Source organism: Thiocapsa sp. (assembly GCF_022340925.1).
Classification (GTDB): Bacteria; Pseudomonadota; Gammaproteobacteria; order Chromatiales; family Chromatiaceae; genus Thiocapsa.
The window spans coordinates 1-87,220 of record NZ_JAJDNA010000030.1; the positions used below are offsets into that span (position 1 = coordinate 1).

Below are 87,220 nucleotides of genomic sequence, written 5' to 3' on the forward strand. Positions count from 1 at the left end.
CCGCCGCAGGCGCCCGGACAGATCGTCGATCCGATCATCCAGACCCACCGCATAGTCTGCCTTAGGTACCCCATCCACTCCGGGCGCCTTCCTCCCGTTCTGACGCTCGAAGCTGGCGTGGAGCCCTTCCGGGTCGAACACCCATCAGGGCAGTGAACCGCTCGCGCGGCTCCTCACGCGCCTTCTGTGTGAAACGCGTCAGTCGTGTTGCCATGGTCAGAGTCCGCTCTGCGTCGGGCCATGTCGCCCCGACTCGTTATCCCAGACCGCCACCCCGTTGCTCCCTGCGCATTACCGCAGATCCGCGCTCCTATGGGTGGCTCCGACTTCCGACACCCTCCGCCCTCGTCCTCGCTTTCTACGCTTGTTCGAGGGTGCGCCGATCCTTCGGCACCGACTGTCGGATCTCCCTGGTTACCGCGCTATCTCGATGTGAGGCTCGATACGGCCTGAGACTCCGGGGGGTCGCTGCTCACTCGCATTGACGCACGCAGCGCTGTTGCCTGCTGGCCCATTTAAGCCATCGGCCGTTCCCAACGTCGGTCTTTTCGGAGCTCTACACCTTCAAGGTCAGCATCACCTGTTACCCTTGCACCTCGCCTCCTCTCCTGACTACGCATCAACCAGGACGTTACCGCACTAACTGCAAGTCTCGATTCCAGGCCCGTGGCTAGCGCTTACCTGGGCAGGCTTCGCACCTGCAAGATAACGCGGCCTTGCCAGGCCGCAACAAATGGTGACCCTATCCGCTAGCCCAACGCATCCGACCAGGTGGAGCGGGCCACGGGCGCACCAGCGCCCGGGGTAGGATCCAGATGCTGCAACGCCTGCACCTGCTCGCGCAGGCTGCCCATGCCCTGGAGATGGCGCAGCACCCCCAGCGCGATGAAGTCCCCCATGCTGAGCGGCCGCCCCAGCCCTTGGGCACTGCGCAGCCGCGCGAGCACCCGCTCCACGGGGGAGAGCAGCTCGGCGAAGACGGTCTTGTCGGTGAGGGGATGCATCAGGCTCACGAGTCGGTCGAGGATCATTGGGGTCATGCCTTGTTGTGGTTTTGCAACATACCAGCGCGACCCCATTGAAGGCATCTTGTCAAGTCTATTTTGCGGATGTCTCCCGTTTCTTAATGGCCCCTAGTAGGCTGTCCGTGGTCCTCTGTGAGCAATGGCGAAACAAGCAAACAACCCTGAGGCAACGACTGTGACCCGATGAGCCGCACCGGCAGCGGCCGTTTGTGGCCATCCGGGCTTGGTCGACCGGACACCGTTGTTTTTACACACTCCGCTTGCTTTCTAGCACGCCATTTGAATTCCAGGTCATCGTCAAATGGTGGCACCTCAGTTTTTCCTTGACGTTCCGATCTAGCTTCTTTGGCCGAAATAGCTCTTCCGGCATGGCCACACCATAAGCATTGGCGATAGTAGGCGGGCCGCCCATCTGCGATGATTCTTAGCCTTAGCTCCCGACTTGCGTGATCACAGCGAAAGCGAACCTCAATTCCTGAGTAAGCTTCCGTCTTTATCTTGAAGTGAGGCATTTCCTTTTCTGGTGCTCTAACGCGCGGCTAACCGAGCTGACCGTTGTCTGGCCAGTTTCGGAGTTTAGCCACTTGTTGGGCTATTTACGCGACCTCACGCATGGGGCGAACCCTTGGCGGAGGGAGTGGACGGCCCTCAGCCTTAAAGTGAATCAGGACTTCCTGGACAATATCGCAAAGTTCACCGTGGAGCGCGACGGGGTCATCGCCATGTATTCCCGTTATGAGGTCAGGGCACTTTCCGATATACACTTGATCATCATCACTCCACTCCACCCATTTGTGGTATCTGTCCAAGTCTTTCCTTTGCTTACCGTTTCGATTGCTTGAGCGACTTGCTTTTATTGGTAGCGCTTTGCATCGTCACCAGCCTTGCCGCTTACGGTCACCGCTCCCGGATACTTTGGATGGACGAACTTCCGGTGGGAGCCTTTCCCTGCGCCTGCGATCTCTCCGAAGCCAGCGTCCTTGAGAGCTTTCAGCAGGTCACGGATCTTCTGAGGCATTGACCCATCCAATTCAGGTTACTGGCCCAACGTTCCGCCTCAGCGGCGCGCGCCTTTGGCGCGTCCGCAGGAGGCGTATGTAAGATCATTAGCTCCACAACCGCTCTTCTCGGAGCTTCGCTTACTCCTTCAGTCCTAAGTGCACCTTGAAGCGTGTTGCTGCATTATCCCACCCCGCCTATGCGCCTGTATATTGAAACGCCTAGGAAGATCCGCCGTATCCACTGCGTCGCGAATAGCCGATTACGGAAAAGCGATAAAGCAGTTCTAGCGCATCGTCATTGCTAACGGGATTGTCGTGGGTGCGGCGCTCTTCGTATTCTTTGACAAAATCTTCGCGGTCGAAAGTGATCATACCCATTGACGAGCAAGCGTAAGGCGCTTGCTTTCATTTTGGCCAGTGAGGGAGTATCTCGTCATCCAATTCTTCTTTGAGATAAGTTGAATACCGCTCGCGAGCATGTATGATGTCGGGGCTCGTCAATACGAGGGAATCGTCTGGTCGTCTTTTTGCTTCCGCCAGTGATGCATTAAAAAACGGATTACGTCGCGAGGGCGGAGAAAAGTTCGAGCAAGAATATGATTCCATTTTGTTTGTGATCCCCGCATTAAGACTGGGTCTACAATTTCTTCCCTTTTGTCCTATCAGATAGCTTAGCGTTTAGTCGCTCGTTAATCAACGCAAGTAGCGCTTCATTCGTCCATTCCAAGCTAAGAGTCAGCGTTTGGCCAATTTTGTTCTTGTCAAAAATTGCAAGTCATCCCATAAGTCTGTGTGTAAATAAACTGCGGGAATCATGGGTGCATTGACCTTCGCGCACTCGCGTCGGACATCTCGGGCGGCGATAATCAAGCCAATGAGCATTTACTCACGAGTGTCGTCACCAGCGGAGGGGCCCTGATTTAAGGGCACCTCGAGAAATTCGAGGTGCCCGTACGGGGCAGGATGCCCCGCCATTTCTCAAGCGCCTAAGCGCTTGAGAAATGAAGCGAAGCGGAAACCGCGTTTTCGCTTCGCGTCTCGAAAAATGCCATGGAAGGCATTTTTCGAGGTCCCCTTAATTCGTCAAACTGCAGGACATATGGATCGAGAGATTCGTTCGCAACGATCGCATAGCAAGTTTCGAGAATAGAAGCGGTGAGTGCGTTTAATTCGGCGCCAAACTGAAGATCCGCGGGGTCACGCTCTAGTTCTACTCCGCCGATTGCATTACCGAGAATCGGTGGCTGTAGGCTGAACTTGCTTATGCGAAGACGCTTTGGTCGAAGTATGTCTGAAAGGGACGGATTTATGCCGCCGCAGTTTTCTCTAAACAAACTCGTTAGGGCTTCTACTTCGTCATGCTGCGGGCGCTCAGAATCCTCCAGCACCATTGAGGCAAATTCTAAAGCGATAAGATATCTCCAAGACGAAACGTACGCCTCGACCTCTGAGGCACCGCGGTCGATGCGTTGAGCATGAATCCGCCATGGGTGTCCTCGCAGATTGAGGGGCTTCGACCGCGATAGAGAGTGCCCTTCAGTGAAATGCCTTACGTTTGCCGTCTTTCCAGAGCCCTTGCGGCCGAGAACCAAGAACGCTTGCGTTCTTTCAATTTGTGCTACGGCGTCAGTTGCCAGAAAGTAGTCGAGTACGGCGTCGTCTTCAGCTGCAACGTCCCCGAAAGACTCTAGTTTCCTTAGGCTTGTTGCCATCAGTTCTTCCTGGAGGAGTTACGGGGTTATTTGGGATCTAACGTCCCCGGTAACCCGAGCCAGCCGCTGTTTGGCCGGCTTCGGAGTTTACCCGCTGGTTAGGTCAGCATTTTGTGCTCTTTTGCATAAGCGCGAAGGGCGCGATTGACAGCTTCTGCGTTGGGAAACAGTCTGTTAAGCTCTGGTTCGATAAGCACGACATTTGTGCCTTCACGATAGCGGCTGGCATACTTGCCCCGTACTCCGGACTTGATCAGTTCGGCGGGGTAATCCGGCCTCATTTCTTCGTCATTGTTCATAGGCTTTACGCTCTGATGGCGTCATGTGACGGGCTGAGATAATGCGAACAATTTGATTTCGTTCAGTGAAGGAAACGACGAGATGTTTGTTGCTCTTTGTCGTCCCGAACAAAAGAAAACGATCTTCTTCCGCTGAATGATCTGGATCGGAAACAAACGATGACAAATCGTCCCCGAAGACTTCTGTTGCCTCCCAGAACGTGACGCCGTGTTTCTTCTTGTTGGCGCCCGCTTTGGATTCATCCCATTCAAAATCCATCGTTACCTTTGGATGGGTGACCTACTTAGATTTCTGCGGACGAACGGGCCCGATATCTTGGGGCGTCGGCTTAAGTGGATCAGAAAACCCTATTCGGGTCAATGGGTTCTGTGCGAGCTGGCAGCGCGCGGTTTGGGCGTTATGCGGCCGGTTCGGCGGGCGTCCCGGGGGCGCGGTCAACCTGCGACTGCTCGGCTCAGCTGTCTACCAGGTGCCGCCCCTGTCAGCCGGCGCGCCCCAGGGGCGTCGAGATGTCGGGCGGAGGTTGCGCTCGGGCCGCGAACTGTCGATGTATACAGTTACGTCAGTGTACGATCCAGGAGGCGCCATGTTGCCAGCCCCCGAGGTTCCCAGACCGCCGCGTCTGCTCGACCAGGTGCGGGACAAGTTGAGAAGGCTGCACTACAGCCCTCGAACGGAGGACGCGTACGTGGGCTGGATCAAGCGTTTCATCCTATTCAACGGAAAGCGACACCCGCGGGACCTGGGGCGCCGGAGGTGGAGGCGTTCCTCTCCGGTCTGGCGACCCAGCGGGGGGTATCCGCCTCGACCCAGAATCAGGCCCTCTGCGCAGTCCTGTTTCTGTACAAGCAGGTGCTGGGAATCGAGGTCGGCTGGGTGGACGGGGTGACCCGGGCCAAACGGCCGGAGCGAGTCCCCGTGGTGATGACGCGGGAGGAGGTGGCGCGGGTCCTCCTGCACCTGAACGGCCGGGACTGGCTGATGGCGAGCCTGATGTACGGGACAGGCCTGCGTCTGATGGAGTGCGCGACGCTGCGGGTGCAGGACATCGACTTCGGCTATCGGCAGATCACGGTGCACAACGGGAAGGGGCAAAGGACCGATTCGTGCCGCTGCCCGATGCCCTGATTCCGGCGCTGCGGGAGCAGCGCATCGCGGTCTCGGGGCGGCTCTTGGCAAGCGACCTGGCGGCTGGCGGGGACGATCGCGCGAGACCGAGGGGAGCGCCGGTGCCCGATTGACGAAAATCGGGACTCAGCCGCCGCCCTCGCCGTAATAGTTGCCGATATAGTTCTCGAACTTGGTGTACTTGCCGAGAAAGGTCAGGCGGGTGGTCCCGATCGGTCCGTTGCGCTGTTTCGCGATGATGATCTCAGCCATGCCCTTGTCGTTCGTGTCCTCGTTGTAGACCTCGTCGCGATAGATGAAGACAATCAGGTCCGCATCCTGCTCGATCGCCCCCGACTCCCTGAGATCCGACATCACCGGGCGCTTGTTGGGGCGCTGCTCCAGGCTGCGGTTGAGCTGCGACAGGGCGATGACGGGGACGTTCAGCTCCTTTGCCAGGGCCTTGAGCGAGCGGGAGATGGCGGAGATCTCGGTTGCCCGGTTCTCTCCCGAGCCGGGCGCCTGCATGAGCTGCAGATAATCCAGAACGATCAGGCCCAGATCATCCTGATCGCGCTTCAGGCGCCGCGCGCGCGCACGCACCTCGGTCGGGGACAGCGCGGGCGTGTCATCGATGAACATGGGCGCCCCGGCCAGGATATTGACCGCCGAGGTGAGGCGCGGCCACTCGTCTTCCTCCAGCCGCCCGGTGCGGACGCGGTGCTGGTCGATCCGTCCCAACGAGGACATCATGCGCATCGCCAGGGCGTCCCCGGGCATCTCCATGCTGAACACCGCCACCGGCCGCTTGGTTTGAATGGCGACATGCTCAGCCATGTTCATCGCGAAGCTGGTCTTGCCCATCGAAGGCCGTCCCGCCACGATGATGAGATCCGCGGGCTGGAGCCCCGAGGTCATCATGTCGAAGTCGGAGAAGCCGGTCGCCAAACCGGTGATCGGCTCGTCACGCTGATAGAGCGCATCGATGCGCTCGACGGCCCGGCCCAGCAGTGTCTTGATGGGCTGAAAGCCTCCGCCGCCGCGTGCCTCCTGCTCGGCGATCTCGAAGACGCGGCGCTCCGCCTCATCGAGCAGCTCCGAGGCATCGCGCCCTTGCGGGTTATAGCCGCTGTCGGCGATATCGGTCCCGGCGGCGATCATCTGCCGCAGGATCGAGGTCTGGCGCACGATCCGCGCGTAAGCCTTGATGTTGGCCGCGCTCGGCGTCTCGTTTGCAATGGCCCCTAGATACGGCAGCCCGCCCGCGGCCTCGAGCTGCTCGGTCCGCTCGAGGGTCTCCGCAAGGGTTACGAGATCAAAGGGTTGATCCTCTTCGGCCAGCCTGGCGATGGCACGAAAGATCAGGCGGTGCTCGCGCCGGTAGAGATCACCCTCGGCGACCATGTCGGCGATCCGGTCCCAGGTGCTGTTGTCCAGCATGAGACCGCCGAGCAACGATTGCTCGGCATGGACATTATGCGGCGGTACACGCAGACCGTCGAAGGCAGCGCCGACCGGTCCGGCGAATCCCTGGCCGTCTGATTCGGACATGCGTCGCGCCAATCAGAGCTATCGGCGGCTCGCCAGCATCAGTCCTCCGGGATCACGTCGACCTTGATCGTCGCGTCCACCTCCGGGTGCAGATGCAGGGCGACCTCGTACTCCCCGGCGGCGCGGAACGGGCCGGTCGCCAGCCGCACCTCCTGCTTCTCCAGCGCAACCCCAGCGGCCGTCACGGCCTCGGCGATGTCGCCGGTCCCGACCGACCCGAACAGGCGCCCTTCATCGCCCGCCTTACGGGCGATCGTCACACGCATGCCCTCGAGCCGGTCACGACGCGCTTGCGCCTCGGCCAACTGCTCCGCGGCAGCCTGCTCGAGCTCGGCACGCCGTGCCTCGAACGCCTCCAGGTTGGCCGCGGTCGCCGGCACGGCAAATCCGAAGGGGACGAGATAGTTTCGGCCGTAGCCCGGCCGCACGCTCACCTTGTCCCCCAAGGCGCCGAGCGCACCGACCGTTTTCAACAAGATGACTTCCACTTCTGTAACTCCTCTCATGACGTTCATCGGCATCGGGCGCCGGCGCGACGTGTGGTCGTCGCAGAGGCCCTGCCCCCATTCGCGCGAATCGTCTGGTCGGCGGAGCGCTGGCGGAGAGCGGTTCGACGATCAGCCAGGCGGTCCGTTTCCGCCGGACCCGGTCTGGCCGACCCGCGCCCGGATATCTCCCCAAATGTCCACCAGACCGATACAGGCCAACAGGATCAGGGTCTGAGGCATGAAAATCACCATCAGGACGTAGAGTCCGATGAGCCAGGCGGCGTGCGCCTTCTTCAGCGCATGGACCTGGTGGGCCACGGCAAGACCTTGCAAGAGCAGCAGCACACCAAGCGCCACCAGCAGGTTTGCGACAAGCCCGACACCACCGACGAAGGGCAAGGCGGCCAACAGCAGGACGGTCAGAATGCCAAAGGAGCGGCTCAACCTGAGCGTCCTGAATTCACTGCCGAACCCGCCCGGGTTATAGAGTATGGCCTGCCACCAGCGAGCGACGAAGAGTCCCAGCAGCACCTGCGCAACCACAGCGGCAGCAAACGCGCCCGTCATCCAGCGCGACAGACTGGCGAACGCGCCCCTGCTGGCATCCTCTGTCAGCACACCGTCCTGGACCAATGCCTGGCGGAAGGGATCGAGAAGGTCAAGCCAGGCCGCGGCCGGATCCTCGATGAAGGCATAGGCGAGAAGCGTCAGCAGCACGGCGGCCGCCCCGGCGAGCTGCACCGTCAGCCCGAGGGATCGGCTGTATCTCAGCACCAGCGCGAGGCCCACCACCGGCAGCCACAGCATCAGCAAGACACCGAGGGCCGGCAAAGGGGACCCCAGGGCAAGCCAGGCAAGCGCGCCCATCCCGAGCGTCGCGATCGCGCTGACAGCCAAGCCGTCCTTCGGCCCGCCGCGCAGGGAGACCAGCCCTACGGAAGCGCCGCTCAGCAGCGCCACCGGAGGCATCAGGACGGACAGCAACGCCGTCACCGCGGCCACCAGGGCCGCCTGCGACGGGCCGCGCATGATGAAGCGAGCGATCGCCTTCACCACCGCCGACCCGACTCACGCGCCCGGAGCATCCGGCCGGACAGGGCGGCCGGACGCCGCCCACTTCCGGTCGTCATCGGCCCGGCTCAGTGTCCGTCGGTGTAAGGGAGCAACGCGAGGTAGCGGGCCCGTTTGACGGCCTGCGCCAGCTGGCGCTGATACTTCGCCGAGGTACCCGTGATGCGGCTCGGGACGATCTTGCCGGACTCACTGACATAGGCCTTCAGGAGATTGAGGTCCTTGTAGTCGATCTCGGTGATGCCTTCGGCGGTGAAGCGGCAATAACGCTTCCGACGGAAAAAACGTGATGTGCTTGAGTCCATGGCTCGCCCCGCGCGTCAATCGCTACCGGAATCGCCGCCGGCGCTGTCGCCGCGGCGCGAATCGTCTCTACGCCCGCCGCCTTCGGAGGCGTCCGAACGCTCCCGCTCGTCCCCTGTCTTGGCCAACGGCGAGGCCTCGGTGACGGCGTCATCACGGCGGATGATCAGATTCCGAAGGACCGCATCGTTGAAGCGGAAGGCACTCTCGAGCTCGTCGATGGCCTCTTGATCGCACTCGACATTCATCAGGACGTAGTGGGCCTTGTGCACCTTGTTGATGGGATAGGCAAGGGGCCGACGCCCCCAGTCCTCGAACCGATGCACAACACCGCCGCGCTTCTGCAGGTTTCCCTGATATCGCTCGACCATGCTCGGCACCTGCTCACTCTGGCTCGGATGAACCAGGAAGACCACTTCGTAATGTCGCATTGAAGCTCCTCTCGGATTGGCAGCCTCCCGCAACGGCCTTTGGACCGGGCCGGTGAGGCAAGGAGTTCCCCCGTAGCGGGCGAATCGCGCATTATACCGGTTCCGTTGGACGGGTCAAAACATCCGAAGGGCAGGTCTGGGCCAGGCCTCAGGTCGTGCCGACGAGCTCGGTCTCGATGAGGCCCTTCAGGTTATGCACGACCTGTTTCGCGCCATTTTGAGCGGCTAGACGGATCAGCTTTTCGAACGGCCTGAGCGTCAGGTTCAGACGGCCCAGCTCGAAGATGAAGGTGACATGGGTGTGCGCGCCCAAAGGCTCGAACCGATACTCGATCAGGTAGGGATCGGTCGCTCCCCGGAAGGTCACGCGACGACCGGGCTCGAGGGCCACGACTCGGAACTGGCTGTCGGTGCGTCGGCCTTGGTCCATGCGGATCTGCCGGCCGACCCAGCCGACCCGCAGGGGCCCCTCGGTGATCGCCTGGAGACTCCGCACCTCGGGCGACCAACGTGGATAGTTCAGCACGAAGTCATCCACGACGAAACGAAAGACCTGCGCGGGCGGGAGGTTGATCAAGGTCTTTGCCTGGGTCTTTACCATGGGTCATACCGTCCCAAAAAACGCGCCAGCACACGGGTGAACAGGACCGTCATTCGAGCTTGAACGGACTGTGGGGCCTGCACGACCATACCCAAGACCGAGGTCGGACGGCTCGGTGTGCCTCGCTTCTTCCCGGTGAGCGGTTTTCTGCTTGCCCGCCCATGGATGAACGCGGCCGCGCGGGCTTGCCGGATTCCCGGATCGGCCGCCGACCCGGGACGCTCTGGGCGTCTGACGTGCCGAATGCGGTCTAATCCCCCAACAACAATCGCTTCGCCTCGTTGATCTTGGCCGCCAGATAATCCGAGCCGCCCCGGTCGGGGTGCAGGCGCTGCATGAGGCGCCGATGGGCGGCGCGGATGGATGCGGCATCGGCGCCCGGCTCGAGCCCGAGGATCGACCAGGCCTCGGTCTCGGTCAAGCGCTCGCCGTGGGGCGGCGCGCGACCGGGGCGACCGCCGCCCTGATCACTGCGACGCCAGTCCGGATCGCGCTCGCGGTCCAGATAGGCCTCGAGCACGGCCGCGGATTGGGCATCCGTCTCGCGGTAGAGCTCGATCATGCGCATCAGCTCATCGAGGGTGAGATCAGCGAGCCGGCGACCCTGAAAAGGGCCATCCAGAACCTCACCATCCATGGTTCCGGTCCCGTGATCCAGGAACATCTCGAGGTAGCGGGTCCGGATCCTCGAGGTCTGAGCACGGTTTCCGGCAGAGGCCGTCCCGGGACCGGCCAAGCCGCCTAAGCCCAGCCCTCTCAGGAGTTGCTGAACGGCGGGGAAGAGCCGGATCAGATTGGCTGCGCGAAGCAGAAGCGGGATCGCTGCACCGACGGCGGCGAAGATCGGGTTGAGCCGCCCGGTGGCTGCCGCCAAGACCAGGATCGCAATCAGGCCCCACACGGCGGCCTTGCGCAGGGTCCGACTCACTCGGTGCGCCGGGGTGGTGCGAAACCAGTGCAGCAGCCAGAGGATCGTCGCGAGGATCCCGACCAAGATCAGCAAACGCGCCATGCCAACCTCAGCTTCCTTTCCCGGCGACCTGGTGGGTCAGCTGGAGCGCAGCCCCGCCGCGGGTCCGGCCGAAATCGATCAACGCCTGTCGGCCGCCGGCGGCATAGACGGCGACCGCGCTCAGCAGGTCGCGCAGCATTTGCGGACTGCTCGAATCAAAGGGGCACCAGGCACCGCCGGTCAGGCGCGCGATCTCACGAAAGCAGCGCTCTGCCGCCGGGTCACGGCCTTCCTGAAAGACAAACGCCGGCACACCCAAGAGCCCAAGCCGACCGGCAAGATCGGCGAGCCGCTCGCGACTCTCCTCCATGCAGTCACCGACAAGCACCACTGCATCCACGCGCCCTTTCTCGGCCTCTGCCAAGGCATGCGCCAGGACCCGACCGATCTGGGTCAGACCGGCTTCACAGAGGACGCGATTCATCCGCTTGAGGAGCTCATCAGAATCCTGATACCAGGGCGAGGTCGCGAAATCCCGAAACCCCCGGTAATAGCAGAGCTGAACCTCCAGACCACCCAAACCCCGGGTCTCGAGGAACATGCTCGACTGGATCCGCGCCGCCCGGTCCCATGTGGGCTCGCGGCTCGCCGTCGCGTCCATCGCAAAGATGAGCCGCCCGCGCGCGCCGCGCTTGCCGACCCGCGGTGTCGCGGCGACCTGGCGCAGGAAGGCGCTCACATCCGTTGCGCTCGCCGGTGATTCGAGGTCGGTTCGTTTCGAGGTCATCTCAGATTGCCTTCATCACAGTCCCGCGGTGTTCGTACCCGGGGATGACGCCGATCCGGTGCCTTGGACCGGCATGAGAGCGAAGCATTCCCCGGCGGCCGGTTGGGCGGTGCGCGCCAGGCTGCCGGATGGGATTCCGGCAGCAGCCGATCGGCGCCGTCCAGCGCGGGACCGGCTCAGGTCGGCGCCTCTACACCGGACTCAGGCGCCCAATCGAGCGCATCCCGCACGCCCGCAGACCCGGACTGCGTCATGAAGAATGCCCTCACGTCGTCCATCGAGCGGGTCCGGGCCATCGCCGGCAGGCTCTCGAGAAAGCGATACCCGTAAGATCGCCCTAACAGCCGCGGGTCGCAGACCACCAGCACACCTCGGTCGCTGCCGTCGCGGATCAGTCGACCGGCACCCTGCTTGAGGGCAATCACGGCCTGCGGAAGTTGATGGTCGTTGAAGGGATTTCCGCCGCGCCGACGCACGGCTTCGATCCGCGCGGCGAGCACGGGGTCACCTGGCGAGGCGAAGGGAAGCCGGTCGATGAGCACGCACGACAGGGCATCACCCCGCACATCGACACCCTCCCAAAAACTCGCGGTGCCCAGCAGGACGGCGTTGCCGAGCTCGCGAAACCGCTCCAGGAGCTCCGCGCGCGGCGCCGTTCCCTGAACCAGGATCGGATAGGGGATTCGGCACTCCAGACCCTCTGCGGTCTCGCGCAGGGCGCGGTAGCTGGTGAACAGGAGGAAGGCCCGTCCGCGACTGCAGTCGATCAGCTCGCAGGCGACCTCGAGCAGGTGGGCGTTGTAGTCGGGATCGGCCGGCCGCGGCAGACCGCGGGGCACGAACCAAAGGGCCTGCCGCGCGTAGTCAAAGGGGCTGTCCCAGCGGGCCGTCCGGGCACCTTCGATCCCGAGCTGACGCGCGAAGTGGTCGAAGCGGTCGCCGACGGCGAGGGTCGCCGAGGTGAATATCCAGGCGGTCCGCGGACGCCCCATCTGGGCGCGGAAGGGCTCGGCCACCTCAAGCGGCGTCTCGTGCAGCCGAAAGCCCCGACCCTGGATCTCGAACCAACGTACGGCCTCAGCCGATGCGCCGGAGGTGAGCCGTTGCAGGTCGTCGCCGAGCGCCTCGGCACGGCCCAGGCAGGCATCGAGTCCCTTGCCTCGACCCTCGATCAGCTTGAGCCCCTCCGTGAGCGACCTCAGGCGCCGCATCACCGAATCCATCGCCTTCAACACGGCCTGGTCTTCGGCGAGCTCACTCCAGGGCCCACGGCGATCGGCGTCGCCCAGGCCGAGACGCAGGTCATGAACGGCCCGGCGCAGCGCCCCGAGACGCTTCGGCAGCTCGGGCACATCGCCGGCCTCACGCCGATATTCCAGCTCGCCGTCCCGCACCAGATCCAGCAGCTGCCGACTGCTGACCCGGACGCCGAAGAACCCTGTCGCCGTCTCCGGCAGTTGGTGCGCCTCATCGAGCACGAAGCAGTCGGCACCCGGCAGGATTTCGCCGAAGCCCTCGTCCTTCAGCGCCAGATCCGCGCAGAACAGGTGGTGATTGACGACCACCAGATCCGCCGACTGCGCCTCACGGCGGGCGGCGACCAGATGACAGCCCTGCCAATCCGGGCATTCCTGGCCGAGACAGTTGTCGCTGGTCGAGGTGACGGCCGGCCAGATCTGGGCATCTTCCGGGATCGGCAGCTCGGCGATATCGCCTCGCTTGGTCGACTTCGCCCACGCCTGAACCTGCTGCAGGCCAATACGAGACTCCGCATCCAGGCGCATGCAGTCCTCGAGTGAGGACCTCAGCCGATAGATGCACAAATAGTTGGTGCGGCCCTTCAGCAAAGCGGTCCGCACCCGGACGCCCAACAGCGAGCGCACCAGGGGCAGGTCACGGTGGAACAGTTGGTCCTGGAGGTTGCGCGTCCCGGTTGAGATCAATACCTTTCGTCGCGACAGGATGGCAGGCACCAGATAGGCGAAGGTCTTGCCGGTCCCCGTGCCGGCCTCGCAGATCAGCGTGCCGCCCTCGCTCATGACCGCGGCGATGCACTCTGCCATGGCCTGCTGCTGAGACCGGTAGGCGAAGCCCGCGAGACGCTCCGAGAGCAGTCCGTCAGGGCCGAAGACAGATCCGAGATCGGCCATGGCAGGCGCCCGCGCGTCCAGATCGAACCGCTGCGGTCCGATCAGCCCCCGCTGGCGCGCCGTTCCGCCTCGCTGGCGCCCGCGGTATCCCCGGCGCGGCGCCGCGACTCCGCGATGATCCGCCAGTTGTCCTTCTTGATCGTCGGATCATCACCGGCAAGGTCATTCGACCGCGCGGCAAGATTGCCGGCCTGGCCTGCCTGACCCTGCTCCAAACGGACGCGGGCAAGACGATTCCAGAGGTAGGCTTCCCTCGGAGCGATCCGGAGCGAGCGCTCGAGAGAGGCCGCGGCACCGGTGTAGTCACCCGCCTGTCGCTGTTGCTCGGCCTGGCGCGCCAAGGCATCGGCGGCTGGCGGCAGACCCGGAATCGCGGACGCGGGGGGTGCCGCGGGCGCGACGGCGACCTGTTGCGGCGGAGCGGACGGCTGAGATGGCGCAGCGGGGGGCGAACGCGGCTCAGGCGCCTCGGATACCGCCGCCGGCGGCGCGGACGGACTCGGCTGCGAGGCGGGCGGTGGAGTCGCTGCGGTGCGCCCGGCAGTCTGGTCGGGCGCCGCCGCGGTCGGTGGTCTTGCTGCAACGGGAGGCGCCGGGGGTCGGGGCGGCGGGGCTCCGGGCCCGTTGTCTGCCGTTACGGGGGCCTGCACGACGCGCGGCGCGGCCGGCGGAGGAGGCTCCGGAGCCGCCGCGGGAGCCACAGCGCTTTCGGCGACTGACCCGGGCACTGGCTCAGGGTCGGGCGCGGCAGCGGGATCTCGATAGGCGTAGACCTTGGTCGGTTGCTGCCTCGGGGCCGCCGGCTTCTCCGGGCGGGGCGTCACGGCGGGCGCCGCGGCGACCGGATCGCGCGGCGTCACCTGCACCACCGGCGCTGGCGGCTCCCGGCGCTGCTCTGCCGCACAGGCCGTCAATATGATGACGGCCACCAAGATCGCTGGCACTCTGATCATCAGTTGTAGAAATCGCTCATGAAGAGGTTCTTGCGGTGGGAGGAGGCCTTGGGAGGCGGCTTGGTGCCCGCGACGGGGTTGGTGTCAGACACGGACCCGGATTCGGAAGCGGCCTGCGACCCGGCTTGGACGGGATCCTGTGATTCCTGTCCCCCGGCGGATCGCGGCCCGCCGCCGCCTCGGGCGCTCGGCGCGGTCCCCTCGATATAGGGGACGCTCGAGCCATCCCCGCCGCCTCCCGCCAGCAGCACACCGTCGGGCGCGGCCACCGGCAACGGCTCGTTCGGTATGGCCAGCATGAAGTCGCTCCAGACCCTCAAGGCCCCTGTGCCTCCAGCCAGCCCCATCGGTTGGTAGTCGTCGCGACCGACCCAGACCACCGCGACCTTGTCGCCACTGAACCCGGCGAACCAGCTGTCACGCATGTCGTCCGTGGTGCCCGTTTTCCCCGCCATGGTCAGGCCATTGGGCAATTTTGCTCCCAGCCATTTGGCGGTTCCTTGGGTCACCACACGCCGCATGGCCCAGGTGGTCAAATAGACGGCACGGGGATCGACCACGGCCTCGACGGAAAGCGGATAGCGGTTGAGCGGCCGGCCATTGGCGCCCACCACCTCGCGTATGGCACGCAGCGGCGCACGGTAGCCGCCGGCGGCGATCGTCTGATAGACCTGTGCCACCTCAAGAGGCGACATGGATACGGAGCCGAGCAGGATGGCCGGAACCTTGGTGATACGTCGCTGCGCGCCGAGCCGATAGAGGGTCTCGGTCACCTCGGTGAGACCGAGAGCCAACCCGAGGTTGACCGTCGCCAGGTTCAGCGAGCTGCTGAGGGCGCGATGCAGGGGCACCGCCCCATACACGCGATGGTCGTAATTTTTCGGTGTCCAGATCTTGTCGCCGACCCGCATGCTGACCGGGCTGTCCTGCAGACTGGTGGTCAGGGAGTAGCGCTCCGGCTTCGACAAGGCCGCAAGATAGATGGCCGGCTTGACCAGCGAGCCGATCGAGCGCACCGAGTCGAGGGCGCGATTGAACCCCGCGTACCCCGGCTCGCGACCGCCCGCGAGGGCAAGCACCTCACCCTGCGCCACGGATGTGATCACCGCAGCGGCCTCGAGCGAGCCGGACGACATGCGTCGCGATTGCTCCAGTGCGGCGAGCCGCACCGGGAGTGACTTCTCGACCTCGGCCTGGACCAGCGGGTCAAGGGTGGTGAAGATGTTCAAGCCCTCGGATCGGAGATCCTCCTCACGATAGTCGCGCTGCAACTGACGGCGTACCAGGGAGATGAAGTCGGGATACTCGCCGACCGGACGCCCACCGCCTTCGGCGAGCCCCAGCGGGGCCTCCTTGGCCGCCTGCGCATCGGCACTGCTGATCACGCGGTCGCGTGCCATGAGATCCAAGACCAGATTTCGCCGCTTCAACGCCACATCCGGATAACGCCGCGGATCCAGGTGCGACGGCGCCTGGACCAGGCCAATCAGGAGCGCGGTCTCCGGGATCCCGAGCTCCTGGAGCGGCTTGTTGAAGAAGAAGGTGCCAGCCAGCCCGAACCCATGGATGGCCCGGCTGCCGTCCTGTCCGAGGTAGATCTCGTTGGCATAGGCCTCCAGAATCTCGTCCTTGCTGTAGCGGCGTTCGAGCAACAGGGCCATCACCGCCTCCTTGAGCTTGCGCTCGAAGGTGCGGTCGGCAGTCAGGTAGAAATTCTTGACCAGTTGCTGCGTGAGGGTGCTCGCGCCCTCCACGACGCTACCTGCCCGCAGGTTGCTGAAGGCGGCGCGTGCGATCCCGCGTGGATCCACCCCCAGATGGTGATAGAAGCTGCGGTCCTCGACTGCGATCAGTGTCCGGACCAGGAGATCGGGGATGTCCTTGCGACGAACCAGGACCCGATCCTCGTTGTGGGTCGGATAGATGCTGGCGATCAGCATGGGGTCCAGGCGCACCAACGCCGGAGGCAGGCCACCATCCGCGTCAGCCAGCTCCGCCAAGCGCCCCTCGCTCAGGCGGATGTCCAGGAAGCGCCCGGGCTCTTGACCATCCCAGAAGCGGAACGGCCGCGTGCGAACCAGGAATCGTTCGCCCTCGCGACTGTAGCTGCCGGGCACGTCCGGGACAGCGGAGCGCTGGTAGCTCAGGCGGTCCAGCTCAGCCTCAAGCTGCTCGGGGAGCAGCGGCCGTTCGGCATACAGCTCGAGCGGGCGCGCGAAGACACGCGCCGGGAGTGCCCAGCGCTGCCCCTCGAATTTCCCGCGAACGACTCGATCGAGATGGATGCCGTAGAGGGTGGCGGCGAACCCGACGACCAGCGCGACGAGCAGCGCCCATCGAAACACGAATCCACCGATCCCGCGTCGCTTGCGCACGGTCGTGCGGCGTGGGCGTCTTGCCACTTCAGCGCCTCCGCGCGGCGACAGAAGCGAGGAGTCCGGCCGAGCCGGATCGCGGAGCCCTCAACGACGACAGAGACACACGGGGTAATCCTTCGGACACAGGCGGCCGATCCTTTTGTGCAAGTTTCAGCTGCTTATGGTCCCACTTGGAGCGCGAGGATACAACCTGCCGGGGCCCTGGAGAGATGTGGCGCCCCCCTGTGCAACCCATCCGCGCCGTGGCAAGGCCGACCCTCAGGTCTTGATTCCCACACCGCGGCGCAACAGCTCGAGGCTAAACGCCCCGAGCACGACGATGAAAACGGCGATGATTGCGAAGGCGATGCCGACCGGGATGTCGCTCACGCCCAGGAGTCCGTACCGGAAGGCATTGACCATATAGAGGACCGGATTGGCGAGTGACACACCCTGCCAGAACCCCGGGAGCAGGTCGATCGAATAGAAGACACCGCCCAGATAGGTCAGGGGCGTCAGCACAAAGGTGGGAACGATGGAGATGTCGTCGAAACTGTTCGCATAGATGGCGTTGATGAAGCCGCCGAGCGCGAACAGAACCGCGGTCATGGTGAACATCAGCATGGTCACGGCAAGGCTATGGACCCGGACCTCGGTGAAGGCCATGGCGACCAGCATGACGGCGGTGCCGACCACCAGCCCGCGGGCGACACCCCCCGCGACATAGCCGGCCAGGATCACCCAGTTGGGCGCCGGCGAGACCAGCAGCTCCTCGATGTAGCGAGAGAACTTACTGCTGTAGAACGACGAGACGACGTTGGAATAGGCGTTGGTGATAACGCCCATCAGCACCAGTCCCGGCACGATGAAGTCGAGATAATCGAGCCCCCCCATGGTGCCGATCCGCTCCCCGATCAGCCGCCCGAAGATCACGAAGTAAAGTGTGGTGGTAATGACGGAGGGCAGGATGGTCTGGACCCAGATCCGCGAGAACCGCACGATCTCCTTGAGGAAGATCGTCTGGAAGCTGATCCAGTAGCGACGCCACCCGACCCCGTGCCGACTCACGCGGCCTCCTCGGACTCAGGCCTGGCCGCACCGCCGCGACGTTCGACCATGTCCAGGAAGAGACGCTCCAAGCGATTCTGCTTGTTGCGCAGGCTGATCACCTCGATGCCGTTTCTGGAGAGGGCCTCGAAGAGGCCGTTAATGGTGTGCTCCCGGCTCATCTCGACCTCCAGCGTGCAGTCATCCAGGTGCTGGAGCACGAAGCCGCCGAGCTGGGGGAGCTCCGAGATCCGGCCCTTGAGGTTCAGGACGAACGTCTCCGTGTGGAGTCGATTCAGCAGGGACGTCACGCTGGTCAGCTCCGCGATCTCGCCGTGGTTGATGATGGCGATGTTGCGACAAAGGCTCTCGGCCTCTTCCAGATAATGCGTCGTGAGGATGATGGTCGTGCCGCGGGCATTCAGCTCGCGCAAGAAGCCCCACATCGAGCGGCGGATCTCGATATCCACGCCCGCGGTCGGCTCGTCCAAGATCAGCAGGCGGGGCTCATGGACCAAGGCCCGGGCGATCATGAGGCGGCGCTTGAGACCGCCGGAGAGCTTGCGCATCTCGGTGTCGCGGCGGTCCCAGAGATCGAGCAGCTTGAGGTAGCGCTCGGCGCGCAGCCTGGCCTCGCGGCGCGGGATGCCGTAGTAGCCGGCCTGATTGACCACCACCTCGACGACCGGCAGGAACAGATTGAAGTTGAACTCCTGCGGTACGAGTCCGATGCAGGACTTGACGCGCTCGGGCTCGCGATCCTGATCCTCGCCGAAGACCGTCACGCGCCCTGCCGTCTTGTTCACCAGCGAGGCGAGAATGCCGATAAAGGTGGACTTGCCTGCCCCGTTCGGACCCAAGAGCGCGAAGAAGTCCCCTTCCTCGACCTCCAGATCGATCCCTTTCAGCGCCTGGAACCCCCCCTTGTAGACCTTGGTGAGCTGCTGGACGGAGAGAGCGGACATCTTGGATGATGGGATCGGGCTGCTGGTCATGAGGTAAGAGCGGGCAGATTGTGACCAAGTCTGTGCATTTCAATGGAACCCCAGGAGGCAGGCATGAGCAGCCCATGGATCTCTCCTAGCCGGCTCCTCGGCCCGGCTCTGCCCCAGGCGGCAGGTCCGCCCGGCTGCATCGGGCTCAAGACGGAGACCTGAGTGGGCTTCCCCGAGATCGCCTCGATCCTGTTCGGGCTCGCTCTGCTGGCCGGCTTCGTCGACGCGATCGCCGGCGGCGGTGGTCTGATCACCATTCCGGCCCTCCTGTGGGCCGGGCTGAGCCCGCTCGAGAGTCTGGCGACCAACAAGGCACAGGCGGTGTTCGGCAGTGGCTCCGCGACCGTGCACTTCATACGCAAGGGAATGATCGAGCCCCGCAAGGCTGCCTTCACGGTCGCCTGCACCTTTGTCGGCGCAACACTCGGGGCGCTCCTGGTCCAACAAATCGACAGCGCGGCGCTGCAGCGGCTGATCCCGGGGCTGCTGATCGGCTTCGCGCTCTACTTCCTCTTTTCGCCACGGGTCTCGGATCTGGATTCGCACCAGCGCCTCAGGACCCCGGCGTTCGCCATGACGGTCGGGGTCGGCGTCGGGTTCTACGACGGCTTCTTCGGCCCCGGCACCGGCACCTTCTTCGCAATGGGGTATGTGGCGCTGCTGGGGTACAACCTGCGCCGCGCGACCGCGCACACGAAGCTGCTGAATTTCACCAGCAACCTGGCAGCGCTCATCTTCTTCGTGATCGGCGGACAGGTGATCTGGACCCTGGCGGCCGCGATGGCGATGGGCCAGTTGATCGGCGCCTGGCTGGGGTCCCACCTGGTGCTGAAACATGGTGCCGTCCTGGTGCGGCCCATCCTAGTCGGCGCTTCGATCCTGATCTCGCTGAAGCTCTTCTGGGATCAGTTGAACGGGATCTGACTCGACGCGCGCGCGCCGCCCCGCCGAGCGAGGGCGGCCTGCGAGAGCCAGAGCAGGGCCGGATCGTCTTCGCGCGTCAACACCCCATCGCGCATCGCCAGCAGACCGTCGGCGACCGCCCAGACGGCGACGCCATCCTCGATTTGAAAGGCGCTCCCTTCCCCACCTCGATCACCCGCAGCGCCGACCCGCCCCTCGACCCACTCCCGCATCCGATGATGGTATGCGCGCCGATAAGACAACTTGACCGCGCGAAGGGATCCGCCTGTCAAAAAGACGGTCATAGACGATGCTGGTATGCCGTTGAAGGCGCCGATCTCGGCTCCGCACAGACGATCACCGAACGGATTCGCCCCGTCCGCGCACTGGAACCGAAGCTTCGGGAAGGTCTCGCGAACCTGAGACTCGGTCAAGCCGCTGGTGAACGCGTCCATGGCCGCGTTGAGCTGGGGTTTCCCAAGCACGGACATCAAGGCCAGATCGGTCCGCCGTTGACCATCTTCGGTGAAGGCCAGCCAGTAAAAGGGCCCGAAGACGAGTGCCAGCATGAGGAGCGATTTGTAGAGAGACGGAACCCTGAAATCGCGCTGCATCACCGCATTGTACCGGGAAGGCGACGCCGGTGCCCAACACCCGGCGAAGGGTGACGAGGCCGGCCTCGGATCGATGCACCCGCGCCCTGACACTGCCGACCGGCCGAAGACCCTCAGTCGGGCCAGACCCGTCCACCCCTCTGGGCGCCCCCCCGCGACGCCGCGCTTGCCGGGTCGCTCGCGGCCGGACCCTTGTGTGACGCAGGCCTGACCGAGGCCGTCGCACTGTCGGCGGATCGGGAACGGCTCGGTCCCCGAGCGGGCGACGGTGCGCGTGCTTCCGCGGGCATGGACGCGGACACGGCGGCCGCCTCGGCCGGCTGCTCGACGCCGCTCTTGGCCTTGCGGATGGAATCCACCAACCGGCGTTCTGTGCGGGTCCTATTGGTCGTGGTCATGGTCGAAGATCTCCGCAATCAGATCGTTGATCTCGGCAGCCGCCGCGGCGCCGCGCCGGCCCGTTTGGAAGATGCTGCGCCCCTCCAGGACGCAGAGGCGATGGATCGAACGACGCTGCAATGAGGTACGGGCAACCGGCAGGTCCAGCTCGGAGACCGCCTCCGGCATCAGCCTCGAGAGCGTCGTGCGCGGCTCCATCTGACTCATCACGATCAGCGCACGCAGCCGCGGGTTCTCCGGGCGCAGCTTCTCGATGATGCGGGCAATGTGACTCGTCGCCCAGAGGTCCATCGGGGAGGGTTGCAGTGGTATCAGGGCATGGTCCGCCAGCCGCAAGGCGTGCTCGGTCTGCGGTGCCTTGATGGACGGCGGACAATCGATGACCACGTGCGCATGGACGTCGCGAAGGGCCAGCACCGTCTTGTCCAGTCCGAATGCCGCGGCCACCACGGCGGGAAGGCCGCCGCCCGCGTCACCGACCAGCCGCCACTGGTAGGCCGACTGCTGCGGATCGGCGTCGACGATCACGACCGATCCGCGCTGCGCGAGGCCCGCGCCCAGATTCAACGACAAGGTGGTCTTGCCAGTGCCACCCTTGTTGCCCACGACCGCAACGACGCTCACCGCCGCGTCTTCCGTGAATGGGCGCCGGGCTGTATCGCCCCACGCAGCATATGCATCGTCAAGATCGAGACCTCTGCCGTCGGCAGCATTGAACCTGTGGGAAGGCTAGGCGGAGGGATCAGGGTGCGTCAAGCACGGCGGGTCGGGCACGCTCACGCCTGACTGCTGGGGCTGGGACAGCCTGAGCCACGTCAGCTGCTCGTCAGGCGTCGCATCAGGGGCGGATCCGGGCGGCTCAGGGGTTGGGGGGCTGCCCGGCCGACCGGCCCGGAACGTCGCCCATCGGAGCCCCGCTCGGGCGGCTCTGTTAGACTCGAGTGAGTATCGAGCACCGACCGGTGGTGATCTCGCCGATGTCTTTGATGGACAAAGCAGACCTGAGCGCGCACACGCCCGTGATGCAGCAGTACCTCCGTCTGAAGGCGGAATACCCCGACATACTGCTCTTTTATCGGATGGGCGACTTCTACGAGCTGTTCTACGAGGATGCGGAACGGGCCGCACGGCTGTTGGACATCACCCTGACCAAACGCGGGCAGTCGGCGGGCCGCCCGATCCCGATGGCGGGGGTGCCGTACCATGCGGCGGAGGCGTATCTGGCGCGCCTGGTCCGTCAGGGCGTCTCGGTGGCCATCTGCGAGCAGATCGGTGACCCGGCGAAGAGCCGAGGTCCAGTCGAGCGCCAGGTGGTCCGGGTGGTCACGCCGGGCACCCTGACCGATGAGGCGCTGCTCGACGAGCGCCGCGAGAACCTCCTGGGCGCCGTTGCGGAGGGTCGCGACGGTTTCGGCCTCGCGGTGTTGGAGCTCTCCAGCGGGCGCTTCTCGGTCCTGGAGGTGACGACCCGGGAGGGGCTCGCCAGCGAGCTCGAGCGTATGAAGCCGGCCGAGATCCTGGTCTCCGAGGACAGCCGGCTCCCCGAGTCACTGCGGATCGATCGTGGTGTCACCCGGCGCCCGAGCTGGCACTTCGACCGGGACTCGGGCGAGCGGCTGCTCTGTGATCAGTTCGGTACGCGCGACCTCAAGGGCTTCGGCTGCGCGGCCCTCGAGCTGGCAGTGGGCGCAGCCGGATGCTTGCTGCAGTATGTCCGCGACACCCAGCGCGCCGCGCTGCCGCATCTCCGCGGGCTTACGACGGAGCAGCGCGACGAGGCCCTGCTCCTCGATGCCGCGACCCGGCGCAACCTGGAGATCGCGGAGAGCCTGGGGGGGCGCCCGGAGCAGACCCTGGCCGGCGTGCTCGACCGGACGGCGACCGCCATGGGCAGCCGTTTGCTGCGGCGTTGGCTGGGTCGGCCACTGCGCGCCCGCTCGGACGTCGAGGCGCGCCATGCCGCCATCGCGACCCTGATCGAGACCGGCGTCCACACCGAGCTGCGGACCGTCCTGAGCGAGATCGGGGACCTTGAGCGCATTCACTCACGCGTCGCGCTCGGCTCGGCACGCCCGCGCGATCTCGCCGTGCTGCGCGACGCGCTGGCCGTGCTTCCCCGCCTGCGCGGGCCGCTCGAGGGATGCGACGACCCGCTGCTCCAAGCCCTCGAGAACGAGATCGGGACCCATCCCGAGGTCCTGGCTCTGCTCCGTCATGCCATTCTCGAGCAACCGCCCGTGTTGATCCGCGATGGCGGGGTGATTGCCTCGGGGTTCGACCCGGAGCTCGACCGACTGCGGGCGCTCTCCAGTAACGCCGACCGGTTCCTGTTGGATCTTGAGGCCCGAGAGCGCGAGCGCACGGGGCTCAGCGGGCTCAAGGTCGGCTACAACCGGGTCCACGGCTACTACATCGAGCTTGCCCGGAGCCAGGCAGAGCAGGTTCCGGCAGACTACATCCGGCGCCAGACGCTCAAGGGTGTGGAGCGTTATGTCACGCCTGAGCTCACGCGTTTCGAGGATGAGGTGCTGAGCAGCCGCGAGCGCGCACTGGCGCGGGAGAAGGCGCTGTATGCGGACCTGCTCCGACAGCTGGCAGAATGGCTCGAGCCACTCCAGCGCAGCGCCGGGGCGATCGCGACCCTGGATGTACTGGCCAATCTGGCAGAGCGCGCACAGGCGCTGGACTGGTCTCGGCCACGTCTGACCGACGGGGCGATCATCGAGATCGAAGACGGACGCCACCCGGTGGTCGAGGTGGTCCTCGACACCCCCTTCATCGCGAACGCGCTGCGCCTTGACCGCCACCGCCGGATGCTGGTCATCACCGGACCCAACATGGGCGGCAAATCCACCTATATGCGCCAGAACGCCTTGATCGTCCTGCTGGCCTACAGCGGGAGCTTCGTCCCAGCGCGATCGGCCAGCATCGGACCGATCGACCGCATCTTCTCGCGGATCGGCGCATCGGACGACTTGGCGGGGGGGCGGTCGACCTTTATGGTGGAGATGGAGGAGACCGCCAACATCCTCAACAACGCGAGCGACCACAGCCTGGTGCTGATGGACGAGGTCGGGCGCGGCACCAGTACCTTCGACGGACTCTCACTGGCCTGGTCTTGTGCCGTGGAGCTGGCCACGCGCATCGGCGCCTTCAGCCTCTTCGCCACCCACTATTTCGAGCTGACGACCCTGCCGGAGGAATGCCCGGGGATCGCCAACGTCCATCTGGACGCGGTCGAGCACGGGGCCCGGATCGTGTTCATGCATGCCCTGCGTGAAGGCCCGGCCAATCAGAGCTATGGGCTGGCGGTCGCCGCACTCGCAGGCGTGCCCAAGGCCGTCATTCGGCGCGCGAGGGAGCGTCTACTTGAGCTGGAAACCGCGGCTCGGCGACACGCCGAGCTCGGCGCCGTGCAACTCTCCCTGTTTGCCCCGGATCCCGAGCCCGGGCCACCGCACCCCGTCTGCGCGGCGCTCCAGACGATCGACCCGGATGCCTTGACGCCCCGCGAGGCGCTGGAGACCGTCTATCGGCTGAGGGCGCTCCTGGAGGTCGAGGAGCCATCCGGCTCGAGCCATCGCCCCTGAGTGCCGAAAGGACCGGCAGGCTGCGCTTCGACCACCCGCATCGCGTGCCTCAACCATCCGGCGGCTCGGCCGCTGCTCCATCCGAGCGCGCCCCGACCCGCAGCAGCGCGAGCGTGATATTGTCCGCTCCGCCGCGCTCGTTGGCCAAGCGAATCAAGGCCTCGGCGGCAGGGTCGAGGGCATTGCCGGAGCTGGCCATGAGGACCTGACACAGCCAGTCGTCCGGGACCATTCCGGTGAGGCCATCGGTACACAACAGAAACAGATCGCCAGTCGCGAGAGCGAGACTGCCGGAGGAGACGTCGACACGAGCCGACGATCCCAGGGCACGGGTCAGGAGATTCTCCCCGATCCCGTGGCGGATGGCATCCTCACGCGATCGGAACAAGCCCTGGTCAACCACCTCTTGGATGAAGGAATGATCGCGCGAGACTTGCTCAAATCGGCCCTCGCGCAAGCGGTAGAGGCGCGAATCCCCAACATAGCCGAAGACCAGCCGGTCGGAGAGGACGGCGCCCAAAACGACCGTGGTGCCCATCCCGGCCCGCTCGGGATCGGCTTGCCCCAAACGCCAAACGACGGCGTTGGCCTCCTCGATCGCCGCCTCCGCAAAACGCCTCGCCGCCTCGGCATTGGCCAGGGGCACTGCACGACAGCGAAAGCGCTCGCCGATCACCTCGGCCGCCAGGGCGCTCGCGACCTCGCCTGCCCGGGCACCCCCGATACCGTCGGCCACGATCAGGAGTCCAAGCTCCGGATGAACCAGCACGGCGTCTTCGTTCGCGGACCGCACGCGCCCGCGATCGGTTCGCCAGGCATATTCGAGCCGAAAGGGCGAGGCCGCGTCGCGTCTCAAGGGGAAGGCGCCTAACCCACCGTCAACCTGGTGTCGGGCGACGCTGTCAGGAACCGGACATCCCGTTGAGCTGCGCCGCAAGACGCTTGGGCTCCACGTATCCGGGGATCAACTCACCCGTCTCGGTCACGATGGCCGGCGTCCCGCGCAGGCCGAGCTGGCTCCCGAGATCCATGTGAGCGTCGACCGGGTTCTTGCACGTCTTCGCCGGGATCGACTTCCCTGCCTTGACGGCGGTCATCGCCTCTCGCTGCGCCCCCGGATCGCCTGCGCACCAGACCGACACGGCCTCGGTATAGGACGGGCTTCCCTGGCCGGCGCGCGGGAAGAAGAGGTAACGCACCCGGATGCCCTCCTTCGCATACTCGTCGATCTGGCTGTGGAGCTTGCGACAGTATCCGCATTCGACGTCGGTGAAGACAGTGACCGTGTGCTTGGCATCCGCCGGACCGAAGACCACCATCTGAGACTCTCCGACGCCGTCGACCAGGCGTTTGCGCACCTCGGAGAGCCGCGGCTCGGTTAGGTCGGCCCGCGTCTTGAGATCGACGATCCGCCCGTCGACGAAGTAGCGTCCGTCGGCGGTGACGTACATGAGCTGGGTCCCGACCATCACCTCGTAGAGCCCTGGCACGGGAGATGCCGAGACACTGTCGATCTCGATGTCGGGCACGATCTTGCTCAAGGCATCGCGAATCGCCTTCTCCGGCGACGCAGACAGGGCGCTGGCGGCAGACATCAGGGCGACGAAGACGAGCGCAGAGGAGCGGAGCATTGGCTTGGTCATGAAGGTTTCAATCTCTGAAGTTGGTGAACTGAATCGGCAGACCCCAGTCCTCGCCGCGCAGCAGAGCGATGGCTTCCTGCAGGTCGTCACGTTTCTTGCCTGTGACCCGCACTTGGTCGCCCTGGATCTGGGCCTGGACCTTGAGCTTGCCGCCCTTGATCGCCTTGACCATGCGCTTGGCGGTCTCGCTGTCGACGCCTTGTTTGAGCGCGATCTCCTGACGCGCGGCGCTGAGGCTTGACACCGGATCACCGGGGTCGAGGCAGGCGAGATCGACTTTGCGTTTGACCAACTTCTGCCGGAGGATATCCATCATCTGCTGCAGGTGAAACTCCTGCTCCCCCGTCATCAGGATTTTTGCGTCGAGCAGCTCGAAGCTCGCCTTGATGCCTTTGAAATCGAAACGGGTTCCGATCTCCCGATTGGCCTGATCCAGTGCGTTGCGGACCTCCTGCAGGTCGAGCTCCGAGACGATGTCAAACGACGGCATAGGGATCCTCTCAATCCGGGGCTGTTGCAGCACAGGGCCGTTATTCTGCGGGAAAAATACGTGGCGCGAAACGCCGCGACGACCCTCAGCCACGCGGATGATGGATCGCATGGAGCTGTTTCAGCCGCTCCCGCGCAACATGGGTGTAGATCTGTGTGGTTGAAAGGTCGCTATGTCCCAAGAGCATCTGAACCACCCGGAGGTCCGCGCCGTGGTTCAGCAGATGCGTCGCGAAGGCATGGCGGAGGGTGTGAGGGGACAAGGGCTTGAAGACGCCCGCCTCCAGCGCGTACCGCTTGATCAGGAGCCAGAATGCCTGACGCGTCATGCACTCGCTGCGGCTGGTGGGGAAGAGATAATCGGTGACCCGCCCGCCCAGGAGCTCGCGGCGCGGGCCCCGGAGGTAGTCGCGCAGCCAGGACACGGCCTCCTCGCCCAGCGGGACCAATCGTTCCTTCCCCCCCTTTCCGACAATGCGGACGACACCCTGGTTGAGGCCGACCTGGCCGGATGTGAGCGTCACCAGCTCGGTGACCCGCAGGCCGCTCGCGTACAGCACCTCCAACATGGTCCGATCGCGGTGCCCCCGCGGCTCGGCCGTGTCGGGTGCGCTGAGCAGCGCCTCGACCTCCGACTCGCTCAGACTCTTGGGCAGAGGGCGACCGAGCCTGGGTGCGTCCAGCCGCGCACTCGGATCGTCTCGAATCACCCCGCGTCGCAGGAGATACTGATAGAACTGGCGGAGACAGGACAAGAGACGTGCGCTGGACCTTGGCTTGCGCCCGCGCTGCGAGAGCACGACGAGATAGTCGAGCAGATCGACCCGCTGCGCCATGCTCAGGGAGCGCCCGCGCTCCCTTGCGACCCAGTCGGCGAAGGCCCTGAGATCAGACTGGTAGGCCGAGAGCGTGTTCGGACTCAGGCCGCGCTCGAGCCAGAGGGCGTCGGCAAAACCTTCGATGATCGCGGAGTCGTCAGGCACTGAACCGCATCCGGCACGCTATGCACGGCTCCCGCCCGACCTCAACCTTGCAACGAACCCAAGGGCACGGTGGCAGACCCGGCTGCAGTGCCTGAGTGTTCACAAAGCGAGCCGCGTCAACAACGAAGCTCTCGGTTCCGCCAAGTGCATAGTCTCCGCTCAAAACTTGGTTGTTGCTCGGGACGCGGTTGAGAGGTCGGCGACCCCTTCGTGACGTAACAGCCAACGCTTCACCGCCAGCTTGCGCCCGCTCGAATCGCCGGAGAACCCGCCCAGACCCCGGCTCGCGACCACGCGGTGGCAGGGAACCACAATCGGACAGGGATTGGCACGGCAGGCCTGCCCGACTGCGCGCGGACTGCTCCTGAGCAGTCCTGCGATCTCGCCATAGGTGCGCGTCTTGCCCGGCGGGATCCGACGCAGCTCATCCCAGACCCGCTCTTGGAATGCGGTACCGGCCAAGGCCACCGCCAGGTCAAAGCCGGAGCGGTCTTCGAAGTAGGCGCTGAACTGACGCTGGATGGAGGGCGGCACAGTCGCATACCCGCCCTCGGCGCGCTCGACCGGCGGGTCAAGGTCGACGCCGGTCAAGGTCTCGCCGAGCCAGCGGATGCCGATCGGCCCGAAGGGGGTATCGATCAGAGTCTGCGGCATCGTCTCATCACCTGACTTGGACGCCTTGGCTCGCATAACGCCGAATCTGAAGCTGCTATCTTAATGCGGTGGTGGCCTGCTCGCCATCCTGACCAGAAACCGGCACGCCATCCTGCGCCGGACCTGGCGAAGACGAACCTCTGAACCGCTCGAGCGCGGTTTTTGTCGGATCGCAGGGCGCGATCCGCTGCGCCGAGAGGTCAAGGAATCCGGCGGCGCAGCGTTGCGCATTCGGCGATTCTGTGGATAAGTCTGTGGACGGATGACGCGATCCGCAATCCGAGCGGCCCTGGCACCGCTCGTTGCGTGTCCTTGAATGATCCGTACCGAGAATGGCATTAATTTTTAGAACAGTGGCTTACGATATTCATCGCCCCAATCGATCGAGATCGCCCCGATACCCATGACTTTTCGTTGAACAAACCATGTCCATGTGCACAACCTACCCAGTGTCGAGGCCGGAGCTCCTATACGGATGTCAAGGACCAATCGCTGTTTTTTCTGGCCACCGCCGAGCGGTCCGCGCTTGGACAGGGATGGGTCATGCTCGGTCGGACCGGCAGGGGCCCTGACATGAGCGACAGTGATCGAGATCGGAGTCGGTCCGGCGACCGGTTCTGGGAGAGCACCCCGCTCTCACGTATGACCCGCGGCCAATGGGAATCGCTCTGCGACGGATGCGGCAAATGCTGTCTTGAGAAATTCGAGGATGAAGACAGCGGGGACATCATCTATTCGCGCGTCGCCTGCGCGCTGCTCGATCTGGAGACCTGCCAGTGTCGCGACTACGCCAACCGCGCCCGCCGGATGCCTGAATGTGTGACCTTGGATCCGGCGGAGCTGGAGCGCGCAAAATGGCTGCCTGAGACCTGTGCCTATCGCCTGCTCGCCGAGAACAGACCGCTTCCCGCCTGGCATCCGCTTATCAGCGGCGATCCGGACTCGGTGGCACGCGCCGGCCAAACCCTGCGCGGGCGCGCGATCAGCCCGGGACCCGACACCGACCCGCTGCAGCATCTGATCGACTGGGTCCGCTGAAGGACCGTCTCAGGCGGCTGTCGCGACGGCCCGGGGACCAGCTCCAGGTCCGCGACGAAGCTCGGGGCGCATCCGTCTCAATGCAGCTGGACGTCGAAGCTGAGCCGCTCGTCTGCCCCGATCGGGCGTTTTCGCAGCACCTCGACCGGAAGCGTTTCGCCGGGACGGCGATCGACGAGGGCGATCCGCACGTCGGCGTAGGCCGCCACGGGCTGCTCACCGATCCGCACGATGCGGTCGCCTTCCTTGATCCCGGCATCCTTCGCGCCACTGGATTCAGCAAAGCCCTGGATCCGCGCGCCGCCTTGACCGTTGCTCGATTCCAGCATCACCCCGAGCAATCCGGACGCGGGCAGCCCGATCTCCCGGGGATAAAGGAAGAAATCCGCCGCGGCCGGATCCATCGACCGCTGGGTACCGTTAAGGATGGTCGCCGTCGGGACGTCGATCCGCCGGGTCAACCGCTTGGGGATGCCTTGACCGTACTCGACATGACCCGAGCCGGCGAGCACGATGAGCGTGCGATCCGGGTGCGCCTCGAGGTAGTCGGCCGCACGGGCCGCCATCCCCTCGTCCCAGAGGAGCTGCACCTCGATGAAGTGCTCGATGTCCTGCCCACCGTCGCTCGGGTGCATCGCGAAGACCTTCTCGATGCGTTCCCGATACTTCGGGTCGCTGCGGTCGATCTCGGTGGGAATCCTCGCCCGCTCCTCGTCGGTCAGTCCCGCAATGCCCACCTCACCGACCCGCCGGGTCAGCTCGGCCTCGAGATTCAGGGCGATGACGGGGATGGCCTCCGCGCGCGCGAAGCGCAGGATCGGGCGGTAGAGTCGATAGTCGAAGCGCCAGCGGTCGAAGTACTGGGTGCGCCGAAGAAACTCGCTCTCGCTGATCGCGCCCGCGATGTAGTCATCCACCGCTTCCTGAAAGGGCTGCTGGAAGAACTCCGCAGCGATGGCCAGCGACTTGCCGCGCCGATGCAGACCCTGGATCACCGCCAGTTGATTCAGATGGTCCTCGTAGCGGTCATGGCTCTCGCCGATGAAGACCACCCGACGGTCCGCGATTCGGTCGAGGAGCCCTTGCATGTCCTGGAGGGTGGACAGATCGACGACCCGGGTCTTCGGGTCAGGCTCCTCCTGCGGAACCATTCCGGCGATGGATGTCGCTTGCGACGGGGTGCCCGGCCCGGCGCAAGCGCCGGACACGAAGAAGCCGGCGGCGGCGAACGCGAGAAGGTGGGAATGCGACACGAAAAGGTTCCCCCGTGGTCATGAGCCGACTCGGCCCGCATGTTGATGGACAAGGCGCATGGACATACCGACACTGCCACAGACACGCGCTCGCGCTCCTAACCCGTCGACCAACCGGACCTGACACTGATGCGAAACTTGATCGTTTCAAGCCTGCTGCTCCTCGGCTCGGCCCAGATTTTGGCGGACACGCCGCTCGTCGAGCACCAAATGGAGGTTCGGATCGACCCCGACGGCGGCATTCTCAACGTCCGAGACACCCTCACCCTCCCCGAGGACCGGACCGAGTGGTCGCTTCTGCTCCACTCGGGCCTCGATCCGAAGGTTGAGGCAGGCGATGCCGAGATCACCCCGGCGGGCCGCCTCGAGAACCTGACGCGCTATCGCCTGCGCGTCCTCAAGTCCGGCCCGCTGCGCCTGACCTATGGCGGACGCATCCGGCATGAGCGCGAGCAGATCGCCGAGGGGCTCGGCCGCACACGCGAGTGGTCACGGGGCTCGATCAGCCCGGAGGGCGTCTTTCTTGACGGCGGCAGCGGCTGGTACCCGCGCATCCCGGAGACGCTTCAATCCTTTCGGCTCGAGGTCGAGCTGCCACCCGGCTGGACCGCGGTCTCGCAGGGTGCCGGGCCGGGTGACCCGGCGCGCGGGCGGTCGATCTGGTCCGAATCCCAGCCGCAGGACGACATCTATTTGATCGCGGCACCCTTCGCGCGTTACCAGGCGCAGTCAGCCGGCCTCGAGGCCCAGGTCTATCTGCGTGGCCCCGACGAGGCCCTGGCGCACCGCTACCTCGAGGCAACGGAGGCCTACGTCAGACTCTATTCCGAGCTCATCGGGGCATATCCCTTCGCCAAGTTCGCCCTGGTCGAGAACTTCTGGGAAACCGGCTACGGCATGCCCTCCTTCACCCTGCTCGGCCCCCGTGTCATCCGCCTCCCCTTCATCATCCATACCTCCTATCCCCACGAGATCTTACACAACTGGTGGGGCAACAGCGTCTACGTCGATTACGCATCAGGGAATTGGAGCGAGGGCCTGACCAGCTACCTGGCCGACCACCTGATGCGCGAGCGGAACGGCGAGGGCTGGGTGTATCGGCGCGAGATGCTCAAGAACTACGCCGATTACGTCAGGGACGGCAGCGATTTTCCGCTCGTCGAGTTCCGTGGCCGCCATGGTGCGGCATCACAGGCAATCGGCTACGGGAAGAGTGCGATGCTCTTCCACATGCTGCGTCGCCGACTCGGGGACGAGGTCTTCAAGGCAGGGCTGCGGCGCTTCTACACCGACAACCGGTTCCGCGTCGCCGGCTTTGAGGATCTGCGCAGGGCTTTCGAAGCCGAAAGCGATCAGGCGCTCGGGGGCTTCTTCGAGACCTGGACCCGCCGCACCGGGGCGCCGCGTCTGCGGCTGACAGAGGTGGCCGTCACCCCGCGAGACGGCCTCTTCGAGGTCACGGGTCGCATCGAGCAGACGCAGGGGGATGCGCCTTTCCCGATCCGGGTTCCGGTGCTCGTCCACCAGGAGGCAGGCGACCCCGTCAGCCTCGCCGTGGAGCTCACCAACGCAAGCGGCGACTTCGGGTTGAGTCTGCCTTCGTCGCCTGTTCGGGTGGCGGTCGATCCCTGGTTCGATGCCTTCCGCGAGCTCCTCCCTGGTGAGACACCGGTCGCGCTCAGCAACCTGTTCGGCTCTGAGCGCGGACTCATCGTCCTCCCGGCGGCCGCGCCGACCGCATACAAGCGCGGCTATGCGCTCCTCGCCGAGGCCTGGCTGAGCGGCCACCCGGGCTGGGCGATGCGTCGGGACGACAGGATCCGGGAGTTACCGAGAGACCGCGCAGTCTGGCTACTGGGCTGGGAGAACCGCTGGATCGACCAGCTCAGCGAGCCGGGGCAGGGCTTCGACCTGGACCCCGAGACGCGCCAGGTGCGACTCGCCGGCGAAGACCGGGGCGACGGCACGAGCGCCAGCCCCGTCCTCACCGCCTGGCGTAACGGGCAGCCGATCGGCTGGCTCGCTGCCGCAGACCCGGCCGCACTGCCCGGACTCGCCCGCAAGCTCCCGCACTATGGCAAATACAGCTACCTGGTCTTCACCGGAAACGAGCCGGAGAACCAGGCGAAAGGCCAATGGCCGTCCGGCGATTCCGAGCTGGTCCGGTGGCTCGCCCCCAAACGGGAGCTCCCCCCGCCCGATCTCCCGGCGGCGCTCGTTCCTTGATCGGAAGCCGGTGCCCGATCCTCCGGTCGTTGGCCCGAGGCCGCGACCCGCGGCACGCATTTGGCCCGAGGTGACTCAGCTGCGGCGGGCTCCCGCAGTCGACGCCATGCTCGGGATGGGCATCGCCTTGACCATCATGACTGGGAGCGGCCGGTTCGGCTTCGGAGGGACCAAAGGATGCGTCAACCGATCACCCTAATCGCAGCGGGACTGCCGACCTCGCCAGCTTGGGCGGTCGGGGTCTCGATCAGGCGACACGCTGATAATACAGATTCTGGGGATGCTTGGCCTCGGCGAAAAAGTACCAGCGTTCGGCGAGCAGACCCAGGTACTGGATCGCGAAGGCGAGGATCGGCAGCGTCGGCGAGGCGATGAGGTAGGCGGCGACGATCAGCATGATCGGGACCGGGAACACCAGGGTCAGGAACAGGTTGCGCGCGAAGCGGACCGTCGCCTCATTGCGCCCGTGGAAGAACTCTCGGGTGTTGAAGCTCCCCCCGGTTGCACCCTGGGCCTGCTGGACCACAGCGGTATGGCGAATCCCGATGGCGGTCTGGGCCGAGCTCTTGTGCTGGAGCCGGGCATTGCGCATGAGATGGGCCGCACGCGAGATCAATGCGGCCAGGGTCCAGAACACCGCCCAGGTGCCGAAGAAGGGGACCAGCGGATTGCCGATGTAGGCCGAGTAGGCAGCGGCTAGCATGAAGCCGGACGCCAGGCCCAGAAGCGTGAAATTGGCGACGGTGAAGGGCGAGTGCCATTCCTCGAGGAACTTGACGCTGGCGTAGATCATGGCGGTGGAAACGAAAAGGGCGAAGGCGGCGATGGTCCCAAGCAGGCCGAGGATCAGGGTTGCGTCGACATCGAGTGCCTCGCCGATGGGAAACCAGGGCTGTGTCCATTCCATCCAATGCGCGATGCCGTAGGCGAGCACGAGGGCCATCAGGATCGGGAGGATAATGACCTCACGCGACAACCAGGACGTGCGCCACATGGCGGCGGCCCGCCAGGCCCGCTCAGGTCGTCCGAGATGAAAGAACGAGGCACCCAGACCGACCACCAGCAGCACCAGGGCGACCAGACTTCCGACTGCGTAGAACTGGTCGTCTTGCCTCGGGAGGAAACGGGCGAGGGCATAGAGCTGGCCCGTGTAGATGGCCAGAAACAGGCCCTGACCGGCACCGAGCAGCGTGGTCAGAAAGATGACGGAGAAAGCAGGGTGCATGCGGCGTATCCCTCTATCCTCTAACGATGATCGCGTGAGCATGCCGGCGCAATCGGCCCGGCCTCGAAGGTCGGCGGCACCCGGAGACGCAGCCCGCGGGCGCAGCCGGCGATGGGCACCGCGGCACTACCAAGCCAGGTCGTCCAGGGTCTCCTCACCCGTGTAGGTGGTGAGATCCTCTTTGCGCAATGGGTTGTCGACCCGCGTGAGCTCGTCTGCACTGATATGCATCCGGATCTTTTGACGGGGCAGATAGTGATTGGCCGGCTTGGTGCCCCATTCCGGCATGAGTTGGTAGCCGCCGCGCTCGCGGATCGCCACCGAGACCTCTGAATCTGGATCATGGACATCGCCGTAGAGCCTGGCACTGGTCGGACAGGCCAGGACGCACGCCGGTTGGCGATCGCGATCAGAGAGGGTTGCATCGGTGATGCGATCGATACAGAGCGTGCACTTCTTCATCACCTTCTGCTGCTCGTCCAACTCGCGCGCCCCGTACGGGCAGGCCCAGGCGCAGTATTTGCAGCCGATACACTTGTCGTAATCGACCAGCACGATGCCGTTGTCGGGACGTTTGTGCGAGGCCCCGGTCGGGCAGACCGGCACGCAGGGAGGCTCCTCGCAATGCAGACAGCTCTTGGGGAAGTGCACCGTCTCGGTGTTGGGGAACGTGCCAACCTCGAAGGTCTGGACCCGATTGAAGAAGGTACCCGTTGGACTGGCGTCGTAGGGGTTCTCATCGACCATGGGGCCGGCCCAGCCGGAGGTGTTCCACTCCTTGCACGAGGTCACGCATGCGTGGCAACCGACGCAGACGTTCAGGTCGATGACCAGGGCGAGTTGAGTCATGTCTTAAGCTCTCCGTTGTCGGCCATCCGCCTGGAGCGGCCTTCGACTTGCCGGACCGGCCGATAGGGCCGGACGCCGGCGTTCGGTGCAGGCGGCAGACGGTCACTTCTTCCCGAACACCCCGGCAACGTAGGCCTGCCACTTGCCCCGCCTCGGCTCCTGCCCCGGCAGCAGCGGCATCGGATCGAATTGCGGCGAGGTCAGCCGCGGCTCGTCCGGACCTGCCTTGTAGACGCGCACCCGGACATCGAACCAGGCGGCCTGACCCGTTACCGGATCGGAATTGGACAGATGCGGACCGGCTTCGCAGGGCGGCAGCTCCTCGGAGATGAGATGATTCAACAGGAAGCCCTTCCGGGATTCGTCGGCCTTGGAGCCGAGGCCCCAGGCGCCGTTTGCCTTGCCGATCGCGTTCCAGGTCCACACCGTTCCGGGCTCGACCGCCTCGGAGAACCGGCACATGCAGCGCACCTTGCCGACGGCCGACTCGACCCAGATCCAATCGCCGTCAGCGAATCCGTGCTTCCTTCCGATCAGCGGATTGACGAACAGATAGTTGTGGCTGTGGATCTGGCGCAGCCAGGCATTTTGGCCGTCCCAACTGTGATACATGGCCATCGGACGCTGCGTGAGTGCGTTCAAGGGGTAGCGAGTCGTGTCGACCAACTGGTCTTCCAGCGTGCGGTAATAGAACGGCAAGGGATCGAAATAGGTGTCCACACGCTGGCGCAGTCGCTCGGGCGGCCGGCGCCCGGGCCATTTGCCCTGCGCGGCCAGCCGGAACTTCTGCAGCACCTCGGAATAGAGATGAATGGTAATGGGCTCGGCATACCGGATCATGCCGTGTGCGCGCGCCCAGTGCAGATAACCCTTGTTCCAGTTGCGCATGTACTGGTAGCTCGGGGGCAGCTCATGGTGGAAGACGCACCCGTTCTTCGCATACATCTCCCACTGCTTCGGATTCGGCTCGCCCTTGAGCACCTTGTCGCCGTCCTTGCCCCGCCAGCCGGCCAGGAAGCCGATTCCGGAGCCGGGCGAGGTCTCGTAGTTGACGATGAAGTCGGCGTAATCGCGGAATTTGCGGCGGCCCGCGCCGTCGACGAAGGCGGGGAGCCGCAGACGCGAAGCCAGCTCGATCAGCACATCCTGGAAGGGTCTGCAATCGGCCTTGGGCGGCAGCACCGGAATCCGCACGGCATCCACCGGGCCGTCGTACTCGGAGATCGGGCGGTCGAGCATCGAGAGGGCGTCGTGACGCTCCAGATAGCTGGTATCCGGCAGCACCAGGTCCGCGAACGCCACGGTCTCGGATGCGAAGGTGTCGCAGACGACGAGGAACGGAATCTTGTAGTGCCCCTGGGCATCCTTGTCCACCAGCATCTTGCGCACCTCGCTGGTGTTCATCGAGGAGTTCCAGGCCATGTTGGCCATGAACAGGAATAAGGTGTCGATGGGGTAGGGATCACCGCGCCAGGCGTTGGTGATGACGTTATGCATCAGCCCATGTACCGCGAGGGGGTATTCCCAAGAGAAGGCCTTGTCGATGCGAACCGCCTCGCCTTCGGGATCCACGAAGAGATCCTCGGGCTTGGCGGGCCATCCGAGCGGCATGCCATCGAGCGGGGTATTTGGCTGAACGGCCTCGGGGCCATGCGGCGGCTTGGCACAGGGCGGGATAGGACGCGGGAAAGGCGCCTTGTGCCGAAAGCCCCCGGGGCGGTCGATCGTGCCCAGGAGGGTCATGAGCACACCGAGCGCGCGGATGGTCTGGAAGCCGTTGGAATGGGCGGCCATCCCGCGCATGGCGTGGAAGGAGACCGGGTTGCCGATCACCGAGGGATGCTCATTGTCCCAGCAATCCGTCCATGGGATCGGCAGCTCGATCTTCTGGTCGCGTGCGGTCACGCCCATCTCGTACGCCAGCCGGCGGATGGTCGCCGCCGGGATCCCGGTCGTGTCGGCGGCCCACTCGGGGGTGCAATCCTCCAGCCGCTCCTTCAGCAGCTGGAAGGCCGGCTTGACGGGAATGCCGCCCTCCGCGTCGAGGCGATAGCTGCCCATCAGACGGGGATCGGCGCCTGGGGTATGGGTGCTGATGGGGCCGTCGATGTTGCGATCCCACCAAAGTTTGTTCTCGGGGTCGAAACAACCCTCCTCGACATGCATCTCGGCACGGTAGAACAGCCCGTGATCGGGTCGCGACGGATCGTCGATCACCAGCTCGGCGGCATTGGTGTAGCGGATCAGGAAGTCGCGGTCGAACAGCCCTTGCTTGAGGATCTCGTGCGAGATCGCCAAGAGCAGGGCCCCGTCGGTGCCAGGCTTGATCGGCACCCACTCGTCGGCGATCGCCGAGTATCCGGTTCGAATCGGGTTGATGGAGACAAAGCGCCCACCCCGTCGTTTCAGCTCGGAGATCGCGATCTTAAGCGGGTTTGAGTGGTGATCCTCGGCGGTCCCGATCATCACGAAGAGCTTGGAGCGCTCCAGATCCGGCCCGCCGAACTCCCAGAAGGAGCCCCCGATGGTGTAGATGAGACCCGCGGCCATGTTGACCGAGCAGAATCCGCCATGCGCGGCATAGTTCGGCGTCCCGAACTGCCTGGCGAAAAGACCGGTCAGGGCCTGCATCTGATCGCGACCGGTGAAGAGCGCGAGCTTCTTGGGGTCCTCGGCCCGCAAACGGCCGAGGCGCTCTTCGAGCATCTTCAGCGCCTCGTCCCAGGAGATCGCCTCGAACTCGGCGGCACCACGCTCGGCACCCGCCTTTCGGCGCAGCGGCTTGGTCAGGCGCCCGGGCGAGTACTGTTTCATGATCCCCGAGCTGCCCTTTGCGCAGATGACACCCTTGTTCAGCGGATGCCTGGGGTTGCCGTCGATGTAACGAATCTCACCGTCGCGCATGTGGACGCGAATACCGCAGCGGCATGCGCACATGTAGCAGGTGGTTTCCTTGACCTCGACCTGCCCGATCGTGCTGTCCGAGTGAGCAATGGGATCCTGCATGTGGGCACCTTCGCGGAAGCGTGGCGAGTCAATCACCGCATTCTAATATTTCGGCTCTCGCCGTTTCAAACCTGATGCCAGCCTGGAAAAGTCGCGGCCGAGCATGAGGAGGAAGGGAATCCCGGTTGCCGGGTGATCGGAGGTCAGCGCCGGGAGACTGGAGCGAACAAGGCGGTGGGGCGGGCGTGACCCGCCGGAGGGGTCGCGGACTCGGCCGGGACAGGTGACCGAGGGGCAGATCCTCAAGATCGAATGTCTTGAGGACGCGAGCCTGTCAAGTCGAGACCGGGAGCTGTCGCCTGGAGGGCCGACAGCCCATTTCGGGCGGGGTCGCGAGCTAGGCTGCGGCAGCCAGACCGACCGGAAGCCAGTCGCTGAGTCGCTGCCGCTCTTGCGCGACGTCGATCGCGAAGAAGTGGCTCAGGACTTCCAGGGCCTCGTCCAGATCCTCGCACGGCCACTCGCCGGTCATGCTTCGGAACGTCCAGTCCTCCACATGGAAGCAGCAATGCCCTCCCATGGCGGCGCTCTCAGCGTCATAGCGCAGCTTGAACCCGGTATAGGTCTTGGGATCCCATTTGTAGTAGATCGTTTTTTCGGTTTGGTTGAACATGTCAGGCCTTCTCAGTGAGCTCGATTGTCTGGGTGCCGGCTCCCGTGCGGGAGATCGGTTGAGCTGCTCATTATGGATGACGCGAGGGGAAACGATCCGACAAACCGATGTTTCCTTTTTGTCACACACTGCATCTCATATTTGAAGTCTAGTATCAAAATGCAACAAAGGGCAACCACCAAACCATGTTTTTTTCGCCAAACCGATCACAAAAATAAGAAACTAGCGCGAGACTCAAAGATCGGCGAATCTCGGAAAGGGAGGGCACGGTTGTATTTTTAGCGCCACAAAGGTGCTGGAAGACATACGGGGTCAGTCTGCTGTCCTGGCCAGAGATCAGCAGGGAAAAGCAGAGCCCCTTTCAACTATCTTTAACTTTCAATGCGTTAGGAGAATAACGGTGGCGACACCTCAGTGTACCGCGGTAAGCGCCTATTTTGTCATCGCCGCCGCAAACTGAGTCCAAGCGGATCGTCGGGGTCGACGTGCGACATGAAGGGGAGCTTGCGATCGTTGTGTGTGACCTGGTAGATCAGCCCCATCCAGTTGCCGACGACCCCCTCCGCGCTGTCGTGCCAGGTGTTGTCGAGCTTCCCGATCAGGTGCTGCTCCGGAAAGGCCGGGAGCTCGCGCCCCTGATCCAGGGCGTCGAGGATCCGTTCCTTGTGCTCCTCGAGGATGGCGAGCGACTGCAGCCCAACATAGTGCTCCGGGACCGGTGGGTACTGGTCCCGCTCACCGACGGCGAACCGGTTGACCTCGCGCTTGTACTCCTTCAGCAGGGAGATCATGTCGTACTCGGGGTGTCCCTGGAAGAAGACCTGACGGAAACCGTCCGGACTCACGGCCAGATGGACACCCGCCTCTTCGCTCTCTGCCAGGATATGCAATGCCGCCGCCTCGAACTGCTCCCGGCTGATGTCGTTGAAACGCGAATGCGGCACATCGAAACGGGTGTTGACGGTGCTCACCAGCGGGTGGCTGCGATCGACCACCCGGTGAACATAGACACCCCAGCGCTTCTCCCCGAGCGGCTGGCGTTTCTGCCCGTAACGGAACTGCAGCACCGCATGCGTGGCAAGGCAGGAGCAGAGCGTCGAGCTGACATTCCGATAGGCCCAGTCCACCACCTCGATCAGGGGCTCCCAAAAGGTCTGCCGCGCCAGGTCCGGACCCGTGACATTCGCCCCGGTGATCACCATCGCGTCCAGACCCTCAGCGCGGATCTTGCCGAAAGGCTCGTAGTACCGTTCCACATACGCACGTGTCACGGGTCCTCGCGCAAGCTCCTCGAGTGTGAACGGATGAACATAAAACTGGGCGATCTGGTTACTTTGACCGATCAGTCGGAAGAACTGCCGCTCGGTGGCGGCCAGGGCTGCGTCCGGCATCATGTTCAACAGCCCGATGTGCAGCTCCCGGATATCCTGCTGCAGCGCACGATCGGGCTCCAGAATCTTCTGCCCTTCTTCGCGCAACCGCTCGAAGGTGGGTAGGTCATTGTGTGCGACGAGTGGCATGACGTCCGCGTGTCGGGGCTGGATCACTGCGTCTCTGAAGCGGCGGCAGGCGCCCCCGTCTGCGCGATCGCCGATTCGACCAACTGGAGGAAATCCTGCTCGTCGCGGACCCGCGCGACATCCTCGGACGAGACCGTGTAGCCGTGGGGACGCGCGATCGCCTCATAACGAGGCACGCGGGAATGGAAGAGGCGCGGAAAGACCCAGCGCGTGAAGTCGTTTGGGTCCACCTCGGCCACATAGTGGAGCCCCTGGAGCGACAGATAGTCTTTGATCGCCGCGCGCAGAAAATCGGGACGATAGTAGAGCGGCTTGGGATCGGCCTGCGCCCGTTCGATCAGCTTGATCTCATCCTCCTCGGGCACCCGGATGTAGAGGATCAGGCTGTGTCTGGCCAGCAACTCGATGACGCGTGGCTCGTCGAGCTCGCACAGACTCCCTCCGACATCATTGACCAGATGGGCGTAATTATAGATCGCTTGTGCCTTATGAACGAAATCAGGGACATCGAGCATGGCTGCGATCTCCGCCTCGCGATAGAGCGCCTGGCGACGGCTGAACTCACCGAGCGGAAGACCGCCTAGCTCCGGATTGCCGAGCTTGCCGACGAAGCTGAGGACCGGACCCAGGTCGGTGACCTTGATGTTGTTGTGAATGGCGATCCAGTCGCGGCGCAACAGATCCCGCAGGAACGGATCACGCATCGCGCGAGCCTTGATCAGATCGAGGATATGCTCATTCAGATAGCGGGTCCCGATCCGGTAGTCGCCCGAATAATGGAACCAGTCGTGGCGGCGCAACATCTCCGACAGATGGGTCTTGCCGACCCCGGACATCCCGAGCAGCGTGATGCACTTGTGCCTCCAGCCGCGGAACGCGTCGACCTTGAACTTCAACGGCGGGATCCTCTGAGCACAATCAAAGGTGATCGGGCGGTTGATGGTAGATCAGGAAACGGATCGCGACAAATCCGCCGAGCGGGTCGCGAGAGCCCACCCTCGAAGGACGTGATACGGATGCGCTGCGCGAGCGACAGCATGTCGCCGACTCATGCAGATGCGCCGCGCCGCGCCTCCAACGCCTCCCAGCGCGCATAGGCGGCCTCCAGCTCGGACTCCAGGTCCTGCAGATGCGCCCTGACCGTCGCAACCTCATCGCCCGAGGCCTGGTAAAAGGCGGGATCGGACAGACGCTGATGCAGTCCCGACTGCGTGTTCTCCAGCATCTCGATCCGGCCCGGCAGCTCGGCAAGCTCCCGGGCCTCCTTGAAGCTGAGCTTCCCCGCCCCCGGCGTGACCTTGGTCTGATCGGTCTGTTGGGCAGGGGCCACAGCCGCGGGCTCCCTCTCGGCCGGCGTGGTCTTGAACTCCCCCGACCGCTCGGGGCTGCGTTGACGGACCCAGTCGTCGTATCCCCCGACGTACTCGCACACCCGTCCGTCGCCCTCGAAGACCAATGTGCTGGTCACGACGTTGTCCAGCAGCGCACGATCGTGCGAAACCAGCAGCAGGGTGCCCTGGAATGCCACCAGCAGGTCCTCCAGGAGCTCCAAGGTCTCGGTGTCGAGATCGTTGGTCGGCTCATCAAGGATCAAGAGGTTGGCGGGTCGTGTGAAGAGCTTGGCGAGCAGGAGTCGATTCCGCTCGCCGCCCGAAAGCGCCTTGACCGGCTGACGCGCACGCTCGGGCGTGAAGAGGAAGTCCTTGAGATAGGACAAGACATGGCGACTCGAACCGCCCACCTCGACCTTGTCACTGCCACCCGCGACGTTGTCCTGGACACTCTTATCCTGATCGAGTTGAGTACGCAGCTGATCGAAATAGGCCGCCTGCAGGTTGGTCCCGCGGCGAATCCGACCGGCCTGGGGCTCGAGGTCGCCCAGCAGAAGTCTCAAGAGAGTGCTCTTGCCCGCCCCATTGGGACCGATGATCCCGATCTTGTCACCGCGCAGGATCAGCGTGCTGAGGTCGCGGATGACCGGGGTATCGCCCCACCCATAGCTGATCTCCTCCGCCTCCACCACCAACCGGCCGGAGCGGTCAGCCTCGCTCAGACGCATCCGCGCCGTGCCGGGCAGCTCGCGACGCTCGCCACGCTCCCGGCGCATCGCCTCCAGAGCCCGGACGCGCCCTTCGTTGCGCGTGCGGCGAGCCTTGATCCCCTGCCGGATCCAGGTCTCCTCTTCGGCGAGCTTGCGGTCGAATTGAGCAGCGGCCTGTGCCTCGGCATGCAGGCGCTCCTCACGGCGACGCAGATAATTGGCATAGTCACCGGGCCAGTCGGTGATCCGGCCGCGATCCAGCTCCAGGATCCGGGTCGCGACCCGTTGCAGGAACCGTCGATCGTGTGTGACGAAGAGCAAGGCGCCGGGGAAATCGATCAGAAACTCCTCGAGCCAGTCGATCGCATCGATGTCGAGATGGTTCGTCGGCTCGTCGAGCAGAAGGACATCCGGCTCCATCACAAGGGCTCGTGCCAGCAGGACGCGGCGCTGCAGACCGCCCGAGAGCGCGCCGAAGCGGGCCTCGGGATCGAGCCCGAGGCGCGAGATCACACGCTCGGTCCGCTGCTCGATGGCCCAGCCGCGACCGTCCTCCAGGTGCTGCTGAACCCGTGCGAGGCGGGCGAGGTCGTCCTCGCTCGGGCTGACCCCCAGCCCGTGGGAGAGCGTGAAATAGTCCCGCAGGAGGCCGCCCAGATCGCCGAGTCCAGCCGCCACGACCTCGAACACGGAGCCATCCGCGCCGCGTGGAATCTCCTGCGCCAGGCGCGCGACCTTGACCCCGGCGGACGTCCGCACCTGCCCCGCATCGGGCTGGATCTCACCGTCGATAATCCGCAGCAAGGTCGACTTGCCGGCACCGTTGCGCCCGATGAGACAGATGCGCTCGCCTCGGTCGATGCTGAAGGACACCCCCTCGAGCAGCGGTGGCAGGCCGTAGGACAGGGCGACGGAGTCAAGACTGAGCAGGGTCATCGGTGCCTTGATGTGAATGGGAGACCCATGTGGCGGGCCAATTCGGAAGTCTGAGCATTGCATGTTGGAGAGCGTGACGGGCGTACGCAACCCGCGCCTGCAATTGAGACCCGCCCCGGCGTGGGTCCATGGCTACAAAATGCTCTCCGCGGACTGATGGGTTACACTCCGGCTTGAGGGCAACGCTGAAGCACTCAGCGTTGCCCGTGCGGGGCAAAAACCCCGGGCTGATCACGGCCAGGATGACCATGAATCAGCATCCCCTTCGACGCCTTCGGCATCGACCGACGAGGTTCAGACTACGCACATGGTCAGGGGTGTCACATTGCGCGACGCTTGGTCCGGGGAAGCGGACTGCATCAACTGCTCGCTCCGCACATCGGTCCTGTTCGCCGGTCTGACCGAGACCGACTTCGCGGAGATCCACGACCCGATCGACCAGTTCAACCTCAAGCCCGGTACCAGTCTCTACCGCACGGGCGACGCGGCCGACCACATGTTCACGGTCCGCAGCGGCGTCATGAAGTTGGTCCAGTATCTCCCGGACGGCAGCCAACGTATCGTGCGCATCGCGCGTACCGCTGACGTGCTAGGGCTGGAGGCGATGATCGAGGGCGGCGGATACCAGCACGACGCGGTTGCACTGCAGCCGACCGAGGTGTGCCGCTTTCCTGCCCGGCTGGTGCGTGATCTCGGATGCAGCAAACCCGAGCTGCAGCGCGAGCTCCTCTCGCGATGGCAGCGGGCATTGAGCGAGGCCGACGCCTGGTTGACCGAGCTCTCCACCGGCTCGGCGCGGCAGCGAATCGCGCGACTCTTGCTGCGTCTGGTACGCGACCGCGAGAGCAGCGCCTGCCAGCTGTTCAGCCGCGAGGACATGGGCGCCATGCTCGGGATCACGACCGAAACCGCGAGTCGCACGATCGCTGAATTCAAGCGCAAAAGCCTGTTGGTGGAAACCAGTCCCAACCGCTTTCTGCTCGACATCCCCAACCTCAACCGCATCGCCCAGGAGTGACGCCGGTCAGTGCGTTGACCAATTTCAATGCCCTGAACCGCCTGCCGCGCGCATGGTAATGCAATCTGCGGCGCTCAGCCGCCGCCTGTCCTGTGCCGGAGGGGCCGATGTCGCACACGACCGAGGCGCCACGCCTCAAATACCTCCCGGTCGCCTTTTTTGCGATGGTCATGGGGCTCGCCGGGCTATCGATCGCTTGGCACAAGGCCGCCTCGCGCTTGGGTCTACCCGGTGTGATCGCAGAGGCGATCTTGGCGTTCGCGGCACTGGTCTTCCTAACCCTGCTGATCAGCTATGGGATCAAGTCGTTCCGTTACCCTGCCGCCGTGGCCAATGAGCTGGCCCATCCAATCCAACTCAACTTCTTTCCGGCCATCTCGATCAGCCTCATCCTGCTCGCCACCGCCTCGCTTCACATCAGTCTCGGCCTGGCCGGCGTGCTCTGGGTCTTGGGCACCGCGCTGCACCTCGTCCTGACGCTCTACATCATGAGCGTCTGGATCCATCATGAGCACTTTCAGATTCAGCATGTCAACCCGGCCTGGTTCCTTCCAGTCGTCGGCAACGTGCTGGTTCCGATCGCGGGCGCGCCACTGGGGTTCGTGGAGCTCTCTTGGTTCTTTTTCAGCGTCGGTATCCTTTTCTGGATCCTGCTGTTCGCCATCATCCTCTATCGGGTGTTTTTCCATCCGCCGATCGACCGGCGTCTCATGCCGACCTTTTTTATCCTGCTCGCCCCGCCCGCTGCCGGGTTTATCTCCTATCTGCAGCTGACCGGGGAGCTCGATGCATTCGCACGCGTACTCTATTACGGCGCGCTCTTCCTGACCCTGCTCCTGGCAACCCAGATCGGCCGCTTTCTCAAGCTCCAGTTTTCCTTGTCCTGGTGGGCCTATTCCTTTCCGCTCGCCGTCATGACGACCGCGTCCTTGATCATGTCGGAGCTGACCGGACAAATGAGCTTCACCCTGATCGGTTCGGCGCTCCTGGGGATCGTCACCCTGGTCGTGATCCACCTCCTCGGTCAGACCGCGCGTGCTGTCGGCAGCGGCCGGATCTGTGTGCCCGTCGTATGACCTTGGGGCGCACCCAAACCGGGCAACCGCAATTGGTCAGGTTCAATCATCCGAACGGGAATGCTTGATGAGACAGACCTTGCTAGAAGAGAAGTATCCGATCTATACGCTGGAAATCGGCCGCGACGAGACGGCGTTGGACTCGGTGGATGCAATCTGCCGCTACTTCAGAGACTGCATCGAGGGCCATCCTTCGGCCGTCTTCATCGCCGAGTTCGACCATCTCGCCCACACGCGATCCCTCGCGGAGGGGCAGGTCGGCAAAGGGATCCGCGCGGCGAGGAATCTGGTCTTCTGTTTCGGGATCACCCTTCCGAATCCCCAGGTGCTGGCCCTGCGGCCGCGCTCCATCGGGGTCGCCGAGACCGACCGGGGCTTCGTCGTCACCTTCATGGAGGCACCCATGCCGGTCGCGAACGCGGCCATGGAGGACTGGGCGCTGCGTCTCCGGCAATCCCAAGCGGCACCGGCCTGAATCCACGGGGCCGGTCGCCCTCTCCTTGAATCCATCAGGAAATCGAAACCCATGAGTAATGAGAGCACTTTTGCGGTGTTGAGCACGGGGAAACCGATGCGCATCGCCGTCACCAGCCAGAACTTCCGGACCATCACCGGCCATGCCGGGAAGACGCGCCGTTTTCTCATCTATGAAGCGGATGCCCATGGCGACGCGGCCGAGGTGGAGCGACTCGATCTCCCTCGCGAGATGTCGCTGCACGAGTACCATGGTGAGGATCACCCGCTGTTCGAGCTCAAGCTGAGCGCCATCGTCACCCAGGGTGCCGGACAGGGCTTCGTCCAGCGCATGGCGCGCCACGGGATCCGGGTCCACACCACCAGCGCATCGGACCCACTGCACGCCGTGACCGCGATCCTCGGCGGACAGCCCCTGCCCCCGGCGGCCCCTCATGATCATGCGCATGGTCACGGCGCACACCAGGGAGTGGATTGACGACCGGGCCGTTCCGCTCATGCTGGCGGCGTGTCAAGCGACGATCGGCGCGAGCACCGGCCGACGGGGCGGCCGAAGCCGAAGCGCCGCCCCCTTGCGATTGATCATTTCCGACGTCGCCCGGCGCACTTAGACTAGTCACACAGACGCGCCCGCGTCGCTCAGGCCCTCGGCGACCCTCCCGGTCGGGGACACCGGCCTGAGCGCACGAACGCCGTTCCCCCTTTCTGCTGTCCGACCCAGGGGAGATCGCCATGCTTGACAGCACCATGATCGAGCTTTCGCGGTGGCAGTTTGCCCTGACCGCGATGTATCACTTTCTCTTCGTTCCACTCACACTCGGGCTTTCCTGGATCCTTGTGATCATGGAGAGTGTCTATGTCATGACCGGGCGGGAGATCTACCGGGACATGACCAAGTTCTGGGGCAAGCTCTTCGGCATCAACTTCGCCCTCGGGGTGACCACCGGGCTCACCATGGAGTTTCAGTTCGGCACCAACTGGGCCTATTACAGTCACTATGTCGGCGACGTCTTCGGGGCGCCCCTCGCGATCGAGGGCCTGATGGCTTTCTTCCTCGAATCGACCTTCATCGGGCTCTTTTTTCTCGGCTGGGAGCGGCTGTCCAAGCGCCAGCACCTGGGCGTGACCTTCCTAATGGCGCTCGGCTCCAATCTCTCTGCACTCTGGATCCTGGTCGCCAACGGCTGGATGCAGAACCCGGTGGGCGCCGAGTTTAGCTATGAGACCATGCGCATGGAGATGACCAGCTTCGTGGATCTGCTTTTCAATCCGGTTGCACAGGTCAAGTTCGTGCATACGGCGGCCGCCGGTTACGTCACCGCGTCCATGTTCGTGCTCGGCATCAGCGCCTGGTACATGCTCAAGGGCCGGGACCTGGCCTTTGCCAAACGCTCCTTCTCGGTCGCCGTCGGTTTCGGCCTGGCGTCGATCCTGTCGGTCATCCTGCTTGGTGACGAATCCGGTTACGAGGTCGGGGACGTGCAGAAGGTGAAGCTCGCGGCGATCGAGGCCGAGTGGCACTCCGAGCCCCCGCCAGCCGCCTTCACGCTCATCGGTTTTCCGAGCAACGACGATGAGGAGACCCACCGCGCGATCAAGGTCCCCTGGCTCTTGGGTCTGATCGCGACGCGTTCCCTCGACCAGGAGGTCAGGGGGCTTAAAGACCTGCTGCACGATCACGAGATCAGGATCCGCAGCGGCATGGTCGCCTATGAGTACCTGCAACGCCTGCGCGGCGGACAGGACACCCCCACGAACCGCGCGGTGTTCGAGGACCACAAGGCCGATCTCGGCTACGGTCTCTTGCTCAAACGCTACACCGAGAACCCGGCCGCGGCCAGCGAGGAGCAGATCCGGATGGCGGTCAAGGACTCGATCCCCGAGGTCGCCCCGCTCTTCTGGAGCTTCCGCGTGATGGTCGCGGCCGGCTTCTGGATGCTCTTCCTGCTGATTCTGGGCTTCTATTACAACGCCAAGCGGGTCATCCAGGAGAAACGCTGGCTGCTGCGCCTCTTCCTTTGGAGCATCCCGGTCCCCTGGATCGCAGCGGAGACTGGCTGGTTCGTCGCCGAGTTCGGCCGCCAGCCTTGGGCGATCGGCGAGGTGCTGCCAACCAGCATCGCGGCTTCGAGCCTCTCACCCGGGCATCTGATGATCAGCCTGTCGGCTTTCATCCTCTTCTACACCGGACTCTTCATCATCGAGATGTTTCTGATGTTCAAGTTCGGGCGCCAGGGACCCAGCTCGTTGCATACCGGCCGCTATCACCATGAGCGGGACATGGCGGACGCGCCTCCGGTCGCCGGCGGCGGCCCGGCACCCGCGCTCGCGCCGCAGCGACATCAAGACTGACCCGGGGGGACAGGCCATGATCATCGACTACGAAGTCCTTAAATTCATCTGGTGGATTCTGGTCGGCGTGCTCTTCATCGGCTTCGCCATAACCGACGGCATGGACATGGGCGTGGGTGCCCTGTTGCCTTTCATGGGAAAGACCGACGCCGAGCGGCGCGTCATCATCAACACCATCGGCCCCCACTGGGACGGCAACCAGGTCTGGCTGATCACGGCCGGCGGTGCCATCTTCGCCGCCTGGCCCCTGGTCTACGCCAGCGCCTTCTCCGGATTCTATTTCGCCATGCTGCTGGCGCTCTTCGCCCTCTTCTTCCGGCCGGTCGGCTTCGACTATCGCAGCAAGATCGAGGATCCGCGCTGGCGCAATGCATGGGACTGGGGGCTCTTCATCGGTGGCGTGGTTCCCGCGCTGGTATTCGGGGTCGCCTTCGGCAACCTGCTGTTGGGTGTGCCCTTCCATCTCGACGACATGTTGCGCCCCTTTTACACGGGCAGCTTTTTCGGGCTATTCCACCCATTCGCCCTCCTGGCCGGCGTCCTGAGCGTCACCATGCTCACCATGCACGGGGCAGTCTGGCTCCAGGTGCGGACCGCCGAGCCGATCGCCTCGCGGGCCAAGGGCGCGGTCAGACTGTTCGCATGGGTCAGCATCGCCGTGTTCGCGCTCGCGGGGGTCTGGTTGATGCTCGGCGTCGACGGCTTCCGGGTCGTGTCGATGCCGGCGCTGGATGCGACGCCCAACCCCTTGACCAAGGAGGTGGTGCAGGAGTCGGGGGCCTGGTTGGCAAACTACGTCAGCTATCCGTGGACACTCGGATTTCCGGTCCTCGGCTTCGTCGGCCTCTGGATGACCCTGAGGCTCGCCGCAAGCGATCGCCCGGGACTCGGCTTGGTGACCAGCAGCCTGGCGCTGACCGGCATCATCCTGACAGCCGGCGTCAGTCTTTTTCCCTTTATCCTGCCCTCCAAGACCGATCCCAACAGCAGCCTGATCGTTTGGGATGCCGTCTCGAGCCATCTCACCCTGACGGTCATGTTCTGGGCCGCGCTGATCTTCATCCCGCTGATTCTGGCCTACACCACTTGGACCTACGCCAAGATGTGGCGCCGGGTGACAGTCGAGGAGGTCAAGGAGCAGGAGCACCTGGCCTATTGAGCTCGGGAGGCGCTGAAAGGCTCGGCGCATTCGGCGCCACCCCGAGGTGCCGCCATGTTCGGTCGCCTGAGCGGCCGAGAGTGATGGAATGGCGAAAACGGGTTTCGCCGTTCGGTGCTGATTTCCCGGCCAGGTTGGCCAATCAATCAGCGTCCCCAGGATCGGGCCCAGGGTCGCCTCCGTTAAGAGGCCAAGCGCCCCGGACCTTCGATCACCGAGAGGGCCTTCGCATGTGGTATTTCGCTTGGATTCTGGGTGTGCTGCTGGCGCTCGCCTTCGGCATCATCAATGTGATGTGGTACGAGTCCGAGCAGTGTCTCGGACAACCCGATGATCACGAGCCCGGCACTTAGGGAGATGGGATGAATGGCCATCCTGGCCATGTTCCGCTCAGGGCTGCCTGCACTGGGCGGGAAACGCTGAAGACTTGAACGTTTCCTTAGCCGATCGGCAGTCCACGCAGGCTCAAGCTGGAGAGGGGCATTGGACCGCCCCATCCGAGAGGAGACGGGTCCGGAGCGGGGAGAACCTCTTCGCATTGAATGCGCTGCATCGATTGAGACGCGCGCGGATGCTTCTTGGCTAAAGGATCCCCTCCGCTCGGTCGCAGCTACTCGGCCCGGCGACCCCAACCCTTCAACCCCTGGGAGGGAGGCTGAGCGCGACGCTCCGTGCGCATCCTCAGTCGCTGGCCCTCCCGTGCCTGTTGTTGCTGGATCAGGCGTCCCTGGATCCGGCGCTCAGCAGCCCGGTCGTCGAGTCCGCCCTGTCCACCCGTCTGGCTCGTCTGTCGCTCTACGCGTCGTAAGGTCTGAAGCTCGCGCTCCTCCTGCATGAATGTCTCGCGAAGGCGGATTGCGTCCTGCCGCTCCAGAGACTCTCGCCGAGCCGACTCGGCGCGCGTGATCGGAGCCACCTGCTGTCCAGCATCCCACTGATCCCGCTGCAGACGCAGCCAGCCGGCGGCGGCGCGCTGTGAATGAGCACCCGCGGCGCGTGCAGACTCCGTCTCGGCAGCGGGCGAACAGGAGATCGTGAGCGTCGCAATGGCTACAAGATGACAGGCGAGGTGTCGCAAGCATCGCACCATTGCGGTGCGAAAAGGGCTGCCTGAGCCTGAAACCCGTGCGTGACTCACCTGGAAACCTCGACCACATCGACCCGCATGTTCATAACAAATTGTTTTTTTGCAGTTCAGGAGCAGGCCGCGAAGCTGGCATCCAATCTGCTAATTAGATCATGAGACAGACGCTTCCGTTCATTCGGTTTCGTTCTCTGACCTCCTCAGTGGTGATTCGCCCCGCGCCCGCGGGGTTTTTTTTGTCCGGAACGCGGCAAGCCCGCGTTCAGAACGAAGCCCGGACTGGAAACGGGTATCGCAGTCACACGGCCGAGACTCCGCACCGTCACCAGACCCATACTCGAACGTCGACACATGCGGTGGGCTCGCCGTCCGGCGCAGAGTCTGTGCGGCCGCACCCTCACAGGACCGACTCGTCCCGTGAGGGAAGCGCCGAAGAATTCTGCGCTCTCCATGCTGATTGTCGGCCAGGACGGCCGATTGATCAGCGTCTCCTGAGGTGGCGCTCGGCTCGCGCCAGGTCGGCCACGGTGTCGACGCCGGGTCCAGGCTGAGTTTCCGCGATCGCCACATGGATGCGCTCGCCATGCCAAAGAGCGCGCAATTGTTCCAGCGACTCCGCCAACTCCAATGGTGCGGGTCTCCAAGTCAGGTAACGTCTGAGAAAACCTGCACGGTAGGCGTAGAGTCCAATGTGGCGCAGGAAGCTGACCGTCGTCGGCAGTCCTTCGGACGCCCCGAGGGACTCGTCTCGGTGCCAGGGGATGGGCGCGCGCGAGAAGTAGAGTGCAAAGCCACCGGCGTCGGTCACCACCTTGACCACGTGCGAATCGAAGAGCGTCTCGCGATCACGGATCCGACTGGCGAGGGTCGACATGCCCAGGGCGGGAATGATCGCGAGATCACTTGCCACCTGGTCGAGCAGTCCCGGCGGCACACCGGGCTCATCGCCCTGAAGATTGACGACCACGACATCGTCGGCCCAGCCCCGCCGCTCGACGACCTCGGTGATGCGGTCGGATCCGCTGCGATGCGTGGCCTGCGTCATGACGACCTCAGCGCCGAAACCGCTGCAGGCGTCGGCGATCCGCTGATCATCGGTCGCGACCAGCACCTCCTCGGCAGCGCTTTCCCGGGCACGCTCGACCACATGCTGGATCATCGGCTTGCCGGCGATCGGCAGGAGCGGCTTGCCCGGAAGTCGGGTCGAGCCGTAGCGCGCGGGGATCACGACCTTGAAGCCACAGGGACCGCTAGCCATTGCGCAGGGCCTCCAGCCTCGCAAAGAATTGATCGACGAAGGCCGCTTCCAGGTTGGCCTCCACGGGAATGTACCAGTGATCCTCGCCCGCGACACGCGCGCACTTCACCGCATCCTTCTCCGTCATGAGCACGGGGCCGGCTGGCCATTCCGCAAGGTCGGATGCGGAAAACGGATAATGATCCGGATAGGCCCGAGGCCGGATGGCGATCCCAAGGCCTCGGAGCATCGCGAAAAAGCGTTCAGGGTTTCCGATCGCGGCAACCGCGAGGACGTGCTCGCCCGCGAAGTCCGCGATGGGCCGCATCCGACTGCGGTCGCGCAGATTAACCGCCGCGCCCGGAATCAGCTCCATCCGATGGCCGCCGCATGGATCGCCGCCATTGCTCAAGACGAAGTCGACCGAGCGCATGCGCCCTTTGGGCTCCCGCAAAGGACCTGCCGGAAGGCAGCGTCCGTTGCCGAAGCCGCGCGCCCCGTCGACGACGACGATCTCGATGTCGCGGGCCAACCGAGAGTGCTGCAGCCCGTCGTCGGCAAGCAGGACGTCTACGCCGCCCTGGTCCAGCGCCAGCCTCGCCGCGGAGGCGCGGTCCGGGCCCGCCACGACCGGGCAGCCGCTGCGGCTCGCAAGCAACACAGGCTCGTCCCCGAACACACCCGGATCGGCGCCCGGAGGTACCAACCGAGGCCACGATGACGCCCGGCCGCCATAGCCTCGGGTGATGATCGCAGGTGTCCAGCCCCGGGCCTGCAGCAGATCCGCAAGACGCAAGACTGCGGGGGTCTTGCCCGTTCCGCCCACCGTCAGGTTACCCACCACCACCACCGGTACCGGCAATCGCGCGCTTGCGAGCCAGCCCGCGCGATAGGCGAGGCGGCGCAGCCGAACGACGAGGCAGTAGAGCCAAGAGAGGGGCAAGAGCAGCAAACCCAGAGGGTGTCGGCCATACCAGATCGGGGTGGGGTCCATGGGCTCGTGCGCGGTTGCCGTCAGGTGTCAGCGCGGAGCTTGCGCCGCACTGGACGACGCACGAGACACCGCTTTGGCTGTTGTTCTTCCTGTCGTCCCCACGGCGAACCCGTCGACGCTGCTCAACCAGCCGTTTCGACCGGCCGCACCGTCGCCTCATGGAACTGAAGTCGGTGCAGGCGTGCGTAATAGCCGTCGAGCGCCAAAAGCTCGGCGTGACGACCCTGCTCGACCAGCCGCCCTGCCTCCATGACCAGGATACGGTCGGCGTTCTCGATGGTCGAGAGACGGTGGGCGATCATCAGGGTCGTTCGGTTCGCCATCAACTCCTGGAGCGCGGCCTGGATATGGCGCTCCGACTCCGTGTCGAGCGCCGAGGTCGCCTCATCCAGGATCAGAATCGGGGCGTCCTTGAACATGGCCCGGGCGATGGCGAGCCGTTGGCGCTGCCCCCCGGAGAGCAAGACGCCACGGTCGCCGACCCGCGTCTCGAAGCCGGCGGGTAGGGCCTCGATGAAGTCAAGCGCATGGGCGCTCGCCGCGACTCGACGAAGCTCCTCGCGGGTCGGCGGGTCGGCACGGCCGTAGGCGATATTGTTGGCAATGGTGTCATTGAAAAGGACGACATCCTGGCTCACCAGCGAGATCTGGGCACGCAGGCTCGCCAGCGTCAGCTCTCGGATCAGGATGCCGTCGATCCGGATCTCACCGGCGGTTGCGTCGTAGAAACGCGGCAACAGGCTCGCGACGGTGCTCTTGCCGCTTCCGGAGCGCCCGACCAGTGCGACGCGCTCGCCCTGCTCAATGGTGAGGTCGAGATCCCGGATTGCGGCTGGCTTGTCGGCCGAGTAGGCATGGGTCACGCCACGATAGTCGATCCGTCCAGCAGCGCGATCCAGCGTTCGGCATCCTCGATCGCGTTCCTCCTCCGAGTCGAGGAGCTCGAACAGGCTCTGCGCGGCAATGATGCCGCGCTGCAGATGGGCGTTGACTGAGGTCAGGCGCTTCACTGGCGGCAGAAGCAGACCCATGGCAACGACGAAAGACATGAAAGTCCCGACCGAAATGTTCTCTTTGAGCCCCTGCATGGTGGACAGATAAACGATGACCGCGATCGCCACCGCCGAGATCAACTGAACCAAGGGCACACTCGCGGCCTCGGTCGCGATCATCTTCATCTGCAGCGAGCGGGTCTTCTCGTTGATGGCGCTGAAGCGTCTCGCCTCGCGCACCTGCCCACCGAAGGCCTTGACCACCCGATGCGCATCGATCGCCTCCTGGGCGACCTGGGTCAGCGCCCCGACACGATCCTGGATACGGCGGCTGTGGCGACGAAAACGCTTGGTCGCATACTTGACTGCTCCCGCCATGACCGGTCCGATGACCAGGAAGATGGCCGAGAGTGCCGCGTTAAGATACAGCATGTAGGCCATCAGACCGATGACGGTGAAGCCGTCACGGATGATGGTCGTGACAGCAGAGGTGGCCGCAGTCGCGACGTTCTCGACATTGTAGGTCAGCTTGGCCAGGATGTGCCCGGACCCCTGATTGTCGTAGTAGCGCGTCGGTGCACGCAGCAGGTGCTCGAACATCTGTTGGCGCAGATCAGCGACGACACGACGGCCGACCCAGCTAAGACAGTAAGTGTTGGCGAATCCCGCAATTCCACGCACCACGAAAAGTGCCACTAACAGGAAGGGCATGAGGCGCACGACCTCCTCGTTGCGATCCACGAAGCTGCCGTCGATCAACGGCTGCATCATGGCGGCAAAGAGCGGCTCGGTCACCGCGAAGGCCAGCATGGCGAGGATCGAGACCGCAAACATGCGCGAGTAAGGTCTAACGTAGCCGAGAAGCCGCCGATAGACCTGAGTGGCCTCTTCGCCCGACCGGGCCGCTTCGCGACTCACTGCGAGGGTCCCTCGGGGCGGATCGCGGCGAAGGCAACGCGAGACAGCCCCGCCTGGCGGGCGGCATCCAGCGCGGTCATGACCGCCTGATGTGGCGTCCTGGCATCGGCCTGGATCAAGACCGGCATGGCCGCGCGTCCGCCGAGCGCACCCTTGAGGGCCTGAATCAGCGTGTCGGCGGCACGCCCCCCGACGGCCTGGTCATCCACCCGGAAAGACCCGGACTGGTCGATGAGGATCTCGATCATCTCAGGCCCCTCGGCCGGGATCGCCTCGCCTTGCGCCTCCGGCAGCTGGATGCGGAGCCGCGCCTCGTCCTTGAAGGTCGTCGAGACCATGAAGAAGATCAATAGGAGGAAGACGACGTCAATTAGAGGGGTAAGATTGATCTCCGCCTGATCCCGGCGATGCGGACGCAGATTCACGCAACCACCTCACCGGCCTCTCGTTCACCCTTCATGACCTCCACCAGCCGAAGTGACTGCTCTTCCATGTCGAGGGCGAGCCGCGCGACCTTGTTGTCGAACAAGCGGTAGAACAGAAGTGCCGGAATCGCCACCGAGAGGCCAGCGGCGGTCGTGATCAACGCCTTGGAGATCCCACCGGCCAAGATCGCGGCATTGCCGACCCCGGCTTCCATGATGACGGCAAAGACATCGATCATCCCCAGGACCGTCCCCAACAGGCCCAGCAAGGGCGCGACCGAGGCGACGGTCCCGAGGCTGCTCAGAAAACGCTCCAGCTCGGCCACGACCTGGCGCCCGGTATCCTCGATCGCCTCCTTCATGATCTCGCGTGGGTGATTGCGGTTGATGAGTCCTGCTGCGAGCAGACGCCCCAGCGGCGAGCCGGCGCGGATCTCCTCGATTCGCGCGTCGCTCAAGTGCCCCTGGCGATGCCACTCGAAGATCCGAGCGACCAGATTCGGAGGCATGATCCGGGACCGTCGCAGGGTCCAGGCGCGCTCGATCACGATGGCGGTCGTGATGATCGAGCAGGCAACGATCGGCACCATCAGCCAGCCGCCGGAAGACAACAAGTCGAGCAAGAGGAGAGCTCCTTGGGGATTGCGGTCAATCGGCCCTAGCAAGCGACTGAACTTCGGATATGCGGGCCGGTCTCGGCCGCGATGGGACCCGCTGACTGCTCATGAGGCGGCTCGTGTGTTCGGCGGCGCATCAAGTCGGAGACAAGCCTCCGAGGGCCGGGCCGTTCAGAAGCCCGGCGCTGCGGACCCGAGGCGATGTCGAGGTCGAGGCGCGATGACACCATGGTACTCCCTCGTCCCGCTTCGGCAACCCGGCATCTTGCGGCGCTGGCGCATCCGATGACGGCGTGGGGTGGACGAGCGTGTCAGGCAACGCGCGCGGATCGGCAGAGCAGCTGCAAGCGCTCGAGCTCGGTATCGTCGAAACCGGCCTGCCGTCGGGCCGGGAGATTGAGTGGACAGCGAATGCCGCCCGGCAGATAGCGCTCGAGCAGGTCGAAGTAGAGCGCGCCGGCGTCGAGGGCGCGCTCCTCACAGAGCCGACGGAACCAGTGGGAGCCGATGGCCACATGGCTGACCTCATCGCGGAGGATGACACCGAGGCGGGCGGCCGTCTCCTGGTCGCCCGCCACCTCGAATCGCTCGATCATGGCGGGCGTCACATCCAGGCCGCGTGCCTCCATGACCCGAGGGATCAGCGCCATCCGAACCATTGGATCATGCGCCGTGGCTCGTGCCATCCCCCAGAGACCATCATGCGCCGGAAAGTCCCCATACGCGTAGCCCAGATCCTGGAGACGCTCGTGCATGAGACCGAAGTGCTCGGACTCCTCGACGGCGACCCGAATCCAGTCGTGGTAGAAGTCCGCCGGCATCCCCCGGAAACGCTGTACCGCGTCCCAGGCGAGGTTGATGGCGTTGAATTCGATATGGGCGACGGCGTGGATCATGGCGCCGCGGCCTTGGCGGTTCGTGAGCTTCCGAGGCTTGAGGTCCCGCGGCGGAACCAGCTCGGGCCTCGCCGGTCGACCGGGGAGGTCCAATACCGCACCAGCGCCCGATGCATCCGCGCTGAGTTGCCCTGCCCGCCAGCTTTCAGCCGCAGCCAGAGTCAATGCCTGCTTGCGGGCCGGGTCCGGCTCCCCGAGACAGGATACCGCCGCATCGAAGAGGTTTCCCCGCGCCTCAATCATTCCCGGAATCCGAGCATCAGATCCATCACATTGGTCCCCGTCGGTCCGGTGCGAATCAGATCGCCGCTCGCCTGAAGGAATGAGCCTGAATCGGCGCGCGCAAGACTCATGACGGCATCGAGTCCGGCATCCCTCGCCCGTTCCAGGGTGAAGCCGTCCACCAGGCCACCGGCGTCGTCGGTCAGACCGTCGGTCCCATCGGTGCCCGCGCTGAGCAGCGCCCCGCTCGGATGACCGGCCAACTCGACCGCCGCCGCCAGGGCGAGGTGCTGATTTCGGCCACCCCGCCCCGGCGAGTCCGGCAAGCACACCGTCGTTTCACCGCCCCAGATGTGCAGACCGGGCGGACCGCTCAGCAGGACCCCGGCCAGGCGACGTCCGGCGCGCACGGCATCGCCCTCGACGGTACACTGGTGGACACGGACCGGCAGACCTGCACGGCGCCCAGTCTCCGCAGCCGCGGCCTTGGCGGTCTGCACAGTGGCAACCAGCTCGATCGGAGGACCGAACGCCGGCAGCAATCCCCGCCGCTCGAGTCCCCTTCCGACCAACTCATCCAGCCACGACGGCAGGGCCAGCTCGGCGAGTCGCTCCGCGAGTTTGACCTCGGGCACCAGCAACCCCGAGCCGATCACACCTGGCGCGTTGTCCGGGACATCTGAGATCGCGAGCACCCGCGAACGCCGATCTTTCAGCACGGTCAGAAGTCCGCCGCCCTTGATCAAAGAGAGGGCCTTGCGAACCTGATTCACCGCATCGATCGGCAGCCCACTCCCGAGGAGCCACTCGTTCACGCGCCGGAGCTCGGCCAGCCCCAGCCAGGACACTGGGACCTCGACCAGACTGGAGGCCCCGCCGGAGATCAGGAAGAGCACCCCCGTCTCATCCGGAAGCCCTGCCAGGGCAGAAATCAATCGCCGGCCGGCCTCCAGACTCCGCCGGTCCGGGATCGGGTGACCGCCTAGACGACAATCGACCCCGAGTCCGGCAAACGGCAACGGATCAAGGTAACCCGGCTTGGTGATCACCAGGCCGCCGACGCAGTCCCGGCCAAGCACATCCCAAGCGCCCAATGCCATCGACTGCGCCGCCTTACCGATGGCACAGACCCATATGGGGCCGTCCAGGGGGCGCTCGGCCAAAGCCCGGCCCACGACCGTCCGCCCCTCGGCGGCCCGCAGGGCCGCGGCGAAGACCTCGAGCAACACTCCGCGCACGGAGCCCGACTCAACCATCAAAGATACCCCGGACGAGATCGACAATCGGCGCCGATGGCCCTCGGCTGCGGCGAGCCGCGCCCGAGGCGCCCCCCCGCCCTGCTCAGGCACCATTCTCGGACGGTTGGAGAACCGCATCGCGACTCCAGATTGCGGTTGCGCAATGCATTCCTCAGAAGGACATGTCTAAGTGTCGGAAAGGGAGGGATGCGGTTCTCTCGGGATCGTCCGAATTCACCGCGACCCATTACCGAACGGTCAGACATCCACCGAAACCATACCAACGAGTCTCACCCATGAAGCTTTGTTCGAAATGCGGGCGATCTCCGCTGCCCTTCGCGATGGTGCTGCTGATCTCGAGCGTGCTCGCGTTCATCACCTGGTTGGTGTTGGGTCTGTCCCAGGTCGAGCCCGTCCCGCGCGCGGCAGCCGGAGCGGCGGTGTTTTTCGCGGTCGGCGGGACCCTCGTGCACTATGTCGTCAGTTGCCTCAAACGCCACTGCCGGCATGTGCATGAGGACCGCGGACCATCGGGCCAGACCTTCAGTCGGCCCGTGTGACCCGATCACGCAGATAGACGGGTGCCGCCAGCTCGGGGGCCATCTGTCGTCCCGCGACAAGCTCGGCGGCGCCGATCAGGGCGAGATCGTGCGCCTCGCAGATGGCATCGCCCGCACAACTCTGCCGTTCCAATGCGGCGCGAGCCATGAGCTGCTCGCCATAGGCCGCCCAGCCGGAGCCGACGCCGTACCAGGATCGCCCCGGCGGAACCTGCACGCGGCCCGGAGGAGAGACCTGCTCTTCGCAGCAAGGCTGCGCCAATCCCCGGCAGTCGATCTCGAAACAGCCCCAGTAGACCTCCCCCATCCGGGCATCGAGCGCCGTCAAGAGATGTCGCTGGCCGCCTCGCCGAAACTGGCCGGTCGCCATGCACGCCAAGGTCGACACGGGCACCACCGGCAACCCTGCGCCGAAGGCCGCGCCTTGGGCGACCGCGACCGCGATCCGCACCCCGGTGAAGGACCCGGGACCCCGGGCAAAGACGATTGCGTCCAGCTCGGCAAGCTCGGCCCCTGCCTCACCCAACAACCGCTGCATCATTGCGAGGATGAGCTCGCCGTGTCGTCTCGGCGCGGTCTCGAGCACTTGCTCGATACGATCGCCCCACAATAGGGCGGCAGAGCAGGCGTCACTCGACGTGTCGATCGCGAGGAGCTTCAACCAAGGACCCCCGTCGCGTGTCCCGGGGAGGTCATCCGTCGAACCCCGCCAGCACCGCCCGAGTCTCGGCGGCCGAGATCCGAGGACCGATGCTCGTCACCAGCTTTGCTGCGGCAGCCGAGGCCAGGTTGCCGGCGCGCGTGAAACCCCAGCCCTGGCTGAGTCCGTAAAGGAAGGCGCCGGCAAACATATCCCCGGCCCCAACGGTATCCACCGCCTGGACCTTGACCGGCGCGATCTCGAGCAGGGTGTCTCCGTCCCAGACCAGGGCGCCTTTGGGGCCGCGGGTGATCGCGAATGTCCGGCTGATCGTCTTGAGATAGTCCACCGCGACGTCGAGGTCGTCGCTCCCGGCCATGCCCATCGCCTCGAGCTCGTTGGCAAACAGCAGGTCCACGCCGGATCCGATCATCTCAAGCAGACCAGACTTGAAGAATTTCACCATGTTGGGATCCGACAGCGAGATAGCGGTCTTGACGCCGGCCGCATCCGCGATCCCTTTGGCAGCGATCGACGCCTCACGCGCCGCATCCGAGGTGACCAGATAACCTTCCGTGTAGAACCAATCCGAGTCGCGGAGGGCGTCCGCCACCAGCTCCCGGGTGGACAACTCCCCGCTCACGCCGAGGAAGGTGCACATGGTCCGGTCACTGTCCGGGGTCACGAGCACGACGCAGCGACCGGTATGACCCTGGCCCTTCTCGGTATGGTTGTTGGTGTCAACGCCACCCCTGGTCAGGTCATCCATGTAGAAGTGACCCAGTTCGTCATCGGCGACCTTGCAGGAATAGAATCCCCGCGCGCCGAGCTGGCTCAAGGCAATGATCGAATTGGCTGCGGAACCGCCGGACCCCCGCTGATGCCGATGGCGCTCCAGATGTGCCATGATCGCAAGCTGCTGCTTCTCGTCGACGAGCGTCATGACACCCTTGTCGATCCCGAGGACGCCGAGATCCGAAACGTCCACCTCATATTCCATGTCAACCAGCGCATTGCCGATGCCGTAGACCTGGTATCTCGCCATCTACTCCTCCCATATCGCTCCGAAACCCATAGTCTATACCGAGACAGCCGGATGGTTCGCAGCCGTAAGGGAACAGCGGTGAGGTGAGGCTGATTTCTCGGCGATCCAGGCGAAACCTCGGCACCGGGCATCCCGCCCCGAACGGGAGGCGCGCAGACCGCGCGGATCAGGGGCTCGGCCATCCGTCGGCGCGGTGTGTCCAGAACCGTCCCGCACGGACCCGCCACACCGAAGGTCCGGACACGGAGCCATCGGGATTGAGTCGCAGCTCGACCGCGCCGACCAGGCCGGTGTCGAGCGCGGGGGTGCCACGCAGGGCGACCCGCTCGCGGACCTCAGCAACCGGGAAGCCGAACTGATTGGCATAGCCGGACGCGAACAGGACGAGCTGCGGCGAGACGGCCTCCAAGAAATCTGGGTGCGTCGAAGTGGCGCTCCCGTGGTGGCCGGCGACCAGGATGTCGCTGGCGATCGCATCGCCGAGCGTCCGCGCGAGCCGGCGCTCCGCCCCGCCCTCGATGTCGCCCGTCAATAGGATCGAGCGGCCACCGGCCTCGACGCGCAGGACACAGGAAGCGTTGTTGCCGCGGAGACCCGCCTGCGGCGGATGAAGAAAACGAAACGAGACACCGGACCACTCCCACTGCTCTCCGGCGCGGCAGGGCTCCGCGCCGGGCAGGTCCAGGTGCTCCGGTTCCCCGCTATCGATGCGACGGATGGTGACCTGCTCGGCCAACCCAACCAGCCCACCCGCATGATCGCGGTCGGCGTGGCTGATCACCAGACGCTCGACCTGCCGCACACCCTGCGCCGCGAGAAAGGGCGCCACCACGGCGCTGCCCGTGTCGAAGCCGCTGGGATAGCCTGGACCGGTATCATAGACCAGGGTGCCCTCCTGGGTGCGGACTACCGCGGCCAAGCCGAGGCCGACATCCAGCAGGGTGAACCAGACCTCGCCGTGCCCTGGCTCGGGAGGACGCAGCAGCAGCAGGGGCAAAAGGAAGACACTGCCCAGCCAGCGTCCCGGCAACCCGCGCGGGGCCAAGAGAAGCAACGCGCCTGCAGCGGCGGCGGGCCAGACCCAGGTCGGTCGCTGTGGAAACGTGGCGGCGGCCCAGGGCAGCTCGGAAAGCCAGGCGAGTCCGTCCAGACACCAGCCCAGAAGCAACGCGGTCCACTGCAAGGGGATTGCGAATCCCGCGATGAGGGTGAGCAGACTCGAGACCAGGACCAACGGCAGCAGGACCAGACTGAACAGAGGCACGGCGAGCAGGTTCACCAGCGGGGCGATGAGGGAGGCGCGCCCGAACAGAAGCAGCAGGAGCGGCAGCAACCCGATGGCCACCGCCCATTGGGCGCGACCCCAGTGTGTCCAGCTGTGGCGACTCGGCAGTCGGTGGCCCAGGCTCAGCAGCAGCACCGCCGCCGCCCCGAACGACAGCCAGAACCCGGCGGACAGGACCGCGCCCGGGTCGATCAGCAGGACACCCGCCAGCGCCAGGGTCAAGGCGTGATAGGGTCGGAGCGTGCGCTGCCAAAAGAGGGCCGCGAGCACGACCGCGACCATGATCAGGGCACGTTGCGTCGAGACCGCAAAACCCGCCAACCCCGCGTAGCCGAGGCCGGCCAGCAGACCGGCAACGGCCGCCGCACGCGGCGCGGCGAGCGCACCCGTGAGGCGCCGGCTCCGTGACCAGAGCCAGCGCACCAGGAAGAAGACTCCGCCGGCAGCGAGCCCGATATGCAGGCCGGAGATCGCGACCAGATGACTGGTGCCGGTGCGCGTCAGCACCTGCCAGTCGTCCGGGCTGAAAGCGGAGCGCTCGCCGATCACCAGTGCCCGCACCAAGGCCGACGCAGGCGCATCGGTCAACACCCGGTCAAGATGTCCGGCAATTCCCTCCCGCCAGCGGTCGAGCCAATAGGGACCGGCGCCGGCGTCCAGTCGCTCCGGGGGGCTGCCGCGCCGCACGCTGCCCGTCGCCTTCACACCTTGCTCGAACAGCCAGCGTTCGAAATCGAAGGTCCCTGGATTGGCAAGGCCATGCCTGGGCTTGAGCCGCACGGGCAAGCGCCAGCGCTCGCCCGCCCGCAGCCGGGGTGCATCATCATACCAAGCCAGCCGAGCCAGGCCATGGAAAGGCACGGGCTCGTCGTCGCGCCAAGTCTTCTCGACAGAAAACAGGAAACGCCGCGCGATGTCCGCCTGCGCAGGGATTGAAGCGATCCGTCCTTCAACGATCAACGGCGCCCGTGCCAGCTCATCCGGAAAGGGCGCGCAGAGGATCACACAGGCTTGGATCTGCGCCCAGAAGGCACCGAGCAACACCCAGAAGGGGAGCCGCGCCCAATCCTGCCGCCAGGCCGCGAGAGCCGCGATTGACATGCCCAATGCGCCCCACCAGAGTGGCGGCATCCGGGGCAGAAGATGAAAAACGGCGACCCCAGCGGCGAATGAAAGACCAGCCCCGGCCAGTGTCGAGATACGCGGGAGGGACGGCATCAACAAGATGTCCGGGCGTTCCAGTCAGCGCATGTCGGCCACCCGCCGCCGGGCCGACCGATCCATCTGGCAGGGAGTGCTCTATACTTCAGGCCTTTGCCCTGGCGTAAGACCCCCCGGACTTGCGGCGTGAAACGATGGCTGAAGCGAATCCTGCCCGCCCCTGGGGTCATCCTGGCAAACCGCCAGCTCGGGGTCTTCGGCAAGCTGCTGCACGACCCAAACCTCTGGCATCTGAATCGACACTCGGTCTCGGGGGCCGTCGCCGTCGGCTTGTTCGTGGCGTTCCTGCCGCCACTGGGCCAATCGCTGGTCGCCGCCGGCGCGGCCATTTTCTTCCGCGTCAACCTCCCGATCGCGGTCTTGACGACCTGGGTATCCAATCCCGTGACCATCCCACCCATGTTCTATTTTGCCTATAGTCTGGGCTGCTGGCTGGTCGGCATCGAACCCCGGGGGTTCAAGCTCGACTTCTGGATGGACTGGCACAACTGGCTCGCGGTCATGTGGCCACTGGCGCTCGGCAGTCTGGTCTGCGCGGCCGTTTCCGCGACCCTGGGGTACCTGATGATTCAGATGCTCTGGCGCTGGCGACTGACTCGTCTGATCCGGGCGCGCCAGGCGCGCTATCGCGCGACGGCGTCCCGAGACAGTCGACCGTCGTCCAAGCGCCAAGTGTGATCCATCCGCCCGGCCAGGTCCTGATCGTGGGTGACGATTACGAGACTGGTCCCGAAGGCGTGATTCAGCTCGAGCATTAACTCGAAGACACGGGCCGCGGTGCTGCGATCGAGATTGCCGGTCGGCTCGTCCGCCAACAGACAGGCCGGATGGGTCACCAGCGCCCGCGCCACCGCCGCCCGCTGTCGCTCGCCCCCCGACAGCTCACCCGGCTTGTGCTGTCCCCGATGCCCGAGACCGACGCGATCCAGCAGGTCGACTGCCCGTTCGCGTGCCTCGGACGGAGCGACACCGCCGATCAGGAGCGGCATCGCCACGTTTTCCAGCGCGGTGAACTCGGCCAGTAGATGATGAAACTGATAGACGAAACCGAGGTGCCGATTGCGCAGCAGACCCCGTCGGACCTCGGAGAGCGCGCCGACCTCCCGGCCCATCCAGCGGATCACCCCGCCGCTCGGCCGTTCCAGACCGCCGACACAGTGCAGCAAGGTACTCTTACCTGACCCCGAGGCTCCCACGATCGCGATCCGCTCGCCCGCAGCGACCCTGAAATCGACACCACGCAGCACCTCGACCTCGAGGGGTCCCTGGCGGAAGGTCTTGGCGAGCCCGTTGACCTCGAGCACCGGCGTCGCCTCACTCATCGGCGGTCACTCATAGCGCAGCGCCTCCGCCGGTTGGGTGCCGGCCGCCCGCCAAGCGGGATAGAGGGTCGCAAGCACCGACATCAGGAAGGCGGCGCCTCCCACGAGGAGCACGTCGGAGAGATGGACATCGGATGGCAGCTCACTGATATAGTAGATGCTGGGGTCGAGGAAATGGACGCCGAAGAGGCCCTCGATCCCCGCGACCACGGGCTCGACATTAAACGCCAGGATCACCCCGGCGACCATGCCGATCAGGGTCCCGACCAACCCGATGGCGGTCCCCTGAACCATGAAGATCCCCATGATGCGCCCGGGTGACGCGCCCAGGGTGCGCAGCACCGCGATATCTGACTGTTTGTCGGTAACCACCATGACGAGCGTGGAGACGATATTGAAGGCGGCCACGGCAACGATCAGGAAGAGAATGATACTCATCATTCTTTTCTCCATCGCCAGCGCGCTAAAGAAGTTGCTGTGGGCCTGAGTCCAGTCCAAGACGCGGTAGACTCCGCCAAGCTCGTAGGCGATGTCGCGGGACAGCCGCGGGGCAAGCCACATGTCAGTGAGCTTCAGCCGCACACCTGAGACCGCTCGGCCCAGATTGAGCAGCTTGGCGCCGTCGTTCATGTGGATGAACGCGGCATTGCGGTCGTAGTCGGCCATGCCCACCGAAAAGATGCCGCTGACGGTAAACCGCTTGAGCCGAGGCATGATCCCCACGGGGGTTGCGCTGACCTGAGGCGTGACGACCGTCACCTTGTCGCCAGGCTGAACACCCAGAAAGCTCGCCAGATCGCGACCCAAGATGATCCGGAACTCGCCGTCGACCAGGTCGTCCACCGAACCCGCGACCATATCCCGCCGCAGCTCGGCGACCTGGTCCTCCTCGGTCGGGATGATCCCGCGGACCAGTGCCCCGCTGACCTGCGAGCCATTGACCAGCATACCCTGGACCTCGACGAACGGCGCCGCGCCTACGACGTCCGGATGCGCACGAACGCGGTCCAACACCTCCGACCAATCCTGCATGCCGCCATCGGGATCGGAGAGCGTCGCATGCGACGCCATGCTCAGAATGCGGGCCTGGATCTCTTTGTGGAAACCGTTCATGACCGACAGCACCACGATGAGTGCGACGATGCCGAGCGCGATGCCCGCCATCGAGGTCGCAGAGATGAAGGAGATGAAATGGTTGCGGCGCTTCGCCCGCGTGTAGCGTAGCCCGATGTAGATGGCGAGGGGATGGAACATGGCGGCGGATTTAACCACAAACCCCGCCGCCCTGCCCGACATCCTTTACCTTTCGGTGCGAGCGGACAGAGGATCCTCTTCGGCGTTGAGCCCGGGTGCCGAAACGCGTCCTTGCGATTGCCCCCGCGCCTCCCGAGCCCGGCGCCCTCGCGCGACTCATCGCATACAATGGGCGCATCGGCTACTTCACGGGGAGGGATTGATGCGCCGATTGCCCGCCGAGTGGGAGCCCCAGAGCGGGGTGATGCTCACCTGGCCCCATGCCGAGACCGACTGGGCGGACCAGCTGCACCGCATCGAGCGAGTCTATGCTCAGCTCGCCGCGTTGATCGGGCGCTTGGAACCGGTGCTGAACGTCTGCCGGGGGCCGGCTCACGCCGAACGGGTCCGCGCCCTTATCAAGGGGGCGGGCGCCAACCCCAGCGCCCAGCGCTTCGGCATCGCGCCAAGCAACGACACCTGGGCGCGCGACCATGGGCCGATCGGTGTGTGGGGAGAGCACGGCCGGCCCCTCTTGCTCGATTTCCGCTTCAACGGCTGGGGCGGGAAGCACCCGGCCGATCGGGACGACCGGATCAGCCGCACCCTGAGTGAGGGCCAAGCCTTCGGCGCGACACCGCTGGAAGCGATCGACCTGGTCCTCGAAGGGGGCGCCATCGAGACCGACGGCCGGGGCACCCTGCTTGCCGTGACGCGGACGCTGGTCGACCCCCGACGGAACCCCGGTTGGTCGACTGAGGCCATCGAGCGGGCACTGGCGAAGCATCTGGGTATCCGGCATTACCTTTGGCTGGAGCACGGCGCTCTCAGCGGCGACGATACCGACGGTCACATCGATACGCTCGTTCGGTTCTGCAGACCGGAAACGCTCTGCTATGTGCGCTGCCAAGATCCCATGGATGCCGACTTCACCGAGCTACGGGCGATGGAGCAAGAGCTCCAGGCCTTCCGCGACCCCCAGGGCCATCCCTATCGACTGATCCCCCTGCCCACCCCCAGCCCCGCCCTGGACGAGAATGGCGCGCGGCTCCCCGCAAGCTATGCCAATTTCCTCGTGATCAATGGCGCTGTGCTGGTGCCGACCTATGACGACCGGGCGGACGACGCTGCGCTGGCCACCCTCGGCGGTCTCTTCCCGGACCGCGCCATCCTCCCCGTCGACTGCCGCCGGCTCATCCGCCAGGGTGGCAGCCTACATTGCATGAGCATGCAGCTGATGCAAGACGCCCTGCCGCGGGCGCCTATCCGGGATCCTCATGTCTCCGCCTCGGCGGTGTGAAACGGAGCACGTGCCTGGCTCGCCGCGGATGGCTCACGGCTAAAGGCCGAAGCTCGCATGGGATTCAAGATCGGCCACAAACCTGGCACACTTGCCCCGCAATGCCAGAGACCGGCTGCCCCGATGGCCGGTCGCCACACCCACCTCCGAGGCCCGACCACAGCATGAGCGACCCAGTCAAGTATCTGCTCGACGAGGAGCACCTTCCCCGCTTCTGGTACAACATCAACGCCGATCTCCCGAAGCCACTGGATCCGGTGCTGCATCCGGGCACCCAACAGCCCATCACCCCCGATGACCTTGCGGTGATCTTCCCGCGCGCCGTCATCGAGCAGGAGATGAGTACCGAGCGCGAGATCGAGATCCCCGGCCCGGTGCGCGACGTCTATCGCCAATGGCGCCCATCGCCCTTGTTTCGCGCGCGCCGGCTGGAGACAGCACTCAACACGCCTGCCAAGATCTACTACAAATACGAGGGGGTCAGCCCCGCCGGCAGCCATAAGCCCAATACCGCGATCGCCCAGGCCTTCTATAACAAGCAGGAGGGCGTGAAGCGCATCACCACCGAGACCGGCGCCGGTCAATGGGGCTCCTCACTGGCCCTGGCCGGGTCCTTTTTCGGGCTCGACATCGTGGTCTACATGGTGAAGGTGAGCTTCCAGCAAAAGCCCTATCGGCGTGCCTTCATGGAGACCTTCGGGGCGCAGTGCATCGCGAGCCCGAGTGACACCACGCAATCCGGGCGTGCCATCCTAGCCGAACATCCGGACAGCACCGGCAGTCTGGGCATCGCCATCAGCGAGGCCGTAGAGCTGGCCGCCCAGAGCGACGACACCAAGTATGCCCTCGGGAGCGTCCTGAACCATGTCCTCCTGCATCAAACGGTTGTTGGCCTGGAGGCACAGCAACAGATGGCGATGGCGGGAGACTACCCCGACATGGTCATCGGGTGCACGGGCGGCGGCAGCAACTTTGCCGGGATCAGCTTCCCGTTCCTCGGCGAGAAGCTGCGCAGCGGCAGGGACATCCAGCTCATTGCCGTCGAGCCCTCGGCCTGTCCAACCCTGACCAAGGGCCTGTTCGCCTACGACTACGGCGATACAGCCAAACTGACGCCGTTGGTGAAGATGTACACGCTCGGATCCAGCTTCGTACCCCCTGGTTTCCACGCGGGCGGGCTGCGCTATCACGGCATGGCGCCGCAGATCAGCCATCTCACCAAGCTCGGCTATATCGAGCCGCGATCTTACAACCAGCTGGATTGCTTCGCCGCCGGCATCCAGTTCGCCAAGGCCGAGGGCATCATCCCTGCGCCCGAGGCCAATCACGCCGTGAAGGCCGTGATTTACGAGGCTGAGCAATGCCGCGACTCCGGCGAGTCCAAGACCATCCTCTTCAACCTCTGCGGACACGGAAACTTCGACATGCAAGCCTATACCGACTACCTGGCCGGACAGCTCAAGGACCTGACGTACGCCGAAGACGAGGTCGCCATGGCGTTGGCCGGCCTGCCCAGCGTCGGTTAAGGATCGAGCGCACTCGCGCGAACGGCGACGGCCCCGGGAGGACGCAATGCCGCAACGTCATCCTGGGTATGGACGCAGGCTTCCCGCACTCCTGCTGCTCCTGATCGCGACGTCGTGCAATGCAGCGGAGGGCGCCGGGAAACGCGACGCAGGCGAGGATCAGGGACCTCCTGCGCCCGCGGCGGCTTCGCCAGAGGATCGGGTTGAGGAGCTGACCCTGCGTCTGCTCGGGATGGAGGGTAAGCTCAAGGAGTCGGCCCATGCGCGAAAAAGCGCTGATCAGGGCCGGATGGAGGCAGAGCGCCGCTTCGCCGAGAGCATCCAGGAGATCGAGCGCCTGAGCGACGAGATCAAGCGACTCAAGGATGCGCAGCGCGAGCTCGAGCGGGCGCTAAGCGAGCGCGACCAGAGAATCACCCAGCTCGACGCGGAGTGGCTCGCGCTGAGCACGTCGCACGAGGCTCTCAATCGCCGGTTTGAGGCCCTGCGAGCGCACGTTCCCACGCAAGACGGCGGGACCCTGGATCCACAGCAAGCGCGACAGGCCGCAGCCCAGGCCTATCTCGCGTTGCGCGAGCTCCTGCAACGCGCTGGAGGCGAACCGAGGGACCGGGAGACCCGAGAGGCAATCGCTGCGGCGCAGGCAATGCTACGTCAACGCCAGTTTGCCCTGGCACGCGTTGCCGACGCACAGGGTGTCTATCGGATCCGCTCAAGCGACTCCTTGGCGCTGATCAGCGGCCGCTGGTATGGCGACACCGCCCGGTGGCGGATTCTCTTCGAGGCAAACCGCCACGTCCTCGATGATCCGGATCATCTTCTTCCCGGTCTGACGCTTGTGATTCCTTGAGCGGAGCCTCTGCCTCGCCCGGTCGGCCATCGCCATCCCCACCGGCGGGCATCAAGTCAGCGGCGGTGTGAGACAGGCGTCTCCCGGCGGGCATCAGCGGTCCGCGTCGACGCCCCTCTCGAGTGCGCTGGACAGGAGCAAACCCCCAAGGACGAAAGCCAGGAAGAGAAAGAACCCGGGCTCCAGCGAGGTGCCATTGGTCGTCAGCACGGTGACCGAGGCACTCCTGCCCTTGACACTGCCGAGTTGGCTCGCCACCAAGGCATCGAAGCCGATATAGGCCATGAAGATGGCGACCACCATCACGTCCGCCATCGACCATTTGCCGGACCTGAGCGCGAAGAACCGGACGACGGGTGATCCGCGCGCACGCCGGTAGTCATGGTAGTAGGCGTAGGTCGCCACGACCTTGAAGGCGGGAAAGATCACGCTGAACAGGGACAGCAGAACCGCGACCAGGAGCATGTCGGCGCCGCCGGCCTGGAACAGGATTCGGATCACATCGAAGATGCTCTTGGTCTGAAAATAGAGGACCTGGTTGGCGAAGACGATCGGCTCCCCGATGAGCTGAAAGGCAAGCTCGGTGATCCTCGCATCGACCTCGATCATGGGGGTCGCGAGTCCACCGACCAGGAGCAGCAGGATCGCGGCTGTGAGTGCGAAGAGCAGCAACGGGTCGAGCCGCCCGGCCGGGCCGGCAAGCGCGGCCAGGACCAACAGGGCGACCAGTCCGATCACGCCTCCGAGGCGGGCCTGGATCCGCGGCTCCGCCTCACTGATCTCCGCCTCGATCAACCCTGAGCAGGCCGCCTCGTCCTGACACCCGTAGCCGGCCAGCAGGGCCTCGAGGCTGCTTCGATCGATACCTGCGACACTCGAGGTCACGGCCTGCCGCAGAAGACCCCGCAACTGCTCCTTGATCTGCGCTTTCGTGCCGGGTCGGGCGAGCTCTTCGACCAGCGCGTCCGCATAGTCGGGGACGCGCTCGCGGAGCCGATCAAAGTCCAGCAGCAGATCCTGCAGACCCTGTTGCAGCACGCCCTGAAGCTGGTCCAGCCAGGTGCCGCCCGTCGCCAGGTTGCGCTGACGCAGATTGCGCTCCAGCTCCCCCAGCAGGGTGTCTAGCAAGCGGGCGACCGCGTCCGTCACCTGCGCTCGATTGGCCTCGGTCAGGTCGAGCTCGTCGACCTTCTTTTCGAGGATCGCGGCGATGCGCTCGACCCATTCGTTGGCGTCCAGCAAGCCGTAGCGGACATGATTGATCTCGGCGAGATCGCTCTTCAGCGTCTTCACTCGATTCAGATCGCCGATGAGGACAACCAGCATCCAGGTCGCCCCGATCAGGAGGCAGATGGCGAGGACACGTCTGAGCATGCGAGTCCGATCCATTATGCCGCAGCGGAGCGCGGCGGTTGCGCGGTGTGAGGCGCGCCCGCAAGCGGCGAATGCGCGTAGACGACCGCCACCGCATCGCGTCCGAGCACCTGTCGTAATCGCTTCAACAGCGCATCGCTCGGCTCGACGCGCCAGGTGTCGCCGAGCGCGAGCTCGCCGAGCGCACCCGGGCGACGGTAGCGCAAACGCACGGGGAGGTCACCATCGCGAAATGCCGCCAGCGCCCCCCGCAAGGCAGCGAGCCGAGCGGCACCGTCTGCATGCGCCTGGGGGTCCGACAGATCGAGGTCTAGCCTCAGATGATCGGCATTGGCGGCGCGTGCCTGCTCGAAGGTGCGGACATCGTCGGCGCGCAACGACCAGCTGTCTCGGTATTCGTCGAAGCTGAGCGAGCCGGTCACCCGCAGGATCTGATCCGGAACCAGGAAGTCGCGCACCTGCTCATAGAGCTCGGAGAACACCGTGACTTCGATGCGTCCGGTGCGATCGTCGAGCAACACCGAGCCCATCCGCCCACGCTGTGTCTTACCGTGCCGCACCGCGACGACGAGACCCGCGACAGAGCGCTTCTCGCGGTCGCGGCGTTCCCGACGGCTCTGCTCCGGATCCGTTTCCAGGAGTTTGCCGATGCGGCCCGCCGCCATGGCCTCGAGCTCGGCCTCGTAGCGGTCGATCGGGTGGCCCGTCAGATAGAGACCGAGCGTCTCCTTCTCACCCGCCAGCCGCTGCTCGTCTTCCCAGTCGGCAAGGACCTCATCGGACAGGTGCTGATCCGGCGCGGGCGCGGGGACAGGCTCCAAGGCACCAAACAGATCCGCCTGACCGGCCGCCTCGGTCGCATGCTGCTGCTCGGCCAACTTGAGCGCCAGCGGGAGCTCGGCCATCAGTGTCGCCCGGTTGGGGCCCAGGTCGTCGAGCGCGCCGGCCCGGATCAGGGCCTCCAAGACGCGCCGGTTGGCCTTTTGCATATCGACCCGGCGACAGAAATCCCAGAGGTCGCCGAAGGCGCCGTCCGCGGCGCGGACCTGCATCACCGCGTCGATCGCTGCCTCGCCGACGCCTTTGATCGCGCCCATGCCGTAGATGACGGTGGACGAGTCGGCCACCGTGAAGCGGTAGGCGGAGCGATTGACCGCCGGTGGATCGACCCGCAGGCCCATCGCCCGGCACGCTTCGATCAGGGTCACGACCTTATCGGTATTGTCCATGTCGGCGCTCAGCACCGCAGCCATGAAGGCGGCCGGATAGTGCGCCTTCAGCCAGAGCGTCTGATAGCTGACCAGGGCATAGGCCGCGCTGTGCGACTTGTTGAAGCCATAGCCCGCGAACTTGTCCATCAGGTCGAAGATATGCGTCGCGGTCGCTGCCTGAACCCCGCGACCCACCGCGCCTTGCTCGAAAATCGCGCGCTGCTTGTCCATCTCCGATTGCTTCTTCTTCCCCATCGCCCGCCGCAGCAGGTCCGCACCACCCAGTGAATAGCCGGCCAGGACCTGGGCGATCTGCATGACCTGCTCTTGATAGAGGATGACACCGTAGGTCGGTTTGAGGATGGGCTCGAGATCCGGGTGAGGATAAGCCACCTCGGCTCGGCCGTGCTTGCGGTTGATGAAGTCGTCGACCATGCCGGACTGCAAGGGTCCCGGGCGATACAGGGCGACCAGCGCGGTGATGTCCTCGAAGCGATCGGGCTGGAGCTTTCTGATCAGCTCTCTCATGCCGCGCGACTCAAGCTGGAATACGGCGGTCGTCTCGCAACGTTTGAGCAATGCGAAGGCCTCGGGATCCTGCGGCTCGATCCGGTCGATGTCGATTGCCTCTTGGCCGGCGGCACGACGCTGGGCATTGATCGTCTTGAGAGCCCAGTCGATGATCGTGAGAGTGCGCAGACCAAGGAAGTCGAACTTGACCAGCCCCACCTGCTCGACGTCGTCCTTGTCGAACTGGGTCACCAGATTCTCCCCACCCGGCTCGCAGTAGAGTGGTGCGAAGTCGGTCAGCACCGTCGGTGCGATCACGACACCGCCGGCGTGCTTGCCGGCGTTACGGGTCAGACCTTCGAGCTTGCGGGCCATATCGATCAGGACGCGGATCTCTTCGTCGTGCTGATAGGCCGCCATGAGGTCGTCGCTCTCGGCGAGCGCCTTCTCCAGGGTCATCCCGAGCTCGAACGGCACCATCTTCGCGACCCTGTCGACGAAGCCGTACGGATGCCCCATCACCCGTCCGACATCGCGCACCACCGCCTTCGCCGCCATGGTGCCGAAGGTGATGATCTGAGAGACCGCCTCACGACCGTATTTCCCGGCCACATAATCGATGACCTGGTCGCGGCCCTCCATGCAGAAGTCGACATCGAAATCGGGCATGGAGACCCGCTCGGGATTCAGAAAGCGCTCGAACAGCAGATCATGCTCGATCGGATCCAGATCCGTGATCTTGAGGGCGTATGCGACCAGGGAGCCCGCACCCGAGCCACGCCCCGGCCCGACCGGAATCCCGCGCGCCTTGGCCCATTGGATGAAATCGGCCACGATGAGAAAGTACCCGGGGAAGCCCATCTGGGTAATGACCTGGAGCTCCAGATCGAGACGCTGCTCGTACTGTTGGCGCTGCGCGGCGAATTCGCGTGAGCCTGGGTCGCCGGTCCGCTGCAGGCGCCACCGGAGACCCTGGCGGGACGCCTCGGCGAAATAGCTGTCAATGGTCATCCCGGCCGGCACCGGGAAGTCGGGGAGGAAGTTCTTGCCGAGCGTCAGCTCCAGGTTACAGCGCTTGGCGATCTCCACCGAGTTCTCCAACGCCTCCGGCAGATCCGCGAAGAGCTCGGCCATCTCCTCCGGGCTGCGCAGATACTGCTCGCCGCTGTAACGGCGCGGTCGGCGCGGATCGTCCAAGGTGCGCCCCTCATGAATACAGACGCGCACCTCATGTGCCTCGAAGTCCGAGGCGTCGAGGAAACGGACATCGTTGGTCGCCACCAGAGGGACACCGATGCGCGTGGCGAGATCGACGCTCGCCTCGACGAGCTCGGCCTCCTGCTCGCGACCGGTCCGGGTCAGCTCGAGGTAGTAACGATCCCCAAAGGCGGCCATCCAGCGCGCGAGCAGACGCTCAGCCGCCGCCTGCTGACCCTTGATGAGGCATTGGGCGACGTCACCCCCGACCCCACCGGAGAGCGCGATCAGGCCGTCCGCGGAGGCCTCGATCCACTCGCGCTCCAGCTGGGGCACGCCCAGATGCTGTCCCTCGAGATAGGCGCGCGAGATCAGGCGCGTCAGGTTGCGGTAGCCCAATGCGTCCTGAACCAGCAGGACCAGTCGATGCGGTTGGTTGGCGTCGTCCGGATTGCGGACCCAGAGGTCCGCACCGGCGATCGGTTTGAGGCCTGCGGCCACCGCGGCCTTATAGAACCTCACCAGGGCGAACAGGTTGCACTGGTCGGTGACAGCGACGGCCGGCATACCGCAATCGGCAACTGCACCGACCAAGGGCTTGATGCGCAGCAATCCGTCGACCAGGGAGTACTCGGAGTGGAGGTGCAGGTGAACGAAACTGGGATCCACGGCAGTCCTTGATCGCGGTTCGGTGATGGCCGGCAGAGCGCCCGAGGCGATAGTCTACCGATGTGCACCCGCTCTGCCGATTCGAAAAAACGGAGCGGATCCCAGAGCAGGGCACGGAAGCAGGCGATCAGGGTCGCCGTCTGAGCGCACGTACCTTGTCGAGGAGTCCGGGATCGTCCCACTCGCGCTCACCGGTCGCGGTAAAGACGAGGCGGCCCTCCGGGTCGATGACGAAGGTGGTCGGCAGGCCTTTGACGGGATAAGCCTGCACGACCCTGGAATCCACGTCCATGGGAATCGGGAAGTCGACCTCCATCTCCGTCAGGAAACGTGTGATGGTCTCGGCATCCTCGCCGACATTGACCGCGACCACCGCAATCCCCTCCCCCGCCACCCGCTCGTGGGCACGCTGCATCGAAGGCATCTCCGCGCGGCAGGGCGGACACCAGGTCGCCCAGAAGTTCAGGATCACCGGCTTGCCGCGATGATCCGCCAAACGCTGGGGCTCGCCTGCCGGCCCCAGGAGGTCGAACGTCGGGGCCGGCATCGCTTCTGGAATTGGGGTCAGCGTCTGCGGCTCAGCCGCGAACAGGACCGCGGCCGCTGACACGAGGGTCAGGGCCCCGGGCAAGGAGCGAAAGGGACGCATGCGGCAGGTCCTCGTGGGTTTGTTACGGGATATCGGATGCCGTCTCGATCAAGGCCGCGGACGACCTGGGCAGCGCCGACTCATTAGCGATATGGAGAGGACGCACAGACGCTTCAAGCCGCTCGAACCGCTCGGACAAGCCGCCAAGACAAGCGCAGGCCACTCGCTATAATGGCGCGACGGCGATCGCCCGGAAGCACCGTCCGACGCCTTCGCGAGAGAGCGCCCATGAACCAAGCCATGCCCGTGTCGGAGCGCATCGACGCGTTGCTCTGGAGCCGCCGACTTGACGAGATGCCGCGCTCGCGCGCCCTCCTGACCTGGCTCGGCCGTCTGATCTACGCCCTCACCCGGGACCTGACCCAAGGCTACCTGTCGCTGCAGGCGATGAGCCTGGTCTATACCACCCTCCTGGCCCTGGTGCCGCTCCTCGCGGTCACCTTCTCCGCCTTGAAGGGGTTCGGGGTACACAATCAGGCAGAGCCACTCCTTCTGAACGCGCTCAGCCCGCTCGGCGAGGCCGCTGTCGAGATCACTCAGCGAATCATCAGCTTCGTCGACAATATGCGGGTGGGCGTCCTGGGATCGGTCGGACTCGCCGTCCTCATCTACACCGTGATCTCGCTGGTCCAGAAGATCGAGCAGGTCTTCAATTTCACCTGGCGCGTCTCCAGGCAACGCTCCTTCGCGCAGCGCTTCAGCAAGTATCTCAGCGTCATCCTGGTGGGGCCGGTGCTCTTCGTTGCGGCCGTCGGACTCTCCGCATCACTCGGCGGCAACGCGCTCGTGCAGGCACTCATCGCGGCCAAGCCATTTGGCCGGGTGTGGGAGGCCCTGGGACAGCTCGGCCCCTACCTGATGATCTCGCTGACCTTCGCCTTCTTCTACATCTTCGTCCCGAACACCCGTGTCAAGATCACGTCCGCGCTCGTCGGCGCTCTGATCGCCGGCTTGCTGTGGCAGCTGATCGGCGGGATGTTCTCCTATTTCATGGCGGGCTCGACGCGGTTCATGGCCATCTATTCGAGCCTGGCGATCCTCGTCCTCTTCATGATCTGGGTCTATATCGCCTGGCTGATCCTCTTGGTCGGTGCAAGCATCGCCTTCTATCACCAGCACCCGGAGTATCTGAGCATCCGCTCCCATGACCTGCAGCTGAGCAACCGGCAGCGCGAGCGGCTCGCCCTGGCCCTCGCCGGACAAGTGGCTCGCCGCTACGAAACGGGCGAGCCGCCTTGGGACTGCGAGGGGCTGGCGCGAACCCTCGGCGTACCCAAGAGCAACGCCGAGCGCATGTGCACCGCGCTGGAGGAGGGGAAGTTCTTGATTCGAACGGCGGGCGAGTCGCCGACCTTCGTCCCGGCCCGCTCTCCGGATGCGATCAAGATCAAGGACATGCTGGATGCCGTACGGTGCTTCGAGGAGCGCGAGAGCGGTTGTCGCGGGACCCTTCCGAACGGCGAGATCGGGCGGGTCGAGCAGACCATCGATCGCGCGGTCGCCGAGGCGCTCGGCAGCATGACCCTGCGCGATCTCGCGCGCGGCCTCGAGGAGACCAGTCGCCCGAGTCATTTCCTCGACACCCCTCAGGTCTGACACGTCGCAGCGACGACTCGGCTCCGCAAGTCCGCCCGTCTCGTGTCAGGACTGAGCCCCGTCGCGCGGGAAAAGGTCGCGATACGAGGAGGCGTCGAAGAGCGCCTCAATCCGCGTAATCCGCCCGTCCCGCACCTGCGTCCAGTGAGCGACCTCGACTGCGACCTTTTCAGAGATCTGGATCCAGTAGGTCAGAAAATGACACACATCCCCCCCATCGACAAAGACCTTTCGAACCTGCCTGTCGATGACGACTCCGCTCGACACGGCCGAGTATTGGATGAAGTCCTCGACCCGGTCGAAGTCGGCGATGGGGCTGCGATAACAGAACCCCTGATCGGCCAACAGGTCCCTCATCGCCTCGAAATCGCGCGCCAGTTGAGCGGCGAAATAGGCATCAACGACCGCCAGCGGATCGGCGGTCACCGCGTGTCGTGGCTCAGCCATGGCAAGACTCATGTTGCAGGTTGTCCTGAAGGAGCCGAGACGACCGCCAAGCGGTTGGCCTCCCGCCCATACCGACAGCGCATGCGCCGACAAGCCTGCTCAACCCTGTGATTGCGCCTGGGACTGAGACTCAGGTACCGGCGGGAACCAGGTCTTTGCAATCTCCTGATGCAGCTCGCCGATGCCGACCTGGAGGTCGTCGACGAAGTCATGCAGCTGCTGCTGATTGAGTCGCCGCGGCTCGCTGCCCTCGAGATTGCGTTTGAGCCGCCCCGCGACGCGCAGGGCCGCATCATTGCGAGGCAGCTTCGAGAGGCTGGCCCGCAAGGACTCCACGCAATGATTGACCGATCGCGGGAAGGTCTCGTTCTGGAACAGGAAGCGCAGGACCGGCCCGCGCAAGACTCGTACCTGCTCGCTGCGTCGATAGGCCTGGTAGGCGGTCATCGACTTGAGCACGCTGACCCATTGGATGGTCTCAAACGGCCGCAGATCGGTGGTCTCCTCGGGCAGCAGGTTGGCGGAGCGCACGTCGACGATCCGGGTGGTCATGTCGGCGCGTTCCAGAAATCGGCCAAGATGGAGGAAATCGTATCCCTGATCGTGCAGCATGGTCCCCGAGAGCAGCCCGGTGATGTTCTGGGCACCCTGGATCACCCGCTTCAGATAGACATGGCGGCCGCCCTTGGTCACGCCCTTGGAGAGATTCTCCCGAGCGAATAGATAGATCTCGTTCAGCAGCTCCCAGGCCTCCCGGGGGATGAAGTCGCGGATGGTGCGGCAGTTTTCTCGTGCCGCCACCAGCGCCGATAGGATGGAGCCGACGTTGCGTTCATCGCCGATCAGAAAGCGGACCACCTGGCGCTCGCCGTAGTCCTTGTAGTGCTCCTCGAACAGCGCATTGGCGCCCGTGATGTCGACCAACGGGCGCCAGCCCGGCGCGATGCCCTTCGGGAGGTCCAGCAGCAGATTGGCATTGACGGCAACGATACGTGCGGTGTTCTCGGCCCGCTCGACATAGCGGGCCATCCAATAGATGTTTTCTGCGACACGCGAGAGCATGTGAATCGACCCCTATGCCCAGTCGGATTTGCCCAGATCCAAGCAAAACCGTCCACGTTTCATGCGGGCGTTTGCGGCGGCTCGGGCACGATCCAGGTATCTTTGCTGCCGCCGCCCTGCGATGAGTTCACGACCAGGGATCCTTTGCGCATCGCCACCCGGGTCAACCCACCCATGGTGACCTGCTGGCGGTCCGCGGAGAGGATGAAGGGCCGCAGGTCTACATGTCGCGGCTCCAGACGCGCGCCGATGATCGTCGGCACCGTGGACAGCCTCAGCGCAGGTTGGGCGATGTAGTTGCGGGGATCCTTCTTGATCCGCTCGGCGAGTTGATCACGCTCCGCCTTCGTCGACGCCGGCCCCACCAGCATACCGTAGCCACCGGACTCGTTCGCGGGCTTGACGACCAGACTCTCCATGTGCTCCAGGGTATAGGCCAGCGCGTCCGGCTCCATACAGCGGTAGGTCGGGACATTGGGGATGATGGGCTCCGCATCGAGGTAATAGCGGATGAGGTCGGGCACGAAGGCATAAACGACCTTGTCGTCGGCGACGCCGGCGCCGGGGGCGTTGGCCAGGGCGACGTTGCCGGCCTTCCAGGCGCGCATCAGGCCGGGCACGCCGAGCGCGGAGTCGGGCAGGAAGGCCTCAGGGTCCAAGAAGAGGTCATCGATGCGGCGGTAGACGACATCCACCCGTGCCGGTCCGTCGACCGTGCGCATGTAGACGCAGTCATCCTTGTCGACAAACAGGTCACGACCCTCGACGAGCTCGCAGCCCATCTGCTGAGCCAGGTAGGAGTGCTCGAAATAGGCAGAGTTATAGATGCCCGGCGTCAACACCACGACCTCGGGATAGTCGGCGGGGCGCGGGGAGAGCGCCGCCAAGGTATCGAACAGCTGGGACGGATAGTCGTCGACCGGCAGCGGCGCATAGTGCTCGAACAGCTCCGGAAGGACCCGCTTGGTCACCAGCCGGTTCTCCAGCATATAGGAGACCCCGGAGGGGACCCGCAGATTGTCCTCGAGCACATAGATCGTCCCATCGCTGTCGCGCACCAGGTCGGAGCCGCAGATATGCGCCCAGATCCCCAGCGGCGGATCAACACCGATGCACTGCGGCCGGAAGTTGACCGACTTGGCGAGGACCTCACGTGGGAAGACTCCGCCCTTGATGACCCGTTGCTCGTGATAGAGGTCGTCGATGAAGAGATTCAACGCCTGGACCCGCTGACGCAGCCCGGCGTCGACGCGCTCCCACTCGGACTGCGCGATGATGCGGGGAATGATATCGAACGGCCAGGTGCGATCGATTGCCCCGCCCTCCTCCGAATACACCGTGAAGGTGATCCCCATCTCCTTGATCGCGACGTTGGCGGCCTCCTGACGCGCCACCAGCTCCTCCGGACCCAGCGCCTCGAGATCGGCGAGCAGACCGGCGACCGCGGTGTGCCCCTGGCCTAGCGCGGCAACCAGCTCGTCATAAAAACCATCCGAGGAATAGGCGTTCCAGTCGATACTCATGGCGGTCTCTTGCACACCAGATGTCGGGGATCCATCGGCGTCGACGGTTCGCGAGCCGGGCGAGCCGGGGGCGACCTCGAAACCTCACCGTCGGAGTATGCTGGAGGTCAGGCCGCCGCGTCCATCCAGTTGGGCGAGCGCGGCGCTGCCGCCTCGGACGGCCCGGATCCGGGTACACTCGACGGACTCGGTCAGACCGACCCGATCACCCGGACAGAACCAATATGACCTACTGCCTCGGACTCGCCCTCAATGAGGGGCTGGTGATGGCAGCCGACTCCAGAACCAATGCGGGGGTCGACTATGTCACCACGTTCAGCAAGTTGCACGTCTTCCAGCCAGCCCCCGACCGGATCTTCCTCCTCATGTCCGCGGGAAACCTGGCGACCACGCAAGAGGTCCTTAACCGCATCCGGCGCGATCTCGACCAGCCTCGATACGAGGGGATGGTTGCGGATGCGAGCTGGGACCGTTCACGAATCGACCTCCTCAACGCGCGTTATCTCTTCGAGGCCGCGGACTATGTGGGACGGGTGAGCGTCGGGGTGCAGCGCGATCACGCCCCCGCCTTGCATGAGAGCGGCGTCAGCGTCGAGACCACCCTGATCCTCGGCGGACAGATCGCCGGCCAGCCGCATGGTCTCTATCTGATCTACCCGCAGGGCAACTACTTTGCGGCCTCACCCCAAACCCCCTACCTGCAGATCGGGGAGACCAAGTATGGAAAGCCCGCACTGGATCGCATCGCTGAGCCGGGGCTCTCGCTGGAGAACGGCGCCCGGCTGTGTGTGGTCTCGCTTGATGCCACATCGCGCTCCAACGTCACCGTCGGCCCGCCCTTCGAGGTGGCCATCTATGCCGCGGACAGCCTGACCCTCTCCCACCGCCTGAAGCTGAGCGCCGATTCGCCCGCGCTCCGCGTCCTGTCGCGCAGCTGGAACGAGGGCATCCGCAGCGTCTTCGACCATCTTCCCCGTTTCGACTGGGAGCAGATGGGCGAGGCACCGAGCGAGACGGTCCCGACCTGACGGGGGCGGCTGCAGCGGTGTCGAGACCTTCGTGCAACGGGGCGCAGAGGCTCTCTCGCCAAGTGCTTGCCCGATCTAACCGTAGCGCTCCCAGGGCCGCTCCACCCGCCCGGTCAGGAACGAGCGCGCCGGATCGACCCGGGCGCGCCCGGCGATCGCCGTCCGCCCGAGCAGCATCCGAAACAGCATGGTCTCGCGGTTGGTCAGCGTCACCTCGATCGGCCACGCACAGCCGGCCAGCAGGAGGCGGGTATGGATCACGAAACGCTCCTCACGATGACCGCCCGAGTCGGCGACCCGCCGCTGATCGACCACGAGGGCCTCACCGTGGACCACGACATCGGTCCGCCTCTGCAGCGGATGGACCCCGAAGCGAACATAGCGTTTGCCGCACCGATAAAAGCTGTCGACATAGAAGGCATGCAGGGTCGAGGTCCGGGCGCCGGTGTCCACCTTGGCCTTGACGAGGGTCAGCCCAAGCTCGGGGAGCGCCACCCATTCGCGCCATCCGAGCAACAGGGGCTCAGGAATCGTTTCAAGGGTCATGACGATACCTCACGCAGTCCGCTCAGCGCCTCGCTCAACGCGGTATCAAGCGCACCGGAGCGATAGGCCACAAAGCCGACCTTGTCGATCACAGGCGCGCCCTCGACGGGGAACAGCTCCTCAGACTCGATGGCACGCTCGACCATGCGTCGGGGCAGGTAGGCTGCACCGCCCCCGAGTCGAATCAGGTCGAAGGCAACCAGTCCCTGCGGCACCGGCGTCGAGGTGGCGGTGGCGCGTGGAAAGTGCTTGGCATGGGCGATCCGAAAGGAGGATCCCCAATCGACCAGCAGGTAGCCGTCCCCCAGGGCCTGCTCGACACTGATGCCGGGGCGGTCTGCCACCAGCGTCAAAGGCATCTTGATGACCTGCTCGAGCTCCAGCTCGGTGTTGGTGGGCGGATCGAGCAGCGCGATGAGATCCAGTCGATCGGCAGCGATCCGCTGGATCAACTGTTCCGGGGGCATGATCTCGACCTGCAGCGCCAGGTCTGGACGCGATCGGCGCAAACCGCCGGCCCAATCGCGCAAGCAGACCGGCCAAAGCTCGGGTTGGCATCCGATCGCGAGCTCGGCCCGGTGATCGACGTCCTGTCTCAGCTCCTGACGCGCGACCGCCCAACTCCGCACGATGTTCTCGGCGTGGCGCAGGAGTCGGTGGCCGGCCGGCGTCGGTTGTATGTCATTCCGGCGGCGTTCGAACAAGGTCACCCCGAGGGTCGACTCCAGCAGTTTAATGCGGGCGCTCACGGTCGACTGGGTCACGCACAAGGACTCGGCCGCACGGCCGAAATGCCGCGCCCGAGCGACTTGGATGAAGGTTCTCAAGAGCACGATGTCCACGGGTTTAACGGAATCGCCGTCCTCCTCCGCCGCTATCGGCGGATGTTATCAGAGCCAACCCCCGGTCCGGGCTGCTAGAATCTTTGCTCGTCCCTGTCGGGATTCCAGACAACTTAGAGTGACTTATGCGCCAGCTGATTCGTTCGATCCGCTTCGCCCTCATCATCCCTTTCGTCCCGTTGGCTCAGTGGGCGGCCGCCGATGAAGGCACTGCCAAGATCCTGGCGCCCTGGGAGGCGAACGGCCAGCTTTTTCAGGTCGCGGTTGACAAGCTCCAGTTCATCGGCACTTTTGAGGGAATCATGTACATCGAGCATGGTGACGGGCTCCTGGACGCAGCCCTGTTCACCTGTCCCTCGACCCAGATCATCCACATCCTGAGCAATCAGCTCGAAGGACACGGCTTCTGCACCATTGAAAGTCCCACCGGGGACTATGTCTACGCGGAGTTCACCTGCGATGGTGAACCCGGGTCCTGTAAGGGCAAGTTCACGCTCACCGGCGGAACCGGGAGGCTTGCGGGGATCACCGGCGAGAGCGACGTGATCGTGCGCACCGCCCTGAGCGGCACCGCCATCAACGAGGCGACCGGAGGGACCGTTTCGGCGGCAAAGGGACTTGCGATCTGGCCGGAGATGCGGTTCGAGTTTCCGGGCAGGAGCGCCAAGGCCGGCATGCTCGGGACCGGGGACTCATCGGACGGCGTCGACGAGCCGGGCGAGGGGGGGGAGATGGAGGGCCAGACAGCCCCCGAAGCCCCCCCCGCATCCGAGCAACCCGCCCGGCCCGGAGGGACCTCGGGCAGCGGTGGCGAGGAGACGACGAGCGCCCGCGACGCCTCGGAGGTGTCGAGGGGCGCGTCCGCCGATTCGGCGGCCTCGCTCCCAGCGGCGGATGCTGTCCTGGCACCTCCAGCGCGCTAGTCGACCCGGTGTTTCTGCGGAACCGACATCGCCTGTGGATGCGCCTGACCCTGGTTCTGGGCGCCATCTCCCTGTTTATTCTGTCGTATCAATGGGGAAACCAATACCAACGGCGCAGCGCGGAGCCCCCGGCCATCGGCGGCCTCCTGATCCGCCCGCCGTCGACCGTGCCGGATTTCGAGCTGCTGGACCCGCTCGGGCGACCACTGGGTCAGGACGACCTCAGGCAAGGCTGGACACTGCTGGCCTTCGGCGACCTGTCGCGTGCGTCCGGACAACTCGCCGTCCAGCGGCTGATCGATGTCTACAACCGGGTCGCCGACGAGCGGTCACTGCAGAGAGAGCTCCGTCTGGTGCTGGTCGCCACCGCGGATACGCCCGACCTCGCACGCGATTTCGCCAGCCTGCTGCCCGCACTCCACGTGCTCGGCGGTGATGCCGAGCAGATCACGCGGCTGCGTGATGGGCTCGGCCTGGGGCCGGAAGAGACCCCGGCCCTCTTCGTCTTCGGGCCGGGCGGTTATCTCGTCGCCTTCCTGCCGGACGACCTCGATGGGGCCGTCATGGCCGAGGACCTGAAGGCGATCCACGCGAGCGCCTTCGTGCTGTTGCCGGAGGGTGTATGAGCGGCAGACTCCCGGGCTGGGGGGCACGGCTCTATGTCGCCGCCCAACAGGTCCTGCCCCAGCACGCGCTCTCGCGGCTCATGTATGGTCTCGCTCGCATCCGTTTACGACCGCTCAAGAACCTCCTGATCCGGACCTTCCTGCGGCTATACCGCATCGACATGGCCGAGGCGTCGCAGCCGGACCCGGGTGCCTACCCTCACTTCAACGCCTTCTTCACCCGGGCCCTGCGACCTGACACCCGGCCCCAGGATGTCGATCCGCGCGCGGTCTTGTGCCCAGTCGACGGCGCCATCAGCCAGCTCGGCCGCATCGACGAGGATCGAGTGATCCAGGCCAAGGGCCGTGACTACCGCCTCGAGGAATTATTGGGGGGGGGGTCGGGACGGGCGCACGCCTTCACCGGCGGGGCCTTCGCGACGCTCTATCTGGCGCCGCGCGACTACCACCGCATCCACATGCCGCTGGCTGGCGATCTGACCTGGATGCGGCATATCCCCGGGCGACTGTTCAGTGTCAATGAGACGACTGCCACACTCGTGCCCAGGCTCTTCGCACGCAACGAGCGGGTCGTCTGCGGATTCGACACCGAGGCAGGGGCCATGGCAATGGTCCTGGTCGGGGCCATCTTCGTCGGCGGCATCGAGACAGTCTGGGCGGGCCAGATCACCCCCGCCAGGGCAGGGAGACAGGCCCCGGGATGCGGTTCGGTGAGATTGGAACGCGGCGCCGAGATGGGCCGCTTCAACCTGGGCTCGACCGTCATCCTGCTGTTCGAGCCGGGAGGGGTCCGATGGGACGAAAAGCTCGCACCGGGACAGAGGGTGCGATTCGGGCAGCGGCTCGGCATCACTGAGCCCGCGATGCGCCGGTGAATCTGCATCCCGGAGCCTCGGCCCGTCCTTCATCGCACAATCGATTCAACCTCGGCGGGCGGCATCGTCCAACGCCGCGAGGCGGTCCAGCTTTTCCCGGATGCGGAGCTCCAGGCCGCGGTCGACGGGCCGATAGTAGCGCCGTCCCTTCAACGCATCCGGCAGGTAGGTCTCATCGGCCGCATAGCCTTCGGGCTCGTCATGCGGGTAACGGTAGTCGCGACCGTAACCAAGCCCCTTGAGCAGCTTGGTCGAAGCATTGCGAAGATGGACTGGCACGTCCAGGGAGCCCGACGCACGGGCGTCCGCAAGGGCCTCGTTCCAGGCCAGATAGACGGCATTGCTCTTGGCGGCGCATGCCAGGTACACGACGGCCTGGGCGAGTGCGAGCTCGCCTTCCGGTGATCCGAGCCGCTCCTGCGCCTCCCAGGCATCGAGAGCGAGCTCCAGGGCACGCGGGTCGGCATTGCCGATGTCCTCGCTGGCCATCCGGACGAGACGCCGCGCGACATAGAGGGGATCGCATCCCCCGTCGATCATCCGCGCCAGCCAGTAGAGCGCGGCATCCGGGGCCGATCCGCGCACGGCCTTGTGCAGCGCCGAAATCTGGTCATAGAGCAGATCGCCGCCCTTGTCGAACCGCCGCACGCTCCCGGCGATCAGCTCGGCGACGGTTGCCGCAGTTATCTCCTGACCCTCGGTCAAGCGGACGGCCAGCTCAAGCAGATTGAGTGCCCGGCGGGCATCGCCATCGGCGCCTGCTGCGAGCAGGCGCAAGGCCTCGTCCGAGAGGTGTAGTTGGCGATCGCCGAACCCCTGGACCGGGTCTGCGAGGGCACGCGCCAAGACGCGCTTGATCTCGGCCGCGTCCAACGCCTCAAGCACGTAGACGCGCGCACGAGACAGGAGCGCATTGTTCAGGGCGAAGGAGGGGTTCTCGGTCGTGGCTCCGATGAAGGTGAGCGTGCCGTTCTCCACGTGCGGCAGGAAGGCGTCCTGCTGGGCTTTGTTGAAGCGATGGACCTCGTCGATGAACAGGAGGGTCGTTCGGCGCTCGCGCTCGCGCACGGCCCGCGCCTCGGCAACGGCATCTCGAATATCCTTGACGCCCGCGAGGACCGCTGAAAGGCTCAGGAATCGAGCGCCCGAGACCTGCGAGATCAGACGCGCCAGGGTGGTCTTTCCGGAGCCCGGCGGGCCCCAAAAGATCATCGAATGGATCTCTCCGGTGTCGATCGCCTGACGCAGCGGCTTGCCGGGCGCAAGTAGATGCCGCTGGCCGAAAAAACCGTCCAAGGCCGCCGGGCGCATCCGCTCGGCGAGTGGCATGTGCGACGTCGCGGGGATCATGCTACGCGCGGGACGAGAATCGCAGGGATGACCAGCTTCTCAACGATTTGGGTGAGATCCGTTGCTCGCCGGTCGACCGTATGGTCGAATAATGGCAACACATTGTTTAGAGGCTTTTTTTGGCTCAACCGCCGGTCATGGCGTCAGTCGACCGAGAGGAAATCGTCCACTGCGCGTTGGTCGATCTTGAAGAGGTCCGCGCTCAGTCTTGCGTTGCGCTCCGCACCCGAGAAATTGAGTCGGGTGGTCTGACCGAAGGTGTCCTCCATGATGAGGCTTTCCAGCTTGTCTTTGCCGAAACCAAGCTCGATCCTCAGCACATCGGTATCCTGTTCTTTGGGTATCAGCTCAACCCAGTCACGGCCATCGGTGCTCGGCAGGGCCGACGCGCTGAAATGTTTCTCGATCGGCCCGCCGTCGGCAAGCAGCAGCGCCGGCGTCCCGCGCAGCGCACTGCTCTGACTCTGGTGCGAGACCTGCTTGAGCTCCAGGTCATGCAAATAGACGCGATTGCCGTCGGCGATGATGATTTGCCTGCTCGGCGAATCATATTCCCACCGGAAGCGACCCGGCCGCTGGAGATAGAGCGTCCCATGAGACTCCGTCATCTGGGTGCGCTCGGCATTGAAGGTGAATTGCTCGAACTCGGCGCGGAGGCTGCTGAGTCCCGCGAGATAATCGTTGACCCGCTTCGAGCCGTCGGCGTCCGCAGCGGCAGCGATCCAAGCCAGGCTCGCAAGGAGCACGAACAGCATCGACCCGAGCCTTCGCGAGGACGGGGGTGGGACAACCCCGGACGCGGGGCGGCGATTCGGCTGGCGGGGTGAGCTGGTCACAACCACTGACATCGGTCGATCAATCCTCAATGGGCGGAGGCGCCAAGACCTCACGGTTGCCGTTGGTTTCGGCGGGACCCACGATCCCGACGCGCTCCATCTCTTCGATCATTCGCGCGGCTCGGTTGTAGCCGATCTTCAGGCGCCGCTGAACCCCTGATATGGAGGCGCGCCGGCTCTCGACAACGATCTGCACCGCCTCGTCGAACAACGGATCCGTTTCCTCGATGTCACCACGCGACTCGGGATCGATGCCGGGGAGGGACTCGGTCGGCTCGCGCAGCACATCGTGCAGGTAATCGGGCGAGCCGAATTGCTTGAGGTACTCCACCACCCGATGGACCTCGTGATCGTCCACGAAGGCGCCATGCACGCGTTGCGGGATATTCCCCCCCGGCGGCAGATAGAGCATGTCGCCGTTTCCGAGCAGCTGCTCCGCTCCCATCTGGTCGAGGATGGTGCGCGAGTCGATCCGCGAGGACACCTGGAAGGCGATACGGGTGGGGATATTGGCCTTGATGAGTCCGGTGAGGACGTCCACCGAGGGCCGCTGGGTGGCAAGGAGAAGATGGATCCCGGAGGCACGCGCCTTCTGTGCCAGGCGCGCGATGAGCTCTTCGACCTTCTTGCCGACCACCATCATCATGTCGGCGAGCTCGTCGATGATCACGACGATATAGGGCAGATGGCCAAGGGTCGGCACCTCGAGGCCCTGCTCGGCGGCAAAATCGGCGCTGATCGTCGGATCCGGAATGGTCTTGCCTTCGGCCGCCGCGTCGGCGATCTGGCGGTTGTAGCCGCCGATATTGCGCACACCGAGCTTGGCCATCAGGCGATAACGCCGCTCCATCTCGCCGACACACCAGCGCAGGGCGTTGGCGGCCTCTTTCATGTCGGTGACGACGGGCGTCAGAAGATGGGGGATGCCCTCATAGACCGAGAGCTCCAACATCTTGGGGTCGACCATGATGAGACGAACGTCCTCCGGCCCAGCCTTGTAGAGCAGACTCAGGATCATCGCGTTGATCGCGACCGATTTACCGGAGCCGGTCGTCCCCGCGATCAACGCGTGCGGCATGCGTGCCAGATCCACGACGACCGGTAACCCCGAGATGTTGGTACCCAGCCCCAGCGTCAGCGGCGACTTGGCATCCTGATAAGCCGAAGAGCCGAAGGTCTGACGCAGGAACACCGTCTCGCGCTGCTGGTTGGGGATCTCAATCCCGATCACCGACTTGCCCGGGATCACCTCGACCACCCGGACACTGATGGTCGAGAGGGCACGAGCCAGATCCTTGGCGAGTCCGGTGATCTTGCTGACCTTGATACCGGGGGCGAGCTCGAGCTCGAACAGGGTCACGACCGGCCCAGGGTAAACCGCCACCACCTGAACCTCCACCCCGAAGTCTGCGAGCTTGATCTCGACCTGACGCGAGAGCTCCTCGATCTGATCGTCTGT

The 87,220-nt window shown here is 64.9% G+C and carries 79 protein-coding genes and 1 pseudogene; 23 read left to right on the top strand and 57 right to left on the bottom strand.

Going from position 1 to position 87,220, the window contains the following annotated elements:
• Positions 1–749: 749 nt before the first annotated feature.
• The 5 genes from LJE61_RS04050 to LJE61_RS04075 all read right to left on the bottom strand — a co-directional run bounded on the left by LJE61_RS04050 (position 750) and on the right by LJE61_RS04075 (position 4,296).
• Positions 750–1,040 (bottom strand): hypothetical protein, encoded by a 291-nt coding sequence (locus tag LJE61_RS04050; protein ID WP_296917522.1) that lies wholly within the window; start codon positions 1,038–1,040, stop codon positions 750–752.
• 838 nt (positions 1,041–1,878) lie between these two features.
• Positions 1,879–1,986, bottom strand: a complete 108-nt coding sequence (locus LJE61_RS04060; protein WP_296917555.1) for a type II toxin-antitoxin system HicA family toxin — start codon at positions 1,984–1,986, stop codon at positions 1,879–1,881.
• Positions 1,987–3,012: 1,026 nt separating this feature from the next.
• Positions 3,013–3,738, bottom strand: coding sequence for a P-loop ATPase, Sll1717 family (locus LJE61_RS04065; RefSeq protein WP_296917526.1), 726 nt, complete (start codon positions 3,736–3,738; stop codon positions 3,013–3,015).
• Between the two features lie 98 nt (positions 3,739–3,836).
• A complete protein-coding gene (locus LJE61_RS04070; protein WP_296917528.1) occupies positions 3,837–4,037 on the bottom strand; it encodes a hypothetical protein in 201 nt (66 codons plus the stop codon).
• Positions 4,027–4,296, bottom strand: coding sequence for a BrnT family toxin (locus LJE61_RS04075; RefSeq protein WP_296917530.1), 270 nt, complete (start codon positions 4,294–4,296; stop codon positions 4,027–4,029). Before LJE61_RS04075 ends, LJE61_RS04070 begins: the two co-directional genes overlap by 11 nt.
• Before the next feature lie 328 nt (positions 4,297–4,624).
• Between LJE61_RS04075 and LJE61_RS04080 the strand changes: the two are divergent.
• A pseudogene (locus LJE61_RS04080) lies at positions 4,625–4,851 on the top strand (phage integrase N-terminal SAM-like domain-containing protein); the annotation flags it as partial.
• Positions 4,852–5,019: 168 nt separating this feature from the next.
• Positions 5,020–5,166, top strand: coding sequence for a tyrosine-type recombinase/integrase (locus tag LJE61_RS04085; RefSeq protein WP_296917557.1), 147 nt, complete (start codon positions 5,020–5,022; stop codon positions 5,164–5,166).
• Between the two features lie 126 nt (positions 5,167–5,292).
• On the opposite strand, the gene dnaB is transcribed toward LJE61_RS04085, so the two are convergent.
• The 13 genes from dnaB to LJE61_RS04150 form a co-directional block, all read right to left on the bottom strand.
• On the bottom strand, positions 5,293–6,696 hold the full coding sequence (dnaB, locus tag LJE61_RS04090; protein WP_296915067.1) for a replicative DNA helicase: 1,404 nt from the start codon (positions 6,694–6,696) through the stop codon (positions 5,293–5,295).
• 38 nt (positions 6,697–6,734) lie between these two features.
• A complete protein-coding gene (gene rplI, locus LJE61_RS04095; protein ID WP_296915064.1) occupies positions 6,735–7,184 on the bottom strand; it encodes a 50S ribosomal protein L9 in 450 nt (149 codons plus the stop codon).
• 129 nt (positions 7,185–7,313) lie between these two features.
• Positions 7,314–8,237 (bottom strand): DUF2232 domain-containing protein, encoded by a 924-nt coding sequence (locus LJE61_RS04100; RefSeq protein WP_296915060.1) that lies wholly within the window; start codon positions 8,235–8,237, stop codon positions 7,314–7,316.
• 86 nt (positions 8,238–8,323) lie between these two features.
• Positions 8,324–8,560: a 30S ribosomal protein S18 gene (rpsR, locus tag LJE61_RS04105; protein WP_296915057.1), complete on the bottom strand. Its 237-nt coding sequence runs from the start codon at positions 8,558–8,560 to the stop codon at positions 8,324–8,326.
• A 15-nt stretch (positions 8,561–8,575) separates the two neighbouring features.
• Positions 8,576–8,989 (bottom strand): 30S ribosomal protein S6, encoded by a 414-nt coding sequence (gene rpsF, locus LJE61_RS04110; protein WP_296915054.1) that lies wholly within the window; start codon positions 8,987–8,989, stop codon positions 8,576–8,578.
• A 148-nt stretch (positions 8,990–9,137) separates the two neighbouring features.
• Positions 9,138–9,590 (bottom strand): SRPBCC family protein, encoded by a 453-nt coding sequence (locus LJE61_RS04115; protein ID WP_296915051.1) that lies wholly within the window; start codon positions 9,588–9,590, stop codon positions 9,138–9,140.
• A 250-nt stretch (positions 9,591–9,840) separates the two neighbouring features.
• The gene (locus LJE61_RS04120; RefSeq protein WP_296915047.1) at positions 9,841–10,602 is read right to left on the bottom strand and encodes a J domain-containing protein; all 762 of its coding nucleotides are present in this window, start codon (positions 10,600–10,602) and stop codon (positions 9,841–9,843) included.
• Between the two features lie 7 nt (positions 10,603–10,609).
• On the bottom strand, positions 10,610–11,329 hold the full coding sequence (locus LJE61_RS04125; RefSeq protein ID WP_296915044.1) for a VWA domain-containing protein: 720 nt from the start codon (positions 11,327–11,329) through the stop codon (positions 10,610–10,612).
• Between the two features lie 176 nt (positions 11,330–11,505).
• Positions 11,506–13,479 carry a DNA repair helicase YoaA gene (gene yoaA / locus LJE61_RS04130; RefSeq protein ID WP_296915041.1) on the bottom strand — a complete coding sequence of 658 codons (1,974 nt, stop codon included), beginning with the start codon at positions 13,477–13,479 and terminating at the stop codon, positions 11,506–11,508.
• Between the two features lie 41 nt (positions 13,480–13,520).
• Positions 13,521–13,820, bottom strand: a complete 300-nt coding sequence (locus LJE61_RS04135) for a tetratricopeptide repeat protein (RefSeq protein WP_296915039.1) — start codon at positions 13,818–13,820, stop codon at positions 13,521–13,523.
• A 611-nt stretch (positions 13,821–14,431) separates the two neighbouring features.
• Positions 14,432–16,834, bottom strand: coding sequence for a penicillin-binding protein 1B (gene mrcB / locus LJE61_RS04140; protein ID WP_296917533.1), 2,403 nt, complete (start codon positions 16,832–16,834; stop codon positions 14,432–14,434).
• A gap of 234 nt (positions 16,835–17,068) precedes the next feature.
• Positions 17,069–17,857, bottom strand: coding sequence for an ABC transporter permease (locus tag LJE61_RS04145; protein WP_296915034.1), 789 nt, complete (start codon positions 17,855–17,857; stop codon positions 17,069–17,071).
• Positions 17,854–18,801 (bottom strand): ABC transporter ATP-binding protein, encoded by a 948-nt coding sequence (locus LJE61_RS04150; protein ID WP_296915031.1) that lies wholly within the window; start codon positions 18,799–18,801, stop codon positions 17,854–17,856. Before LJE61_RS04150 ends, LJE61_RS04145 begins: the two co-directional genes overlap by 4 nt.
• Positions 18,802–18,993: 192 nt before the next feature.
• Between LJE61_RS04150 and LJE61_RS04155 the strand changes: the two genes are divergently transcribed.
• Positions 18,994–19,755, top strand: coding sequence for a TSUP family transporter (locus LJE61_RS04155; RefSeq protein WP_296915029.1), 762 nt, complete (start codon positions 18,994–18,996; stop codon positions 19,753–19,755).
• Here LJE61_RS04155 and LJE61_RS04160 read toward each other — a convergent pair.
• Together LJE61_RS04160 and LJE61_RS04165 are read right to left on the bottom strand one after the other, a co-directional pair.
• Positions 19,737–20,348, bottom strand: a complete 612-nt coding sequence (locus tag LJE61_RS04160; protein ID WP_296915026.1) for a hypothetical protein — start codon at positions 20,346–20,348, stop codon at positions 19,737–19,739. The genes LJE61_RS04155 and LJE61_RS04160 overlap by 19 nt on opposite strands.
• Before the next feature lie 381 nt (positions 20,349–20,729).
• Complete coding sequence (locus LJE61_RS04165) at positions 20,730–21,371, bottom strand: ParA family protein (RefSeq protein WP_296915023.1); 642 nt, start codon at positions 21,369–21,371, stop codon at positions 20,730–20,732.
• Between the two features lie 362 nt (positions 21,372–21,733).
• Here LJE61_RS04165 and mutS point away from each other — a divergent pair, with 362 nt between their 5' ends.
• Positions 21,734–24,337, top strand: coding sequence for a DNA mismatch repair protein MutS (gene mutS / locus LJE61_RS04170; protein WP_296915020.1), 2,604 nt, complete (start codon positions 21,734–21,736; stop codon positions 24,335–24,337).
• A 49-nt stretch (positions 24,338–24,386) separates the two neighbouring features.
• On the opposite strand, the gene LJE61_RS04175 is transcribed toward mutS, so the two are convergent.
• The 5 genes from LJE61_RS04175 to LJE61_RS04195 all read right to left on the bottom strand — a co-directional run bounded on the left by LJE61_RS04175 (position 24,387) and on the right by LJE61_RS04195 (position 28,106).
• Entirely contained in the window at positions 24,387–25,193 is an 807-nt protein-coding gene (locus LJE61_RS04175) for a protein phosphatase 2C domain-containing protein (protein WP_296917536.1), read from the bottom strand.
• A 46-nt stretch (positions 25,194–25,239) separates the two neighbouring features.
• Positions 25,240–25,980: a DsbC family protein gene (locus LJE61_RS04180; RefSeq protein WP_296917538.1), complete on the bottom strand. Its 741-nt coding sequence runs from the start codon at positions 25,978–25,980 to the stop codon at positions 25,240–25,242.
• Between the two features lie 7 nt (positions 25,981–25,987).
• The gene (locus tag LJE61_RS04185) at positions 25,988–26,470 is read right to left on the bottom strand and encodes a YajQ family cyclic di-GMP-binding protein (RefSeq protein ID WP_296915011.1); all 483 of its coding nucleotides are present in this window, start codon (positions 26,468–26,470) and stop codon (positions 25,988–25,990) included.
• 85 nt (positions 26,471–26,555) lie between these two features.
• A complete protein-coding gene (gene xerD, locus LJE61_RS04190) occupies positions 26,556–27,452 on the bottom strand; it encodes a site-specific tyrosine recombinase XerD (protein ID WP_296915009.1) in 897 nt (298 codons plus the stop codon).
• Positions 27,453–27,611: 159 nt separating this feature from the next.
• The gene (locus LJE61_RS04195; protein ID WP_296915007.1) at positions 27,612–28,106 is read right to left on the bottom strand and encodes a methylated-DNA--[protein]-cysteine S-methyltransferase; all 495 of its coding nucleotides are present in this window, start codon (positions 28,104–28,106) and stop codon (positions 27,612–27,614) included.
• Between the two features lie 573 nt (positions 28,107–28,679).
• Here LJE61_RS04195 and LJE61_RS04200 point away from each other — a divergent pair.
• The gene (locus LJE61_RS04200) at positions 28,680–29,144 is read left to right on the top strand and encodes a YcgN family cysteine cluster protein (RefSeq protein WP_296915005.1); all 465 of its coding nucleotides are present in this window, start codon (positions 28,680–28,682) and stop codon (positions 29,142–29,144) included.
• Positions 29,145–29,221: 77 nt separating this feature from the next.
• Here the strand turns inward: LJE61_RS04200 and LJE61_RS04205 are convergent, their stop codons facing one another.
• Positions 29,222–30,397, bottom strand: coding sequence for a ChaN family lipoprotein (locus LJE61_RS04205; RefSeq protein ID WP_367114905.1), 1,176 nt, complete (start codon positions 30,395–30,397; stop codon positions 29,222–29,224).
• A 129-nt stretch (positions 30,398–30,526) separates the two neighbouring features.
• Between LJE61_RS04205 and LJE61_RS04210 the strand changes: the two genes are divergently transcribed.
• The gene (locus LJE61_RS04210; protein ID WP_296915002.1) at positions 30,527–32,623 is read left to right on the top strand and encodes a M1 family metallopeptidase; all 2,097 of its coding nucleotides are present in this window, start codon (positions 30,527–30,529) and stop codon (positions 32,621–32,623) included.
• 247 nt (positions 32,624–32,870) lie between these two features.
• Here LJE61_RS04210 and soeC read toward each other — a convergent pair whose 3' ends face one another.
• The 7 genes from soeC to LJE61_RS04245 all read right to left on the bottom strand — a co-directional run bounded on the left by soeC (position 32,871) and on the right by LJE61_RS04245 (position 42,813).
• Positions 32,871–33,848, bottom strand: coding sequence for a sulfite dehydrogenase subunit SoeC (gene soeC, locus LJE61_RS04215; RefSeq protein WP_296914999.1), 978 nt, complete (start codon positions 33,846–33,848; stop codon positions 32,871–32,873).
• Between the two features lie 126 nt (positions 33,849–33,974).
• Positions 33,975–34,697, bottom strand: a complete 723-nt coding sequence (soeB, locus tag LJE61_RS04220) for a sulfite dehydrogenase subunit SoeB (RefSeq protein ID WP_296914996.1) — start codon at positions 34,695–34,697, stop codon at positions 33,975–33,977.
• A 102-nt stretch (positions 34,698–34,799) separates the two neighbouring features.
• Positions 34,800–37,703, bottom strand: coding sequence for a sulfite dehydrogenase subunit SoeA (soeA, locus tag LJE61_RS04225; RefSeq protein ID WP_296914993.1), 2,904 nt, complete (start codon positions 37,701–37,703; stop codon positions 34,800–34,802).
• Positions 37,704–38,040: 337 nt separating this feature from the next.
• Positions 38,041–38,316, bottom strand: a complete 276-nt coding sequence (locus LJE61_RS04230; protein ID WP_296914990.1) for a hypothetical protein — start codon at positions 38,314–38,316, stop codon at positions 38,041–38,043.
• Between the two features lie 440 nt (positions 38,317–38,756).
• The gene (gene metA / locus LJE61_RS04235) at positions 38,757–39,836 is read right to left on the bottom strand and encodes a homoserine O-succinyltransferase MetA (protein WP_296914986.1); all 1,080 of its coding nucleotides are present in this window, start codon (positions 39,834–39,836) and stop codon (positions 38,757–38,759) included.
• A 23-nt stretch (positions 39,837–39,859) separates the two neighbouring features.
• Positions 39,860–40,732 (bottom strand): ATPase, encoded by an 873-nt coding sequence (locus tag LJE61_RS04240; RefSeq protein ID WP_296914983.1) that lies wholly within the window; start codon positions 40,730–40,732, stop codon positions 39,860–39,862.
• Between the two features lie 152 nt (positions 40,733–40,884).
• Positions 40,885–42,813, bottom strand: a complete 1,929-nt coding sequence (locus tag LJE61_RS04245) for an ATP-binding cassette domain-containing protein (RefSeq protein ID WP_296917541.1) — start codon at positions 42,811–42,813, stop codon at positions 40,885–40,887.
• A 307-nt stretch (positions 42,814–43,120) separates the two neighbouring features.
• Here LJE61_RS04245 and LJE61_RS04250 point away from each other — a divergent pair, with 307 nt between their 5' ends.
• The 7 genes from LJE61_RS04250 (at position 43,121) to cydX (ending at position 49,245) form a co-directional block, all read left to right on the top strand.
• Positions 43,121–43,831, top strand: a complete 711-nt coding sequence (locus LJE61_RS04250; protein WP_296914977.1) for a Crp/Fnr family transcriptional regulator — start codon at positions 43,121–43,123, stop codon at positions 43,829–43,831.
• A gap of 107 nt (positions 43,832–43,938) precedes the next feature.
• A complete protein-coding gene (locus LJE61_RS04255; RefSeq protein WP_296914975.1) occupies positions 43,939–44,907 on the top strand; it encodes an SLAC1 anion channel family protein in 969 nt (322 codons plus the stop codon).
• 67 nt (positions 44,908–44,974) lie between these two features.
• A complete protein-coding gene (locus tag LJE61_RS04260; RefSeq protein ID WP_296914973.1) occupies positions 44,975–45,382 on the top strand; it encodes a DUF6858 family protein in 408 nt (135 codons plus the stop codon).
• A gap of 96 nt (positions 45,383–45,478) precedes the next feature.
• Positions 45,479–45,859, top strand: coding sequence for a NifB/NifX family molybdenum-iron cluster-binding protein (locus LJE61_RS04265; protein ID WP_296915070.1), 381 nt, complete (start codon positions 45,479–45,481; stop codon positions 45,857–45,859).
• Positions 45,860–46,113: 254 nt separating this feature from the next.
• A complete protein-coding gene (locus LJE61_RS04270) occupies positions 46,114–47,733 on the top strand; it encodes a cytochrome ubiquinol oxidase subunit I (RefSeq protein WP_296914970.1) in 1,620 nt (539 codons plus the stop codon).
• A gap of 16 nt (positions 47,734–47,749) precedes the next feature.
• The gene (gene cydB, locus LJE61_RS04275) at positions 47,750–48,892 is read left to right on the top strand and encodes a cytochrome d ubiquinol oxidase subunit II (protein WP_296917543.1); all 1,143 of its coding nucleotides are present in this window, start codon (positions 47,750–47,752) and stop codon (positions 48,890–48,892) included.
• A gap of 230 nt (positions 48,893–49,122) precedes the next feature.
• Positions 49,123–49,245 carry a cytochrome bd-I oxidase subunit CydX gene (cydX, locus tag LJE61_RS04280; RefSeq protein ID WP_296914965.1) on the top strand — a complete coding sequence of 41 codons (123 nt, stop codon included), beginning with the start codon at positions 49,123–49,125 and terminating at the stop codon, positions 49,243–49,245.
• 257 nt (positions 49,246–49,502) lie between these two features.
• Here cydX and LJE61_RS04285 read toward each other — a convergent pair whose 3' ends face one another.
• From LJE61_RS04285 to LJE61_RS04320, 8 genes are all read right to left on the bottom strand, one after another.
• Entirely contained in the window at positions 49,503–49,808 is a 306-nt protein-coding gene (locus LJE61_RS04285; RefSeq protein WP_296917545.1) for a hypothetical protein, read from the bottom strand.
• 649 nt (positions 49,809–50,457) lie between these two features.
• Positions 50,458–51,234, bottom strand: a complete 777-nt coding sequence (kdsB, locus tag LJE61_RS04290) for a 3-deoxy-manno-octulosonate cytidylyltransferase (RefSeq protein WP_296912444.1) — start codon at positions 51,232–51,234, stop codon at positions 50,458–50,460.
• Complete coding sequence (gene lpxK / locus LJE61_RS04295) at positions 51,227–52,207, bottom strand: tetraacyldisaccharide 4'-kinase (protein ID WP_296917547.1); 981 nt, start codon at positions 52,205–52,207, stop codon at positions 51,227–51,229. The genes kdsB and lpxK overlap by 8 nt, the downstream gene beginning before the upstream one ends.
• 122 nt (positions 52,208–52,329) lie before the next feature.
• The gene (msbA, locus tag LJE61_RS04300; protein WP_519972656.1) at positions 52,330–54,033 is read right to left on the bottom strand and encodes a lipid A export permease/ATP-binding protein MsbA; all 1,704 of its coding nucleotides are present in this window, start codon (positions 54,031–54,033) and stop codon (positions 52,330–52,332) included.
• Positions 54,034–54,113: 80 nt separating this feature from the next.
• Positions 54,114–54,542, bottom strand: a complete 429-nt coding sequence (locus tag LJE61_RS04305; protein WP_296912453.1) for an ExbD/TolR family protein — start codon at positions 54,540–54,542, stop codon at positions 54,114–54,116.
• Entirely contained in the window at positions 54,539–55,132 is a 594-nt protein-coding gene (locus LJE61_RS04310; RefSeq protein WP_519972657.1) for a MotA/TolQ/ExbB proton channel family protein, read from the bottom strand. Before LJE61_RS04310 ends, LJE61_RS04305 begins: the two co-directional genes overlap by 4 nt.
• A 338-nt stretch (positions 55,133–55,470) precedes the next feature.
• Entirely contained in the window at positions 55,471–56,298 is an 828-nt protein-coding gene (locus LJE61_RS04315) for a ferritin-like domain-containing protein (protein WP_296912458.1), read from the bottom strand.
• A complete protein-coding gene (locus LJE61_RS04320) occupies positions 56,295–57,533 on the bottom strand; it encodes a glycerate kinase type-2 family protein (protein ID WP_296912461.1) in 1,239 nt (412 codons plus the stop codon). The genes LJE61_RS04315 and LJE61_RS04320 overlap by 4 nt, the downstream gene beginning before the upstream one ends.
• A 278-nt stretch (positions 57,534–57,811) precedes the next feature.
• On the opposite strand from LJE61_RS04320, the gene LJE61_RS04325 reads away from it, so the two are divergent.
• Entirely contained in the window at positions 57,812–58,075 is a 264-nt protein-coding gene (locus LJE61_RS04325) for a hypothetical protein (RefSeq protein ID WP_296912464.1), read from the top strand.
• Here LJE61_RS04325 and tsaB read toward each other — a convergent pair.
• The 3 genes from tsaB to LJE61_RS04340 all read right to left on the bottom strand — a co-directional run bounded on the left by tsaB (position 58,059) and on the right by LJE61_RS04340 (position 62,263).
• On the bottom strand, positions 58,059–58,736 hold the full coding sequence (tsaB, locus tag LJE61_RS04330) for a tRNA (adenosine(37)-N6)-threonylcarbamoyltransferase complex dimerization subunit type 1 TsaB (RefSeq protein ID WP_296912466.1): 678 nt from the start codon (positions 58,734–58,736) through the stop codon (positions 58,059–58,061). The two genes, LJE61_RS04325 and tsaB, sit on opposite strands and share 17 nt — an antisense overlap.
• A 31-nt stretch (positions 58,737–58,767) precedes the next feature.
• Positions 58,768–59,760: an adenosine kinase gene (locus LJE61_RS04335; protein WP_296912468.1), complete on the bottom strand. Its 993-nt coding sequence runs from the start codon at positions 59,758–59,760 to the stop codon at positions 58,768–58,770.
• A gap of 166 nt (positions 59,761–59,926) precedes the next feature.
• A complete protein-coding gene (locus LJE61_RS04340; RefSeq protein ID WP_296912471.1) occupies positions 59,927–62,263 on the bottom strand; it encodes a DNA internalization-related competence protein ComEC/Rec2 in 2,337 nt (778 codons plus the stop codon).
• A 129-nt stretch (positions 62,264–62,392) separates the two neighbouring features.
• On the opposite strand from LJE61_RS04340, the gene LJE61_RS04345 reads away from it, so the two are divergent.
• On the top strand, positions 62,393–62,944 hold the full coding sequence (locus LJE61_RS04345; protein ID WP_296912473.1) for a DUF2062 domain-containing protein: 552 nt from the start codon (positions 62,393–62,395) through the stop codon (positions 62,942–62,944).
• Here the strand turns inward: LJE61_RS04345 and lolD are convergent.
• Together lolD and LJE61_RS04355 are read right to left on the bottom strand one after the other, a co-directional pair.
• Positions 62,890–63,588, bottom strand: coding sequence for a lipoprotein-releasing ABC transporter ATP-binding protein LolD (gene lolD / locus LJE61_RS04350; RefSeq protein WP_296912475.1), 699 nt, complete (start codon positions 63,586–63,588; stop codon positions 62,890–62,892). The two genes, LJE61_RS04345 and lolD, sit on opposite strands and share 55 nt — an antisense overlap.
• 6 nt (positions 63,589–63,594) lie before the next feature.
• Positions 63,595–64,842 (bottom strand): lipoprotein-releasing ABC transporter permease subunit, encoded by a 1,248-nt coding sequence (locus LJE61_RS04355; RefSeq protein WP_296912489.1) that lies wholly within the window; start codon positions 64,840–64,842, stop codon positions 63,595–63,597.
• Between the two features lie 202 nt (positions 64,843–65,044).
• Between LJE61_RS04355 and LJE61_RS04360 the strand changes: the two genes are divergently transcribed.
• The 3 genes from LJE61_RS04360 to LJE61_RS04370 all read left to right on the top strand — a co-directional run bounded on the left by LJE61_RS04360 (position 65,045) and on the right by LJE61_RS04370 (position 68,497).
• Entirely contained in the window at positions 65,045–66,121 is a 1,077-nt protein-coding gene (locus LJE61_RS04360) for an agmatine deiminase family protein (protein ID WP_296912478.1), read from the top strand.
• 164 nt (positions 66,122–66,285) lie between these two features.
• Entirely contained in the window at positions 66,286–67,647 is a 1,362-nt protein-coding gene (locus LJE61_RS04365; RefSeq protein WP_296912482.1) for a TrpB-like pyridoxal phosphate-dependent enzyme, read from the top strand.
• A 46-nt stretch (positions 67,648–67,693) separates the two neighbouring features.
• On the top strand, positions 67,694–68,497 hold the full coding sequence (locus LJE61_RS04370) for a LysM peptidoglycan-binding domain-containing protein (RefSeq protein WP_296912484.1): 804 nt from the start codon (positions 67,694–67,696) through the stop codon (positions 68,495–68,497).
• 93 nt (positions 68,498–68,590) lie between these two features.
• Here the strand turns inward: LJE61_RS04370 and LJE61_RS04375 are convergent, their stop codons facing one another.
• The 3 genes from LJE61_RS04375 to LJE61_RS04385 all read right to left on the bottom strand — a co-directional run bounded on the left by LJE61_RS04375 (position 68,591) and on the right by LJE61_RS04385 (position 74,107).
• Positions 68,591–69,871, bottom strand: a complete 1,281-nt coding sequence (locus tag LJE61_RS04375; protein ID WP_296917549.1) for a paraquat-inducible protein A — start codon at positions 69,869–69,871, stop codon at positions 68,591–68,593.
• A 14-nt stretch (positions 69,872–69,885) separates the two neighbouring features.
• On the bottom strand, positions 69,886–73,458 hold the full coding sequence (gene dnaE / locus LJE61_RS04380) for a DNA polymerase III subunit alpha (RefSeq protein ID WP_296909408.1): 3,573 nt from the start codon (positions 73,456–73,458) through the stop codon (positions 69,886–69,888).
• A 127-nt stretch (positions 73,459–73,585) separates the two neighbouring features.
• Positions 73,586–74,107, bottom strand: a complete 522-nt coding sequence (locus tag LJE61_RS04385; RefSeq protein WP_296909407.1) for a TlpA disulfide reductase family protein — start codon at positions 74,105–74,107, stop codon at positions 73,586–73,588.
• Positions 74,108–74,335: 228 nt separating this feature from the next.
• On the opposite strand from LJE61_RS04385, the gene LJE61_RS04390 reads away from it, so the two are divergent.
• On the top strand, positions 74,336–75,703 hold the full coding sequence (locus tag LJE61_RS04390; RefSeq protein ID WP_296909406.1) for a YihY/virulence factor BrkB family protein: 1,368 nt from the start codon (positions 74,336–74,338) through the stop codon (positions 75,701–75,703).
• 45 nt (positions 75,704–75,748) lie between these two features.
• On the opposite strand, the gene LJE61_RS04395 is transcribed toward LJE61_RS04390, so the two are convergent.
• From LJE61_RS04395 to LJE61_RS04405, 3 genes are all read right to left on the bottom strand, one after another.
• Entirely contained in the window at positions 75,749–76,150 is a 402-nt protein-coding gene (locus LJE61_RS04395) for a nuclear transport factor 2 family protein (protein ID WP_296909405.1), read from the bottom strand.
• Positions 76,151–76,249: 99 nt separating this feature from the next.
• Complete coding sequence (locus LJE61_RS04400) at positions 76,250–77,212, bottom strand: alpha-E domain-containing protein (RefSeq protein ID WP_296909404.1); 963 nt, start codon at positions 77,210–77,212, stop codon at positions 76,250–76,252.
• Between the two features lie 59 nt (positions 77,213–77,271).
• Positions 77,272–78,735 (bottom strand): circularly permuted type 2 ATP-grasp protein, encoded by a 1,464-nt coding sequence (locus LJE61_RS04405; RefSeq protein WP_296909403.1) that lies wholly within the window; start codon positions 78,733–78,735, stop codon positions 77,272–77,274.
• 224 nt (positions 78,736–78,959) lie between these two features.
• On the opposite strand from LJE61_RS04405, the gene LJE61_RS04410 reads away from it, so the two are divergent.
• A complete protein-coding gene (locus LJE61_RS04410) occupies positions 78,960–79,763 on the top strand; it encodes a proteasome-type protease (protein WP_296909402.1) in 804 nt (267 codons plus the stop codon).
• Between the two features lie 75 nt (positions 79,764–79,838).
• Here LJE61_RS04410 and LJE61_RS04415 read toward each other — a convergent pair whose 3' ends face one another.
• On the bottom strand, positions 79,839–80,309 hold the full coding sequence (locus LJE61_RS04415; RefSeq protein ID WP_296917551.1) for an ATP-dependent zinc protease family protein: 471 nt from the start codon (positions 80,307–80,309) through the stop codon (positions 79,839–79,841).
• Positions 80,306–81,136, bottom strand: a complete 831-nt coding sequence (locus LJE61_RS04420; protein ID WP_296909400.1) for a LysR family transcriptional regulator — start codon at positions 81,134–81,136, stop codon at positions 80,306–80,308. Before LJE61_RS04420 ends, LJE61_RS04415 begins: the two co-directional genes overlap by 4 nt.
• Before the next feature lie 140 nt (positions 81,137–81,276).
• Between LJE61_RS04420 and LJE61_RS04425 the strand changes: the two genes are divergently transcribed.
• The 3 genes from LJE61_RS04425 to asd are packed head-to-tail and all read left to right on the top strand — an operon-like array spanning position 81,277 to position 83,575.
• Positions 81,277–82,074 (top strand): hypothetical protein, encoded by a 798-nt coding sequence (locus LJE61_RS04425; RefSeq protein WP_296909399.1) that lies wholly within the window; start codon positions 81,277–81,279, stop codon positions 82,072–82,074.
• 38 nt (positions 82,075–82,112) lie between these two features.
• The gene (locus tag LJE61_RS04430; RefSeq protein WP_296909398.1) at positions 82,113–82,700 is read left to right on the top strand and encodes a thioredoxin domain-containing protein; all 588 of its coding nucleotides are present in this window, start codon (positions 82,113–82,115) and stop codon (positions 82,698–82,700) included.
• Positions 82,697–83,575 carry an archaetidylserine decarboxylase gene (gene asd, locus LJE61_RS04435; protein ID WP_296909397.1) on the top strand — a complete coding sequence of 293 codons (879 nt, stop codon included), beginning with the start codon at positions 82,697–82,699 and terminating at the stop codon, positions 83,573–83,575. The genes LJE61_RS04430 and asd overlap by 4 nt, the downstream gene beginning before the upstream one ends.
• Positions 83,576–83,620: 45 nt before the next feature.
• On the opposite strand, the gene LJE61_RS04440 is transcribed toward asd, so the two are convergent.
• The 3 genes from LJE61_RS04440 to LJE61_RS04450 form a co-directional block, all read right to left on the bottom strand.
• Positions 83,621–84,925, bottom strand: a complete 1,305-nt coding sequence (locus tag LJE61_RS04440; protein WP_296917553.1) for a replication-associated recombination protein A — start codon at positions 84,923–84,925, stop codon at positions 83,621–83,623.
• A 143-nt stretch (positions 84,926–85,068) separates the two neighbouring features.
• Positions 85,069–85,680 (bottom strand): outer membrane lipoprotein periplasmic chaperone LolA, encoded by a 612-nt coding sequence (lolA, locus tag LJE61_RS04445; protein ID WP_296909395.1) that lies wholly within the window; start codon positions 85,678–85,680, stop codon positions 85,069–85,071.
• Positions 85,681–85,780: 100 nt separating this feature from the next.
• Positions 85,781–87,220: DNA translocase FtsK (locus tag LJE61_RS04450; protein ID WP_296909394.1), on the bottom strand; the 1,440-nt coding region annotated here is incomplete at its 5' end.

Excerpts from the sequence above, each read along its gene's own strand:
- LJE61_RS04365 (WP_296912482.1), top strand. The coding sequence starts at position 66,286 with ATGAGCGACCCAGTCAAGTATCTGCTCGACGAGGAGCACCTTCCCCGC.
- dnaB (WP_296915067.1), bottom strand. The coding sequence starts at position 6,696 with ATGTCCGAATCAGACGGCCAGGGATTCGCCGGACCGGTCGGCGCTGCC.
- msbA (WP_519972656.1), bottom strand. The coding sequence starts at position 54,033 with ATGTTTGCGGTCTCGATCCTCGCCATGCTGGCCTTCGCGGTGACCGAG.
- LJE61_RS04230 (WP_296914990.1), bottom strand. The coding sequence starts at position 38,316 with ATGTTCAACCAAACCGAAAAAACGATCTACTACAAATGGGATCCCAAG.
- LJE61_RS04340 (WP_296912471.1), bottom strand. The coding sequence starts at position 62,263 with ATGCCGTCCCTCCCGCGTATCTCGACACTGGCCGGGGCTGGTCTTTCA.
- LJE61_RS04375 (WP_296917549.1), bottom strand. The coding sequence starts at position 69,871 with ATGCTCAGACGTGTCCTCGCCATCTGCCTCCTGATCGGGGCGACCTGG.
- soeB (WP_296914996.1), bottom strand. The coding sequence starts at position 34,697 with ATGACTCAACTCGCCCTGGTCATCGACCTGAACGTCTGCGTCGGTTGC.
- LJE61_RS04425 (WP_296909399.1), top strand. The coding sequence starts at position 81,277 with ATGCGCCAGCTGATTCGTTCGATCCGCTTCGCCCTCATCATCCCTTTC.
- lpxK (WP_296917547.1), bottom strand. The coding sequence starts at position 52,207 with ATGGACCCCACCCCGATCTGGTATGGCCGACACCCTCTGGGTTTGCTG.
- LJE61_RS04070 (WP_296917528.1), bottom strand. The coding sequence starts at position 4,037 with ATGAACAATGACGAAGAAATGAGGCCGGATTACCCCGCCGAACTGATC.
- LJE61_RS04245 (WP_296917541.1), bottom strand. The coding sequence starts at position 42,813 with ATGACCCTGCTCAGTCTTGACTCCGTCGCCCTGTCCTACGGCCTGCCA.
- LJE61_RS04195 (WP_296915007.1), bottom strand. The coding sequence starts at position 28,106 with ATGCCGCAGACTCTGATCGATACCCCCTTCGGGCCGATCGGCATCCGC.
- LJE61_RS04415 (WP_296917551.1), bottom strand. The coding sequence starts at position 80,309 with ATGACCCTTGAAACGATTCCTGAGCCCCTGTTGCTCGGATGGCGCGAA.
- asd (WP_296909397.1), top strand. The coding sequence starts at position 82,697 with ATGAGCGGCAGACTCCCGGGCTGGGGGGCACGGCTCTATGTCGCCGCC.
- lolD (WP_296912475.1), bottom strand. The coding sequence starts at position 63,588 with ATGAGTGAGGCGACGCCGGTGCTCGAGGTCAACGGGCTCGCCAAGACC.
- LJE61_RS04185 (WP_296915011.1), bottom strand. The coding sequence starts at position 26,470 with ATGCCGTCGTTTGACATCGTCTCGGAGCTCGACCTGCAGGAGGTCCGC.
- kdsB (WP_296912444.1), bottom strand. The coding sequence starts at position 51,234 with ATGGCTAGCGGTCCCTGTGGCTTCAAGGTCGTGATCCCCGCGCGCTAC.
- LJE61_RS04125 (WP_296915044.1), bottom strand. The coding sequence starts at position 11,329 with ATGACCTCGAAACGAACCGACCTCGAATCACCGGCGAGCGCAACGGAT.
- LJE61_RS04320 (WP_296912461.1), bottom strand. The coding sequence starts at position 57,533 with ATGGTTGAGTCGGGCTCCGTGCGCGGAGTGTTGCTCGAGGTCTTCGCC.
- LJE61_RS04050 (WP_296917522.1), bottom strand. The coding sequence starts at position 1,040 with ATGACCCCAATGATCCTCGACCGACTCGTGAGCCTGATGCATCCCCTC.
- soeA (WP_296914993.1), bottom strand. The coding sequence starts at position 37,703 with ATGCAGGATCCCATTGCTCACTCGGACAGCACGATCGGGCAGGTCGAG.
- LJE61_RS04160 (WP_296915026.1), bottom strand. The coding sequence starts at position 20,348 with ATGCAGCGCGATTTCAGGGTTCCGTCTCTCTACAAATCGCTCCTCATG.
- LJE61_RS04440 (WP_296917553.1), bottom strand. The coding sequence starts at position 84,925 with ATGATCCCCGCGACGTCGCACATGCCACTCGCCGAGCGGATGCGCCCG.
- LJE61_RS04385 (WP_296909407.1), bottom strand. The coding sequence starts at position 74,107 with ATGCGTCCCTTTCGCTCCTTGCCCGGGGCCCTGACCCTCGTGTCAGCG.
- lolA (WP_296909395.1), bottom strand. The coding sequence starts at position 85,680 with ATGCTGTTCGTGCTCCTTGCGAGCCTGGCTTGGATCGCTGCCGCTGCG.
- LJE61_RS04310 (WP_519972657.1), bottom strand. The coding sequence starts at position 55,132 with ATGGTGCCGATCGTTGCCTGCTCGATCATCACGACCGCCATCGTGATC.
- LJE61_RS04335 (WP_296912468.1), bottom strand. The coding sequence starts at position 59,760 with ATGGCGAGATACCAGGTCTACGGCATCGGCAATGCGCTGGTTGACATG.
- LJE61_RS04355 (WP_296912489.1), bottom strand. The coding sequence starts at position 64,842 with ATGTTCCATCCCCTCGCCATCTACATCGGGCTACGCTACACGCGGGCG.
- LJE61_RS04405 (WP_296909403.1), bottom strand. The coding sequence starts at position 78,735 with ATGAGTATCGACTGGAACGCCTATTCCTCGGATGGTTTTTATGACGAG.
- LJE61_RS04410 (WP_296909402.1), top strand. The coding sequence starts at position 78,960 with ATGACCTACTGCCTCGGACTCGCCCTCAATGAGGGGCTGGTGATGGCA.
- LJE61_RS04085 (WP_296917557.1), top strand. The coding sequence starts at position 5,020 with ATGGCGAGCCTGATGTACGGGACAGGCCTGCGTCTGATGGAGTGCGCG.
- LJE61_RS04200 (WP_296915005.1), top strand. The coding sequence starts at position 28,680 with ATGAGCGACAGTGATCGAGATCGGAGTCGGTCCGGCGACCGGTTCTGG.
- LJE61_RS04075 (WP_296917530.1), bottom strand. The coding sequence starts at position 4,296 with ATGGATTTTGAATGGGATGAATCCAAAGCGGGCGCCAACAAGAAGAAA.
- LJE61_RS04430 (WP_296909398.1), top strand. The coding sequence starts at position 82,113 with ATGCGCCTGACCCTGGTTCTGGGCGCCATCTCCCTGTTTATTCTGTCG.
- rpsF (WP_296915054.1), bottom strand. The coding sequence starts at position 8,989 with ATGCGACATTACGAAGTGGTCTTCCTGGTTCATCCGAGCCAGAGTGAG.
- LJE61_RS04260 (WP_296914973.1), top strand. The coding sequence starts at position 44,975 with ATGAGACAGACCTTGCTAGAAGAGAAGTATCCGATCTATACGCTGGAA.
- LJE61_RS04115 (WP_296915051.1), bottom strand. The coding sequence starts at position 9,590 with ATGGTAAAGACCCAGGCAAAGACCTTGATCAACCTCCCGCCCGCGCAG.
- mutS (WP_296915020.1), top strand. The coding sequence starts at position 21,734 with ATGGACAAAGCAGACCTGAGCGCGCACACGCCCGTGATGCAGCAGTAC.
- rpsR (WP_296915057.1), bottom strand. The coding sequence starts at position 8,560 with ATGGACTCAAGCACATCACGTTTTTTCCGTCGGAAGCGTTATTGCCGC.
- soeC (WP_296914999.1), bottom strand. The coding sequence starts at position 33,848 with ATGCACCCTGCTTTCTCCGTCATCTTTCTGACCACGCTGCTCGGTGCC.
- yoaA (WP_296915041.1), bottom strand. The coding sequence starts at position 13,479 with ATGGCCGATCTCGGATCTGTCTTCGGCCCTGACGGACTGCTCTCGGAG.
- LJE61_RS04180 (WP_296917538.1), bottom strand. The coding sequence starts at position 25,980 with ATGACCAAGCCAATGCTCCGCTCCTCTGCGCTCGTCTTCGTCGCCCTG.
- metA (WP_296914986.1), bottom strand. The coding sequence starts at position 39,836 with ATGCCACTCGTCGCACACAATGACCTACCCACCTTCGAGCGGTTGCGC.
- LJE61_RS04270 (WP_296914970.1), top strand. The coding sequence starts at position 46,114 with ATGCTTGACAGCACCATGATCGAGCTTTCGCGGTGGCAGTTTGCCCTG.
- LJE61_RS04390 (WP_296909406.1), top strand. The coding sequence starts at position 74,336 with ATGAACCAAGCCATGCCCGTGTCGGAGCGCATCGACGCGTTGCTCTGG.
- LJE61_RS04210 (WP_296915002.1), top strand. The coding sequence starts at position 30,527 with ATGCGAAACTTGATCGTTTCAAGCCTGCTGCTCCTCGGCTCGGCCCAG.
- LJE61_RS04255 (WP_296914975.1), top strand. The coding sequence starts at position 43,939 with ATGTCGCACACGACCGAGGCGCCACGCCTCAAATACCTCCCGGTCGCC.
- LJE61_RS04370 (WP_296912484.1), top strand. The coding sequence starts at position 67,694 with ATGCCGCAACGTCATCCTGGGTATGGACGCAGGCTTCCCGCACTCCTG.
- cydB (WP_296917543.1), top strand. The coding sequence starts at position 47,750 with ATGATCATCGACTACGAAGTCCTTAAATTCATCTGGTGGATTCTGGTC.
- LJE61_RS04150 (WP_296915031.1), bottom strand. The coding sequence starts at position 18,801 with ATGTCCGCTCTCTCCGTCCAGCAGCTCACCAAGGTCTACAAGGGGGGG.
- LJE61_RS04265 (WP_296915070.1), top strand. The coding sequence starts at position 45,479 with ATGCGCATCGCCGTCACCAGCCAGAACTTCCGGACCATCACCGGCCAT.
- cydX (WP_296914965.1), top strand. The coding sequence starts at position 49,123 with ATGTGGTATTTCGCTTGGATTCTGGGTGTGCTGCTGGCGCTCGCCTTC.
- LJE61_RS04065 (WP_296917526.1), bottom strand. The coding sequence starts at position 3,738 with ATGGCAACAAGCCTAAGGAAACTAGAGTCTTTCGGGGACGTTGCAGCT.
- LJE61_RS04325 (WP_296912464.1), top strand. The coding sequence starts at position 57,812 with ATGAAGCTTTGTTCGAAATGCGGGCGATCTCCGCTGCCCTTCGCGATG.
- LJE61_RS04360 (WP_296912478.1), top strand. The coding sequence starts at position 65,045 with ATGCGCCGATTGCCCGCCGAGTGGGAGCCCCAGAGCGGGGTGATGCTC.
- LJE61_RS04315 (WP_296912458.1), bottom strand. The coding sequence starts at position 56,298 with ATGATTGAGGCGCGGGGAAACCTCTTCGATGCGGCGGTATCCTGTCTC.
- LJE61_RS04120 (WP_296915047.1), bottom strand. The coding sequence starts at position 10,602 with ATGGCGCGTTTGCTGATCTTGGTCGGGATCCTCGCGACGATCCTCTGG.
- LJE61_RS04395 (WP_296909405.1), bottom strand. The coding sequence starts at position 76,150 with ATGGCTGAGCCACGACACGCGGTGACCGCCGATCCGCTGGCGGTCGTT.
- LJE61_RS04400 (WP_296909404.1), bottom strand. The coding sequence starts at position 77,212 with ATGCTCTCGCGTGTCGCAGAAAACATCTATTGGATGGCCCGCTATGTC.
- LJE61_RS04250 (WP_296914977.1), top strand. The coding sequence starts at position 43,121 with ATGGTCAGGGGTGTCACATTGCGCGACGCTTGGTCCGGGGAAGCGGAC.